The organism is Aeromonas sp. QDB62 (assembly GCF_027705695.1).
GTDB classification, from domain to species: Bacteria; Pseudomonadota; Gammaproteobacteria; order Enterobacterales; family Aeromonadaceae; genus Aeromonas; species Aeromonas allosaccharophila.
Genome location: NZ_JAPDCD010000003.1, coordinates 1 through 113,853, shown reverse-complemented (window position 1 = coordinate 113,853; position 113,853 = coordinate 1). Strand labels below are relative to the sequence as shown.

The window sequence follows — 113,853 nt, the reverse complement described above, 5'->3', positions numbered from 1 at the left end:
TCAACTTCCCGGTCGGCACTGCCGAAGAGACCATCGATGCGGTAGTCGATGCGATGATCGATGAGGTTGTTGAACCCCGTAAACTGGCTTTTGCCGGCTCCGGTCACCTGGCCTGGGAAGGGATGATCTGCACCCAGCAACTGGGCAAGTGTACCGAAGAAGACCGCGCTGCCGTCAAATCCTGGCTGGAAGGCAAGGGGATGGAAGCCGTGGTCGTTACCGAGCTGTTCGACCTCTGGTACGGTGAACCGGCCTGATACAAGGCTGCCGCATCTGGCGCCTTGTTGTGGGTAACTGAAAAATCCCGCCGCTGGCGGGATTTTTGTCAGTGGGGATGGGATCTCCACCGCTGTTTTAGTCATGGAATCGCTTATTGCTTATGGTGTTGTCATCCGAATTACTGGCCAGCATCCTTGAAGAGGTGCGCCCGTTGCTGGGACAAGGCAAGGTGGCCGACTACATTCCGGCACTGGCTCAGGTTCCGGCCGATCGGCTCGGTATCGCAGTCTGTACCGTCGAGGGGGAGCTGTTCACCGCCGGTGACGCTTTTGAACCCTTCTCCATCCAGAGTATCTCCAAGGCCCTGAGCCTGACCCTGGCACTCACTCTCTATCAGGAGGAGGAGATCTGGGCCCGGGTGGGTAAGGAGCCCTCCGGCCAGCCCTTCAACTCGCTGGTGCAGCTCGAGTTCGAGCAGGGGATCCCCCGCAACCCCTTTATCAATGCCGGGGCGCTGGTAGTGAGCGATCTGCTGGAGACCCGCCTCACTGCGCCCCGTCAGCGTACCCTCGAGCTGGTGCGCCGTCTTTCCGGCAATCCGGCCATCATGGCGGATCAGGTGGTCGCCCGCTCCGAATATCAGCACTCTGCCCGCAATGCCGCCATCGCCTATCTGATGAAGGCCTATGGCAACTTCGAAAACGAAGTGGACAAGGTGCTGCAAAGCTACTTCAATGCCTGTGCCATTCGCATGAGCTGCGTCGATCTGGCGCGGGCATTCATCTATCTGGCCAACCGTGGTGTGCCATTGGGCGAGAGCGTGCCGCTGCTGCCCGCCCGCACCACCAAGCAGGTCAACGCCCTGCTCGCCACCTGTGGCCTCTATGACGAGGCGGGCGATTTTGCCTATCGGGTCGGCATGCCGGGCAAATCGGGGGTCGGCGGCGGTATCATCGCCCTGATCCCGGGTGAGCTCTGCGTCTGTGTCTGGTCGCCCGAGCTCAACAAAGCCGGCAACTCGCTGGCGGGCACGGCGGCGCTGGAGCTGCTGGCCGAGCGGCTGGGTTGCTCCATTTTTTAACCTTGTTCACTATGAATCGAGAAATCACCATGAAACGACATCTTCGCTTCCTGCAGGCCGCGCTGGCGACCTTACTGCTCTGGTGTGCCCTGCCCGCCGTGGCAGGGGAGTTGCCACCGCTCTCGCTGGCCGATGCCAAGGCCAAACAGGCGGTCATTCTGGATACCCGCGCCAGCTACTTCTATCAGGGGTGGCCGATGGAAGGGGAGAAGCAGGGAGGTCATGTGGCGGGCGCCGAGAACCTCTCTGCCGAGTGGAAATACAGCGATGAAGAGTGGCCAAAGGCGCTCGAGATCAAGGGGCTGAAGGCCGATCGTCCGGTTGCCCTCTACGGTGCGTCCCGCGAAGTGGCCGAGGTGGCCCGTCTGCTGCGCAAGCAGGGGATCAAGCAGCTGTTCGAGCTGCAAGGGTGGCAAGCCGCACCGCGCGAGTCGCTGGCACGCTGGCAGCAGCTGGTCTATCCGCGCTGGTTGGCGGATCTGCAAGAGGGCAAGCCGGTTGCCGCGGCGCCCAAGGGTGACTGGAGGCTGTTTGAAGTGGATTGGGGTTCACCCAAGGCCTACCTCATCAGCCACATCCCGGGGGCCGGTTATATCGATACCAACAGCCTCGAAGAGGAGCCGCTGTGGAACAAGGTCTCTGACGAAGCGCTCAAGAAGCTGTTGCTGGACAACGGCATCCGTCACGACACCACCGTGATCCTTTACGGTCGCAACACCATGGCGGCTGCCCGTGCCGCGCACCTGATGATGTATGCGGGAGTGAAAGATGTACGCCTGCTGGACGGTGGTCTGGATGCCTGGTTTATCCAGCACCTGCGTACCGAAACCGGTCTGCCCAACAAATATGAGCCGGTGAAGGAGTTTGGCGTGGCCATTCCCGCTCACCCCGAGTACTACACCACGCTAAGTCAGGCGAAAGAGCTGCTCAAGCAGCCCGATAGCGCACTGATCAGCGTGCGTACCTGGGACGAGTTTGTCGGCAACACCTCAGGTTACAGCTACATCAAGCCGAAGGGCGATATCCCGGGGGCCAAGTGGGGTCACGGCGGGGTGGATGCCAACAGCATGAGCGATTTCCACAACCCGGACGGCACCATGAAGCCGGCCCGCGAGATCCTCGCCATGTGGGACCAGTGGAACATCGAGCCGACCCAGCAGGCTGCGTTCTATTGCGGTACCGGCTGGCGCGCCTCCGAGGCCTTCTTCTACGCCTGGCTGATGGACTGGAAACAGATCAGCGTCTACGACGGCGGCTGGTACGAGTGGAGCATGGATCCCAAGAACCCGACCGTGACCGGCGAGCGTCAGCCCGCCAAGTCATGATTGCGCTCTTGCGTTCTAGAGAAGAGGCCGGACAGATGTCCGGCCTTTTTCATTGCCCGCTCCACAAAGCCACTCGCTCTCCCAAGCCAGACAGCGATGTTAAGTTGCTGATTATTGACGGCGATCCCGCTTTGCTCATCCCGCCATCCCAAGGCGTGCGATTGAACTAGGCTTCAAGAAACATCCTCGTGGTGAGGGTGAAGTGAGAAGAGGCAGCAATGAAAAAACTGATGATGATCCTGGTGTGCGCCTTGGGGCTGGTGGCATGCAGTTCCCAATACATCATGAGCACCAAGGATGGCAAGATGATCACCACAGAGAGCAAGCCCAAGTTGGATGAGAGCACCGGCATGTACCGCTATTACGATCACGAAGGGCGCGAGGTGATGATCAAGAAAGATGACGTCACCCAAATCATGGAGCGTTGATCTTCTTTTGAGGCTTGGGGCTGCCAGTTGGCGGCCCTTTTTGTATTCAGGGGGATAGCGTTTACCGAGGTTGTGATCCTCCGATAAGGCAGGCACTGGCGCTATCCCGGACCGGATACAGCTCCTGTTATGGTTCGGTCCGTATCATAACGCTCCGTTTTTTATTGGAGGTGTTATGTCCCTGAACTCTATCTGGCGTAAAGCGTGTTCCGGTCGTGCTCTGTTTGGCGCTCTCTTGTTGGTGGCGGCGTCGGCTTGTCAGGCCGGTGATGATCAGTTCACCCTTGGCCGAACCATCTTGCTGGGAATTGGTGATCATGGCGCCACCATTCCGATGGTTGCCTGCCGTCAGACCAAATATATCAAGGTGAAGGCGGAGCGTGATTTGACGCTGGATCGGATCGTGGTGACATATGGCAGCAATCGTACCAAGACCATCAAATTTGATCGGGATATGCGCGCTGACAAAGAGACCGAATGGAAATCTCTCGGTTCCAGAGTCTGTGTAAAACGGCTGGAAGTGTACGGCAATTCGGAAGGCAGCAAAGCGGGCGTCAAAGTATTTGGTCGCAAATAAGCGAGCGCTGAAGCATTGTTATTAAAAATAATGGCGAGCCACGGCTCGCCATTATTTGTTATGGACGGGTCAGCTATTTTTTCGGTCGAAATGGCTTGATGACGGTCTCATCGCACTCGAGATAAGGCCCTTCCATCAAATCGATGCAGTAGGGGATGGCGGGGAAGACCGCATCCAGACACTCGCGGATCGACTTGGGCTTGCCCGGCAGATTGACGATCAGGGTATCGTCGCGCAGGCCGGCCGTCTGGCGCGACAGAATAGCGGTCGGCACAAACTTGAGGGATTCTGCCCGCATCAGCTCGCCAAAGCCCGGCATCATGCGATCACACACCGCCTCGGTCGCTTCCGGTGTCACATCCCGCTTGGCCGGGCCGGTGCCGCCTGTGGTGACGATGAGACAACACTGCTCTTCATCCGCCAGCCGGATCAGGGTCGCTTCAATCTGATCCTGCTCATCGGGGATCACCTGATAGACGGGTTCCCACGCCGAGGTCAGATAGGCGTTCAGGGTGTCGATGATGGCCTTGCCTGAGAGGTCTTCATAGATGCCCGCGCTGGCGCGATCGCTGACGGTGACGATACCGATTTTTGCCTTGCTCATGGTCTGCTCTTGAATGTCCGATAAAAGTGGCAATTAAAATAACATAATCAGTGAGATATGTTAAACCGACATAAGATGACGCGGACCGGTGGGGGATAATAAAGTGTCGAATGAAGCGAAATAACCTCTTTCTGAGTTTTATTTTCAATAAAAAACATAAAATAACCGCCTAAAATGTATAAGTGTTTTATCGCGCCTGAATTAAAAATAATCGCTTGTTTCCAAACACAATTAAAATAGAGAGACACCCTCGTTGTGATCATTGTCCGGTTCAGCCGCCAGCGGATGGATTGAACCCTTGTTGGCCGCATCGTATATACAGGTTTATATGGCTGGGGCGTGATGGTGTGGTACCGCAGTGGGTTGCCAGCAATAGTCGCCAAGGAGGGCATATGGAGTTGCCTGATTTTGACACCCTGAAAGAGTTGGCTGCGAGTGAGCCTTCCCGGCTGGATGCGATTCTTGAGCAGCAGATTGACCAGTTGATGGCCCGGGCGAGCCCCGATCAGCAGCGCCGTCTGCGCGGGTTGCAGTTCAAGATTGATGGTCAGCGCCGCCTGGCTAAAAACAATCTCGATAGCTGTATCCGGATTGCCAGCATGATGCGGGAATCCTTTTATTTGATGCGCAGCGAAATGATCCAGTTTCGGGAGGAGGGGGAGCTTCTGCCTGAAAACGATAGCGCTGGCAAAATAATTCGAATGGCTGACTATCAACGTCGTAAATAATCTGCAGCCAGCCCCTCTTCTGATATTTAATTCATGTATCAAGGGGCAGTAATAAGGCGAGGTAATGGCGGACAGATTGTTATGGTTTTTAATGTTAGTGGTAATGTATTTGTGATGTAACCTCTTTTTTCCTTCATGTAATAACTCATCGGCCAGGTTGTGATAGGGGTGGATGAATAACGGTAAAAGTTAGGCTAATATGGCCGAAATTTTTATTGCTACGACTCGAAGGGATTATGAGAAGTATCACACCAAGACGGGTGTTGTCGCGGGAGCAACAGACAGAGATCACCCGCATTATCGTCAAGGTGGGTCAAATGTTGGCCCAGTTTGGGGCGGAGAGCCGGATCATCGAGCAGACCACGGTGCGGCTGGGGATGGCGCTTGGGCTGGAGAGTGTCGAAATGGCCATCTCTTCCAGTGCCATCGTGCTCACCAGCCTCTATCAGGGGGGCTGTGTCACCACCACCCGGCGGGTGCGCGAGCATGGCATCAACATGCAGGTGGTGTGCGAGATCCAGCGGATCTGCATCATGGCGGAGAAAGAGCTGATCGGTGCCCGTGAAGTGCGCCAGCGGCTCGAAGCCATCGTCCCCTTCCACTATCACCCCTGGCTGGTGGTGCCCATGGTCGGGCTCTCCTGTGGCGCCTTCAGCCTGCTGTTTGGCGGTGACTGGCCCATCTTCCTGGTGACCTGTTGCTCCGCCGCCGTGGCGATGCGGGTGCGTCAGTTGATCGCCCGTCATCACCACAGCCCGCTCATCAATTTTGCCGTGACCGGTTTTATCGCCACCTTGCTGGCATCCAGCGCCACCTTCTTCAACTGGGGCGCCCAACCCTATCTCGCCATGGCGGCCAGCGTGCTGCTGCTGGTGCCTGGCTTCCCGCTGATCAATGCGGTCTCCGACATGGTGAAGGGCTACTTCAACATGGGGCTGGCCCGCTGGGGCTCCGCCACCTTGCTCACCATTAGCGCGGCCATCGGCATCATTCTCGCCATGTCGTTGACCGGGATCTGGGGGTGGAAAGTATGACGGATCTGCTCTGGTTACTGGCCAAGGATGCCTTCTGGTCCTCCATTCCGGCGGTGGGCTTTGCCATGCTGTTCAACGTGCCGCCACGAATGCTGAAATATTGCGCCATGGGCGGGGCGCTGGCTCACAGCCTGCGCACCCTGCTCATTCACTACGGCATGCCCATCGAGTGGGCGACGCTGGCGGCGGCGACCACGGTCGGTTTTGTCTGCGTCTACTGGTCTCGCCGTCTGCTGGCGCCGCGTCCGGTGTTCAGCGTTGCCTCCATCATCCCGATGATCCCGGGCAGCTATGCGTTCAAGACCATGATTGCGGTGGTGGAGCTCAACATCAACGGTGTGACCATGGATCTGCTGCAGAGCGCGGTGGAGAACGGCCTCAAGGCGCTGTTTATCGTCGGCGCCCTCAGTTTCGGTTTGGCGATCCCCTCTCTGGTCGTGTACCGTAACCGCCCCATAATCTGACAGACGGTGAGAGGCCCCATGAAGATTTCCATGATTGCCGCCATGGCCCACGACAGGGTGATCGGCAAGGACAACCAGATGCCCTGGCATCTGCCGGCCGATCTGGCTCACTTCAAACGGGTGACCCTTGGCAAACCGGTATTGATGGGGCGCAAGACCTTCGAATCCATCGGGCGGCCGCTGCCCGGACGGCGCAATCTGGTGATCAGCCGCAACCCCGGCTATCAGGCCGAGGGTATCGAGGTGGTGGGTTCTGTCGAGGCGGCGCGGGCCCTGTTGGCGAGCAGCGCGGTGGAGGAGCTGATGGTGATCGGTGGCGGTCATCTCTATGCCGAGATGTTGCCGAGCGCGGATCGTCTCTACCTGACGCAAATCGATCTGGCGGTGGAGGGGGATACCCGCTTCCCCGCGTTTGATGATGGCCAGTGGCAGCGCATCGATTGCGAGAGCCACCCTGCCGATGAGAAGAACCCGCACCCCTACCGCTTCGAGACCTGGCAACGCCGCTGAATCATGGCATGTAACCGATAGCCACTAAAAAGCCCCTTGTGTTGCACAAGGGGCTTTTTTCGCACGGGTGATTTGCCAGCAGCACCGTGCCAGCAGGCCGATAGTCCAGAGGTGGCCGCTGCGATCTCATCGCGGCGTGTGAACGCATCTTCAGCCTCTGCTTTGACCCTCCTCAGCCCCTTTTCTTGTCCCCCAATCTGTCCTCATTGCGACCAATAAATAGTTAGATGTGTAATTATTTGGTCGCTGTTGAGTATCTGGATGGCGAGCTATGCTTTTGCCGCCATTAATCTGCCTTGGTTTGCTCTTTTTTGATTGTTTTTGAATGATTTTTCCCAGTGCACCTTCGTTTGATATGGAAAGCATTATGGATAAAACCAGACTTTGTTCGGTTTTTATTGATAAAAATAGCTGTTTAAAATCAATGGCTTATTTTGTGGTTTGTTTTGTGGGACTCCATTGGTTCTTTTGTTTTGGTTGTTAATTGCTTAGTGTAAAAATCAATTGGTTCGCGTTCGGCAGGTTAATCACCAAGATGTCGACCATGAAAAAAGGACAGTATGACAGTCAAACTCGAAGTCAAATCACTCTATAAAATCTTCGGCGATCAGCCGGAAAAAGCATTCAAATTGCTGGCGAAAGGGCATGACCGTGCCAGCATCCTGCAACAGAGCGGACAGACCCTGGGTGTGCAGGGGGTCGATCTGGCCATTCACGAGGGAGAAATCTTCGTGGTGATGGGCTTGTCCGGCTCGGGAAAATCGACGCTGGTGCGGCTCTTCAACCGCCTTATCGAGCCGACCCGCGGCCAGGTGCTGATCGATGGCGAGGATATCGCCACCATCTCGGAGAGCGAGCTGCGTCAGGTGCGGCGCAAGAAGATCAGCATGGTGTTTCAATCCTTCGCCCTGATGCCGCACCTGAGCGTGCTGGAAAACACCGCCTTCGGGCTGGAGCTGGCCGGTGTGCCGCTGGCGGAGCGCCAGCAGAGTGCCCGTCAGGCGCTCCATCAGGTGGGATTGGGTCAGTGGATCGATGCCTTCCCCGATGCCCTCTCCGGCGGCATGAAACAGCGGGTCGGTCTGGCCCGGGCACTGGCCAACGATCCCGACATCCTGCTGATGGATGAGGCCTTCTCCGCGCTGGATCCGCTGATCCGCACCGAGATGCAGGACGAGCTGCTCAAGCTGCAGGCGAGCCAGCAGCGCACCATCGTCTTTATCTCCCACGATCTGGACGAGGCGATGCGTATCGGCGATCGCATCGCCATCATGCAGGATGGTCAGGTGGTGCAGGTCGGTACCCCCGACGAGATCCTGAGCCAGCCCGCCAACGACTATGTGCGTGCCTTCTTCCGCGGGGTGGATCTCGCCAATGTCTTCAGCGCCCGCGATATCGTCAGCCGCAAGCAGATGCCGCTTATCAAGAAACACACCACCGACGGGCCGGGCAACGCCCTGCGTCAGCTCAAGGAGCTGGAGCGGGAGTTTGGCTACGTGGTGGATCGCAGCCGCCGCTTCATCGGCGTTGTCTCGGTCGAGTCGCTCAGTGAGGCCGTGCGTGGCAAGGGGAGTCTGGAGCAGGCGTTGCTGGCGGATATCCAGCCTATTCTGGCCGACACCTCGCTCAATGAACTGATCAGCCAGGTGGCTGCCGCACCCTGTCAGGTGCCCGTGGTCGAGGAGGATGGCACCTATCTGGGGCTCATCTCCAAGGCCAATCTGCTCAACACCCTAGACAGGAGTACCCCGGTATGAAGCTGATTAATCCCCACTTTTTGCTGACTTGGCTGCTGGCACTCCTGCTGTTGGCGAGCCCCTCCCTTAGGGCTGATGAGGCGGATGCCGATCCTTGGGGCGCGGCGGTAACCACGACAGCCGTCGCCGATCCCTGGGGCAGTACTGCCACCGAAGCGGCCGACTGGCAAAACCAGATTGCTGCCGTGGATACCGAGGCAGCCGTCAACTGGCTGGATCCCTTCCAGCAGGCGCTGGTGCCGCTGGACAGCTGGGTCGAAGGGGGCATCGGCTGGTTGGTGGAGAACCTGCGCCCGGTGTTTCAGCTGATCCGCGCACCGGTGGAGGTGACTCTGAACGCCATGACCCATCTGCTGCAGACGGTGCCATCCACCCTGATGATCGGGCTGTTGACCCTGATTGCCTGGCAACTGGTCAACGGCCGGATGGCGGTTGGCACCCTCGCCGCATTGGTCGGGATCGGGCTGATCGGAGCCTGGTCCGATGCCATGGTGACCCTGTCGCTGGTGTTGACCTCGCTCTTCTTCTGCATCCTGATTGGCTTGCCGGTCGGCATTTTGCTGGCCCGTAGCGAGCGGTTGTCTACCTGGACTCGGCCGCTGCTGGATGCGATGCAGACCACCCCGGCGTTCGTCTACCTCATCCCCATCGTCATGTTGTTCGGTATCGGCAACGTGCCCGGTGTCGTGGTGACCGTGATCTTCGCCCTGCCGCCGATGATCCGCCTCACCATGCTGGGGATAAGACAGGTGCCTGCGGATCTGGTGGAAGCGGCCCATTCGTTTGGCGCCAGCCCCTCCCAGCTGCTGTTCAAGGTACAACTGCCACTCGCCATGCCCACCATCATGGCCGGGGTCAACCAGACTCTGATGCTGGCGCTCTCCATGGTGGTGATCGCCTCGATGATCGCGGTCGGCGGTTTGGGTCAGATGGTGCTGCGCGGCATCGGTCGGCTCGATATGGGGCTCGCCTCCATTGGCGGCCTCGGCATCGTGCTGCTGGCCATCGTGCTCGACCGTCTGACCCAGGCGATGGGCCAACCGGATCGCAACCGGGTTGGCCGCTGGTATCAGCGTGGCCCCGTCGCCTTGCTGCTGCGCCTCACTGGCCGCAGCAAATCCATCGATTACCAAGGAGTAAAGGCATGAGCCTCATTACCACAACGCACACCCGTCACGCCTTGCTGCTGAGCACTCTGTTGTTGAGCTCCTCGCTGCTGAGCCCGCTGGCCATGGCCAGTACCGAGTTGCCGGGGGAGGGGATCCGCGTTCAACCCTTGCAGAGCTCCCTGCCGGAAGAGGCGTTCCAGAGCCTGCTGGTCAGCAAGCTGATGGCGCGGCTTGGCTACTACGTCCAGCCTGCTCAGGAGGTGGATTACAACGTGGCTTATGCCTCGGTGGCACAGGGGGACGGCACCTTCCTCGCCTTTAACTGGATCCCGCTGCAGGACAACAAGTACGAACAGGCGGGGGGAGACAAGGTGTTCTTCCGTCAGGGCACCTATGTGGCCGGTGCGGCGCAGGGCTATCTCATCGACAAGCAGACCGCGACCCGATATGGCATCACCAATCTCGGGCAGCTCAAGGATCCCGCGCTGGCCGCGCTGTTTGACGGCGATGGAGATGGCAAGGCCGATCTGGTGGGCTGTAACCCTGGCTGGGGCTGTGAAGAGGCGATCAACCATCATCTGGACGAGTTCGGCCTGACCCCCACCGTCACCCACAAGCAGGGCAACTATGCGGCGCTGATCGCCGATACCCGTGCTCGCTTCCAGAGTGGCAAGCCGGTGCTCTATTACACCTGGACCCCCTACTGGCTCAGCAGCGAGCTGGTGCCGGGCAAGGATGTCGTGTGGCTGGAAGTACCCGCCGACGCCCCTGATGCGGCCAAGACCCGGTTGCCGAACGGCAAGAACTACGGCTTCCCGGTCAATACCATGCATATCGTGGCCAACAAGGCTTTCACCGATGCCAACCCGGCGGCGGCCAAGCTGTTTTCCATCGTCAAGCTGCCGCTCAATGACATCAACGTCCAGAACGGGTTGATGAACAGGGGGCAGAACAAACCGGCGGATATCGAGCGCCATGCCGATGCCTGGCTCAAGGGGCACGGGGCGCTGGTCAATGAGTGGCTGACTCAGGCGCAGGTTGCCGCCGAGCAGGCCAACGCGGCGGGTTAAGCCTCTTGGCCCATTTGTCATCTTGGAAGGGTTGCATATCAGCCCAAGCAAAACGCCCGGCAGTAGTTGTCGGGCGCTTTTTATGGTCAGAACCTTGAAGAGGGATCAGATACCCGAGCCGTCGTGCTCGCCGTTATCCTCGTGCAGGCCACACTCGCGCTTGAGGCCAAAGAAGCGGGTCTGCTCCTCGCTCATGCCCGGCTCCCATTTGGTGGTGGTGTGGACATCGCCCACCGACAGGTAACCCTGCTCCCACAGCGGGTGGTAGGGGAGGTCGAACTCCTTGAAGTAGTAGAATACGTCCTTGTTGCTCCAGTCGATCACCGGCAGGAACTTGAAGCGGCCGCGCTGGATGGCCAGCACCGGCAGCTTGCCACGGCTGCCCGCCTGCTCGCGGCGCAGACCGGAGAACCAGGTCTGGGCGCCGAGCTCGCGCAAGGCGCGGTCCATCGGCTCCACCTTGTTGAGCTGGTTGTAGCGGGTGATCCCCTCCACCCCCTGCTCCCACAAGAGGCCAAATCGGGCCTCCTGCCAGGCCGGACTGAGTTCGGCCCGATAGATCTTCAGGCTGAGCGCGAGGCGCTCGGTCAGCTCGTCGATAAAGCGGTAGGTCTCGAGAAAGAGATAACCGGTATCGGTCAGCACCACTGGCACATCGGCCCGCTCGCGGCTTACCAGATGGAGCATCAGCGCCGCCTGAATGCCGAAGCTCGAGGAGAGCACATGCTCCCCCGGCAGATTGGCCAGAGCCCAGCGCACCCGCTCGGGGGCGCTCATGGTATCCAGCTCCCGGTTGAGGGGCGCCAGCGCCTCGGCCTGCTCTTCACGGCCGAGGGTCAGCAGTGCCTGCAGGTCAAGGCGGCCATCTTCAGTGACATTAAGCGGCAGATTAAGCAGCATAGAAGTCCCTCGCGGAGTCGATAACGGGGGCAATCACCCCAACCCGGATCACGAAGTCGCCGAAGCACTCACCCTGATTGCGCTCGGTTGCCCAGCGGCCGATCAGCGCGTCGAGTTCGGCCAAAATCTGCGGCTCGGTGATGTTCTCCTGATAGAGGCGCGGAATGCGGGTGCCCTCCAGGTTGCCCCCCAAATGGAGGTTGTAGCGGCCGGGCGCCTTGCCCACCAGACCCACTTCCGCCAGCATGGCGCGGCCGCAGCCGTTGGGGCAGCCGGTGACCCGGAAGACGATGGCATCATTCGCCAGCTCATGTTTGGCCAGCAGCCCCTCGATGTCGGTGACAAAGGCGGGCAACATGCGCTCCGCCTCGGCCATCGCCAGCGGGCAGGTGGGCAGGGCCACGCAGGCCATGGACTGCTTGCGCTGCTCGCTCACGCCGTCATCCAGCAGGCCGTACTGGCGCGCGAGTGCTTCGATGCGGGCCTTCTCGCCAGCCGGGACGCCTGCGATGATCAGGTTCTGGTTGGCGGTCAGGCGAAAATCCCCCTGATGCACTTTGGCGATCTCCAGCATGCCGCTTTTGAGCGGCTTGCCCGGGAAGTCCAGCAGGCGGCCATTCTCGATAAACAGGGTGAGGTGGTGCTTGCCGTCGATCCCCTCGACCCAACCGAAGCGATCGCCACGGCTGGTGAACTCATAGGGGCGACTCTCGGCGAAGGGGATACCTGCGCGGTTTTCCACCTCGGCCTTGAACGCCTCGACGCCAACCCGTTCAAGGGTGTACTTGGTCTTGGCGTTCTTGCGGTTGACCCGGTTGCCCCAGTCGCGCTGGGTGCTGACCACGGCGGCCGCCACCTCCAGCACGTGGGAGAGCGGAATGAAGCCAAAGTCGCTCGCTTTGCGCGGGTAGGTGGTGGTGTCGCCGTGGGTCATGGCGAGACCGCCCCCCACCAGCACGTTGAAGCCCACCAGCTTGCCGTGATCGGCAATGGCCACGAAGTTGAGATCGTTGGCGTGGATGTCCACATCGTTGTGGGGCGGGATGACCACGGTTGTCTTGAATTTGCGCGGCAGGTAGTTGGAGCCCAGGATCGGCTCCTCGTCACCCCCCAGCTTCTCGCCATCCAGCCAGATCTCCACGTAGGCGCGGGTCTTGGGCAGCAGGTGCTCGGAAATCTTCTTGGCCCACTCGTAGGCCTCCTGGTGCAACTCGGACTCCACCGGGTTGCTGGTGCAGAGCACGTTGCGGTTCACGTCCCCCGCGGTGGCGATGGAGTCGATACCTGTGCTGTTGAGGGTCTGGTGCATCAGCTTGATGTCGCGCTTCAGCACCCCGTGGAACTGGAAGGTCTGGCGGGTGGTCAGGCGGATGCTGCCGTACATGCTGTGTTCTTCGGCGAACTTGTCGATCACCTGCCACTGGGCCGGGGTGATGATGCCGCCGGGCAGGCGGGCGCGCAGCATGACGTTGTGCAGGGGCTCCAGCTTCTGGGCGGCGCGCTCCGGGCGGATGTCGCGGTCATCCTGCTGATACATGCCGTGAAAGCGGATCAGCTGGAAATTGTCGCCGTTGAAGCCGCCGGTGAGCGGGTCCTGCAGATCTTCGGCGATGGTGCCGCGCAGGAAGTTGCTCTCGCGCTTGAGGCGTTCGTTGTCAGCCAGCGGCCCTTCGACCGGTCCCGGAATAAGTTGTTTGCTCATCAATAGACATCCCTTTGATAACGTTTGGCACGACGCAATTCGCTCAGATACTCTTCTGCTTCCTCACGGCTCTTGTGGCCGTGTTCCGCAATCACTTCCAGCAGGGCTTCCTGCACATCCTTCGCCATGTGGTTGGCGTCGCCACACACATAGAAGTGAGCGCCTGCTTCCAGCCACTGGTAGAGCTCAAGCCCTGCCTCGCGCAGACGGTCCTGTACATAAATCTTGTTGGCCTGATCCCGGCTGAAGGCCAGGGAGATCTTGGACAGCAGGCCCGATTTCACATAACGCTGCCACTCCACCTGATAGAGGAAGTCCTGGGTGAAGTGGGGGTTGCCGAAGAAGAGCCAGTTCTTGCCCTCTGCCCCCTGTGCTTCCCGCTCCTGCAGGAAGGCGCGGAACGGGGCAATGCCGGTACCCGGGCCCACCATGATGACGGGGGTGTCGGGATTGGCGGGCAGGCGGAAGTTGTCGTTGTGCTCCACGAACACCCGGACCTCGGCATCTTCCGGCAGACGGTCCGCCAGATAGGAGGAGGCGCCGCCGCTTCGCACTGTGCCATCTTCTTGCGGGTAGCGCACCACGCCGACGGTCAGGTGCACCTCTTCTTCCACCTCGCTCTGGGCGGAGGCGATGGAGTAGAGGCGGGGGGTGAGGGGGCGCAGCAGCCCGACCAGCTGCTCGGCGGTGAGGGCGGTCGGGAAGCGCTTCAGTACATCCACCACTTGGGCAGAGGCGACCAGTGCATTGACCTGGGCCTTGTCACCGGCCAGATCTTTCAGCGCCGCGTTGTCTGATATATCAGCGAGTCCTGTGATAAAGCCGCCGTGCAGCCGGGTCAGTTCGAAGTGACCGGTCAGGGCGGCGTGCAAGGTGCCGTGGGCTGTGGCTTCATCGCCAGAGAGGTTGGTCAGGGCCAGCACTTCGCCCACCAGAGCTGCGTCGTTGTCAAACCAGATCCCGAGGGCATCCCCCGGCTGATAGGCGAGTCCCGAGGACTCGAGGCTGATCTCGATATGGCGGATATCCTTGGTGGAATCCCGGCCGGTGATCTTCTGAGTGACAGACAGGCGGGCAGGGAAGGGGTTCTCCTTGCTGTACTGGCTGTGGCCAACCGCCTGCTGCACCGCGCTGGTCACGCTGCTGGCCGCACCGGTAGAGAGGGTCGCGGCAATGGCGTTGAGCGCCTGTTCGCCCCACGCCTTGGCTGCATCCTGATAATCCACATCGAGGCTGGCGAGCTCATAAATCCGCTCGCCTCCAGCGGTGGCGAGGAAGTTGTCAAAATCTTTGCCGGTCTGGCAGAAGAATTCATAGGAGCTGTCACCCAGCCCCAGCACCGCGAATTTGAGCCCGTCCAGCTTGCCGATCTTGCCTTTTTTAAGCTGCTCGAACAGATCGACGGCGCTCTCCGGCGGTTCACCCTCCCCGTAAGTGCTCACTACTACCAGCAGGTGGCTCTCTTTCTTGAGCTGCTTGGGTTTGTAGTCAGCCATCGACGCGAGGGTGACGGGCAGGCCACGGGCCTCGGCCTGCGCCTTGATGGCACTGGCGACACCTTTGGCGTTGCCGGTCTGGGAGCCGTAGAGAATGGTCAGGCTGCCACTGGGCGCAGCCACGGCGGCGCTGGCGACAACGCTCTGGTGACCGGTCTGGGAGAGGCCGTAGAGATATCCGCTCACCCAGGCCAGTTGCTGGGTATTGAGGGTCGAGAGTACCTGACTCAGCTGACGTTGCTGTTCGTCAGAGAGGGGGGAAAGGTTGAATGGGGAATCCTTCAATTGCATCACACGCGTCTTCCATGGTCTGATTTTTGGCCAGATTAAAGGGCGTGTTGGCTAACAACAAAGAATAAAAATATCTTCTTTATTCCATTATTGAATTTTGAAAGTGATTTTGCGGTAAAGGAGATAGAAAAACGCCCCGCAGTGGCAGGGCGTTTTTATTGGCGTATCACGCTCGGGAGTGCCCCAAGGGATGCCGCTGACTTCTGTGGGCCTTACTTCTGCGGACGCAGAGCCGGGAACAGAATGACGTCACGGATGGTGTGGCTGTTGGTGAACAGCATCACCAGACGGTCGATACCGATACCCTGACCGGCAGTCGGCGGCAGGCCGTGTTCCAGCGCGGTAACGAAGTCGGCGTCGTAGAACATGGCTTCGTCGTCGCCAGCTGCTTTCTGATCAACCTGATCCTGGAAGCGCTTGGCCTGGTCTTCTGCATCGTTCAGCTCGGAGAAGCCGTTGGCCAGCTCGCGGCCACCGATGAAGAATTCGAAGCGGTCAGTCACGTCCGGGTTCACGTCGTTGCGGCGAGCCAGCGGAGAAACGGCGGCCGGGTATTCGGTGATGAAGGTCGGTTGCAGCAGCATGTGCTCCACGGTCTCTTCGAAGATCGCGGTGATCACGTGGCCCAGCTCCCAGCCCTTCATCAGCTCGATGTGCAGACGCTTGGCAACGGCCTTGGCGCTCTCGAGGGTAGCCAGATCGTCCAGGGTCACATCCGGGTTGAACTTCAGGATGGACTCGACCATGGTGAGGCGCTGGAACGGCTGACCGAAATCGATGGTCAGGCCCTCTTCGCCCTCTTTGGCGTAACGGATCTTGGTGTCGCCCAGAATGTCCTGCGCCAGGGTGCGCAGCAGCTCTTCGGTCAGGTCCATCAGATCGATGTAGTCGGCATAGGCCATGTAGAACTCGATCATGGTGAACTCGGGGTTGTGACGCACCGAGATACCTTCGTTACGGAAGTTGCGGTTGATCTCGTAGACACGCTCGAAGCCACCGACCACCAGACGCTTCAGGTAGAGCTCCGGTGCGATACGCAGGTACATGTCGATGTCCAGCGCATTGTGGTGAGTGACGAACGGACGCGCGGAGGCACCACCCGGGATGACTTGCATCATCGGGGTTTCCACTTCCATGAAGCGCTTCTCGTTGAAGAACTTGCGGATACCGGCAACCACCTGGGTGCGGATCATGAAGGTCTTGCGGGACTCTTCGTTGGCGATCAGATCCAGGTAACGCTGGCGGCAGCGAGCTTCCTGATCGGTCAGGCCTTTGTGCTTCTCGGGCAGCGGACGCAGTGCCTTGGTCAGCAGGCGGATATCGGAAACGTGAACGGAGAGCTCACCGGTCTGGGTCTTGAACAGGGTACCTTCGACACCCACGATGTCGCCCAGATCCCACTTCTTGAACTGCTCGTTGTAGAAACCTTCCGGCAGGTCGTCACGGGTGACGTAGACCTGGATCTTGCCGGCCATGTCCTGCAGGGTGGCGAAAGAAGCCTTGCCCATGATCCGGCGGGTCATGATGCGACCGGCAATCTTCACCCGTTTACCCAGGCTCGTCAGCTCCTCGGCGCTCTTGTCGTCAAACTCTGCGTGCAGATCGCCAGAGAGGCTGTCGCGACGGAAGTCGTTCGGGAAAGGATTACCCTGGGCGCGCAGGGCGGCCAGCTTGGAACGACGCTCAGTCATCTCGTTGTTGAGTTCGAGTGAATGATCGACTTCCGGAGTGATGGTTTGTTCAGACATGGTGATTCCTGCTTGTTTACAGACCTGATTTCAGGCTGGCTTCGATAAACTTGTCCAAGTCACCGTCGAGCACCGATTGGGTATTACGGGTTTCGACGCCGGTGCGCAGATCCTTGATACGGGAGTCATCCAGCACATAGGAACGGATCTGGCTGCCCCAACCGATATCGGACTTGGTCTCTTCAAGGGCTTGTTTCTCAGCGTTCTGCTTATGAATTTCCAGCTCGTAGAGCTTGGCTTTCAGCTGCTTCATACACTGGTCTTTGTTTTTGTGCTGAGAACGGTCGTTCTGGCACTGTACCACGACACCGGTCGGTACGTGGGTAATACGCACCGCAGATTCGGTCCGGTTAACGTGCTGACCACCGGCACCGGAGGCGCGGTAAACGTCGATACGCAGATCCGCCGGGTTGATCTCGATGTCGATATCGTCGTCGATCTCGGGATAGACAAACACGGAGCAGAAGGAGGTGTGACGGCGGCCACCGGAATCGAACGGGGACTTGCGCACCAGACGGTGTACGCCGGTTTCGGTACGCAGCCAGCCGAATGCATATTCGCCGCTGAACTTGACGGTGGCAGACTTGATGCCAGCCACGTCGCCGTCGGAGCATTCAATCAGCTCTGGCTTGTAGCCGTGGGCATCGCCCCAGCGCAGGTACATGCGCAGTACCATGTTGGCCCAATCCTGCGCTTCGGTACCACCGGAGCCGGACTGGATATCGATATAGCAGTCGGAGCCGTCATGCTGACCGGAGAACATGCGGCGGAACTCGAGATCCACCAGCTTGGCTTCCAGCTGTTCGGATTCGGCAATGGCTTCGTTGAAGGTCTCTTCGTCTTCCCCTTCCACCGCCAGGCTCACCAGCATCTCGACGTCATCCACGCCCTGGGTCAGGGTGTCGATGGTGCCGACCACGTTTTCCAGCGTGACGCGCTCTTTGCCCAGCGCCTGTGCGCGCTCGGGTTCATTCCATACGTCCGGCTGTTCCAGCTCGGCGTTGACCTCTTCTAGACGCTCTTTCTTGGCGTCATAGTCAAAGGTACCCCCTAAGAAGCTCGGTCCGCTCAGACAGCTCCTTAAGTTTATTTAATACGGGATTAACTTCGAACATCGTGAAAACTCTCAGGGTCGATGTGACTTAAAAACGGGATATTCTAGCCAATTGTGGAAGGAATAAACAGGGTTGCCTTGGTTTGCGCACCCTATGTAGTCAATTTCTGGTGCACTTTTCCTCACCTCGGTAGAAAATATCGCCCGCAGACCCATTTTCAGGTTCAGTTTTGGCCGTTCCGGCCGCTAATGACTACGTAGTGTTGTGCACTGTTAGGGAAAAACCCGCTCCTCACCTCAATAAGAAGAACACATGATGAAAAACCTGTCACTCAAGCAGAAGATACTGTTGTCAGTGGTGATCGCCCTTTCGTTGGTGATTTCGTTGCTCTCCTGGCAGAGCTATAGCAGCCAGAAGAATCTGTTGCTGCAAGGCAGCCAGGAGCAGCTGCAGCGGCTGGGCACCCAGCAGGCTGCCAGCGTCAGTGACTGGCTCTCGGCCCGTCGCGACGTGATCCAGGCGCTCGGCAACAAGGCGAGCTCCGAACCTCTCAATGCCTTGCAACAGGCACAAGTCTCCGGCCGTTTCCAGCTCACCTATTTCGGTGAGAGCAGCGGCAAGATGCACGACTCCGATCCCTCCATCAACCGCGATGGCTACGACCCGCGCTCCCGTGGCTGGTATCAGGAGGCGATGAGCAAGGGTGGCCTGATTGTCACCAAACCCTATCTTGACGTGGCCTACAACATCATGGTGGTGACCCTGGCCCAGCCGGTTTCTGGCGGGGTGATCGGGGGTGACCTCTCCATCGCCTCGCTGGTGGAAGACGTGACCAAGATGCAGCTGCCTGCCGACGGTTTCGCCATCATGATGCACAAGGATGGCACCATCATCGCCTACAAGGATGCCGCCAAGGCGATGAAACCGGCCAGCGAGATCGACAATGATCTGACCAACGCGCTGATCGAGCAGAGCAAGTCGAGCAAGGAGCTGGTACCGGCTTATTTTGACAACGAAGGTCGCGACAAGCTGCTGTGGGCAGTCGATATCCCAGATACCGACTGGGAACTGGTGCTGGTGCTGGACAAGGCCGCTCTGGAAGCGCCGCTCTCCTCCCTGCTGATGACCCAGCTGGGCATGGCGCTGCTGGTGCTGGTGGGCAGTATCCTCGCCATCTCCTGGCTGGTCAGCATGCTGCTTGGCCCGCTCACCAAGGTATCCCAGGCATTGGCCCGCATTGCCGACGGTAACGGCGATCTGACCCAGCGCATCAAAATCGACGCCAACGACGAAGTGGGCCAACTGGCCAACAGCTTCAACCGTTTCGTCGGCAGTCAGCACCAGCTGATCGGCAATATCCGCAAGCTGGCCAACGAGCTGAACGCCGATGCCGAGCGCAGTCTGGTGACCAACCAGGCCGCGGTGGACGAGCTGCAGCGTCAGCAGCAGGAGGTGACCATGGTCGCCACGGCGGTCACCGAGATGGCGAGCGCCACCATGGAGATCGCCGGCAACGCCGAGAATACCGCCGCCGCTGCCCAGCAATCTGCCCAGAGCAGTGAGCAGGGCAAGATGCTGGTCAACAAGACTCGCCAGTCCATCAATGGTCTGGCCGAAGAGGTGGGGCAGGCGACCGAGGTGATCGGCGAGCTGAGCCGCCACGCGCAGGCCATCACCAGCATCCTCTCCACCATTCAGGGCATTGCCGAGCAGACCAACCTGCTGGCGCTGAACGCGGCCATCGAAGCGGCTCGCGCCGGTGAGCAGGGCCGAGGTTTTGCGGTGGTCGCTGACGAGGTGCGGGTGCTGTCGCGCCGTACCCAGGACTCCACCCAGCAGATCCAGTCCACCATCGAGACCCTGCAGCAGACCACCGCCCGAGCGGTGAGCCTGATGCAGACCAGTCAGGGTCTGGCGGACAACAGCGTGCAGGATGCGGATCAGGCCGTGCGCGCGCTGGAAGAGATCACCAGCGCCATCTCCCTCATCTCCGACATGGCGGGCCAGATCGCCACGGCAGCCGAGGAGCAGACCCAGGTGACCGGCGAGATCACCCAGAACACCACTGCCATCAAGGATGTGAGTGACGAGAGCACCGCCGCCGCCATGCGCGATCTGGATCAGGCCCAGAGCCTCAAAGGGCGTGCCACTGACCTGAACCAGCAGGTGTCGACCTTTATCCTGTAAGGCGCACGTTCCGACCTGTTCGGGCTGACATTAACAAGCCCCGCCCTCTTTCGAGTGCGGGGTTTTTTGTTGTTCGGGGGATGCGGGGCTTGGGGATTCCGGGTTGTCTGGGTTGCTCGCTGGTCACCTTGGTGCCGGATACGATCCCCGGCTCTGCCTGCGTCAGCTGGCGAGTAGAGAGTAAGCAAAGAGCCCACCGAAAGGTGGGCTCTGATCATATACGTCTGACGGAAAGGGAATTACAGGAACGGCATCGCCATAAACAGCTTGATCACCATGGCGTTGATGATGTCGATGAAGAAGGCGCCCACCATGGGCACTACCAGAAACGCCAGGTGGGAGGGGCCAAAGCGCTGGGTGATGGCCTGCATGTTGGCAATCGCCGTCGGGGTGGCCCCGAGGCCAAAGCCGCAGTGGCCTGCCGCCAGCACGGCCGCATCGTAATTGCTGCCCATCACCCGGAAGGTGACGAAGATGGCGTAGAGCGCCATCGCCACGGTCTGGGCGGCCAGCAGGATGAAGATGGGCAGGGCCAGACTGGCCAGATCCCACAATTTCAGGCTCATCAGCGCCATGGCGAGGAACAGCGACAGGCTGACGTTGCCGAGCAGGGAGACCTCGCGGTCGCTCACCTCATGCCAGTTCAGCAGGGTCAGGACGTTGCGCAGCAGCACGCCGACAAACAGCACGCAGACAAAGATCGGCAGCTCGAAGGCGCCCCCTTTGAGAGAGGCCGAGAGCAGCTCGCCACCCTTGAGGCTGATGGCGATCAGTGCCAGCGTCTCAATCAGGCTGAAGGTAGTGAGGGGGCGCTCCATATCGGGCATTTCGAAGCCCTTGGGGGCCTCATCCTGGTTGTGCTCTTCACCGGGCACCTGCACTTTCTTCACCAGATAGCGAGCGACCGGGCCGCCGATCAGACCGCCCAGTACCAGACCGAAGGTGGCACAGGCGATGGCGAGTTCGGCGGCGGATTGCACGCCGTACTTCTCGGAGAAGGTGGCACTCCAGGCCGCACCGGTGCCGTGGCCGCCGGAGAGGGTGATGGAGCCTGCCAGCAGCCCCATGTGGGGATCCAGACCGAGCAGGGTCGCCAGACCGACACCCAGACTGTTCTGCACCAGCAGCAGGCCGGTGACCACCATCAGGAAGGTAACCACCGCCTTGCCGCCGCGTTTCAGGCTGGCGAGATCGGCGGAGAGACCGATGGAGGCGAAGAAGGCCAGCATCAGCGGAGTTTGCAGGCTGGTATCAAATTGCAGCTCCATCTGCAGGGTGGAGCGCAGCAATAGCAGTACCAGCGCGACCACCAGGCCGCCGGCTACCGGTTTGGGGATGTTGAAGGTTCGCAGCAGCCCGACCCGGGTGACCAGCACCCGGCCAAGCAGCAATACCAGAGTGGCAGCGACCAACGTTGCGTAGGAATCAAGTTGTAACATTCAGTACTCCCATGTTGATTGGCTGTGTCTTTCATAGCAAAAGACTTACAGATTCAGCCGGGATGAAAACAGTGTGGCTCATGCGCCAACAAAGAAGGGGAAACATCTCCCCGCCCCAGGAAAGATGGGGCTTGTGCGGGCCTGAAATGCTCAGGCATCCAGATGAGATTTTAGTAAAATCCGGCGGATTGTAGCAAAAAGCATCGTTTAATTCCATCTTTGTCGTATTAATGCTCGTTTTAGTTGTTTATTGTGACATTTAACACTATGGGGGTAGTGGGCAAAAATGCCGAAAACAGTGCATGGAACGGCTGTCATTTGGGGCGCCAGTCTCTATAATTCGCCGGTTTCCGCTGCGCGCAGAGGAGCTGGCGGGCGTTGACATTGTGGTTCACCCCGACATGGCTCATGTTCCGGCGGTGTTCACTTCATCAAGAGGAGAGGGTGTGAAGAAGTCTATCTACATTGCCTACACAGGCGGCACCATTGGGATGCAGCGTTCCGATCACGGCTACGTGCCGATGGCGGGCTTTATGGAAGACTGTCTGGCGCGGATGCCCGAGTTCCACCGCCCCGAGATGCCGGATTACCATATCCACGAATATGCGCCCCTTATCGACTCCTCCGACATGACCCCGGCGGACTGGCAGCGCATCGCCGAGGACATTCGCGACAACTATGAAAAGTACGACGGCTTTGTGATCCTGCACGGCACCGATACCATGTCGTTCACCGCCTCGGCGCTCTCCTTCATGCTGGAAGATCTACACAAGCCGGTCATCATCACCGGCTCCCAGATCCCGCTGGCCGAGTTGCGCTCCGACGGTCAGCAGAACTTGCTCAACGCCCTCTATATTGCGGCCAACTACCCGATCCACGAGGTGACGCTGTTCTTCAACAACCAGCTCTATCGCGGCAACCGCAGCAAGAAGGTGCATGCCGACGGCTTCCACGCCTTCGACTCCCCCAACTATCCGCCGCTGCTCAACGCCGGGATCGCCATCTCGCTGGAAGCGGGTGAGCTGGGTGTGCCGTCCGAGCGGCCGCTGGTGCTGCACGACATCACCCCCCAGCCCATCGGCGTGGTGACCCTCTATCCGGGCATCTCCAGCGAGGTGATCGCCAACATCCTGCAACAGCCGGTGAAGGCGCTTATCCTGCTGTCGTTTGGGGTGGGCAATGCGCCGCAGAACCCGGCCATGCTGGCGCTGCTCTCCGAGGCATCTGCCCGCGGCGTTATCATCGTCAACCTGAGCCAGTGTCTGCACGGCAAGGTCAATATGGGGGGTTACGCCACTGGCAATGCCCTGTCGCGGGCCGGGGTGATCTCGGGCTTTGACATGACCGCCGAGGCGGCGCTCACCAAGCTGCACTTCCTGCTGAGCCAGGAGTTGCCCTCCCACCGCATTCGCGAGCTGATGCAGCAGTCGCTGCGCGGGGAGCTGACGCCCTGAGCATTGCGGCCCTCACCCTAACCCTCTCCCGGCGGGAGAGGGAATAGAGCGAGGTGCGGTTGGCCACGAGGCTTGCCATGAAGATCGCCTGCAGGTGGCCCGCTTACTGTCTGCAGGCTGCGAGCCTGCTCCCTTCTCCCCTGGCGGGAGAAGGACCGGGGATGAGGGGGATGAGTCACCCTGCAGAGAGAGGGAAAAAGAGGGGAGCCATCATGGCTCCCCTCTTTGCTATTTATCGCACTCTTTATCGAACTATGTATCGCTCTCTCGCTATTCGATTGGCCGCCGCGAGACGGGATGGCGAGCGGTCTCAGTGGTTGAGATTGACCCGCACTATCTCTTCCTCAATCGGCTGATTTTCATCACGAAACAGTCTCTTGAGCTCACTTTTGCTCTTCATCACGATCTCGCCATCGCGGCCGATGTTCATATGTTCGGGGTTGTCGAGATGCATCGCCTGCCACGCCATCACGGCTTGCAGCGACGTGGCTTTCTGCTCGTCGGTGAGGGGCTTGCCATCGGGCCACTTGCCCAGCTCGACTGCGGTCTTGAGCCGCTCGTACACCTCTTGTGGCATCTGCCTGATTGCTTGCAAAAACTCACCCTGTTGAAACGACATCCGGCCTCTCCTTGAACTATTGAGCCATAAACTGCGGGATCTGACGGGCAGATCCTGGCGGGCTATGCAGGTAGATCCTGGCGGACTACGCCAGCCATCTGCTCCATCACCCGCACGACCTGACAACTGTACCCGAACTCGTTGTCATACCATACGTAGAGCACGCAGTGATCCCCCTCGGCGATGGTCGCCAGGGAGTCGACGATGCCCGCATAACGGGAACCCACCATATCTGAGGAGACCAGCTCGGTGCTGGCGCTGAAGTCGATCTGGCGATGGAGCGCCGAGCTTAGCGCCATCTGTTGCAGATAGACGTTGAGGTTCTCCCGATCGGTGGCCTGCTCCAGTGACAGATTGATAATCGCCAGCGAGACATTGGGGGTCGGCACCCGGATGGCGTTGCCGGTCAGCTTGCCTTTTAGTTCGGGCAGCGCCTTGGCCACCGCCTTGGCGGCGCCGGTGCTGGTCATCACCATGTTGAGGGCGGCGCTGCGACCGCGGCGCTCGCCCTTGTGATAGTTGTCGATGAGGTTCTGATCGTTGGTGTAGGAGTGGACCGTCTCCACGTGGCCGTGGCGGATGCCGTAACGTTCCTGCATCACCTTGAGCACCGGGGTGATGGCGTTGGTGGTACAGGAGGCGGCGGAGATGATCTTGTCATCCGGGCCTATCACCTCGTGGTTGACCCCGAACACCACGTTCTTCATCTCCCCCTTGCCGGGGGCGGTCAGCAGCACCTTGCCGGCACCACGCGCTTTCAGGTGCTCGGAGAGACCCGCCTCATCGCGCCAGACGCCGGTGTTGTCGACGATCAGCGCATCGTGAATGCCGTAGGCGGTGTAGTCGATGTCGGCCGGACTATTGGCGTAGATCACCTGAATAAAGGTGCCGTTGGCGATGATGGCACTGCGATCACTATCCACTTCGATAGATCCGTTGAAGGGGCCGTGCACCGAGTCGCGGCGCAGCAGGCTGGCGCGTTTCTCCAGATCTCCGTCGCGGCCGCCACGCACCACGATGGCACGCAGGCGCAGCGGATTGGCGGCGCCGGTACGCTCGATGAGCAGGCGGGCCAGCAGGCGGCCGATACGGCCAAAACCGTAGAGCACCACGTCGGTGGCTTGCGGCATCTGGCTGCGGCCAAGGGCCGGCGCCAGTCTGGCTTGCAGATAGTCCTCGATCCCCGCCTCATCCTGATGATCCTGCCAGTAACACACCGCCAGTTTGCCCAGATCGATCTCGGCGGCGGTGGGTTTCAGGGCAACGATGGCCTGGAGCAGGGGGAAGCTTTGCTGGATGGGGAGGGGAGCGCCCTGGTGGCGGCGGACGACCCGGTGGGCCTTGAGGATATCGATGGTGGAGGCGTTTTGCAGCGGGCGGCCGTAGAGGGTGATCTCGACCCCTTGTTGTCGGTAGAGGCGACCAATCAAGGGCTGCATGGCTTCGGCGAGCTCCTGGCTCTCCTGCCACGCTTGCAAGTAGTGCTCGTGGGTCATTGACCAGATCCTTTATTTCACGTTGTTGGTGTAAATAGAAAATTCGTCGAATGCAGATCAGTGTAGGGGTGTATATTTCGTTATATTATTCTGCAATCGCGGCCTTATATGGCGCGCGCATTGTAATGGATATGTAACCGGTTTGCTAGCCGTAGGTGGCCGCTCGAGGCTCCCGTTGTTACCAACCTGCGTTATCAACAAGATGTGAGCCATGGCCAATTTCCCCCTGCGACAGACTTTCATCATGCTTTCCGTCGGCCTTGCCGTGGCGGGCTGCAATGACGACCGGATCCACAATATTTGCAGCAACCATCCCGAGCTCTGTCAGGATCTGGTGGACGATGGCTGGTGCCGCTACGAGCGTACCGACATCATTCGCAGCCGCTTCTATCTCAAGGAGGAGGGGACTGATCGGCGCAAGTACGAGCTGATGCGCAACCTTGAGCGCTATCTCAAGTGTGCCGAGCGCTCCACCAACATCGAGTACAAGAATGCCCGCGAGCAGAAGAGCCCGCGGGTGGAGGGGATGCTGGCGGCCGGGGATCAGCTGGCCCAGCTCGATGTGGCCACCCGCAACTCGCAAGATCCCTATCTGCTGCTCTGGCACTGGACCAACAACACTAACGAGCTGGCCCGCCAGCAGTTTATGGCGCTGGAAGGTTCCAAGGTGCTCGACGAGCCGGAGCTGCAACTGGCGCTCGGCGGTATCTACGCCAAGAGCGACCCCGAGAAGGCCATCGCCACCCTGCAGCGCGGCCTCTCCCTCTATCGGGAGGGAGAGCAGGTCAACAGTCGCATGCTCACCTCTCTCAGCACCCTCTACATGGGTCAGAAGCAGTACGGGCTGGCCTATTTGTGGGGCAAGGTGAGCGAGTCGTTTCAGGATGCGCCAGAGGTCTCTGCCAAGCGTTTTGGCATCTATCACTCCCTGAGCAAGACCGAGCAGGATGGCTACGATGTGCGGGCTGCCGAGATTGTCGAGCAGCTCAAGCATGGCAACTACCGGCCCTGATGCAGTGATGACGACGCTCTCCCCGGCCAGCTGCTGGCCCAATCCGTTCGATCTCTCTTTCGTTCATGGCGAGGTAATCACCGATGGCCGCACCCTGGAGCGGCTCACGGTGCGTGCCGTGGTGCCCCGTGGCGACGAGCTGCTGCTGGTTCACTCACGGGTTAACGGCGATCTGATGTTCCCCGGTGGTGGCGTTGAAGCGGGGGAAAACCACCATGTGGCGTTGGCCCGCGAGCTGCTGGAGGAGTGCGGTGCCGAGCTGATGGAAGTGGGGGCTCTGCTTGGCGAGACCCGTGAATATCGCGCCGCCCGCGAGCCCGGGTTTGATGCCTACTGCATCCGCTCGCTCTACTACTTGTGCCGGATTGGCGATCAGCTGGTGGCGCCGCAGCCGCAGCCCTACGAGATCCGCCTCGGCTTCGTGCCCGGCTGGTTTGCCCTCGACGAGGCGCTGCAGACCAACAAGACCCAGCTGGCGGGGCCCTGTCCCCAATGGACGGCGCGGGAGACCCGGGTGCTGGCCCAGCTGCAACGCTGGCATCAGCAGGGGATCTTCGACAACGGCAACTGAGTAGATCAAGCCGCAACGGTCAGGGATACCTACAAAAAGAGCGCCAATAGGCGCTCTTTTTAATTGAGATGGAGGCGGTTACTTGGCCGCTCTGTCGTGCGAGGTTATTTGACCTCTTCACCCTTGGCTTGCAGATCCGCGTGGTAGGAGGAGCGCACGAAGGGGCCGCAGGCGGCGTGGGTAAAGCCCAGCTCCATGGCGACATCTTTCAGCTCGTCAAACTCTGCAGGCGGCACGTAACGCTTCACCGGCAGGTGGTGGCGGCTCGGCTGCAGATACTGACCCAGGGTCAGCATATTGACGCCGTGGGCGCGCAGATCTTTCAGCACCTCGACGATCTCTTCGTTGGTTTCGCCAAGACCCATCATGACACCGGATTTGGTCGGTACATGGGGGTGCATCTCTTTGATGCGGCGCAGCAGCTCCAGCGACCACTTGTAGTCGGCACCCGGGCGGGCGACCCGATACATGCGCGGCGCAGTTTCCAGATTGTGGTTGAAGACATCCGGCGGGGTGTCGCGGAACACCTCCAGCGCCTGCTCCATCCGGCCACGGAAGTCCGGGGTCAGGATCTCGATGCGGGTCTGCGGGCTGTGCTCGCGGATCTGCTTGATGCAGTCGGCAAAGTGCTGGGCACCGCCGTCGCGCAGGTCATCGCGGTCCACCGAGGTGATCACCACGTATTTGAGCCCCATCTCCTTGATGGTGAGTGCCAGCTTTTTCGGCTCTTCCGGATCGAGTGCCAGCGGGCGGCCGTGGGCCACGTCGCAGAAGGGGCAGCGGCGGGTGCAGATGGCGCCCATGATCATGAAGGTGGCGGTGCCGTGGTTGAAGCACTCGGCCAGGTTGGGGCAGGAGGCCTCTTCACACACCGAGTGCAGCTTGTTCTTGCGCAAGGTGCTCTTGATGTGTTCGATCTTCTGGCTGGAGGGGGGCAGCTTGATCCGCATCCAGTCCGGCTTGCGAAGGAGTTCTTCGTTGGGATCCGGCATGAATTTCACCGGGATCAGGGCCATCTTGTCGCCATCGCGCAGCTTGACGCCCGGCTCCATACGAACGGGTTTGCTCATGATTCACTCTCGGTGTTTGTTATTGTCTGGTTGGTAGCCATCAGGGTCTGCTCGGAGCCCTCATGGTTGCACGGCATGGGGTTGCTCATGCTGCTTCTTCGGTATTGATGATTGTTTGATAGCCAATCAGGTTGGCCAGTTCGGCCACCAGAATGGATTGCGCCTCGGCCACGCTTTGCGGGCCGCCCTGGGCGCTGGTCTGGGTCATGGCCATGCCCGCATAGCCGCACGGATTGATGTGCAGGAAGGGGGTCATGTCCATGTTGATGTTGAGGGCCAGCCCGTGGAACGAGCACCCCTTGCGGATGCGCAGGCCGAGCGAGGCCAGTTTGGCCTCCATGCCAAGGTCATTTTTCACATAGACGCCGGGGGCATCGGCCTTGGCATAGGCCTGAATATCGCTCTTGGCGAGGGTATTGATGATGGCTGTCTCCAGCGCGGTCACCAGCTCGCGAACCGAGAATTTGCAGCGGCGGACATCCACTAGTACGTAGAGCACCAGCTGGCCCGGGCCGTGATAGGTCACCTGACCGCCGCGATCGCTCTGCACCACCGGGATATTGCCCGGATTGAGCAGGTGTTCGGCCTTGCCGGCCTGACCCTGGGTGTAGACGGGATCGTGCTCGACCACCCAGAACTCGTCCGGGGTGTCGGGGGTGCGGTTGTCGGTGAAGGCTTTCATGGCGTCCCATACCGGCTGGTAGGGGCGGCGACCCAGCTGCCTGACAATCAGGCTGGACTGGGCGGGGATCTGGGATGACATGGCGTCCTCGCGGCGTGCTGCGGCCAAAAACAGTCGCCCCGCAGAACGGGGCGAGAGAGAAATTACAGTACGTATTTCACCAGCTCGATCTTGCCAAGGGCGTGGTACATCGCTTCGATGTGCTCTTTGCTCTGGGCCGTCACGGTCACGCGGACCGAGTGGTAGTTGCCCTTGGAGCTGGGCTGGACTGTCGGGCTGTAGGTGCCGGGGGCGTGCTGCTGCAGCACTTCAACCACCCTTTCCGGCAGTGCCGGGTCGGCAACGCCGAGCACCTTGAACGGGAATTTGCAGGGAAACTCCAGCAGTTCATCAAACTTGGTATTCATTTACTCACCTTTTGCGTCATCAACGGGATGACTTCATCTTGGATGGCTAGTGGCCGATGGCCCGTGGAGGCCGCCATTTCAAGTCTATATGGGCACGGCTCATAACTATATGGGCGCTGCCCGGACCGGGATCAAGGCCAGGATCGGTCAGACAAGGATGGAAGTGCTGCTTTTTACCACAAATCAGGGTAAGGCGGAACCTGCAGTTTACAGGGTTATTCACTGCCTTTGCCGGTCACAGACAGCAGCGGCGCCTGTTGGCGCCGCTGTTTGGTGAGGATTGTGCGTCGGATTACTTGAACCAGCTGGTGACCAGCAGTACCAGGTAGTCCCACAGACGGCTCATCAAGCCACCTTCCTGCACCTCTTCCAGGGCGACCAGCGGCACCTGCTTGATCTCTTTGTCGCCCTGCTTCAGGAACACGGTACCGACGCGCTGACCCTTGGCCAGCGGCGCTTTCAGCTCGCTGTCGAGCTGGAAGTCAGCCTTCAGGTTGTTGCCCTGACCACGGGTGACCAGCACGGAGACATCTTTGTCGACGCCCAGTTTCACTTCAGACTTGTCGCCCATCCAGATCTTCTGGGTGACCAGCTCGGTGCCAGCCTTGTACGGGGTCAGACTCTGGAAGAAGCGGAAGCCGTAGGTGAGCAGTTTTTTGCTCTCGGCGGCGCGGGAACCTTCGCTGCTGGCGCCCAGTACCACGGCGATCAGGCGCATGCCTTCGTTATTGGTGGCAGAGGAGACCAGGTTATAGCCGACCTGGCTGACGTGGCCGGTCTTGATGCCATCCACTTGCAGGGATTGATCCCACAGCAGGCGGTTGCGGTTGTGCTGGGTGATGCCGTTGAACACGAAGGATTTCTGGGAGTAGATCTTGTACTCCTCCGGCAGGTCGCGGATCAGCGCCTGACCCAGACGGGCCATGTCGTGAGCGGTACTGTAGTGACCTTCCGCATCCAGACCGTGCGGGTTCATGAAGTGGCTGTCGTTCATGCCGAGCTTGGCGGCCCAGCTGTTCATCAGGCTGGCGAAGGAGTCGGTGCTGCCTGCCAGGAACTCGGCCATGGCGACGCAGGCGTCGTTGCCGGACTGGATGATGATGCCCTTGTTCAGGTCATCGACGGAGACCTGCTTGCCCACCTCGATAAACATCTTGGAGGAGTCGGAGTAGTTCTTGGACCAGGCGTTCTGGCTGATGGTCACCATGTCGGTGCGCTTGATGTTCCCCTTCAGCAGCTCCTGGCCGATGATGTAGGAGGTCATCATCTTGGTCAGACTGGCGGGCGGCAGACGCTCTTCGGCGTTCTGCTCGGCCAGCACCTGACCGGAGTAGTAGTCGATCAGAATATGAGCCTTGGCGGAGATCTCCGGCGCGGCGGGTACCACCATGGGCATGGCATTCGGGGTCGGTGTCGGCACCGGCGTATTGGCCTGGGCGGTTACGCTGATCAGTGAGGCCAGAAGAACTGAACGGGCAAATTTGGACATCTTGAAATTCCTGCGAGCCAGATGGGGATAAAATGCGGGCCTAACTATACCAGATGCGCCCGCAGGTTATAGCCCGACATGGCGATCAGAACTGGTTTTTTATCCATCACTCCCTGTCATCACGCCATAAAACGACGTGATGACAGTGAGTAAGCGGTTAGTCACATCCGCGGCAAAAGGGGGCGATCAGGGGACGATAAAGGCCTGTTCCAGCCCGCCCTGACGTACTTTTTCCAGCACACTTGCCTGCTGGTCGGCGGCGACCGGGCCAATCAGCACCCGGAAAATGGCGCCATGGGCATCGACCCGGTAGGGCACGCCGTAACGCTGGGTCATCACCTTGCCCATCGCCTCGGCCCGCTCCCGGGAGCCGCTGGCCAGCACCTGGATCATCTTGCCATCACCACTGCTGGCGGGCGCTGCGGCCTTGGCTGGCGCTGGTTTAACCGGCGCCGCTTGGGCGGGCTTGGCTGTTGGCTCCTTGACAGGATCGGGGTCGGCGGCGGGAGTGGCCATCGCCAGTGCGGTCGGTTCACCCAGGAAGCCATCTTGTGACATGGTGTTCGGCGCCGCAGCAGCCGGGGTGGTCGGGGTCATCTCGATGGGCTTCATCGGCTCCATGATCACCATCTGATCCGGGGTGTCGTTGATCAGCTCCAGCCTTACCCGCGCTTCACCGCTATCGACCATCTCCAGCTGCTTGGCGGCCGCGTAGGAGAGATCGATCAGGTTAGAGCTGTTGAACGGGCCGCGATCGTTGACCCGCACTATGGTCTCCAGCCCATTGTCCAGATTGGTGACCCGCACATAGCTCGGGATGGGCAGGTTGCGGTGGGCGGCGCTGAACAGCTTGCTGTCCAGTACATCGCCGTTGGCGGTCTTCTGGCCATCCAGATCCGGCGACAGCCAGCTGGCGGTGCCCTCTTCGCTGTAGTGCTTGATATCGCGCCACACCTCGTTTTTCTGCTTGCCGATCCAGTAGTCCCGGTTGCCGCTGGCACTCAGGGGCTCGGGGCGCGGAATGGCGCCGGTGGCTTGCGGGATCTCGATAACGGGTGGCTTGCTGACCGGTGCTTGTGGCTCGACGGGGGCGGACTGTTCCGGCTGGCTGCTACAGGCGGCCAGCAACAAGCTCAGGCTGAGCGGGAGGAGTTTGTGACGAAGATGCATACGCTTCCTGAATGGCTTGGCTAAGTTGATACACCGCCATCGCATAGAGTGGGCTGCGATTGTAGCGGGTGATCACATAAAAGTTATGCCGTGCGACCCAGTATTCCGGTCCATCGGCTTGGGCAAACGCCAGTAACTTGACCGGCGTCTGTGGGGCCAGCGGCGTGGCGAGCTCAATCCCTGCCGCCGCCAGTTCTGACCACTGTTGTGTAAGCTCGGGCTCAGATCTCAGCAAAGGTTCGACTGCCATCAGCCCGATCTGGGCCGGTTCCACCACGGATTCGCCCCTGCGCCACTGGTGGCTGGCAAAATAGTTGGCCACGCTGCCGATGGCATCGACCGGGTTGGCAAACAGATCCCGTTTGCCATCCCCGTCAAAATCGACGGCGTAGTGGCGGTAGCTGGAGGGCATGAACTGCCCCATCCCCATGGCCCCGGCATAGGAGCCCTTGAGGCGCTCCAGCGGCCAGCCCTCTTCCCTCGCCAACAACACCAGCTGGGCAAACTCCTTGGCAAAGAAGTCGCTGCGCTCCGGGTAGTGAAACCCCAGGGTGTAGAGGCTATCGAGCACCGGATGACGGCCCATCTGGCGACCATAGAAGGTCTCGACCCCGATGATGGCCACGATGAGCGAGGCGGGCACCCGATAGGTCTGCTCCGCGCGGGCCAGCGTCGCCGCATGCTGCTGCCAGAACAGCTGGCCGTCACGGATGCGATCCGGGGTGACAAACAGCGGCCGGTAGCGATGCCAGGGTTTGGCCTCCCACGGCTTGCTGATGGTGTCGAGCACCTCCTGGCGCAGTTGGGCGCGGGCGACCGCGGCCTGCAACTCCGCCAGCGGCACTTGCTGCTGTTCGGCGAGCAGGGCCAAGCGATCCGGCGCCACGGCAGCGGTTGCCATCGAGGCGGCGAGAGAGAGCAGCAATCCAACCCGTTTCATCAGGCGAGCAGTCTTCTATGAGTCTGAATGGACATCAGTATGCCAAAGCCGGCCATCAGGGTCACCATGGAGGTGCCGCCATAACTCACCAGCGGCAGGGGAACCCCTACAACTGGCAGGATACCGCTCACCATGCCCATGTTGACGAACACATAGACGAAGAAGGTGAGGGTGATGGCGCCGCCCAGCAGTCGCTCGAAGCTGTTCTGGGCCTGCATCGAGATAAACAGGCAGCGGCTGATGACGTAGAGGTAGAGCACCAGCAGCAGGGCAACCCCCACCAGCCCGAACTCCTCGCTAAATACCGCGAAGATGAAGTCGGTATGGCGCTCGGGCAAGAACTCCAGCTGGGACTGGGTCCCTTGCAGCCACCCCTTGCCAAAGACGCCGCCGGAGCCGATGGCAATCTTGGACTGGATGATGTGATAGCCGCGGCCGAGCGGGTCTTTCTCCGGGTCGAGCAGCATCAGCACCCGCTGGCGCTGGTAGTCGTGCATCAGGAAGAACCAGAGCACCGGCATAAAGGCGACCATCAACATGACCGCCAGCCCGATCAGCCACCAGCTGAGTCCCGCCAGGAAGATGACGAAGAAGCCGGAGGCGGCCACCAGAATGGAGGTGCCAAGGTCGGGCTGGGCGGCGATCAGCAGGGTGGGCAGCAGCACCATGATGAGGGCGATCACCACATGGCTGAACTTGGGGGGCAGCGAGTGGCGACTGAGCCAGGCGGCCACCATGATCGGCATGGAGAGCTTCATTACCTCGGAGGGCTGGAACTTCATAAAGCCCAGATCGAGCCAGCGCTGGGCCCCCTTGCCGATGTGGCCGAACACGTCCACCGCAATCAGCATCAGTACCACCACGGCGAACAGCGGCACCGACCAGCGGGCGTAGAGGGAGGGGGGCAGCTGGGCCATGCCGATCATCAGAGCAAAGGCGAGGCCGCCGCGCACCAGCTGGCGCACGATGGAGTCGATATCCTGACCGGAGGCGGAGTAGAGCACTACCATGGAGAGGGTCATCACGGCCAGCAGACCGAGCAGCAGGGGCAAGTCGATATGCAGCTTGTACCAGATACTCTGCTGGCGAGCTGAATTACTCATGGGGGGCGACCTCACTCGGTTGGGACGGCTTTTCCGGTGCCGGTGGCAGTTGCGGATCAGGGGGCAGCAGATAGGCATCCAGCATCTGGCGAGCAATGGGCGATGCAGCCCGGCCACCACCACCACCGATGGAGTTTTCCAGCACCAGTGCCACTACTGCTTTGGGCGCCTCAAAGGGGGCATAGGCAACGAACAGGGCGTTATCGCGATGCTCCGCCTTGACGGTCTTGATGTTGTACACCTGATTTTCCTTCAGACCGACCACCTGAGCGGTGCCCGATTTGCCACCCGAGGAGTAAGGGGCCTTGGCGAACGAGTGACGGCCACTGCCTTCACTGCCATGGTTGACGCGCCACATCCCCTCCTGCGCCACTTTCCAGAAACTGTCGTTCTTGAGCTTGAGGGCGATATTGGGGTTGATGGGGGCATCGACCACCCCCGCCTGTGAGGCGGTGCTCTTGAGCAGGTGCGGGGTCACGTCGTGGCCGTTCTGGGTCAGGATGCTGATCGCCTTGGCCAGCTGGAGCGGGGTGGCGCTCCAGTAGCCCTGACCGATACCGACCGAGATGGTGTCACCCTGATACCAGGGCTGGCGCCAGCGGGCCATCTTCCAGTTGCGAGACGGCATGACGCCCTTGGTCTCTTCATAGAGATCGACGCCGGTGTACTGACCGAAGCCGAACTTGGTCATGTAGCTGTGGATCTTGTCGATGCCGACCCGATAGGCGAGATCGTAGAAGTAGGTATCTGCCGAGACCTCGATGGCGCGATAGACATCGAGCCAGCCATGACCCCAGCGGCGCCAGTCGCGGAACTTCTTGGTGGTACCGGGAATGGAGAAGCTCGGGCCGCCGAAATAGCGGTAGCCCGGGGTGATGGCCCCCTCGTTGAGGCCCATGATGGACATCATGGGTTTGACGGTGGAGGCGGGGGCATAAATGCCCTGAGTGGTGCGGTTCACCAGCGGCCGCGCCGGATCGTTGAGCAGCGCCGAGTAGTTGGCGCTGGAGATACCGGTCACGAACAGGTTGGGGTCATAGCTCGGGCTCGACTCCAGGGCCAGGATGGCGCCGGTTCTCGGGTCCATCATCACGATGGCACCGCGCTGGCCAGCCAGCAGTTGCTGGGCCTTGAGCTGCATCCGGACGTCGATATTGAGGTAGATATCCTGGCCGGGAATGGGCGGCTGGAACTTGAGGGTGCGGACAATCCGGCCGCGGTTGTTCACCTCGACCTCCTGATAGCCCGCCACGCCGTGCAGCTGATCCTCGTAATACTTCTCCACCCCCTGCTTGCCGATATCCTTGGTGGCCGCGTAGTTGGCGAGTTTTTCTTCCTTGTCGAGGCGCTCCACGTCACGGGTGTTGATCTTGGCCACATAGCCCAGCGCATGGGTGAGGGTGTCACCAAACGGGTAGTAGCGCTTCAGGTAGGCCTCGATGCTGGCGCCCGGGTAGTTGTGCTGGTTGACCGAGAAGAGGGCCACCTGATACTCGGTCAGCTTCTCGTAGAGGGCGACCGGCTTGAAGCGGCGCTGGCGCTTCACTTCGGCGAGGAACTTCTCCTTGGTGCCTTCCGGCAGCCCCAGCAGGGTGATCAGCTGGTCGGCGGTTTTTTCGAGATCCGTGGTCTCTTCCGGCACGATTTCCAGACTGTAGACCGGGCGGTTTTCCGCCAGCAGCACGCCGTTGGCGTCATAGATCAGCCCCCGTGGCGGCGCCACCGGCACCACGCGGATACGGTTAGAGTTGGAGCGAGTCTGGTAGGTGTCGTAGGACTCGACCTGCAGATAATAGAGATTGCCCAGCAGCACCAGCATCAGCACGACGATACCGATGTAGGCTACCAGGGTGCGCCGGAAGAACAGATTGCCCTCGGCACTGTGATCGCGCATTTCGATGCGTTGTTTCAGCATGCCTTTACCTCAAGACCCTTGGGGGCAATAACAGCAGGAACTGCATTGTTCACTCTCTGTGATACGGGTGAATATGAGAGGTGAGACTCCAGAGACGCATGGCTCACTCTCTATGATACGGATGATTGGTGGTGATGCTCCAGGCCCGATAGAGGCTCTCGGCCACCAGTACCCGCACCAGCGGATGGGGCAGGGTGAGCGGTGACAGCGACCAGCTCTGTTCGGCGGCAGTCTTGCACTCGGGGGACAAGCCTTCCGGCCCGCCGACCAGCAGGGCGACATCGCGGCCATCAAGTTTCCACGCTTCCAGCTGGGTAGCCAGCTGCTCGGTGGTCCAGGGTTTGCCCGGAATATCGAGGGTGACGATACGCGAGCGGCCTGCGGCCGCCAGCATGGCTTCCCCTTCCTTCTGCAGGATGCGGGGAATGTCGGCATTTTTGCCCCGTTTGCCTGCGCCGATCTCGACGAGTTCAAACGGCATGTCTTTCGGGAAGCGGCGACGATACTCTTCGAAGCCATGCTCTACCCAGGCGGGCATCTTGGTGCCCACCGCAATCAACTGGATCTTCATGGTCGTTACACTTGTGCTCTTATTGCGCATTCACTTGAGCGGCACCGCTCCACAGCTTTTCCAGTTGGTAGAAGTCACGATGTTCATCCTGCATCACATGCACGATCACCGAGCCCATATCTACCAGTACCCATTCACCGCTCAACTGCCCTTCCACGCTCAGCAGATCGAGACCCGCGTGGCGGGCCTCGCCGGCCAGATGGTGGGCAATGGCGCTGACGTGACGACTGGAGTTGCCGGAACAGACGATCATGGTGTCAGTAATGCTGGATTTGCCGCGTACATCGAGGGTGATGATGTCGCGGCCTTTCATGTCATCGATCTTGTCGATGATAAAGGCATGCAGTTCTTGGCCTTGCAATGAGTCTCTCCTCTGTTCCGGCGCGCAGCGTTTGCGTCAGGGCGGCGGATTATATCATGGTCACTCCCGTTTCCCATCGGGCGGGGCGGGATTACGACAGGGGCTAGCGGCGATTGGCGCGGTAGAGCCCCTGTTGATCAATATAGTGCGCAACCGACTCGGGCAAGAGGTAGCGGGTGTCATGCCCCGCATCCAGCAGGGCCCGCAGCCGGGTGGCTGACAGTTCGATGGGCTGGTTGTCCGCCAGCCAGATATGGCCGGCCAGACGCTGGTGCAGCGCGCCGGCATCGCGGGTGTGATGGCGCGCCAGCAGTTGCGCTACTTCGGCCGGATAATCCGGTTGCCAGCCCGGCCGCACGCTCACCACCAGATGGGCATAGTCGAGCAGCTCCTGCCAGCGGTGCCAGCTTGGCAGGCTTAGCAGGGAATCCATCCCCATCAGAAAACAGAGCGGCGTATCGGGCAGTTCATGACGCAGCTCGATCAGGGTATCGATGGTGTAAGAGGGCTTGTCCCGTCTCAGCTCGCGCTCATCCACCACAAAGTAGCGGTTCTCCGCCGCCGCCAGTCTGACCATGGCGAGGCGCTGTTCGCTTGAGCAGAACGGATTGGCGCGGTGCGGCGGGATATGGTTCGGGATCAGCCGTATTTCGGCCAGCCCTAGGGCATCGCGCGCCTCGATGGCCGGGCGCAGATGGCCGATATGGATGGGGTCGAAGGTGCCGCCAAGCAAACCGACAGGCGCTTTCAGCACGGGCTACTCTCCATCACCAGCGGCAGCGGGGTGCCATCACGAAAGCCGAGGGCAATGGTCTGCAACATCAGCCAGGCCTGTTCGGTATCGAAGCGGCGCTGGGCATCGTCCAGCTGGGCCATCAGTTGCCACAGCTGCTGCAACTTGGCAAACGGCAGTCGGGTCAGCGCCTGCTGGATCAGCTGCTGGCGGCTCTGCCAGATGCGCAAGCGGCTGAAGTGCTCCCCCAGCGGCTGGCCGTTGCGCATCGCCAGCGACAGCTCGGTCAGCTGCTCCAGCTCGCGGCAGAGGGTCCAGGCCAGCATCCCCGGCTCGGTGCCTTCGGCCCGCAGGGCGGCCAGAATGCGCTGGGCCCGGTTCACCTTGCCCTCCAGCAGGGTATCGACCAGCTGGAACGGGGTGAAGTGGGCGTGGCGGATGATGGTCTCTTGCAGATAGGTGACGCTGATGGGCTGGGGCGGCGAGAGCAGGGTCAGCTTCTCGATCTCCTGACTGGCGGCCAGCAGGTTGCCCTCGTAGGAGTGGCACATGAAGTTGATGGCATCCGGCAGCGCCTTGAGGCCGAAACGCTGGAAACGGGCACTCATCCAGCGCGGGAAAAATTTGGGCTCCGGATGGTTGACCGGCACATAGGTACCAATCTGGTAGAGCTTGTCGAACCAGGCTGCTTTCATCTGGGTCTGGTTGAGACGACCGCCGCTCAGCACCAGCAGCAGGTCGGGATGGAGCTGCTTGCCGATTTCGCTGATGCGGGCAGCGAGATCCTTGTCCACCTTGGCGGGCAGCTCCAGCTCGATGATCTGACGGGCAGAGAAAAGGCTCATCGCCTGACAGGCATCGTAGACCTGATTCCAGTCCAGCCCCTGTTCCACCACGAAGGTGTGGCGTTCATCGAAACCCTGTTTGCGGGCGACCTGACGGATGGCATCGATCGCCTCTAGTCGCAACAGGGGCTCGTCGCCAAAAACGAGATAGCAGGGCCGAAGCCCTGCTTTGAGGTGGTCACCAAATTGTTCCGGATAAATTCGCATCAGAAGCTTGCCTGACTGAAATGAAGGCGCACAAGATTCGCGGCCTGCTTTGGCTGCTTGAACTGCGACTCGTCACCAAATTGTTCAGGATAAATCCGCATCAGAAGCTGACCTGACTCAACTGCCGGATCACCTGATTGGCCGCCTGCTCCTGCATCTCGCGGTTGAGCTGCTCCTGCTCACGGGAGGAGGCGAGCGCTGCATCCGGCTTGTTGAGGAAGCTGCGGTTGAAGTTGATGGGGAAGACCTGAGTCGGCTTGCCCGGCACCGAGATGGTGAATTGGGTACCAAAGCCCAACACATATTCGGTGTCCGTCCCCAGTGCGTTGACCGAGGCGACCTGACTGGTGCTGCCTACGCCGCCCAGAGTGAGCACCGGAATGCCCTCCTTGTCGGCCAGGGTCACGCCAGAGGCCTTCAGGCGGGTGGTAACCATCCGGTAGAAGTCGCTCTTGTTGTCGCCCACGACCTTCATGGTCATCAGCTCGCTCGGAATGCCGTTGCCGCGCATGTGAAAGCCGCAGCCTTGCAGCAGCAGACCAGCCAGCACGATGGCCATCCAGCGGGTGAAGATGGTGCCCATAGAAAATCCTCTTTGCATTAAGGGAAAGCGGCGGGCGCAAGGCCCGCCGTTATCATCCGTTTGCTGTCACAGATTGGCAATGATCAGTTGGTAGCCAATCAGTTAGCGACAATGTTGAGCAGCTTGCCAGGTACATAGATCACCTTGCGCACGGTCAGACCGTCGGTGAACTTCTGCACGGAGGCATCGGCCATCGCCAGCTTCTCGACATCAGCCTGGCTGATCTCGGCCGGTACGGTCAGCTTGCCGCGCATCTTGCCGTTGATCTGTACCACGACCAGCTTCTCGGTCTCGACCATGGCCGCTTCATCGGCCACCGGCCATGCAGCGTGATCCACGTCGTCACCCTTGCCCAGCATCTTCCACAGTTCGAAGCCGATGTGCGGGGTGATGGGGTAGAGCATGACCACGACAGCTTCCAGCGCTTCCTGCATCAGGGCGCGGTCCTGCTCGTCGCTGCCCAGCTTGGCCAGATTGTTCATCAGCTCCATGATGGCGGCGATGGCGGTGTTGAAGGTCTGACGGCGACCCACGTCATCGCTCACCTTGGCGATGGTTTTGTGCAGTTCACGGCGTACCGCTTTCTGCTCGTTGGTGAGCGCCGCCACATCCAGTGCGGCAACGGCGCCACCGGAGACGTGCTCGAAGGTGGTGCGCCACAGGCGGCGCAGGAAGCGCTGGGCACCCTCTACGCCGGAGTCGGACCACTCAAGAGTCATCTCGGCCGGGGAGGCGAACATCATGAACAGACGGACGGTATCGGCGCCGTAACGCTCGACCATCAGCTGCGGGTCGATGCCGTTGTTCTTGGACTTGGACATCTTGGTCATGCCGGAGTGCATTACCTCACGGCCTTCGTTGTCGGTGGCCTTGGTGATGCGACCCTTCTCGTCACGCTCCACCTTGACGTCGGTCGGGCTGACCCAGACGTTGCCGCCCTTCTCGTCTTTGTAGTAGAAGGCGTCGGCCAGCACCATGCCCTGGCAGAGCAGACGCTTGAAGGGCTCGTCGCTGTTGACCAGACCTGCGTCACGCAGCAGCTTGTGGAAGAAGCGGGCGTAGAGCAGGTGCATACAGGCGTGCTCGATACCGCCGATGTACTGATCCACCGGCAGCCAGTGGTTGGCAGCAGCCGGGTCCAGCATGCCCTTGTCGTAGTCCGGAGAGCAGTAGCGCGCGTAGTACCAGGAAGACTCCATAAAGGTGTCGAAGGTATCGGTCTCGCGGAACGCTTCCTGACCGTTGTAAGTGGTCTTGGCCCACTCGGCGTCGGCCTTGATCGGGCTCTGGATACCATCCATCACCACATCTTCCGGTAACAGTACCGGCAGTTGATCTTCCGGCGTCGGCACCACGGTGCCGTCAGCCAGGGTCAGCATCGGGATGGGGGCACCCCAGTAACGCTGACGGGAGACACCCCAGTCACGCAGACGGAAGTTGACGGTGCGCTTGCCGTGGCCTAGCGCTTCCAGCTTGTTGGCGATGGCGTCAAAAGCGCCCTGGAAGTCGAGACCGTCAAACTCGCCGGAGTTGAACAGTACGCCCTTCTCGGTATAAGCCGCTTCGCTCACATCGACGTCGCCATCAACCGGCTTGATCACCGCCTTGATGTCGAGGCCATATTTGGTGGCGAACTCGAAGTCACGCTGGTCGTGAGCCGGAACTGCCATCACGGCGCCGGTGCCGTAGTTCATCAGTACGAAGTTGGCGACCCAGACCGGTACCTTGCGGCCATCCAGCGGGTGAATGGCATAGAGGCCGGTGGCCATGCCTTTCTTCTCCATGGTGGCCAGTTCGGCTTCGGCTACCTTGGTGTTCTTGCACTCTTCGATAAAGGCGGCCAGTTCCGGGTTGCTGGCAGCAGCCTGCAGCGCCAGCGGGTGACCGGCGGCGATACCGACATAGGTGACGCCCATGAAGGTGTCCGGACGGGTGGTGTAGACCTCCAGCTGCTCAGCCTGACCCTCAATGGCGAAGCTGATGTTGACCCCTTCGGAGCGGCCAATCCAGTTGCGCTGCATGGTCTTGACCATCTCCGGCCAGCCTTCCAGATTGTCGATGTCGTTCAGCAGCTCTTCGGCGTAGTCGGTGATCTTGATGAACCACTGGGGGATCTCTTTCTGTTCCACCGGGGTGTCACAGCGCCAGCAGCAGTTGTCGACCACCTGCTCGTTGGCCAGCACTGTCATGTCGTTCGGGCACCAGTTGACGGAGGAGGTCTTCTTGTAGACCAGACCCTTCTCGTAGAGCTTGGTGAAGAACCACTGCTCCCAGCGGTAGTAATCCGGCTTGCAGGTGGCGACTTCACGATCCCAGTCATAACCCAGACCCAGCATCTTCAGCTGATTCTTCATGTATTCGATGTTTTCGTAGGTCCAGGGCGCCGGGGCAGTGTTGTTTTTGACTGCGGCGTTCTCCGCTGGCAGACCGAATGCATCCCAACCTATGGGTTGCAGCACGTTCTTGCCATTGAGCCGTTGATAACGGGAGATCACATCACCTATGGTGTAGTTACGAACGTGCCCCATGTGTAGTCGACCAGACGGATAGGGGAACATGGACAGGCAGTAGAACTTCTCCTTGTCTACTTTCTCCACGGCCTTGAAGGTTTTCTTGGCATCCCAGTGCTTTTGCACTGCTGGTTCGATTGATTGGGGAACGTATTGCTCTTGCATTGGTGACATCCGGATCTGTGAAATGAATAGATAAATCAGCTGGGAAATCGCAATAGAATACCCATATCCTGCGGCGGCAACAACCGCCAGCGTCCCTTGGGCCTTAAGCCGGGCCAGATCAGGGTTTAGTAGAGGAGTTAGAGCCATGGACAAACGTCAAAAAGGGTACGAAGCCTTCATTGCCGAGCTGCAAAAACAGTGGCAAGAGACTGAAGAGTTCCAGGGGGAGCGCCTCAACCGGATGATCGCCAAGGTGCAGGCCTATCTGGAGGCCGCCAGTGACCTGACCCAGGACGAGCTGGCGCTCATCGCCGAGTACGTGAAGCGGGATCTGGGCAACTATGACGAGGGGCGCCATGACGATAGTGCGCAGGTGGAAGAGTCTGCCTTTATGCTGGCCCTGAAAGACACCGCCTGGTCCTGGTTGGCGGATGTGACCGACCGCGCCCAGGTGGAGTGGCGGGAGCTGGCCGACGAGCTGGAGCACAAGGGGGTTTACGAAGCGGGTGACTGGGTAGGGCTCGGGGTCATGGTGTGCGACCAGTGCGGCTGGCGTCATACCGTGCTGCATCCCCAGCAGCTCGATACTTGCCCAGAATGCGGCTGCGCCGAGTATCACCGCGAGCCGCTCGCGCCCTGAACCATGCCATCAATGCGGATGAGATAACGAGACCTGTAGGGACGATTAGCGAAGCGTAATCGTCCATTTAGCCAGAGGTATCGACACCCTGCTTGCGAATTTGCTTGCCAATAAGAGAGAGGCGCCATCAGGCGCCTCTCTCTATGGATGGGCGGGATTACTTGCCCGCAACGGAGAGGCCGCCAAAACGGATCAGCGGGGCGTAGAAGCCCTTGCCATCGTTGTGATGCAGGGTGTCACCGACCGCTTCCAGCTCGCCGAGCAGGCGGTAGAAGTTGCCCGCCACCGTGATGCCGCGCACCGGCTGGAGTCGCACGCCATCGCGACAGAGGAACCCTGACGCACCAAAGGAGAAGTCGCCGCTCACCGCATCGGCACCGGAATGCAGGCCATCGAGCTTGACCAGTTCCAGATAGTCGCCGCTCTGCACTTCCGCTTCGCTATGGGGACCTGCGCCAAACACCAGATGGCGAGCGGTCACATCGAGGGCGCTGCGGGCACCGCGAGCGGCCGAGCCGTTGCTGGCGACGCCAAAGTGGCGGGCGGTGGCACTGTTATGGAGCAGGGTCTTCAGCTCCCCTTCGCCAATCAGCAGCAGATCCGAGCTGGCTGCCCCCTCGCCATCAAACGCCTTGATGTTCATGCCACCCGGCATATAGACCCGGCTCTCCAGAGTAAGCCAGCGTGACGCCACGCTCTGGCCGACCTTGCTGCGCCAGGGGTTGATCCCCTGCTGGGCCCATTTGCCCGATAGCACCCCCTGAAAGCAGCCAAACAGGCTGGCAAAGCAGTTGGTACTGAAGATGACGCTGTAGCGACCGCTCGGCACCGCTTCACCGGGCAGTAGTCCATCGGCGATGACGTAGATCTGCTCGATCAGGGCCTGGCTATCCAGCTCGTCGAAGCGACGGCCATACTGCCCCTGCGAGTGCATCGACTGGCGGCCATCCCGTTCCACCAGCGCCGAGGTGTAGCAGCCGACGCTGAACTCGCCGTGCTGGCAAAGGGTGCCCTGACTGTTGGCGAGCCAGAGCTGGCTCTCCCCTTCGAAGAAGCTGTTGTAGGGGGCGCCGCTCACATCGGGCATGGCAAGCATGTCTGATTCGAGGCGCAGGGCCAGAGCGATCTTCTCCTCAACCGGCGTGGTATCGGGCTGGTTGATCTCGGCGCAATCTGTGGTGATCCGGCTATTGGCCACCGAGATGCGCTGATCCGGATCCACCTTGGCAAAGCGGCTGGCATCGAGCGCATCCTGCAGCATGGCATCCAGCGCCAGCTCATCGAGAGATTCCGAGTAGGCGATGCCGACCCGGCCCTCTTTGATCAGGCGAATGCCGAGTTGCTGGCTGCTGGTGACCTTGTATTCACCCAGCTCGCCCTTGTCTGCCTTGAGGGAGAAGGCTTTCTCCTGGTTGGCGATGATGTCCGCTTCGGCGTTGAGATCGGCCACCTTGTCCAGCAGGCGGGTGAGCAGTTGGTTCATGTCGAGTTGGCTCATCAGGCGTTCCCTCCCACCAGAATGTTGTCCACTTTGAGAGCCGGCTGGCCCACCGAGGTGGGCACCGAGCCCGAGACCGAGCCGCACATACCGGCGGCCAGCGCCAGATTGCTGCCCACCATGGAGATCTCTTTCAGCACCTGCGGGCCGGTACCGATCAGGGTGGCTGACTTGAGCGGTTTGGTGATTTTGCCGTGCTCGATGAGGTAGGCCTCCTGCACGTTGAAGTTGAACTCGCCGGTACCGGGCTGTACCGAGCCGCCCCCCATCTTCTTGGCGTAGATGCCGTGCTCCACTGTGGCCAACATATCGTCGAGGCTGTGGCTGCCCGGTTCGATATAGGTGTTGCGCATGCGCGAGGTGGGGGCGTACTTGTAGGATTCGCGCCGACCCGAGCCGGTGCGGGCGTAACCCGTCTTGAGGGCGCCCATTCTGTCCACCAGAAAGCCGGTCAGCACGCCGTCCTTGATGAGCTGGGTGTGCTGGGTCGCCATCCCCTCGTCATCGACGTTGATGGAGCCCCAGACGTTGCTCTGCAGCCCTTCGTCCACCGCATTGACCACCGGATTGGCGATGAGCTGGCCCATCTTGTCGTGGAATACCGAGGCCTTCTTGGCTACCGAGGTGGTCTCCAGCAGGTGGCCGCACGCTTCGTGGAAGATGACGCCGCCAAAACCGTTCTCCATGATGACCGGCAGGGTGCCGCTCGGGCAGGGAGCCGCGCCCAGCTTCACCAGTGCCTGACGGGTTGCGGTGAGGGCCAGCTCGCGCGGATCGATGCGATCGGCATGCTCCCAGCCCATCAGGGCGCCGGGGGCCTCGTAACCGACGCTCTGCTCGCTCCCTTCCATGGCGATGGTCTGGGCCATGATGCGGTTGTAGTGGCGGCGATCGGCCACTTGCACTCCTTCGCTGTTGAAGATCTCCACCTCCTGCTCCCAGCCCAGCACGTTGCCGGAGAACTGGCTCACCTTGCCGCTCTCGGCGCGGGCTGCCGCATCCATGGCGTGCAGATAGGCAATTTTTTGCTCCAGCAGCTTGTCGGCCGAGAGCGGCAGCGCCACAGGGTTGCGATCGCTCAGGCGGGTGAAATCAAAGGCGGTGGCGGTCACCACGGGGTCGCGGCGGTCTTTGGCCGCCAGCAGGGTGACGATGCGCAGCAGCTCGTCGCGGCTGGCCAGATTGGTGTAGCCGTAGAGCACCTTGTGGCCGTAACAGAGGCGCACGCCGATGCCGAAATCGAGGCCGCCGCTGATGTTCTCTATCTGGCTGGAGAGCAGGCTGAGCTGGCTGCGGCGCTTGCGCTCGACAAACAGCTCGGCGAAATCGGCACCCAGCGCCAGCGCGTGATCGAGCACGTCACGGGCAATGGCGGGGGCCAACAGGGAGAATGGAGTCATAGAATATCCTTTTCTGGTCTGTCCGTTTGCTTCCGACATCCGGCTCTGATTGTTATGGGATGTCGAGTCCATTGTTGCAGACCAGCACAAAAAAGTCGCTATAGCGCCACGCGATGATACCGATTGAGAAAATCGGTGCGATAACTGCGCCCGGGCGGCCACATCAGCGGGTGAGTGGCCGCCTTGAGAGGAGGGGTAAGGATCAGAGCAGGGCGTGGATTTCGCTCAGGATCTGCTCGACCCACTGCTCGATGCGCGGATCGGTCTGGTCATATTGATTGGCATCGTCCAGCGCCAGCCCGACGAAGTGACGGCCATCGTCGATCAGTGCCTTGGAGGCATCGAATTCGTACCCTTCGTTGGGCCAGTAGCCCACCAGCTTGACCCCTTTTGGTACCAGCTGATCGTGCAGCATGCCGAGGGCATCCTGGAACCATTCGCCATAACCGAGCTGATCGCCGAGGCCAAACAGGGCCACGATGCGTCCCTCCAGATGGAGATCGCTGATATCTTCCCAGCGGGACTCCCAGTCCTCCTGCAGTTCGCCGAAATCCCAGGTGGAGATACCGAGGATCAGGATCTCGTAATCTTCCATCCGGCGCAGGGAGACATCCTTGATATTGTGAATATCCACCAGCTCGGGGCCGATGAGGGCGCGGATCTTCTCGGCAGCCATCTCGGTGTAACAGGTGGTGGAACCGTAAAACAGACCAATCTTCATCGCTCTTCTCTCTTTGGGCGCTTTCTCGCTTGCTCGTGTGGACGACGCCATGTGGGCAACACGATGGGTAACGTAAGGGGAGGGGGCCAGTCTAGCAGATTGCCATTCGACCTTCACCGCCCGGCAAGAGGCCTGGCAAACGTGCCTTATCTTTCCAATGAAAGTGCCTTGTCTTTCCAAGGAGTTGGCGCGTTACAATGGGCCATCGATCCCCTGATTGCAGCGCACCATGAGCAAGCCCGACCTCCATCCCCTGATTGAACCCTTCCTCGACGCCCTCTGGCTGGAGCGGGGATTGTCTGACAACACGGTCAGCTCCTATCGCAGCGATCTGGAGAAGTTCTCCCTCTGGCTCGACGAGCAGGGTAGCTCGCTGCTGCTGGCGGGGATGGACGAGATCCAGCACTACCTCGCCTGGCGGGTCGATCACCAGTTTGCGGCGAGCAGCACCGCCCGCTTCCTGTCGGCGCTGCGCCGTTTTTACCAGTATCTCAACCGCGAGAAGCTGCGCAGCGATGATCCGACCGTGCTGCTGGAGGGGCCCAAGCTGCCGAAAAAACTCCCCTCCGATTTAAGCGAAGCGGAAGTGGATGCCCTGCTGAGTGCGCCGCTGGTGGATGACCCGCTGGAGCTGCGGGACAAGGCGATGCTGGAGCTGCTCTACGCCACCGGGCTGCGGGTCTCCGAGCTGGTGGGGCTCACCGCCGAGCATGTCAGCCTGCGTCAGGGGCTGGTGCGGGTGGTAGGCAAGGGCAACAAGGAGCGGCTGGTGCCGATGGGCGAGGAGGCGATGCACTGGCTGGAGCGTTACTACCGGGAGGCCCGCACCCTGCTGCTGGGGGGCACCAGCTCGGATGTGGTGTTTCCCTCCAAGCAGGCCCGTATGATGACCCGCCAGACCTTCTGGCACCGCATCAAGCTTTACGCGCAGCGGGCCGGGATTAACGGCGAGCTATCCCCCCATACCTTGCGCCACGCCTTTGCCACCCATCTGCTCAACCACGGCGCAGACCTGCGGGTTGTGCAGATGCTGCTGGGTCACGCGGATCTTTCCACCACCCAGATCTACACCCATGTGGCCAACGAGCGACTCAAGGCGCTGCACGGGGAGCATCACCCCAGAGCCTGAGTGGCTGGCCTCCCAAAAACAAAAAACCGCCAGCAGGCGGTTTTTTTATCTCTACACGACAGGAGATGGCGCTTATTTCCCTTGCTGGGATTTCAGCAGATCACGGATCTCGGTCAGCAGCTCCTGATCCTTGGTCGGGCCTGCCGGGGCGGCGGCTTCCTCTTCCTGCTTTTTCTTCAGGGTGTTGATGGCCTTCAGTCCCATGAAGATGGCAAAAGAGATGATCAGAAAGTCGATGATGGTCTGGATGAACTTGCCATAGGCGATAACTACGGCGGGTGTTGCACCTTCTGCGGCCTTCAGGGTGACCGCCAGGTCGCTGAAGTCCACGCCGCCCAGGATCAGGCCGATGGGCGGCATGATCACGTCACCGACAAAAGAGGAAACAATTTTGCCGAAGGCGGCACCAATGATGATACCGACCGCCATGTCGATGACGTTGCCGCGGGCGGCAAAGGCTTTGAACTCTTGAATCAGACTCATTATTTCCTCCGAAATTAAACAAGATAGCGTGTTGATTACCCTTGCCAAAGGGCGAACTCTTGTCAGGAAAAACAGAGGCTAAGCCGCGTTGTTACTGTCGTCCTGACTAGCTTGCGGGCGTTATGAGTCCTTGGCAATCGGGGGGAGCCATTTTTTTGGTACAAAGTGATATTAATTTTTTGGTAAGTAGCTGGTTGAATGATGAGCTGTGCTGCTGTAGTTTGCTGGGTCGATTCATTCATACCACGTGAGTAAACAAGTGAAGTATTTACTACTGGGAATGATGCTTTTGTGCACATTTGCTGCCAGAGCGGGGATGGATACCCAAGCCTTGAAACAGACCATCACGGCCCGGCTGGGGGTCCCCGTCTATCTGGTTGAACCGACCCCAATCGCGGGGTTGTATATGCTGGGCACCTCGCAAGGGGTGCTCTACAGCGATGCCAAAGGGGACTATGTGGTGCAGGGAATCATGCTGGATATGACCCGTGACATGAAGAACCTGACCATCTCTGGCATGCGTGAGCAGCGCCGACTGGGCCTGGCTCAGGTGGCCCATACTCCCATCGTGCTCAAGGCTCGGGATGAGCGTCACCGGGTCGCGCTGTTTCTCGGCGAACAGGATGCGGCACGCCGTCAGCTCTCCGCCACACTGCAACAGTTGCAGGCCTCCGGCGTGAGCGTCGAGATCTATCCCGTCATTGACCATGCCGAACGGGCGGCAGACTGGTGCAGCGACCCCCTGCTGCAAAATGATCCGTTAAAAGCCTATTTGCCTCAAACGGCATGTAGTGAGACCCTTATCCAAAATATTGGCCTGAGCCAATGGTTGGGGGTCAAGGTACTGCCGGCCTGGGTCTCCTCTGACGGGGATCTGGTGCGCGGGTATCAGAGCCCCGAACAGCTGCTCAAGATACTGGATCATATTGATGTCCCTGCAAATCCGTCGTCGTCCGCGAGTTGATGATTCCCATCTGCCTGCCACCCTGCATCCCCTGCTTCGCCAAATCTTCGCCAGCCGTGGCGTAGATGATCCCGCCCTGCTGGAGCGCAGCGCCAGCCAGCTGTTGCCGCCCCAGCGCCTCTATGGCATGGAGCAGGCGGTGCCGCTGCTGGCGGATGCCCTGACTGCCCAGAAACGGATCCTCATCGTCGGTGACTTCGATTGCGACGGCGCCACCAGCTCGGCCCTGTGCGTGCTGGCGCTGCGCGCCATGGGCGGTCGCCACATCGATTTTCTGGTGCCCAACCGCTTCGAGTTCGGCTACGGCCTCACCCCCGAAATTGTCGAGCTGGCGGTGGCCCGTGGCGCCGAGTTCCTGATCACGGTGGATAACGGTATCTCCAGCATCGCCGGGGTGGCGGCGGCCAAGGCGGCGGGCATGCAGGTACTGGTTACCGATCACCATTTGCCGGGTCAGGAGCTGCCTGACGCCGATGCCATCGTCAACCCGAACCAGCATGGCTGCGATTTCCCCTCCAAGTCGCTGGCCGGGGTGGGGGTGGCCTTCTATCTGATGGCGGCTCTCAACACCCACCTGCGCCAGCTCGGTTGGTATGAGCGGCAAGGGCTGCGCGCCCCCAATGTGGCGGATTATCTCGATCTGGTGGCGCTTGGCACGGTGGCCGATGTGGTGGCGCTCGATGGCAACAACCGCATTCTGGTCCATCAGGGCTTGCAGCGGATCCGGGCCGGCCGCTGTCGCCCCGGTATCCAGGCGTTGGTGGATGTATCGGGCCGCGATGGTCGCCGCCTCACCGCCGCCGATCTCGGTTTTGCGCTGGGGCCGCGCCTCAACGCGGTGGGCCGCCTCGATGACATGTCGCTCGGGGTCGCCTGTTTGCTGAGCGATGATCTCAATCTGGCGCGCCAGCTCGCCTCCGAGATGGATAGCCTCAATCAGGAGCGCAAGGAGATTGAGCAGGGGATGCAGCAGGAGGCGCTTGCCACCCTGGAGCAGATCCGTTTTCGCGATGGCGAGGTGCCGTCGGGCATAGTGCTGCACCGCAACGAGTGGCATCAGGGGGTGGTGGGGCTGGTGGCCTCCAAGGTGAAGGAGAAGTACTACCGCCCGGTCATCGCCTTTGCCGAAAGCAGCGAGACCGAGCTCAAGGGCTCCGGCCGCTCTATCCCCGGGGTGCACCTGCGCGATGCGCTGGAACTGCTCGATACCCGCCACCCCGGCCTGATGGGCAAGTTTGGTGGCCACGCCATGGCAGCGGGGCTGACCCTGCCCAAGGCCAATATCGAGGCCTTCGGTCGGGCGTTTGAGGTGGTCATCAGCGAGCTGGTGACCCCCGAGCTGTTGACCGGGGTGCTGCTCACCGACGGCGAGCTGCTGCCGGACGAGCTAAACCTCGAGCTGGCGGAGCTTATTCGCGCCTCCGGCCCCTGGGGTCAGGCCTTCCCCGAGCCGCTGTTTGACGGCGAATTCGTGCTGGTGCAGCAGCGGCTGGTGGGAGAGAAGCACCTCAAGATGATGCTGACTACCGATTCCGGCTATGCGGTGGATGCCATCGCCTTCGGCGTCGATCTCAAGCGCTGGCCCGATGCCTCGGTCAAGCGGGTGCGGCTGGTCTACCGGCTCGATGTCAACGAGTGGCGCGGTAACCGCAGCGTGCAGCTGCTGGTGGAGCATCTGGAAGCGGCTGGTCTCTGAGCCGGTAGCATCGCTGATAGCGCTGACAACGGCCACCCTCGGGTGGCCGTTTTTGTTGGCGGATCTCTGGAAAAGGGCGTTGACCTGTCTATAGCTTCACAGTTTAAGCTCGTCTCTATCGGGTCACCTGAGGGCCCGCACCGTGAGTGATTGCCATGAAAATATCCGAACTGGCCCGCCGCTGCGGCCTCGCCCGCTCCACCCTGCTCTATTACGAGAAGCTGGGGGTGATTTCCGGTACCCGGGCCGCCAACGGCTATCGCCACTATGACGAGGGGGATCTGCAGCGACTGCAGATGGTGCAGGCCCTGCAGGCGGGTGGTCTCAGCCTCAAGCAGTGCCTCGCTTGTCTGGCTGGTGAGATAGATCAGGCGGCATTGCAGGCCCGGGTCAGGGAACTGGATGAGGAGCTGGAGAGGATGCGGCGCGCCCGGGATCTGCTTGCGGATCTGGCGGGGCTGAGCCTGCGCTCTGGTGAGGAATTCAAAGCCTGGCAGCTGCAACTGCAGCGCGAGGCACCGGAGGCCTACTTCGCGTGGGTGATGAAACAGGGTTTTAGCGAGAAAAATCGCTACCACTTGCAATGGTTGAGCAAAGACATGAATGAACATGAGCGTTACATCAAGGACTTTATCCAGCTGCTGGATGGCATGAGTTACTGGGGGCCGGGGGATCGAGCCTTCACTCAGCAGCAGTTTGCTGCTTTGCCCATCCGGCCGCGCCGGATCCTCGATATGGGCTGCGGGCGCGGGGCATCGACCATGGCGCTGGCTCAGGTGACCGATGCCGCCATTGTGGCCATCGATCTGGAAGAGGAGGCACTGGCCGCCGTGGCGCACTCCGCCCGTGCGGCGGGCTTTGAGCATGTATCCACCCTCTGCGCCAACATGGCGGCACTGCCGGACGATCTGGCTCCGGCTGACCTCATCTGGGCGGAGGGGAGCGCCTACGTGATGGGGGTTGCCAATGCGCTGAAGGCGTGGCGTCCGCTGCTCGCGAGCCCGCAGGCTTGCATCGTGCTGAGTGATGCGGTCTGGCTGACCGATAATCCGCCCGAGGAGGCATTGGCATTCTGGCAGCAGGATTATCCCGCCATGCAGACGCTGGCGGGCCTGCTTGAGACGGTACAAGCGGCAGGCTACCGCTGCCTGTCACACACCCCATTGCCGATGAGTGCCTGGAACAATTATCTGGACCCCATCGAGGTCAATCTGTTGCGCTATCGAGACGAGCTGGGGGAGAGTGCTGCCTGGCAGGACTTGAGCCGGGAAGTGGCCATCCACCGCCAATATCTGGGCAGTTACGGCTATGTGATCTGCTGCCTGCAAAAAGATGCGTGATAAGTTGTCGTAAAAAAAACGAGGCGCCTGCGGGCGCCTCGTTTTTTATCGCGGATTGCGGATTGGCGTTACAGCTCGCGGGCCCAGGGGTGGGCCTTGGGGCGCAGCGCCAGCGCTAGACCCAGCAGCAGCACGGTCAGACCGTAGAGGGGCCAGCTGCCAAAGCGCATATAGGGGGTCTCGCCGTGGGCGGGACGCACCTCGCTGCGCAGCACGCCCGCTTCAAACTGCGGGATCTGGCCGATGATGCTGCCGTCGATCTCGGTAACGATAGTGATACCGGTGTTGGTGTCCCGCAGCAGCGGGCGAGCCAGCTCCAGCGCGCGCATCCGGGCGATCTCCATATGCTGCCAGGGGCCAATGCTGGTGCCGAACCAGGCGTCGTTGGAGACGGTTAACAGGAAGTCGGTATCGGCATTGACGTTGCGGCGCACCTCTTCCGGGAAGATGATCTCGTAGCAGATGGCGGCGGCGAACTTGAGCCCCTTGGCGATCAGGTTGGGCTGAATGTCATCGCCCCGGCTGAAAGAGGACATCGGCAGGTTGAAGAAAGGGGCGATGGGGCGCAGCAGATCTTCAAACGGCACGAATTCGCCGATGGGCAGCAGGTGGTACTTGTTGTAGCGGTTGGAGTGGTTGTAGAAGTAGGACTCCTTGCCATCCGCATCCTGCACCCCCATGCCGAGCACGGTATTGTAGAAGCGCTGTTGCTGCTCGTCGTAGTGGATGATCCCCGCCAGCAGGCCGGTATCGTTCACCTTCATCGCCTTGTCCAGATTCTCCAGATAGGGGCCCATCGCCTTCTCGATGGCCGGGATCGCCGACTCCGGCCAGACGATGATGTCGGCATCCTGATTCTCGCGGCTCAAATCCTGATAGGTGCGCACCGTTGGGGCCAGCGCCTCCGGATCCCATTTGAGGGACTGGGCGATATTGCCCTGTACCAGCGCCACCTTGACCGGCTCACCACGGGTCACCCAGTTGAGCTGCATCAGACCGTGAGCACCTGCGACCAGCAGGGCGGGCACCGCCAGCCAGAGCGGGGAGCGGGATTTCCACACCAGCCAGATAGCGGAGGCAGACAGCAACAGGGCGAGGGTGATGCCCTGCACCCCGAGAATGGGGGCAAAGCCCTTGAGGGGGCCGTCGATCTGGCTGTAACCAAACCAGAGCCAGGGGAAGCCGGTCATCACCCAGCCGCGCAGCCAGTCAGCCACCAACCACAGGGCCGGGAAGGCGAGCAGCCAGCGGCTCCAGTGACGGCCGCCAAAGAAGCGGGCGAAGGCCCAGCAGGCGAGCGTCGGGTAGAGCGCCAGATAGGCGGAGAGCCCGGCCAGCAGCACGAAGGCGACCGGCAGCGGGATGCCGCCAAACTCGGTCATGCTGACGTGGATCCACCACAGCCCCGGCAAAAAGAGTCCCATGGCGTAGCCAAAACCGCGCCAGGCGGCCTGTTTCGGCGTGGCTTTGTCCAGCATGGCGTAGAGGCCGAGCAGGGAGGGGATCACCAGCGGCCAGTAGCCGAAGGGGGAGAAGGCCAACACGGCGATGGCACCGCAGGCCAGTGCGCTGAGGCTCAACAGGATTCTTGATGTAACGGGAGATGATTTCACGGGCGATTGTGCTCGTCTTGGTGTGCAACTGGGGTCGAATGGCCGCTATCTTAACCTGTAAGCGGGGCAACGGCGAGCCTCTATGCCGGTGGCAGAGAGCACAACGCCCCGAGGTCGGGGCGTTGTTTCACACATCGAGCGGATCTGCTTACTGCGGCTCGGATTGCGCCGCCGCGTGGTGCTCGGGGATCTTCACCTGCAGTTGCTGCAGACGGCGCCGGTCGGCATGCATCACCTTGAACAGGTAGCCGTCCAGCTCGATCTCCTCGCCCTTCTTGGGCAGGTGGCTGAAGGCGTGCATCACCAGACCGCCCACCGTATCCACCTCTTCATCGCTGAATTTGGTGCCGAAGAAGTCGTTGAAATCCTCGATCTCGGTCAGGGCGCTGATGGAGAAGACCCGCTTGCTGAGGCGGCGAATCTCGTCCGGCTCATCCTCGATGTCGTCAAACTCGTCGTCAATCTCGCCAACGATCAGTTCCAGTATGTCTTCGATGGTCACCAGACCGGAGACGCCACCAAATTCGTCGACCACGATGGCCATGTGGTAGCGCTCTTCACGGAACTCCTTGAGCAGACGGTCAACCCGTTTGCTTTCCGGCACGATCACCGTGGGGCGCAAGATTTTCTCGAGCTGCAGCGGCTCGCTGGCGTGATGGCCGCCAAACCCGAAGGGGAGCAGATCCTTGGCGAGCAGAATGCCCTCCACATGATCCTTGTCTTCGTTGATCACCGGGAAGCGGGAGTGACCGGACTCGATGATCACCGGCAGGATCTCGTCGATCGGCTGGGACTTCTCGATGGTCACCATCTGGGAGCGGGGGATCATGATATCGCGCACGCGAAGATCGGCGATCTCCAGCACCCCCTCGATCATGTCCTTGGTGTCCTGATCGATGAGGTCTCGCTCTTCGGCATCGGCTATCACGTCTACCAAATCATTGCGGTCTTTTGGCTCGCCCTGGAAGAGTTGGCTGAGTTTGTCGAGCCAGGTTTTCTTCGGCGAGCCGGTACTAGGGTGATCGTCGGTCATTTTTTCTCTTGGTTACTCGCTTCAACACACTTGAAATTGTTCGGGTTATATAAGGATGGCCATCTGCTGTTTCAAGTGGATGACCGTCCGGCGTTTTACTCTTCGTCGTTCAGATAAGGATCGGCAAAACCGAGCTCCTGCATGATGTCGCGCTCAAGCGCTTCCATCTCTTCGGCTTCCTCATCCTCGATATGGTCATAACCTAGCAGATGCAGACTGCCGTGCACAACCATGTGGGCCCAGTGGGCCATGAGGGGCTTGCCCTGCTCTTGTGCTTCGCGCTCCACCACCTGACGGCAGATCACCAGATCGCCGAGCAGCGGCAGCTCCAGACCGGGCGGCGCCTCGAACGGGAAGGAGAGCACGTTGGTGGGCTTGTCCTTGCCGCGATAGGTGAGGTTGAGCTCGTTGCTCTCCGCCTCGTCGACGATACGCACCGTCACTTCAGCCTCCTGCTGGAAGCCGAGAATGGTGCCATCGAGCCAGCCCTGCAGCTGGGCTTCGGTGGGCAGGCCGTCAGTGCTGGCGCTGGCCAGCTGCAGATCCAGGGTTACGCTCATTGCTCGCTCTCTTTGCTGGTGCTCTCTTTGCCGGTACTTTCCTTACCGGTATAAGGGGCTGCTTTTTCAGCCGCCTGTTTGGCATCGAATGCCTCGTAAGCCTGCACGATGCGGGCCACCACCGGATGGCGCACCACGTCTTTGGACTCGAAGAAGTTGAACGACAGACCATCGACCCCCTGCAGCACTTCCAGCGCGTGGCGCAGGCCGGATTTGGCGTTGCGCGGCAGGTCTACCTGGGTGATGTCACCGGTCACCACCGCCTTGGAGTTGAAGCCGATGCGGGTCAGGAACATCTTCATCTGTTCGGTGGTGGTGTTCTGGGCCTCATCGAGAATGATAAAGGCATCGTTCAAGGTGCGGCCGCGCATATAGGCGAGCGGCGCCACTTCGATGATGTTGCGCTCCATCAGCTTCTCCACCCGCTCAAAGCCCAGCATTTCGAACAGGGCGTCGTAGAGGGGGCGCAGGTAAGGGTCGACCTTTTGGGAGAGATCGCCGGGCAGGAAACCGAGCTTCTCACCCGCTTCCACCGCCGGACGGGTCAGCAGAATGCGGCGGATCTCCTGACGTTCCAGCGCATCCACCGCTGCTGCGACCGCCAGATAGGTTTTGCCGGTACCGGCCGGGCCTATGCCGAAGCAGATGTCGTGGCGCACGATATTGGCGATGTACTGGGCCTGATTGGGGCTGCGTGGCTTGATGAGGCCGCGCTTGGTCTTGACCGTCACCTCCTTGCCATAGGGGATGCTCGGCGCCGGTTCGTCATCCTGCTCCAGCACTCGCGACTCCGAAATGGCCAGATGCACCATATCGGGGGTGATGTCGGTCACCTTGCCACCCTTGAGCGGCTGGGTTTCCACATAGAGGTGCTTGAGGATGACAGCGGCGGCATCCAGCTGGGCCGGTTTGCCTACCAGCTGGAAGTGGCTGTCACGGTAGCTGATCTCGACGCCGAGGCGGCGCTCCAGCTGCTTGATGTTGTCATCGAAGGGGCCGCACAGGCTGGCAAGGCGCTGGTTGTCGGCGGGCTCCAGATGCAGATTCAGGGTCGAGATGTGTCGGCTCAAAATATCCTCGTCTCAAGGCGCTCCCCATCCGCCTGGCGAATGGGGAGGAGGGGATTAATAGGGTGTGAAGGCGGCCACGCCCAGCTCGTCCGGCACATTGTCGGGACGACGGGCCAGGATTTCGCTCGGGGCGGTGGCGATCCGCAGGTTCATCTCGCTCTCGCCGCGGATGAACTTGCCGCGCAGGGAGTTGGGACGTACCTCGGTGATCTCCACGTCGGCAAAGCCGCCGATCAGGGTGTGCTGGCCTTCGAAGTTGACCACCCGGTTGTTCTCGGTGCGGCCACACAGCTGCATCGGGTCGAGCTTGGAGGGCCCTTCCACCAGGATGCGCTGGGTGGTGCCCAGCATGGCGCGGCCAATCTGCATCGCCTGGTTGTTGATGACGTGCTGCAGGCGGGCCAGACGGGCTTTCTTCACTTCCATATCGACATCATCGGGCATGTCGGCGGCCGGGGTGCCCGGGCGCGGACTGAAGATGAAGCTGAAGCTCATGTCGAAACCCACATCCTCGATCAGCTTCATGGTCGCTTCAAAGTCTTCGTCCGTCTCGTTCGGGAAGCCAACGATGAAGTCGGAGCTGATGGTGATGTCGGGACGGGCGGCACGCAGGCGACGGATCTTGGATTTGTACTCCAGAATGGTGTGCGGGCGCTTCATCATGGTCAGGATGCGGTCCGAGCCGCTCTGCACCGGGAGGTGCAGGAAGCTAACCACTTCCGGGGTGTCTTTGTAGACTTCGATGATGTCGTCGGTGAACTCGATCGGGTGGCTGGTGGTGTAGCGAATGCGATCGATACCGTCGATGGCGGCCACCAGACGCAGCAGCTCGGCGAAGGTGCAGATGCCGTCATCAAAGGTCGGGCCGCGGTAAGCGTTGACGTTCTGACCGAGCAGGTTCACTTCGCGCACGCCCTGCTGGGCGAGCTGGGCGATTTCGTAGAGCACGTCGTCCAGCGGTCGGCTCACCTCTTCACCGCGGGTGTAGGGCACCACGCAGTAAGTACAGTATTTGGAGCAGCCTTCCATGATGGAGACGAACGCGGTGGCCCCTTCGGCGCGCGGTTCGGGCAGGCTGTCGAATTTTTCGATCTCGGGGAAGGCGATATCAACCTGGGCACCACGGCCCTCTTGCACTTCCTTGATCATGGCGGGCAGGCGATGCAGGGTCTGCGGGCCGAACACGATATCCACATAGGGAGCGCGCTGGCGAATCGCATCGCCCTCCTGAGAGGCAACGCAGCCACCCACGCCGATCACCAGACCGGGCTTTTTGGCCTTGAGCTTTTTCCAGCGTCCCAGCTGGTGGAACACCTTCTCCTGCGCTTTTTCGCGGATGGAGCAGGTATTGAGCAGCAAGACATCTGCCTCTTCGGGCTCTTCGGTAAGCGTGTAGCCATTGCTGGCATCCAACAGGTCGGCCATTTTGGACGAGTCATACTCGTTCATCTGGCAACCCCAGGTTTTAATGTGAAGTTTCTTGCTCATTGCTTCTCTTGACTTGTTTTGAAATCGGCATGGTCAAAGGACCGCGCATTTTACTCCGCAATCTGGATACTGCCTAGCTAATATCCAGCTGGCAATGGTGCTCACCCGATACCTGTTGCCAGCAAGCTCAATAAGCTTTCTCCTTGATTTGACGCAGCAATTCCCCATTTGCCTCACTGTTTATCAGGCGACCTTGCGCTATCATGCAGCCATCCGGTTCACGTCCGGGCGCTGTCGCCGGACGCACCCTTTCAGGAATACATGTATGGAACAGTGTGATATCGCCATCGTCGGCGCCGGCATGGTGGGCGCCGCCACCGCCTGCCTGTTGGCGGCTCAGGGCCTCTCGGTACGGGTCATCGAGACGCAACTGCCGGAGCATTACGCGCCGGAGCAGCCGCTGGATCTGCGGGTCTCCGCCATCAGTCAGGCCTCGGTGGCGCTGCTGGAGCAGGCCGGTGCCTGGCACCATCTGCAGCAGATGCGGCTGTGCCCCTACCGTCGGCTGGAAACCTGGGAGCTGGATGGCTTTGCTACCCGCTTCAACGCCGCCGATCTCGGCCTGCCCCAGCTCGGCTACATCATCGAGAACCGGCTGGTACAGCTCGCCCTGCTCAAGCGGATGGAGGATTTCCCCACCATCCAGACCCACACCCCGGCGGCGGTGACCAGCCTGCGCCAGGGCTCGGATGAAGCTGTGCTGACTCTGGATGACGGCAGCGAGCTGGCCGCCCGCTGGGTGCTGGCTTGCGACGGCGCCGAATCCCACACCCGCAAGTTGGCCGGTATTGGCGTATCGCGCTTCGAGTACCGCCAGCACTGCATGCTGATCAATATCGACACCGACTTTGCGCAGGAAGATATCACCTGGCAGCAGTTCACCCCGAGCGGCCCGCGCGCCTTCCTGCCGCTGCCTGGCCAGCACGGCTCCCTGGTGTGGTATGACAGCCCGGCCCGGATCCGGGCGCTGGCAGCCATGAGCAACGAAGGGCTTGCCGCCGAGGTGCGCCGCCACTTCCCAAGCCGGCTCGGCGGGTTCACCGTCACCGGCAAGGGGAGTTTCCCGCTGGTGCGCCGCCACGCCAACGACTATCACGCCGGTCGGGTGGTGCTGCTTGGCGATGCTGCCCACACCATCAACCCGCTGGCGGGGCAGGGGGTCAACCTTGGCTTCAAGGATGTGGCCTGCTGGACCGATCTGCTGCAAGGAGCTGGCGCCGACTGGCATCAACTGGCGTTGGCCGACCGTTACGAGCGGCACCGTCGTCCCGACAACCTGCTGATGCAGTCGGGGATGGATCTCTTCTATGGGGTGTTCAGCAACGAGATTGGCCCCCTTAAGCTGGCCCGCAATCTGGCTCTCAATCTGGCGGATAAAGCTGGCCCCTTAAAGGAGATGGCACTGCGCTATGCACTGGGGCTGGTTTGACAGGTAGAAACCAGATAGCACGGGCTGAATGCGCGAAGGAGCAAAGGTGATGAACAAGGCACTGCTGGTGATCGATTTTATCAACGATATTGCCCATCCCGACGGGCGCATTGCCGCCTCTGCAGCCCATGTGCTGGAGCAGGATACTGTTGCGCATGCCAATCAGGCGCTGGCCCATGCCCGCGCCAACGGCTGGCTGGTCGTGCTGATCAAGGTGGGCTTTGACGGCGGCTATCTGCTGCAACCCAAGGGGTCTCCCATGTTTGGTCGCGCTCACCAGTTGGGGGCGCTCTCTTTGGCTGACAGCGGCACCGACTTTCATCCGGATCTGGATGTGCAACCCGGTGATCTGGTGCTGGCCAAGCCCAGGGTCAGCCCCTTCTATGGCACGGCGCTGGAGCCTGCTCTGCGGGCCAATCACATCGACCACCTCTATTTGTGCGGGGTGAGCACCAGCTGGGCCATTCAGGCTGCGACGCGGGATGGCCACGATCGCGACTACGCCATCACCATTCTGGAGGATGCTTGCGCCGCCGCAGATGCCATCGAGCATCACACCTCGCTGCGGATGCTGGGTCGCATCGCCGAGATCATCAAGGTGTCCCAGCTGGCTTGATCCTTAACGCAGGCTGCGCTCGATCACCGTTTTGAGATTGACCCTGCGGCCCCCTGTCGGGCCGCAGCGCTTTTGGGCAACATGATTGTCAGGCAAGATAGTGCTCACATGGATAGCAACAAGGATGGACAGATGCGTTATCAGGGACGGATCGCGAGCTGGAACGAGGCGCGCGGCTTTGGATTTATCACTCCGGAGCAAGAGGGCACCGAGCAGACAACCAATGGATCACGCAGTGCAGGGCTGTTTGTGCATGTCACGGCGCTGCAATCAGATGGCCGCGTGCCCGAGCCGGGGGAGCGCGTCACCTATCTGATCGGCAGTGGTCAGGATGGCAAGCCGAGGGCGCTACAGGTGTTTTTCCCCGAGCGGCCGCTCACGTTGGCGGATGCAGGGCCATCGGCCGCGTCATTTTCTGCATCATCATCAGCAGCAAGATCAGCAACACCATCAGCAACACCATCGGCAACTCCATCATGGCGGGCGGCAAGTCAGCCGCCACGATCCACCGCGACCAGAGAGCGAAGTAACCCCTATCGGCGCCGCAAGAGCAGCTGGCGCGGCAAACTGATCCCCCTGCTGGTGCTCGCCGGTCTCTTTTCCATCTATTCCCGCTTCTCGGCCGAGTCGATGGCGCCCTTGCCGACCCCCTCTGTTAGCAGCGGTGGCAGCAGTTTCAGTGAAGTCTCATCGCAACCGGCTCAACGCTACCAGTGTGATGGCCGGCAGCATTGTTCCCAGATGACCTCCTGCGAGGAGGCAACCTGGTTTTTGCAAAACTGCCCGAATACCAAAATGGACGGAGAGGGAGATGGCATCCCCTGTGAAAATCAGTGGTGTGGGCATTAAATGTTACTTATCAGTCAAATACATTCATAACCTGTTCTTGTTATCCGGTGCGGGGGCGCTGGCCTGAAACCTTGCCGGATGGGGCCTATCGATGAATGGTCTCAGTTGGCCAAGTGGTTATTGGGTGCTTTACTCTAACTGCTGATGCAACTGTTAATAGATGGCGATGCGCCACGTTTGCCACAGGATGGCCACTATGGTGGATGAAAGAGAGAAGCCTCGGAGCCAGTTTGCCGAGCGATCCCATTATCTGGCCGCGCTGCTGGATTCGCTGGAGGATCAGATCTCGGTGATCGATCGGGATGGGGTGATCCATTACACCAATCTCGCCTGGGATCTGTTTGCCGAGCAAAACGGCATGCCCAAAGGGTATGACTGGATCGGGGTCAACTATACGGAGGTCTGTGACCGCACCGATGAGCCGTTAGCCCAGAGTGCCGTGGAGGGGATCCGCCGGGTGTTGCGCCGTATTCAGGAGAAGTTCTGTCTGGAGTACCCCTGCCACAGCCCGGATACCCAGCGCTGGTTTATGATGCGGGTGGCCCCTGTGGTCGGCATTGACACCGAGTTTTATGCCATCGCTCATACCAATATCACCGAGCGCAAGCTGCTGGAGCTGGAGGTGGCCAGCCTCTCCCAACATGATCCCCTGACCGGACTGGCCAATCGGCGGCTGTTCAACAGTTTTCTGCATAACGAGTGGCGCCGCAGCATGCGTGAACATACCCCGCTCTCCCTCATCATGCTGGATCTCGATAACTTCAAGGCGTGCAACGATCACTTCGGCCATCAGGTTGGAGATGATCTCTTGCGGCAGGTGGGTCACCTGCTCAACGCCTTTTGCCAGCGGCCTGCGGATCTGCCAAGCCGGTTCGGGGGCGATGAATTTGCGGTGGTCCTCGGCAATACCGGCAAGGAGGCAGCCTTGAGGATGGGGGAGGCGATTCGCCTCGGGATCAAGGAGTTGAGTATGAATGAGCTGGGCGATGCCCGGCTCAGCGCCAGTATCGGCATTGCTACCCAGCTCCCGGAGCGGGTGCTGATCTCGGAAGATGAGCTGCTGGCCGCAGCCGACATGGCTCTCTACACGGCTAAGAAGGAGGGGAAGAACCGTTGCCACAGCGTGGCTTGTCCCTCATTACCCAACCCTTGAGTGAAGGCCACATTCGATAATGGGACCGTGGCGAGGCTTTATCCCTTCTGACTCAGCCTGCTGAGGTGCGGGATGTGCCGCCATGACCAGCTGCAGGAATCGATCGCGAATGGGATCGGCAAACTCGGAATTCCAGACCAGACTGATTTCCCACTCTGACTTTGGCCCGGACAAGGGGTAGAGGGTGACGCCCTGGCCCGCGATAAAGCTGACGCTGCGTGGCAGTATGGCGTTGCCGATCCCGGCGGCCACCAACGCGACCAGTGTCTGTATATCCTCTGCTTCCTGGACTATGGCGGTCAGCCGGTTGGCGCCAAGGAAGCTGGCGATCTGCTGGCTCAGCCCAGGACAACGATGGCCGACCATTTGCAGCAGGGGCTGGTTGGCGAGGGCCCACTCAACGTCGAAGGTGGCCGGATCCGGCCCCGTCATCTGGCTGGGAACGGCCAGCACCAGCCGGTCGGTCAGCAATCTGTACTCTTGCAATTGAGGGGCCTGTGGTCTGCGCATGAAGCCCAGTTGCAACTGACCCGACAGTAGACGCTCATGCTGGGTGGCTGAGGTCATGTCCTGCATGTGTACCATCACATCGGGTACCTGCTGCTTGAAGCGGGCGACCAGCGAAGGAGCCAGCGCAAAGCTGGACAGCCCGAAGCCGATCTTGAGCCGACCGGCCACGCCGCTCGCCACCGCCAGTGCGTGACGTTCAAATTCCCTGCCGTGTTTGACCAGTGCGCTTGCCTGGGTGAGCAGCTGGGCGCCGAGCGCCGTCAGCTCGGCACCGTGGCGGCCCCGCTTGAACAGGGTGCAGCCCAGCGTCTGCTCCAGTCCCTGGATCTGCTTGGTGAGGGCCGGTTGGGTGATAAAGAGGCGGCTGGCCGCTTCCCGGTAGTTGGCGGTGTCGGCCAGCGTCACAAACGCCTGCAGTTGCCTCAAGTCGAATTTCATTCCAATTGGTTATCCAAAGTGGCGATTTATTGATTATAAATTATCTAATCGCCTTGTTCTAATGGCTTGGCAAGGGGGGCGCCTCCCTCCTCAGAACCGGAACAAGGAGCCATATCATGTCTACCCAACGCTATCTCTTTTTGATCAAGGGCACGCTGGTGCTGGCCCAGCCATTGGCGGCCCCGGAGACGGGGGAGCTGCTCGCCAGCCTGTTGCAACAGGGGTTTGTGGTCGGCCCCATGCAAGTGTGGGCTGGCAGTGCCGAGCAGGCGCTGTCCTGTTATGAGCGTGCCGCCCAGCAGCAGGCCTTTGCCGATGCGCTCTCTGGTGCTGCGCCCGAGCTGACGGGAGTATCGGCATGATTACCGGCATGAGTAGCAAACCGAGCGTTTGTATGAGCGGCACAAAAACCGTGGTGGTCGCCGCCCTGCTGCTCGATATGGACGGTACCCTGGTCTGCTCGACCGGTGATGTGGAGAAGGTGTGGCGGCTCTGGTGCCAGCATCATCAGCTGGCCCCCGAGCCGGTGCTGGCGATGTGCCACGGCATGCGCTCGCGGGAGGTGATCCGTGCGCTGGCCCCGCAACTGGATGTGGAGCGGGAGGCGGTGCGCCTTGACGAGCTGGAGATGGAACATACCGGCGGCGATGCCATCGCCGGAGCTGGCGAGTTGTTGCGCCGCTTGCCGCCCCAGAGCTGGGCCATCGTGACCTCCGCCAGTGAGCGGGTTGCTTGCCATCGCCTGAATTGTGCCGGTTTGCCGCTGCCCAACCTGCTGGTGGGGGCCGAAGCCGTGATCAATGGCAAACCCGATCCCGAACCCTATCTGCTGGGGGCCGAGCGGCTGGGCGTACCGCCCGCTCGCTGTCTGGTGTTCGAGGATGCACCGGCTGGTATCGAGAGCGCCCTGCGTGCAGGTTGCACCGTGGTGCAGGTAGGGGGCGATGCGCCGCTCAATCCGGCGGTGGTGGCGGTGATCCGCGACTGGCGCGAGGTGAAGGTGGAACTTGGAGAGACGTCCTTGCTGGTGACGTTGCCCGCCTGAGCGCCTAAGAGAATGAGCCGCGGCCACATATTGCGGCATGAGCCATCAGCGCTGCCTGCCGTAATAAAAACGCCCCCAAACTGCGGGGGTGTTTTGCTATCTCAACGGTTATTTGAAGACGCGAAAACGGGTTGCGTCGTCGATAAAGGTTTTCTCTCCGGCCGCTTGTTTGATGCTGCCAAAGGGCATCTGGGCGCGCAGCAGCCAGCTGGCGGGCAGGTTCCACTCCTTGCGTACCGCCTCGTCGATGAGTGGGTTGTAGTGCTGCAGGGATGCGCCGATCTTCTCCTGAGCCAGCGTCGTCCAGACCGCAAACTGGGCGATGCCGGTGGCATGTTCTGACCAGACGGGGAAGTTGTCGGCATACAGCGCGAATTTTTGCTGCAGATCCTTGATGACGTCGGTGTCCTCGAAGAACAGCACTGTGCCAAAGCCTGCGCGGAAGCTGCCATCCACCTTGGCCTCACTCTGGGCATAGGCTTCCGGCGGCACGATCTTTTTCAGCTCGGCTTTGACCATATCCCACAGCTTGTGGTGTTGGGCGCCAAACAGAATGACGGCGCGGGAGCTCTGGGAGTTGAAGGAGGAGGGGCTGTGCCTGATGGCATCCTGGATCAGGGCCGTCAGCTGCTCCGGCGTATGGGACACCTGGTCACCCAGGGCATAGATGGTACGACGTGCTTTGATCTGCTCGATAAACGGACTGCTCATAACATCTCCTTTGTTTGCCTGATAGTCATCTTCGGCGCTGGCAGCAAGGCCATCCGGCTCCAATCGCTCAAGTTATAGACTATACCACCCGATTATCTTCCGGTCGTTTACATGCAGTGGGTTCACTTTCAACCGAGGGTAAAAAACCGTCTGCAGGCGACCTGATTGATCGCCAGCAGACGGAGCTAGTTTAGCTGAACAGCAGGTAGGAGAGGGTCATGCAGCAGATGATGCCCGAGATGATGGGCACCGAGGTGCGCTTGATGATCTCGATAGGGTTGCTACCGGTGATCGAGGCGATGACGATGATCACGGCGGCGACCGGCGACATGGAGCGGATCAGGTTGGCAGTGAGCTGCATCGGCAGGGCCACCGCGACGCTGTTGACCCCTACCTTCTCGGTGATCTCGGGAATGATATTGATAAAGGAGTAGAAGACCGCCAGCCCGCTGCCGCTGATAAAGCCGATCAGCGCCGCCGTGCCGGAGAAGAAGAACATCAGGATGGAGCCGACTCCGTCGATGTGCTTCACGCTGTCCACCAGGGTATCGATGATGCCGATGGCTTTGAGCCCCTCCACCAGCATGCTGGCTGCCACGATGAGCGAGACCACCTGAGCCAGACCTGTGCCCATGCCGGTAAAGAAGATGGCGAACTCTTTGCTGGTCTCCTTGAGATTGCCTTTGCGCAGCAGCTCCACACCTATGGTGAGCAGCAGGCAGACGAAGGTGATCTCCACCAGCCCGAGCGAGATATGGGTAAAGCAGATGCCGAACAGCAGTACCAGCACCAGTGGCAGCACCGGAAAGAGGCCGTAGTAGGCGGGTGGCAGCCCGGTCGGCACGGCGAGCGATTCTTCTTTTTCTTCCAGTCCGCCGCGCGCCTGCTGTCGCTTGTCCATCGCCTTCTGCCAGAAGTAGTGCACCACCGCCATCAACGCCAGCGTCGGCAGCGAGATGGGGGCGTGGTAGGAGACGATGTACTCCACCAGCGGGATGCCCAGCTTCTGGGCGGCCAGCACGTTATCGGCCCCGAGCGGGCTGGGCATGATGGTGGCAGTGGTGGCGATGACGGCCCCGGCGGTGAGGGAGGACATGTTCGACGCCTTGAGCACCGGATAGAGGGTCGCCATCAGCAGCACCGCCAGACTGGCAGCGCTCGGCACTACCAAGGAGAGCAGGTTGCCCAAGAGGAAAATCACCGGTACCAGCAGGTAGGGGGAGCGGATGCGGCTCAAGGGGCGGGTGAGCAGCATGACGGTGACGTCGTTGGCACCGATGTGGCTCATGTAGCTGGAGAAGCCGAACAGCACCATGATGGTGAGGCCGACATTGCCCATCTGGCTGATGAAGATCTTCTTGATCTGGACAAAGGGGTCAAGCCAGCTGAGGCCACTGCTCTCGGCTGCAGGCAACAGCGGGTGGCCCAGTCCGACGGCGGCGAACATCAACAGCAGGCCTGCCGCGAACAGCACTATCTTGGCATCGTAGTTTTTGGCGATGAGATAGCCGCAGATGACCAGGATCAGGGTGCTGACAATTATTTCCAGCATGTTTCCAACACTCTCTTCTTGATGTGAATGGGCCAGCGAGCTGGCGGTTCGGGATCAGATGGCGCGGGCAAGGGTCTCCATGCACCAGGCTCTGAATCCGGGCACGTCGATATCGAGGCACACCTCGGCGTTGGGCACTCGCTTGAGCCGGTTGTTGATATCCACCGAGGTGGTGCCCAGGGTGTGTTCACCCCGTGTCTCGATGGCCACATGGCAGGCCCGGGTGATAAAGAGGTCGGGGCGCACCAGATAGGCAATGGCGCAGAGATCGTGCATCTTGAGCCCGGTCTGCATGCTGCCACCACGATAGTGGCCGAACAGGGCGTGGAGCATGGCGCCGGTGCGGTTGAGGGCGGGCAGCGCTGCAATCATCTCGCCGGTCAGGGTGGCTCGGCTGGTGACATCCAGCCCGCACATCACGATGGGCAGGCCGCTGCTGAAGACGATGTGGGCCGCTTCCGGATCCACGTAGATATTGAACTCGGCATTGGGGGTGTGGTTGCCCCGACCGGCCGAGCCGCCCATCAGCACGATCCGCGCGATCTTCTCCCGACACTCGGGGTGCAGGGTGAGCAGCAGGGCGATATTGGTCAGCGGCCCGATGGGCACCAGCGTCATGGGCTGTTTGCTGGCGAGCAGGGTGGCCTTCATGGCTTCGACGGCATGCTCCGGCAGCGGCTGTTGCCCTGGCTCGGCAAACTCGTAACCATCGAGGCCGGAGTGGCCGTGGATGTGGCTGGCATTGTCGAGGGGGCGCACCAGAGGCTGGCTGGCCCCCTGCGCCACTGGCACCTCTTTGTCGAAAAAGTGCAGCAGGCGCAGGGTGTTGCGGGTGGTCTTGCTGACATCGACATTGCCGGCGACCGTGGTGATGAGCGCCAGCTCGATCCCGGGATGAAACAGGGCGGCGGCGATGGCAACGGCATCATCGATGCCGGGGTCGGTATCCAGAATAATGGCGACAGGGTTCACGCTGTTCTCCTCGGTGTTAATCGGCTTGGCGGGCATCGGCGTGGGGCCAGCAGCAGATGAAAGGGTCGACAATCTCGCGGGTCAGGCCGTCGGTGAGGCCGAGATCGGTCAGATGGGGCCCCGCATTGCAGGCAAGGCAGGTTCCCTCAATGGCCTTGAAGACCCGGTAGGGGGGCTCCCACTCCACCACCTTGCCGCTCACTTCTCGCAGGGCGTGGAAGCTGGCGGCCAGCTCGCTGGCTGGCAGGTCGGAGAGCATACCCGCGATGGGCATGGCGACGTGGGCCAGTACCTTACCCTGCTGGACGACCGCCATGCCGCCTCCGCTGGCGATCAGGGTGTTGGCGGCCAGCATCATCTCTTGCGGGGCGCGCCCCAGCACCACCAGATTGTGGGAGTCGTGGGAGTAGCTGGTGGCGATGGCCCCTTGCAGCTCGCCCCACCCCTCCAGCAGCGCCAGCCGGGTGCCCGCCTGATGGCGGCCATGGCGGTGTTGCACCGAGATGAGGCTAAATCCCGCAGGCACAATCACCTGGCCATCCCGAACCTCAACCTCGGTTTCACTCCACTGGGTGAAGCGAGCCCCCTTGATGGTCTTGAAGCGGGCACGACCCGCAGCCAGCCCGGGCACCCGGATGACGAAGTCCTCCTGCGTGCGCAGGGGGATCTGCATGGTATCGCGCGGTGCCTGACAACCAGCGACAGGCTCGGAGGGTTTGAGAATGGCGCCATGGCGGGCGACCCGCTGGCCGCCGCTGTAGACGCAGAGCGGGTTAAGATCGGTGAGGTTGTCGAACACCACCAGGTCGGCGTTGCGGCCAGCGGCAATTAGCCCCAGATTGTTGCGCTGCAGGCGGATAGCGGCATTGAGGGTGGCCATCCGCAGCACGTCGGGCACCGCCAGCCCAAGCTCTGCCAGCAGTTTGACCAGCGCAATCATGCCCCCCTTCTCCAGTAGCATGTCGGGCGGCACATCGTCGGTACAGAGGGTGATTTGGGAGGAGAGGTGGGGCAGCTGTTTCAGCGCCGCGACGATCTCCGGCAGCAGATAGGGGTGGGAGCCGCGCAGCTGCAGGGTGAGGCCAGCCCGCAGCTTCTCCAGCGCATCGGCAGCCGAGGTGAGTTCGTGATCCGAGCTGACTCCGGCGGCCAGATAGGCCTGCAGCCGGTGACCACACAAGCCCCGGGCATGTCCCTCAATCAGGGCATTGCGCTGCAAACCGGCGTGCAGAATGCCGGTCATCCGCTCGCTGCCGTCCAGCACCCCCTGCATGTCCATCACCTCGGCGATCCCCGCCACCTCCGGCCACTCCAGCATGGTGGCCATCTCGGGACCGTGGAAGTCGGCGCCCGACATCTCGAGACCCGGCGTCGAGGGAACGCTGGAGGGGGCGGCGCAGATGACCCGCAGCGGCAGATTGCGGCTGGCGTCGATGGCATAGCGCACCCCCGCAAGCCCGAGCACATTGGCCAGCTCGTGGGGATCCCAAAAGATGGTGGTGGTGCCCTGCGCGACCACCACATCGGCGTAGCGCTCCGGCGTCAGGTGGGAGCTCTCCACATGGACATGGCTGTCGATAAGACCGGGCGAGAGATAGGCGCCAGCCAGATCGTGGGTCTCGCTTGCCTGCTGGAAGGTACCGATCGGATGGACGCTGGCGATCAGCGGGCCGACCAGCCCAACGTCGACGGGGCGGATCTCACCGGTCACCATGTCGATCAGGTTGGCGTTGGTCAGCTGCAGATCGAAGGGGGCTTCGCCGAGGGCCGCCTGCACGGCGCGGCGGCGCAAGTTGAGGGATGCATCTTGTTCACACATGAAGGAGATGGCCTGACAAGGGGAATAATGGGCCCACTTTAGGGAGGGGATTGGCTCGTGCATAGCGCAAAGAATTTATAACTGGATAAGAAAGGGTTATGCTGCTGCAAACGTTTTTCTCCGGTTGTCTCCTCCATGTCTGAACCCTGGCGCCGTCTGCCTGCGCTCTCTCTCAAGCAGATCCAGTATTTTGTCACTCTGGCCCAGCTGCGCCACTTTACCGAAACGGCCAATCAGATGGCCATCAGCCAGCCCGCCCTGAGCAGTGCCCTGCGCCAGATTGAATCTGTGCTTGGCGGCAAACTGTTTCACCGCACCGCGCAGGCGGTCACCCTGACCGAACAGGGGGAGGCGATCCTGCCTCACGCCAAGGGGCTGCTCAATGTGGCTCACGCCGCTTTTGCTGACATGCGGCAGGTGATGGCCGAAGGGGGCGATGGCTCCCTGCGCATTGGTCTGATACCGTCGGCCTGTGCCCTGATGTTTCCTCTGGCGGCCGCCCGTCTGCAGCAGCAGTTCCCGGGATTGCGGGTCGAGTTTCAGGATCACACCAACGATGGTCTGTTGCAGGCGCTGGCCGAGGGGGCGCTGGATGCGGGGATTGGCGTGCTGGATGGCGAGTTACCTGATTCGCTGGAGGTTACGCCGCTGCTGGACGATGCGCTGGTGGCGGTGGTCAACCGGCAAGATCAGCTGGCAACGGAGGCGGTGCTCTGCTGGCAGCAGCTGGCTCACCGCGATATCGCCCTGTTTGCCAGAGGTAACGTCAGCCGACAGGTCAACGGGCTGGCCCAGAGCCAGTTGCCGGGACTCAAGCCCAGATACACCACCGACTATGTCGAGACCCTGCACGGTTTGGTGCGTTCGGGGTTAGCCATCGCCATCCTGCCCAGACTCTATACTGCCCATCTCTGTGATCCCCAGCTCAAGGTCGTGGCGCTGCATGAACCGGTGCTGAGCCGCACCCTGGCTCTGATGTGGGCTAAGGGACTCTCCCGGTCGACCCGCATCGACGAGGGGCGCGCCCTGCTGCGCAGCACCATCATCGAGCAGCTGAACAGCCAGCCCAGCTGAGATTGCGCTCGCAAGCCCCGTGCAGGTGACAGGAGCTGTCCGAACGCCAGCAGTCTGGGTGGGGCTGCGACAGTCTCCTGGCCCTGCCGAGGGACGCGCCATTGCTGTGAAATGGAAATTTTCTTGTGGTTATTCAATCGATTGAATTCGAGCTTGCCAGTCACGCTCATTGCCGGGCTTCAACTGATTGTCTACTTGCCGCCAGCCCCCCACTGGTTTGCTGCCTGCCGGTTTGTATAGTGCAGAGGAAATTAATCAGGTTTGACAGGAGTACCCATGGAGATGAATACGCGTGGCATCGGCGCTCTGGCTCTGCTGGGGGCGTTATTGCTGGGCAGCACGGCAGCCCACGGTTCGGAAACCCTCAACACCATTCTCGGTGGCGGGGCGGGCGGGGTGGCGGGCACCATGATCGGCAAGGAGCTGGGGGGTGATACCGGCGCGTTGGTGGGGGCTGCGTTGGGCGGCGCTGCTGGTGGCGCGGCGACGGCCAATAAGGGTAACAAGAATGAAGCGGCCCTTGGCGGCGCGGTGGGGGCGCTGGGCGGTGCCGCTATCGGCAAGAGTGTCGGCGGTGATACCGGTCAACTGATCGGCGCCGGGGTCGGCGGGGCGGGTGGTTCGGCCATCGGCGCCAAAACCGGCGATGGTCACAAGAGTCAGGATCGCTATTACGATGACGACGATGATCATCACCATCACAAACACCACAAGAAGCACAAAAAGCATAAGAAGCACAGATGGCACGACGACGATTGATGCGTGCGCAGTGAATGCGGAAGATGCAAAACGGGGTCTGTTGGCCCCGTTTTGCATGGTCTGGTCACCTGACTTTGCGGTTACCAGCGCGCGCGGTCACACCAGCCGGTGCTGGCGGCGACCGGCGGCAAAGGCGTTGATGTTGTCGATCAGCTGATCGGCGAGACGTTGCATCGACTCCTCACTGGCCCACGCCACATGAGGGGTCAGAATGAAGTGCGGGTATTGCAGCGCCTTCATCAAGGGATGGTCGGGGGGCGGCGGCTCGACGCTCGCCACATCGAAACCGGCGCCGCCGAGCCGACCGTTGGCCAGCGCTTGCAGCAGCGCCTCTTCATCCACCAGACCACCCCGGCCGACGTTGATCAGCAAAGCGCCCGGTTTCATCAGATCCAGCTCCCGCTCGCCAATCAGGTTGCGGGTGTAGGGGGTGAGCGGGCAGTGCAGGCTGATGACGTCTGAACTTTGCAGCAACTCGTCGAGTGGCAGACGATCCTCGTCGTGGCTGGCGCCGACCTGACTCTGGGCGTAGCGCACCGTCATCCCCATCCCTTTGGCCCGCTCGCCGAGCGCCTGACCGAGCGTCCCCTTGCCGATGATGCCGAGCTGCTTGCCATGCAGATCCATGATGTTGTGGTCGAAGAAGCAGAACTGGCCGCTCTGTTGCCAGCGCCCCTCCAACAGCGACTGGCGCCAGCAGAAGAGGTTGCGCGACAGGGCCAGCATCAGTGCCATGGCGTGCTCCGGTACCGAGGGGCCCGAGTAGTTGCGGATGTTGCATACCCCGACGTTGGCGGCGCGGCACGCTTCCAGATCCACGTTGTCGCTGCCGGTGGCGGCCAGCGCGATGAGTTTCAGCTCCGGCAGTTGGGCCAGCTCGGCGGCGCCGATCCGCACCTTGTTGATGATGGCGATGCGGGCATCTTTGAGCCGCCCTACCACCTGTTCCGGGGCGGTACGCGGATAGCTCTGCCAGTGATGGGGGAAGTCGGGGTGATGCAGGGTGATGCCCGCATCCAGGGTATCGCTGTCGAGAAATACGATTTGCTGCATGGACCTTCCTGCCATTGTTCAGGTTCGAGGAGCCATGATGCCAAAGAGGATGCAGTCAGGGCCAGCCTGTCGCTGTGCCAGGGTGGCGCTTTATCCGGCAGATGTGAGCTGGCGCGCGCTTTGTTGCGCCACGGTGGCGGCCGGTTTAGAGCCAGCCCAGATGGTTGAGCCAACCCTGGATGCGGGAGGGGGTCTCCTCCAGTTCCATCAGGGCGTAGGGGCGATAGTTGAGCTTGTGGCTGCGGCGGCTTTCGCTTTTGCGGGCCTCGGCGGCCAGCAGGGGCCAGCGGCCGCCATCCTCCTGATAGAGATCGAGGGTGGGGATGGCCGCCTGAGCCACCTGTTTGGCCAGGGTCTGGTTGCTCTGCTGGTTGGGGAAGAAGCCGTCGAGCAGCACCAGCGCATCGGGGGCGGGCAACTGTTCGCTGGCGATGAGGTTGGCAGTCCAGGCGGCGCCGGTACCTTGCGCCAGGATCAGCTTGAAGCCCCCCTCCTGCAGCTTGGCATCGGCCAGCTTGCTGATCCGCTCGGCAAACTGCTTGCGAAATTCATCGCTGTTTTTCGCTTTTTTCTCGGCGGCGGGGTCCAATTCTGTCTGCTGGGGGGAGGGGAGCAGCAGCAGGGTATCAAAGCCCAGCTGGCCGAGGGCGCGGGTCAGTTGCCACAGTTGGCCGCTGCGCTGCCAGTCGGGCAGTAAAATGGCCAGTCCCAGATAGTTTTCACTGTCGTGTTTGGCGAACAATACCGTCTGCTTGTCGATCCGGGTGGCATCGGGCAGCCCTTTCCAGTCGCTGGCTTGCCAGTAGTCGAGGGGCAGTGGTTCGGCAACGGGGGGCGCGACCTCGCTCGCCTCTGCCCCATGGCCAGCCAGCAAGGTCAATAACAGCAGTGATAAGGATAATCTGGCCATAGTATGCTCCCCCGGTTATCTGGGTTAGCGGCGGCAGCGGGATTTTCTTGAGAGGAGGCTCCCCCGCTGGGGGAGTCTCGTGCCGTTCGGGAGAGGTTGCGTGCTCCCCTATCGGTGGCGGTGTGAAGAGAGACCGTTCAGCTGCCTGTCGTGCAGGCGCGAGAGCAACAACTGGGCGGCTACGGCACCGATCAGGGCGAAGAACATATCGGATTGGGTATCCCAGGGGTCTCCCTGGGTGCCGAGAAACTCGTCGGCTCCCTGACCCAGCGCCAGTGCCGCTCCCCACTCGATAAATTCATAGGTGGCGCTGATGGCGAGCACCACGCAGACCACCAGAAACGCCAGCATGCGGCCTCCTTGTACATATCCGCCGCGCAGCAGGATCTCCCGACAGGCCAGGGCGGGCACAAACCCCTGAAAGAAGTGACCAATCTTGTCATAAGGGTTGCGGCCAAGTTCCAACCACTGTTGCAGTTCGAAACCGAGCGGCACGCGGGCGTAGGTATAGGCGCCTCCCAGCATCAAGACCATGGCATGGAGGAAGATGCAGAGATAGAGCAGGCTGGTGAGGGGAAACGTGCGATGGGTCAGCAGCAGCAATGGGATGGTGATGATCACCGGCGCGACCTCCATCAGCCAGGTTGCCCTGTCATAAGGCTGCCAGCCCGAGAGCGCCAGCAGGAGCAAGGTGGCCAGCAGCAAGAGGATTTTGGTGGTCAATGTCATATGGGGTATCACTCGGGCAAGAGTTGGCATGCATGGCACCATTTAGCCATGTTGGTGTACAGAATACAGCCGCCGGGAGAGCCCACAATAAAAAAAGCGAGCCGGTGGCTCGCTTTCTTCATTCAACGCATTGCGGTCAATTAGTTGACGCGACGCTTGAATTCGCCGGTGCGGCTGTCGATTTCGATCTTGTCACCGATCTCTACGAAGGCGGCAACAGCCAGCTCGTAGGTGGTGCCTTTCAGACGGGCAGGCTTGGTCACTTTACCGGAGGTGTCGCCACGGGCAGCCGGCTCGGTGTACTCAACTTCGCGTACGATGGTGGTCGGCAGTTCTACGGAGATGGCTTTCTCGTTGTAGAAAGTCACTTCGCAGATGTCTTCCATGCCGTCTACCAGGTAGTTCAGCACGTCACCCAGGTTATCTTTCTCTACGTCGTACTGGTTGTACTCGGTGTCCATAAAGACATACAGGGGATCGGAGAAGTAGGAGTAGGTGCACTCTTTACGTTCCAACTGAACTACGTCCAGCTTGTCGTCGGCCTTGAAGACGGTCTCGGTCGCGCTGCCGTTCAGCAGGCCCTTCAGCTTCATTTTGACCACGGCGGAGTTACGGCCGGATTTGTTGAATTCAGCCTTCTGAACCACCATCGGCTCGGTGCCGATCATGACTACGTTACCAGCGCGGATTTCCTGTGCGGTTTTCATGTAAAAAATTCCTGTTCGTGAAACGGACGGATAAAAACTGCCAGATTATATACGGCTTTCTAAAAATTTCACCAACCGAGTGACGAGATCCCCGTCCCGTAGCAACTTCTGTGACCAGCTTCGCCCATGTTGCTGCCAAATGGCGCTATATCGGGACCATTGGGCCCAAAGTTCGCTGCACTCTTCCCCACGATTGAGGGCCAGATTGAACCGGCGCAGCCATTGAGCACATTCGGCGGGCAGATCAGCGAGATAGTGGTCGAGGAACTGCTCCAGCTTGACCAGATGAGCCTCATCCTCCTGCTGGTAGATGTGCCAGAGGAAAGGACGGGCTGCCCACTGGGCCCGCACGAAGGAGTCCTCCCCGCGCACCAGATTGAGATCGCAGCTCCACAGCAGCCGATCGTAACCGGCCTGATCGGTCATCGGCAGCAGCTTGATGGTGAGGTTGCCCGAGTGAAGCAGATCCCCCGCCTTGGCGGTGGTGATGGCGCCTTCAAGGCCTGCGCCGCGCAGCACATCCTGCAGCGAGCGCCCCAGCGGCAGCAGCAGGGTGACGGGCGTGGCGCTCTGGCACCAGCTCTCGACCAGAGTTACCAGCGCATCGCTCTCGTAGGTAAAGAGGCTGACCCGCAGCTCGTTATCTTGTTGTTCTGGCAATCCAAGGCTGGCCCAGTAGGCGGCAAGGCCAGCCTTATCCTGTTGCCACTGTTCCCGCTCGGCGATGAGCCCCTGCTCGCACAAAAGGCCACCGGTTTTAGCCGTAAAGCCCGGGAAGAAGAAATATTTGTTGAGGCTCTGGTTGCCCACTCGCTGGGGCGAGGCGAGGGCGTGGCAATCCTCGACCCAGCTCTCTGCCGAGAGGTACTCCAGATTGATCCAGCAGGGGGGCTTGGGTTGGCTCGCCATCCCTTCGATAAAGGGGGCGGGCAGCTCGCAGGCAAAGGCCTCGATCACCACGGTGGCCGGTGTGGCATCGGCGGGCAGGGTTTCATGCCAGTGCTGGATATAGATGCCCTCGACCCACTGGCCATCTTGCGCCGGATCCAGTCCCGGACAGATGCGGGCAAAACTGGCCAGATCGTCCACCCAGAGCCGCACCTGGATATCATTGCCGTGGGTGGGGAGCTTTCCCTCCCGCTTTAGCTGACGGGCGAGTCGCCAGGTGACGCCGATGTCACCGAAGTTGTCGACGACACAACAGAAGATATCCCAGTCAAACGGGGGCAGAGGAGTGGTCATGGCTCGGGATCCCAGATGCAAAAAAACCGGTGCGCAGGGTAGCACACCGGTTGGCTGGCTTCTAACCGTCAGCGCGTGACGGCGGTCTGTGGCAGGTTACTCCTTGCCGTAGACGTTGTTTTCTTGCTCACGTACCCGGATAAAGGTGGTGTGTGCTTTGTTGATCTCTTTAAGCTGGCGGTAAAGCAGATAAACCAGGTTTACTCCTTGCCGTAGACGTTGTTCTCTTGCTCGCGTACCCGGATAAAGGTGGTGCGCTTGGTGAGTTCCTTGAGTTGGCTGGCGCCGACGTAGGTGCAGGTGGAGCGCACGCCGCCCAGAATGTCGCGCACCGCATTTTCGACCGGGCCGCGATAGGGCAGCAGCACCATCTTGCCTTCTGAGGCACGATACTCGGCAACGCCACCTGCGTGCTTGTCCATGGCGCTGGAGGAGCTCATGCCGTAGAACTTCATGAAGGGCTCGCCGTTCACATCGACGATCTCGCCACCGCACTCTTCGTGGGCTGCCAGCATGCCGCCCAGCATCACGAAGTCGGCGCCGCCGCCGAACGCTTTGGCGACGTCGCCCGGGCAGGTGCAGCCGCCGTCACCGACGATCTGGCCGCCGAGGCCGTGGGCCGCATCGGCACACTCGATGATGGCAGAGAGCTGCGGATAGCCGACGCCGGTTTTGACGCGAGTGGTGCAGACAGAGCCCGGGCCGATGCCGACCTTGACGATGTCGGCGCCGGAGAGGATCAGCTCTTCCACCATCTCGCCGGTCACCACGTTGCCCGCCAGAATGACGTGGTTGGGGCAGGCGTCACGGATTTTGCGCACAAACTCGACGAAGTGCTCGGAGTAGCCGTTGGCCACGTCAACGCAGATGAAGCGCAGTGCTTCGGACATGGCGAGGATCTGGCGGGTCTTGGTGAAGTCATCGGGCGAGGTGCCGGTCGATACCATCACATGGCCCAGCAGCGCCGGATCGGTTTCGTTGACGAAGGTTTGCCACTGCTCAAGGCTGTAGTGTTTGTGGACTGCGGTCATCATCTCGAAGCCAGCCAGGGTTCTGGCCATGGCGAAGCTGCCGACGGTATCCATGTTGGCGGCGATAACGGGAACGCCTTGCCATTGAGTCTGGGTGTGCTTGAAGGTGAACTGACGGGTCAGGCTGACTTGGGAACGGCTCTTGAGAGTAGAGCGCTTGGGGCGGAACAGGACATCCTTGAAACCGAGCTTCAAGTCTTCTTCGATACGCATTACAAATTCCTTATTGAGCCTTGTTGAAAGTCACTTTTGCAGTGGCAAATTTTCGGCAGGCGCAAAAAAACCGGTGGTTTTCAGGCCCTCCGGTTTACAACAGTGTAGGCAAAAATCCCGTCAGAACAAGACTGATAATTCACTCACTGTTGTGGTAGCCTTTGGCGTCACAACCTGAGGTTAACCACCAGTTTCATCCAGCACCGCCCGGTGCCTTGCTCCCCATCGATATTCCCGTCCGCTTGGGCCGCCGTTTGGCCACTCCTTGTCGCCTCTCTTCTGATCCGCCCGGCATTATCCAACTCACTGAAATAAATCGGATTGACCCCCGAGGCGACTGTGGTAGATCTGGGCGCAGGATTGACAAGGCAGGACCGTAAAATGGGCAAGATGATGGTGGGAATGACCCTGATGCTGGCACTGTGTGGCAGTGCGCTGGCAGAGACCCCGACCAGCTATGGCTGGATTGAGAAGGGACTTATTTTGCCTACCGGCGTGGCGGTGAAGATGAAACTCGACACCGGTGCGCTCACCTCTTCCCTCGATGCTCGCTCCATCACCAGATTCAAACGGGATGGCAAGTCCTGGGTGCGCTTCATGCTGGTGGTGACCGATGCCGACAGCGGCAAACTGGTCAAACAGCAGTTCGAGCGGCGGGTCGAGCGCAGCGTGACGGTGCGCGGGGCAGGCGGCATGGAGCAGCGGCCAACGGTGACCATGTCCATCTGTCTGGGGGACAAGGTGTATGAGGAGTGGTTCACCCTGCGGGATCGCAGCAAGATGATCTATCCGGTGCTGCTGGGCCGCCGCCTGCTGGCGGAGCTGGGCCCGGTGGATTCCAGTCGAACCTTTACCGTGCAGCCCGCCTGCCGCCAAGAGTGAGCCGCCCCCATGGTGGGCGAACTCGCCTTGGCATCTATTTTTCTGGTGGCAGCGGTAGCCAGACGCTGACCTCCAGCCCCCCTTGTGGACGGTTGTGGACATCGAGATCGGCGCCGTGCAGCTGGGCGATGCGTGAGACAATGGCCATGCCGAGACCGACGCCATCCCCCTGCTGGGGATTGACCCGAAAGAAGCGTTCACACAGCCGGGGCAAGGCGCTGGCGGGAATGCCGGGGCCATTGTCGCTCACATCCACCCTCACCCGGTTGCCCTCCCGCTGTACCCGTACCTTGATCTCGCCCTCCGGCTGGGTGTAGCGCAGCGCATTGTCGATCAGGTTGCTGAACAGCAGGTCGAGCAGGGTGGCCTGCCCCATCACCAGCAGCGGCAATTCACACTCCAGCGACAGCTGCTGATCCTTCTTGAGGGCAATGGGAGCCAGGGTCGCGAGGGTGCCTTGCAGCAGGTGACCCACCTCCAGTTCGGTCAATACTAGCCCCTGCTGGTTGTCGATACGGGCCTGGGTCAGCAGTTGGCGGATCAGCCGATCGCTGCGATCGAGGGCCTGCAGCATCTTGTGCAGGGACTGTTGGCGGCTCACTTCATCTTCGGCAGCTAGGGCATTTTCACTGTGGATGCGCAGCACCGCCAGCGGGGTACGCAGCTCGTGGGCCGCCTCGTTGGTGAACTGTTTCTCCCGCTCTATGGTCTCCGCCAGCGCCAGCATCAACCGGTTGATCTCGTTGGTGAGCGGGGTCAGCTCCTGAGCGCTTACCTTGAGGCTGAGCGGGCTCAGGTTGGCGGGGTGACGTTCGCTGATGGCTTGGGCCAGCTGGCGCAGGGGGGCCAGCCCGCGGGTGATGAGCCACCAGAGCAGGGCCAGCAGGAAGGGCAGGGTGATCAGCAGCGGCAGCATGGTGAGGGTGGCCATCTTGCTGGCCAGTTCGCTGCGCTCGTCATCCCGCTCCGCCACCACCAGCCAGGTCTGCTCCTGCTGGTTGTAGAGGGTGAAGGTGCGCCACTGGTGACGATCTTTTTCGACCGTGTCGAAGCCGATGGCCAGGGTGACCAGTGGCTGCTCCGGGGCGCTGGGGGCGCGCAGCAGCAGGCCGCCCTTTTCATCGAGCAGCTGGAAGTAGAGATTGCGTTCGAACTCGTGGCCGTAAGGGGTGATCTCCCGATCCTCGCCGGTCAGGTTGAGGCCGGGATCTTTTTGCCACTCATCGGGATTTTGCGCCTCCCACTCCTGATAGACGGTGCCGTTGGCGGGCAGTTTCCCCTGCTGGGCCATGTAGCGGGCCAGCAGCTGGTTGGTGATGCGGGCCGACTGGGCGAGGCGGGCATCAAACAGCTCCTCCATCTCGTGACTCGCCTCCATGTAGCCAATAAAGGCGCTGATGGTGAGACTCAGGCTCACCAGCGTCAGGATACCGGTGAGCAGAAAGCGGCGAATGGAGCGGGGACGTTTCATCGTGCGGGTGTCCGGCTTGGCTGTTCGAGCTGGGGAATGATGTAGCCGACCCCGCGAATATTGCGGATGAGGTCGCTGTAGAACTTCTTGCGCAGATGGTGGATATGCACCTCTACCGCGTTGCTCTCGGCTCCTTCGTCCCAGCCGTAGAGGCTCTGTTGCAGCTGATCCTTGCTCAGCACCCGGCCGCTCTGGCTGATCAGCTCCTGCAGCAGCTTGTATTCATGGGGGGTGAGTTTGACCGCCTCCCCCTGATAGGTGACCTGCTGGGATTCGGGATAGATGAGGATATCGCCATACTCCAGCACCGCTTGGGCCTGCCCCTTGCTGCGGCGAACCAGGGCGCGCAGGCGGGCGTTGAGTTCCTGCAGGGCGAAGGGCTTGACCATGTAGTCGTCAGAACCGGCATCGAGGCCGATCACCCGATCGTCCAGCGCATCGCGGGCGGTGAGGATCAGCACCGGCAGCTGGTGGCCCTCCCGGCGCAGCTTGCGCAGCAGGCTGAGGCCATCGATGTCGGGCAGGTTGAGATCGAGGATCAGGGCGGCGAACTCGTCGCTCTTGAGGGCCGTCAGGGCGGGCAATCCCTGTTGCAGCCAGTCCACCGTGTAGCCGCTATGGCGCAGTGCATCCTGCATACCATCCCCCAGCATCACATCATCTTCTACCAGCAGGATCCGCATTCTTTTCTCCCTGTTTGTTGGGTGTCGCGATGTGGCTCAGCGCCAGGGCTTGCCGTGGCATAAACAACGCTGCCCACCAGTATGCAAGCTGGTGGGCAGAGTTTAAATAGATCTTTGATCCATCAGGGATTTATAGCTTGGCCAGTTTTTCGCGGATCTCCATTCTGCGCCCTTCATCGGCCACTTCGCGGCCCGGGCGGGCCGGGGCGGTCAGCGCCTTGTCGAGGTAGGTTTTGGCCTCTGCCTTGCGACCCTGATCCAGCAGGAAATCGCCATAGAAGAAGTTGGGGTCGATGCCATCCGGATTGATGGCCAGCGCCTGCTTGAGCAGTTGCTCCGCCTTCTCGTCATCGCCAAAGCCGACCGGCCAGCCGGGCACCTGATAGTAGAGCGAGCCCAGACTGGTGTAGGCAGAGCCATCCAGCGCCTTGGGATCCTGCTTGAGCGCCAGCTCCAGCTTGGCCTTGGCCTCTTTCACCAGACCCAGTGCCCCCAGCCCCCCTTTGGCCCCCGCCCAGGTGCTCTTGACGATGGCAGACCAGATCAGCAGATCGGCGCGAAAAGGCTCCTTGGCGCTGGCCGCTTCGGCCTGGGTGCTCAGGGTCTCGAGGCAGCTCTCTTTCGCCTTGCCGGTCTGTTGATACTGGCAGACGGCCCACTGCTGCTGGATGGGCGCGAGGGCATCATCCGCGGCCATGACCGAGGAGGAACCCAGCAGGATGGCGATGGCACAAGAGGTCACGGATTGACGGACAAAATTCATATTAATGCTCCTTCTTGGTCGGGATCGGGCGGGACAAGTCTGGTTGTGGCGCACTGTTGGCGCTGGTATCAGTCGTCCTTGGCTGAAGATGACGGGCATAACGTTTGATAATTGACAGCTGTCTGGCCAGCGCCTTGTCGACAATGCCCGGCAGCAGGGCATTGAGCCGCACGAACAGTTTTTCCGGCCAACCGAGCCAGCTGCGGCGGGTTTCGTTGCACAGGGCGATGACGGCCTCTTCGGCCACCTCTTGCGGGCTGTCGGTCTGGGTGCCGAGCGCCGCATTCATCTCGTAGGCGGCTTCGGAGTTGAGCTTGGTGCGGGTGGCGCGCGGGGCGAAGTGCAGCACCTTGATGCCGCTGCCCTCGAGCTCCCGTCCCAGCGCCTCGCTAAAGCCGCGCATGGCAAATTTGCTGGCGCAGTAGACGCTGTAACCGGGGTAGCCGATGCTGCCCAGGCTCGACCCCATGTTCATGATGATCCCCGGCTTGCGCAATCTGGGCAGCAGTACCCGGGTGAGCTGGATCGGTGCCTCGATATTGAGCAGCAGCTGGCGCTCCACCTGTTCGAAGCTCTGATCTTCCAACCAGGCAAACTGGTTGCAGCCGGCGTTATTGATCAGGATGTCGAGCCCGTTCTCCAGCGCCGGGTGTTGCAACAGCTTGGCCCGCTCCTGCGCAGAGCCGAGGTCGGCGAGCACCACCTGATGGCGCTCGGGATGCGGCAGTGACTTGCACAGCCGATCCAGCGCCGGACCGCGGCGACCGTGCAGCAGCAGGTGGGCCCCCTGGGCCGCCAGCTCCTGCGCCAGCTCTTCACCTATGCCACCGCTGGCGCCGGTGAGCAGCACGAGTTTCCCTTCAAGGTTCATGGTGTGGGTTCCCTTTTTGCTGTCTGCTGATCCGCTGCCGACTTACGGTGTGGCGGTGAGGTTGTAGAGCATCTCGCCATAGAGGCGGTAGACCACCTTGGTCGAGTGAATGATGGCGGCTTGATCCGCCGGACTTTCGACCCGATCCATCAGGGATTCAAAGAACTTGAGGTGCTCCTGATCCAGGGTGCCGTGGGAGCTCAGGTAGCTCATCGCTTGCGGTGGCAGGCCGAGACCCTTTTTCAGCTGGTCGGCGACGGTCAGCGCGATGGCCACGCTGGTGCCTTCCAGTACCTGCACCATGCCGAAGAAGCCCATGGGGTTGCCGCGCTGGATCTGGTCGTAGAGGAAGGCCACCATCAGCTCGATGGGCAGCCCGGGCTGGCCGTGGCGCACCGCCTCGGCATCGCCGCCACAGGCGCGGATGTCGTTGAGGATCCACTCCTGATGGCCATACTCCTCGTCGATGTACTCGGCAAGGGCGCCACGCACCCACTCGTACTCCTGACCCAGCTTGCCGCCGGTTGCCATCAAGAGCGGAACTGTGTGGCGCACGTGGTAGTAAGCCTGTGCCAGAAAGGCGAGATAGGTGTCACGGCTGATGTCGCCACGGCGGCAGGCTTCGATGATGGGGGCGTTGAACAGATGCTCACGCTCACTGGCAGTGGCTTGTTGCAGAGTCTGATAGAAGCTCATGACGATTCTCCGGTAAGGCATTGGCTAATTTGTTGGGAAAAGTGTTGGTAAATCTCGTTGCGACGGGGACGCCCGTTGGCGGTCAGCAGCCCGGGATGTTGATCCAGTGCCACCGGCAACCAGTGGTGCAGCCGGGCATAATCGGGCAGCCGCTGGTTCAGACCGGCGATCTGGCGTGGCAGATCCGCCTCTTTCCCCAGCAGGGGCTGGATCAGCGCCACGTTGGCGGGTTGACCATCGCCAAAGACCACGATGCGGGCGATGGCGGGGCAGAGCTGAGCCTCGGCTTCCACCCACTCTGGCGAGAAGTTGCGGCCAAAGGCGGTGATCTGGACATTCTTCTTGCGCCCGGTGATATGGAGGTAGCCCTCATCATCCAGATGACCCAGATCGCCAGTGGCGATCTGTATGGCAGAAGGTTCGCCAGCGGCAATCTGTTCGGGAGCCGGTTCGCTGCTGCCGAGATAACCCAGCATGGCGCTGCCGCTCACCATAATTTCGCCATCGCTGGCGATGGTGACCTGACAGTGGGGCAGGGGGCGGCCCACGCTGCCGGGCTTGTCAGCATCCGGACTGTTGAGCGCCACCACGGAGCCACACTCCGAGAGGCCATACCCCTCATAGACCGGCAGGCCGAGCTGGCGGGCATGTTTGATCAGGTCGGGGGCCACCTTGCCGCCACCGACGGCAATAAAGCGCAGGCTCTTGAGCTGCTGGGTCAGCGCCGGTGTGTTGGTGCAGAGTGCCAGCAGCAAACGCAGCAGTTCGGGCACCAGCACCAGACTGTGGGTCGGCCAGCGCAGCAGCGCCTCCCCCAGCATGGCCCCATTGAGCGAGCTGGAGCCGGTGAAGCCGAGCTCCCCGAGGGACGGAATGCGGCTGCAGGCTCCGGTCAGCAGCGGCACATAGAGGCCGGTGATGTTCTCAAGCAGGGTCGCCAGCGGCAGCAGGGTCAGGTGTTTTTCCACCTTGGCTGGCGTGACCCGCTCGGCCAGCGCATGGCTCACCGCCATCATCTGGCTCAGTGACAGGCAGACGCCCTTGGGCTGGCCCGTAGTGCCGGAGGTGTAGGTGATCTTGGCGGTGCCCTTGGGCAGCGCCGGTCGATTGGTCGGGGTATGGCGCCACAGCGGCACTGTTTGTTCAACATGAGGACCGGTGATCAGAGTCAGTGGCTCGGCGGCATGCCACCCCTGATGATATGGGCCGACCAGCGCATCGGCGCCGCTGCTCTCCAGCAACCACTCTTGCTGCTCAAGGCTGAAGAAGTGGGGCACCGGGATGACTACGATCCCTGCTTTGGTACAGGCCAGATCCAGCAGCGCCCAGGGCAGGCCGTTATCGAGTTGCAGGGCCAGACGGCTGATGTCGAGCTGTTGCAACTGGTTGGCCAGACGCTGGATCTGTTGCCACAGAGCTTGATAATCGAGGCGCTGCTGGCTGCTCAGCAGCGCAGGGGATTGCGGATCCTCGTGGGCATGTTTGGCGATGGCGTCGAACAGGCTCATTGGGCGCACCTTTTCTCACTGGTCAGGGTTGCATCGGTAAAAAGCACTGGCATGGGGGCCAGCAGATTGAGCAGCAGGCTGCTCTGGGCCAGCACCTCGCGCCCCTGATTGATGTCACCCACCATCACCTTGGGTTGGCAACGGTAGTACTCACCCCAGGCATCGGCGTCGGCACCCACCTGATGGGCCTGTGCGGGGGCCAGCTCCACCGGATTGAGTTGCAGACGGGCAAAGCTGTTGCGCAGCTTGGCGGTGCCGGTAAAGACCACGTAGTCGAGGGCGTTTTCACACAGCATGCGGCAGAGGGCGGCAAACATCAGGCGGGCATTGCCCGGTTCGCTGCAGGCCAGATTGCCCACTTCGATAATGCGGTTGCGTGCCGGATAGACCCCGAGGCGGGTGTTGATGGCGGCCTCGATGGGTTGCTCCAGATACTGTTCCAGATAGAGAGGCCCCTCACTGGCATGATTGAGACCACAGGCACCGACCAGCGTCCCGTCCGCCCGATAGAGCCCCAGCAGGCAGGGGAGAAAATGGGGGATGCGGGCGTTGAACTCGAGGGTGTAGGCTGCCTGGATATAGGTTTGCAGCGCCATGACCTGCTGCGGGGACTTAGCTAGCAGCAATCGGTAGGGTGCCTGGATCTCGATGGTCATGGGTGACTCCTTCTCTTGCGATGGTTTGAGAGTAAAAGCCCAAACTTAAGAAACCCTTAAGCAGCAAAAAAAGTTGTCAGCGACGCGACGGGCAGGCAATCTGCGCCGCTGTTATCCAACAGGAAGCACCCAAGAGGAACCGCCATGTCATCCAGTGTCTGCTGCCCCCTGTGCGCCAGCCATCGCAGTTATCCCCTGCCGGTGGCAGGCAAGCGCTATCATCGTTGCCTCGCGTGCGAGCTGGTCTGGCTGGATGAGGCGGATCATCTGGATGAGGCGGCGGAGAAGGCGGTCTATGACGGTCACGACAACCGGGTGGATGATCCCCGTTATCGCACTTTTCTGATGCGGGCATTTGGCGAGGTGTTGAGTCGGGTGCCAACGCCTGCCAGTGGTCTCGATTTTGGCTGTGGCCCGGGCCCTGCGCTGGTGGCGATGGGGCGCGAGGCGGGTTACCAGATGGCGGGGTATGACAAGTTCTACGCCGATTTTCCCGAGTTGCTGACGCGCCAGTACGATTTCATCACCAGTACCGAGGTGATCGAGCATATCGCCGAGCCGCGTGCCGTGCTGGAGCAGTTGTGGGGCTGCCTCAAACCCGGTGGTGTGCTGGTGTTGCAGACCCAGCGGGTGCTCAGTGACGAGCGGTTCAAAAACTGGCGCTATCGCCACGACCCGACCCACATCGTCTTCTTTGCCGAGGCATCGTTTCGGGTGCTGGCCGCCAGCTGGCAGGCCGAGCTCAGCTTCCCCCACGCCGATGTAGCGGTATTGCAAAAAGGCACGCCCTGAGGCGTGCCTGCTGATGGATGGTTTTAGGAAGTAGTTAAATGCCCTGAATTTAACGTTATCAGTTATTTATCCAGCATGATGCTCAACAATTTGTCATCTTGCTTGTTGTAGAGCTTGGAGACCAGCTCGCCAAACAAGAAGGCAACGTTAACGCCCTGTCCGCCGTTATATCCAAGGGCATAATAAATATTCTGATTCGTACCGGTGACGCCGATCATTTCATTCTTGGTTGTGGTTTCTGAAATTATCCCGTCCCAGGTTTTTTCAATTTTTATCCCTTTTATTGATGGATAGAGCTCACCAATACGCTTGGAGATTTGAGCTTCAATCTTTTTCAAATCACCGGGGTACTGCAGGTCATCCCCCTCATTGTATTCGACGCTACCACCACCAATAACAATGCGATGGTCAGCGGTCATGACCATGTGGTAGGTGGCATCACTGTCCGTTCCGGCATATTGGTCGTCATACCATGAGATGTTGTTTTTCCAGCCAATGCTGTTGTATTGCGCATCCGTCAGTGGGGCCGTGACTGCCACTTGAGTGTGAGAGGGTTCAATATCATCAGGCTTGAAGCCAAGCGTCTTCCCGGCATAGGCATTGGCTGCCACGACAATATTTTTTGCGGTAACTTCATAGCGTTGGTCATTGACCTTGACTGGCAATGAAATCAGCTTGCCGTCTTCTTCATATTCCAGCACCGGGCTATTTTCATAGATGACGACCCCGGCATCTTCCGCCAGTTTCTTGAGCGCGGCGACCAGCTTGCCCGGGTTGACCATGCCGCCATTGGGATCATATACCGCACCGATCAGCGCTGGTGAGCCGAGCATATTTACGGCTTTCTCTTTGCTCCACAATTCAATCGGCATGCCCAGTTTTTTGGCCTGAGCCACATACTCTTTGGCATCATCCAGATTTTCAGGGTTAAAAATCCCCAAGGATTGGCCATTGAGTACGTACCCCGGGTCAATGCCGGTCGATTCGGCCAACCGCTTAATCCGGTGCATGCTATTGACGGTGATGTCATAAATTTCTTTATGATTCGCTTTGTGATCACCCATCACAAAGCCGCCTTCGCTATAGGTTTGCGCCAACACCAGAGCGCCATTACGGCCAGATGCGCCATTGCCGACCCGCTTTGCTTCCAAAATAACCACAGTGCTGGCCGGATTGGACTTCTTGATATGGTATGCGGCAGATAATCCCGTATATCCACCGCCGATGACGGCGACATCCACATCAATATCTTTATTGAGGCTGGCGTTTACGTTGGGCAAGAACTGAGCCCAGTAACTCTGATTGTCATCGTAAAACCGGGCGATATTTTCATCGTTGGCGAAGGCGTTGGTAGCGAGTGTGCCACTCAACGCGATCAGCGAAAAAATAGTGCCTTTTAGTACCGGAAATGCACGCATGTTGACTCTCCATTGATAGTAAAAAAATTCGCGCGAGATTTAGCTAATTCACTGTCAGCCAGCAATGCTGGCGTCTCTTGTCAAACGTCGGTTGCTGTTGCCAACCCATGCTGCCCGCTCTATCACCCCGCAGTGTGTCGGGCAGCCATGGAAAATGGATGTCAGTGCTACGGGCCAAACCGCAGGCTGGCAGATACATAGCGCGTTATGGCTCCAGATAGCCGCGATCCTGCCAGTGATAGAACATCAGGGTGGACTTGACGCCGATTGACTTGAATGGCTCCGGCGGCAGCCACATCGGCAGGGTCTGCTCGGCGTGGTTGAACCAGGGGTGATCCTTGCCTTGATAGAGACTGGCCACGATGTCGCCAAACAGGAAGGAGAGGTTGATGCCGTGGCCGTTGTAGCCGAGGGCGTAGTAGATGTTTTTGTGATCCCCCATCACGCCCACCGCTTCGGTACTGTCGCCGGTCATGCCGAGTACCCCGTCCCACACCTGCTCAAATTTGATCCCCTTGAGGGCCGGATAGAGTGTCACCAGCTCGGTCATCATCATCTCGCTGACCCGGTTGAGGTCTCCCTTGTAGTTGAGGCCGTCGTTGAAGACGTACTCGGCATTGCCGCCGCCGATGACGATGCGGTTATCCGGGGTCAATACCAGATGAAACAGGATGTTGCGGGTGTCATAGAAGGGCATCCGGCTCTGCCACTGGATGGCGTTGAGCTGATCCCGGGTAAGCGGCTCGGTCACGGCGCTTTGGGCGTGCACCGGAAATACCCGCCCGCTGAAGTAGCCAAGCTTGGAGGTATAGCCGTTGGTCGCCAGTACTATGCTGTCGGCGGTTACTTTGTATTTGTCGGCCACATTGAGCTCGATCTGCTTGCCCTCCTTGATCCCCAGCACCGGGCTCTGCTCATAAATGGTGACGCCCGCCTGCTCCACCGCCTTGCGCAGGGCGTTGACCAGCTTCATGGCGTGAACCTGACCGCCATTGGGGTCGTAGACCGCCCCCACGTAGCGATCGGTGCCGAGTTTTGCCTCTGTGGTATCGGCGTTCCAGTACTGGAGCGGGATGCCGAGACGATTGGCGGTTTTCACATAGTCGCGGTATTCGGGGATATCCTCTTCATCGAGGATCGCCTCCACATAGCCATCAAGCTTGAGGTCGGCCTCCACGCCGGTTGAGGCGACCAGCGCCTGCAGCTTGTGCATGCAGGCGACGGTGAGATCGTAGTGGCGCTTGCTCGCTTCCCCCTCTTCATAGAGGTCCATCACCTCGGAGCCCGGCAACACCATGCCGCCGTTGCGGCCCGAGGCGCCGCTGCCCACCTGCTTGGCTTCGAAGATGGCGATCTTGAGCGACGGGTTGGCCTTGGCCAGATGCCAGGCGCTGGAGAGGCCGCTGTAGCCGCCGCCGACGATGGCTATATCCACCTTCATGTCTTGCGCCAGCGGGGCACTCTCCTCTGCCGGTTTCTCCTTGAACCAGTAGCTGGTGTTGGGCTCAAAGTCGCTCATCTTGGGGCCGCAGGCGGCGAGAAAAAAACAGCTGATGCACATGGTTAACGCTCGTTGGCAAAGGGTGGTCGGATTCATCTTCTACTCCGGTTACAGATACAAAATGTCAAATCATTCAATCGGGTTGGGCGGTATTGACCCGGCGACCGATGTCTCGCAGCCGGGCCAGCTGATCGGCCAGACCGGGCCCTTCATCCAGGCTGGTGACGAAGTTCCACAGGTAGGTCATCACAGCATAGACATGGCCTGCCGAGACCTGGGGCTGGGCCATCAGCATGGTGATGGCGAGCAGGAACAGCAGGGAGGCGCTGATACCGACCGCCAGAAAAGCGAGCGCCTCCCGATCCGAAATCCGGATGCGCAGCCAGGCCAGCGCGCGGTAGTGGCGGGAGAGGCTGGCTGACTGGGCATGGGTGACCAGCTTGACCTCGTGTTCCAGCCGATCGTTGAGCCGCTCGTGCAGCAGCTGGTTTTTGCGCGAAAAGCCGGGCAGCAGCAGGCCGAACAGAAGTAATACCCCCATGCAGGCGATGCCGACCCAGAACTCGATCACCATCAGCATCACGGCCGCACCGACGATGGAGATCAGGCTGGTGGCCAGGATCGGGATATGTTTCTCGAAGAAGTCGACAAACTCCCGCGCCAGAGTGACCCGCGCCACTATGGTGGATTGCCCCTCCTGCTGCTGGCGCTGGGTCAGGATCACCGGCACCGCCAGTGCCGCATAGATATGGGTAAAGGTGCGGGTGTCGACCGCCCGGCGCAGGGCACCGATGAGCCAGAACAGCAGCACGATCAGGGCGTAGCTTGAAGCCTGCCACCACTGGCCCTTGACGATGGCGTCGATGGCAAAACCGGCGAACAGGGGATAGACCACCAGCAGGATGTTTTCGAGGGCCACCAGCGAGAAGGTGCCCGCCAGCTTGAGGGGATTGGCCCGTGCAATTGCCCCCAGCGAACGACCGGCCGAGTGTGGCAACGGCATGGCCTGCTCGTCGCAACTGGCTGCCGAAGTGGTTGGTGTTGTCATGGGTTATCTCCTAAGATGTCGGAAACGCTAAGTTTGAGCGAGTGCTCAAATTTTGTTTGAGCGACTGCTCAAAGTCAAGCAGATCGATTGATATCGCAGGAGGTCAGATGGCACGCCCATCAGCAGAACAGCGTAAAGAGATGATCATCGGGGCCGTACTGGCCCTGTTTCGAGAGAAGGGGATGGCGGCATCGTCAACCCGTGATATTGCCGAACGTACCGGTCTGGCGCGCAGCCACGTCTACCACTACTTCAAGGATTGGAAAGAGCTCTGCCTCTGCGCTGTGGAGCGTTTCACCTATCAGGAGATAGCCGAGCAGCGGGAGTGGTTGCTGCCGCTACCCGCCCGCGAAGCGTTGCCGCTGTTTGTGCGGGACAACCTGCCGACCAGTCAGGATGCCTCCTGGGCCATCTACCTGGATGCCTGGAACGAGTCACTGCGCGACCCTGTGTTTGCCGAGAGCTACCGCAAAATCATTCTGGCGTGGCGCGAGGTGTTGGAGCAGATCCTGCAAAAGGGGATCGACAGCGGCGAGTTTGTAGCGGGCGATGCCCGGCGACTGGCGCGCCAGATCACCTCGCTTATCAACGGCTATGCCGATGACCTTATTCTGGAGCCGACCCCCGAGACGGTAGAGGCCACTTATCAAGAGATCATGCTGGTGGTCAATCAGCTGGTCTTGCCCCCGGCCCACTCATAGCGGCGCAGGCACACAAGGAGGGGAGGCGTGCCAGCGTGGGGCCTCCCCCAGTTTTGTTGGCCATCCGCCGGGCGCGCGATGGCCAGATACCAGGGAGCGGTTGTTGATGTCGATTACCCATTTGTCACTGCAAGATGCCCGTCATCTGCAACTGGCGGCGCAGGGGCTGCTCGCCCCCCGTCGCAGCAAGGCGACCCCGGCCGATCTGCTGGCCACCATTCGCCGCATGGCGTTGCTGCAGATCGATACCATCTCGGTGGTGGCGCGCAGCCCCTATCTGGTGCTCTTTAGCCGGCTTGGACAGTACGAACCGCGTTGGCTGGAGCAGTTGCTGGCCGACGGCGAGATCTTCGAATACTGGGCTCATGAGGCCTGCTTTGTGCCCCGCGAGGATTATCGGCTGCTGCGCCACCGGATGCTCGATCCCGCTGGCATGGGCTGGAAGTTTTCGGCCAACTGGCTCGCTACCCATCAGCAGGAGATTGGCCAGCTGATCGAGCGCATTCGCCAGCATGGCCCGGTGCGGGCGGCCGATTTTGAACGCACAACCGGCAAGGGGAACGGCTGGTGGGACTGGAAGCCGGAGAAACGTCATCTGGAGGTGTTGTTTACTACCGGCCAGCTGATGGTGCGGGAGCGGCGCAACTTTCAACGGGTCTATGATCTCGCCGAGCGGGTCATCTCCGAGTGGAGCGACCAGCGGGATCTGCCGAGCGTCGAGCAGGCGCAGCGGGATATGGTGCGCGCCAGTTGCCGGGCGCTGGGGCTGGTCAAAACCGGCTGGGTGGCGGACTACTACCGGCTGCGGCGCGGCAAATACGATGCCTTGCTCCATCAGCTGGCGGACGAGGGTGAACTGCTGCCGGTGCGGGTGGAGGGGTGGCAGCACGGCGCTTTTGTGCACTCTTCGCTGGCTGATGAGCTGGTGCAGGCAGAGGAAGGCCGTCTCAAGGCAACCCATACCACCGCCTTGTCGCCATTCGACCCGCTGGTGTGGGATCGCAAACGGGCCAGTGAACTGTTCAACTTCGACTATCGCATCGAGTGCTATACCCCGGCCCCCAAGCGCCAGTACGGCTACTTCGTGTTGCCCTTGCTCCATCGCGGCAAGCTGGTGGGCAGAATGGATGCCAAGGCCCATCGCCAGCAGGGGATCTTCGAGATCAAGAGCCTCTATCTGGAAGCCGGGGTGAGAGTGACCCGCACCCTTGCACAGGATCTGGCGAAAGCCCTGCAAAAGCTGGCTGACTGGCACCAGACGCCGCAGCTTCGTTATGGTGCCATTCCGGCCAATTTGCTGGCGTTGTGGCATGAAAGCGCCCCTGCAAAGTGAGCGCTATCCCTTCTGGGCTAAGCTGCAAGAGGGATAAACAGTTCGGGAGCGGGAGATGAAACGAGCGGAAACATGGTGGGCGGGATTGGCGATGGCCATCTTGTCCCCCGCGCTATGGGGGCAAGAGCCGCCAGTGAAGATCTGTCTGGGGGAGGGCAACGAGTGGGCCCCCTTTACCTATTGGGAGCGCAAGGACGGTGTGCCCGATACCAGCCGCCTGACCGGCTCAGCCACTACGCTGGTGCTTGATGCGCTGCAACAGAGCGGGCTATCGCACCAGATCCGCTATCTGCCCTGGGCGCGGGTCCAGCAGGAGTTGGCGGATTATCGCCAGAACGGTCTGTGCGAGCTCACCTGGGATGCCAGTTACAAGCCGGAGCGGGCCGAGTTTGCCTTCTACAGCGTGCCGCTCTATTACACCCACCTCGGTTTCTTCTATCTCAAGCGCCGCTTTCCCGAGACGCCGGACTTGCAGACGGTCAACCGCTCCCGGGTGTGCGGGGTGATTGGCTACAACTACACCCCCTATGGGCTGGCGCAAGAGCCACGCCGGGTCAAGCAGTTGCAGCAGGCTTTGGACATGATGGGGCGGGATCGCTGCGACTTTTTACCGAGTGAAATCGAACCGCTGGTGAGTGGTCTCAGCCTTGGCATCTACCGCAGCGAGAGCGGGTTGCTCAACCTCGCCCTGCCCAGCCGCAAGGGATTCTATCTGCTGGTGAGTAAGGGCTCCCCCCGCGCCCATGAGCTGGTGAATACCCTCAATCAGGCGCTGGTGGCGTTTCAGGAAGGAGGGCATGGGGATGAGGTGATGCGCCGTTTCTTGCCACCGATGGAGTAATGGCGAAGAGCTGGCACCACTCAGGGGGAGCAGATGAACAAAGGGCCAGCCGGTGCAAACCGGCTGGCCCTCTTGGTTAATCAGGGACAATAAAAAACCGGGCTCGAGGCCCGGTTTGGTCAATCAGTCAGATGTGATTACTGGAGTACCAGCACCATCAGCAGGCCGACGGTAATGGCAGATACCAGGAAGGCAAAGCCATAAAATACATAGTGGTGCAGCTTGGTGGTGTGGATCCCCAGATCGTGCAGACCGTGGTAGATACGGTGCATGCCGTGCCAGATTGGCAGGGCGATGATCACCAGCAGGATGCAGGCCCCCCACCAGGAGCTGGCGAACGCGTGCACGCGGTCATAGCTCATGGCTTCCACGTCCATGATACCCATGGGTACCAGCAGACCGGTGATGAGGACAATGACCGGCAGCAGCATGGCAACGACCATGCCACCCGCACCAAACAGACCCCAGTAAATTGGTTCGTCAGAACGTCTCATTGATTTCTCCTCAGGCCACGATGATCAGGACAAGCAGGGACACCACCGCCAGCGCCACATACTGGGCGAGAACGATCGGCTTCTCCGGTACCAGGTCTTCACCACGGAAGATACGCATGGCTTTCGGCGCCAGGGCGAACCAGGTTTTGGCATGGAACAGGCACGCCGCCAGTGCGATGACATGGAACAGGATGGCGATCGGGCTTTGCAGGGATTCCAGCCAGCCGTTGAACGCTTCCTGACCCTGAACCAGACGCATCAGACCCCACATCAGCACAACGGCGTAGATGGAGACGAAGATACTGGTGCCTTCACGGATCATGTAACCGGTGTAGAAGGCATTCTTCAGCCACCAGTCTTTCTTCATTTCGCGGACGTAAGGCTTACGTTTGCTATTGGTGTTGTTCATGGTCTCATTCCTGATCTCAATCTGGCTTGAACATGGCGATCATGTAGTCCTTGGCGCTCTCGACCTTGCCAAGCTGGATGGCTGCGGCCGGATCCACGCCTTTCGGGCACACTTCGGAGCAATAGCCCACGAAGGTACAACCCCAGACACCTTCGTCCTGGCTGATGATCTTCATCCGCTCTTTGGACGCGCTGTCGCGGTTGTCGGCGTTGTAGCGATAGGCCAGAGCCAGTGCCGCCGGACCGGTGAACTTCTTGTTGATGCCATACTGTGGGCAGGCTGCGTAGCACAGACCACAGTTGATGCACATGGAGAACTGGTGATACTTCGCCATGTCAGCCGGAGTCTGGGTGTACTCGCCATCGCACAGGCTGCGCGGTTCGTTCGGGATGATGTAGGGCTTGATGCTCTCCAGCTTCTCGATGAAATCGGACATGTCGACGACCAGGTCACGCTCAATCGGGAAGTTGTTGAGCGGTTCAATGGTCATCTTGCCTGGCAGATAGTCACGCAGGAAGGTTTTGCAACCCAGCTTGGGTACGCCATTGACCATCATGCCGCAGGAGCCGCAGATCGCCATCCGGCAGGACCAGCGGAAGCTCAGGGTAGAGTCCAGGTGATCCTTGATGTACTGCAGCGCATCCAGCAGGGACATCTCTTTGAGGTAAGGCACCTGGAAGGTTTGCATCCAGGGCTCGTTATCCTGCTCCGGACGGTAGCGCAGGATTTCAATTTCGATCATCTCAGCCATTCTTCTTAGCCTCGTCTTGTTTCTCACCCTCGGAACCGTACACACGTTTTGCCGGTTGGGATTTAGTGATCTTCACATCGGAGTAATCGATGGTCGGGGCCCCTTCCGGTGCATAGAAGGAGAGAGTGTGCTTGAGGAAGTTCACGTCATCACGCTCCTCATAACCGTCCAGACGCTGGTGGGAACCACGAGACTCTTTACGGTTGATGGCGGAGTGAGCCATGGCTTCGGCCACGTCCAGCATGTAGCCGAGTTCGATGGCGTACAGCAGATCGGTGTTGAAGACAGAGGACTTGTCGTTGATCTTGATCTTCTTGTAACGGGCTTTGAGCTCGTTGATCTTGTCGATGGTGCCCTGCATCAGCTCTTCGGTACGGTAGATACCAACGCCAGCTTCCATGGACATGCCCAGTTCGTTGCGGATGTCGGCCGGGTTTTCGGTCCCGTCGATATCCATCAGCGAGAGGTGCTGCTTGATCAACTGCTCGGCCTTGGCGACCAGCGCTTCGGTGTTGCCGTGCTGCTGGGTTGCCGCGAATTCGGCTGCCTGTTCACCAGCCACCTTGCCGAATACCACGATCTCGGACAGGGAGTTGGAACCCAGACGGTTGGCACCGTGCAGGCCGACGGAGGCACACTCGCCAGCGGCGTAGAGGCCTGGCATGCGGGTTGCGCACTTGCCGTCAGTTTCGATACCACCCATGGTGTAGTGGGCAGTCGGACGTACCGGGATCGGCTCCTTGACCGGATCCACACCCACGTAGGCCTTGGCCAGTTCGCAGATGAAAGGCAGACGCTCTTTCAGGTACTTCTCGCCGAGGTGGCGCAGGTCGAGGTGAACCACGTCGCCCATCGGGCCCTGGATCACGCGGCCTTTCTGCTGTTCTTGCCAGAATGCCTGGGAGAGACGGTCACGGGGACCCAGCTCCATGTGTTTGTTCTTCGGCTGGCCAACCGGGGTTTCCGGGCCCAAGCCGTAGTCTTGCAGGTAGCGGTAGCCATCCTTGTTCAGCAGGATGCCACCCTCACCACGACAACCTTCGGTCATCAGGATGCCGGTGCCCGGCAGACCGGTCGGGTGATACTGGACGAACTCCATATCACGCAGCGGTACGCCGTGACGGTAGGCCAGCGCCATGCCGTCACCGGTGACGATGCCACCGTTGGTGTTGTAGCGGTAAACGCGACCGGCACCGCCAGTCGCCAGCACCACGGATTTGGCCTGGATAAAGCGGGTGATACCGTTCTGGATATCGAAGGTCAGGACGCCCTGGACGCGACCATCTTCCACGATCAGATCCAGACAGAAGTGCTCATCGTAGCGCTTGATGGTCGGATACTTGATGGAGGTCTGGAACAGGGTGTGCAGAATGTGGAAACCGGATTTATCTGCGGCGAACCAGGTGCGCGGGATCTTCATCCCGCCGAAACGGCGGACGTTGGCCTTGCCATCCGGCTTGCGGCTCCAGGGGCAACCCCAGTGCTCCAGCTGGATCATTTCGTTGGTGGCGTTGTTGACGAAGTATTCGACTACGTCCTGCTCACACAACCAGTCACCACCGGAGACGGTGTCATTGAAGTGGTTTTCGAGGGAGTCGTCATCACGCACGACGCCTGCGGCGCCACCTTCGGCGGCCACGGTATGGCTGCGCATCGGATAGACCTTGGAAATCAGGGCGATTTCCAGCTCCGGGTGGGCTTCTGCAATGGCGATTGCGGCACGCAGGCCACCACCACCGGCACCGATGATGGCAACATCGGTCTTGATAATATCCACATCTGCCTCCTTAGGGATAGATTTGCTGGGCACGATTTTGCTCTATGAAAAAAATTCAGGCTTGATGCAAGTCAAACTGCTAGGTTTTATTCCATTTTTATTGGTTATTTTTCTATAAAACACCCAAATCCCTGGATGAAAATGTCGTTATTATCGCCATTTTTTGGTGTTACTGAGCAGTTGAACACCTTGCTACGCGTACTTTAACTTCTGGATTGTACGTAGTTTTCTTTCAATAAAATGCGAATCACCTCTCTTTTTAGGTACTCACGAAAAAAATTTTAAGTTTTTTATTGTAATTTTTTAATGAGAATTATTGGCATTTATTAATTTGGATAAAAATAAATAATCCGAATTGTGGCGACCGCTACGGAGGGGATTGGATAAATCCAGATGAATCACAAGGATTTCAGGGCCGGGGATTTGGCGGGTATTATGAGATTAATCACTGAAAATTAAGCGCTATTTAGAAAAATAAAAGGGGCCTGTGCGGCCCCTTTTACTCATGCTCAAATGCGGAACATGCCGACCTGATTGCTCAGTTCACCCGAAATATTTTTAAGTTGTTCAGAGAGATGGCGCGAACTGTCTGCATCCACTGCCAGTTCGTCCGACACATCTTTGACCGCCTGAATGTTGCGGCTTACCTCGTCGGTGACGGCCCGCTGCTCTTCGGCTGCGCTGGAGATCTGGGTCGCCATGTCGGAGATCTGGTTGATCGAGGTGGTGATCTGTTCCAGCGCATGGGTGGCGTTGTTGGCGTCATCCACGCTGTTCTGGGCCAACTGCTGGCCTTCGTGCATGGTGCTGACCGCACCCTGGGTATTGCGCTGCAGGGTTTCGATCATGCTGCGGATCTCGACAGTCGAGCTGTGGGTGCGCTGTGACAAGACGCGCACTTCATCGGCCACCACCGCGAAACCACGGCCCTGTTCACCGGCACGCGCCGCTTCGATGGCGGCGTTGAGCGCCAGCAGGTTGGTCTGCTCGGCGATGCCCTGAATGGTGGAGAGGATGGTGTTGATCTCCTGGGCGTTCTTCTCCAGTTCCTGAATGATGTTGGAGGCTTGCTCCACCTGGGTGGCCAGATCGGTGATGGAGCGCTGGTTGCGGGCGATCACCTGTTTGCCATGCTCGCAACTGCTGGAAGAGCTGCGGGCTGCTTCGGCGGTCTGCTCGGCGTTGCTGGCCACCTCGATCGCGGTGGCGGACATCTCGTGCACCGCAGTGGCGATCTGGGAGATCTCGTTTTGCTGGCGTGCCAGCCCCTGATTGGCCTTCTCCGCCATGCTGTGGGAGGACTTGGCCTGCTGGTTGAGTTGGCCGGAGGAGTTGGAAATATCCTGCACCATCACATGGATGCGGTCGATGAAGGTGTTGACGTGCTTGGCAACCGCGCCCACCTCATCTTCACGCTCGATCTTGATGCGGCGGGTCAAATCGCCGTTGCCACGGGAGAGATCGGCAATCGCCTCGCCCAGGGTTTTCAGGGGGGCCAGCGAGCCGTTGATGGCAACATAGGAGAAGCCAGCCACGATCAGTATGGTGATGAGCCCCTGAATGAGGGAGGAGGTGACCATGCTGCGTACCGACTGGTAGGCGGTTTCGTCATCCACCATCATGCCGTAATACCAGTTGGTATTAGGGATCGCGTTGAAGTCAAAGACCTCTTTCTTGCCGCTGATCATTAGCTCATTGATCATGCCGTCATGGGCGATCTGGTTGATGTAGGATGCGGTCAACTCAGGGGCCAGCGCGGTGGCGGGTTTCAGGCTCATGGAGGCATCGGGGTGCGCGATGATGGTGCCGTTGCTGTCGACCAGCATGGCGTAAGTGCCCTCGGTGGTAACCGCCAGAATGTCCGAGATAAGGGCGCTGATAGAGACGTCTCCGGCGATGACCCCCTGGGTGTTGCCACGCTGGAACGGCTCGGCGATGGTGACGATCAGTTGGCCGGTGGAGATATCGGCATAGGGCGCGGTGATGACCAGCTTGCCTGCTGCCATCGCATCCTTGTACCAGGGACGTTGACGGGGATCATAACCGGCAGGCAGGTTGGTGGGTTTACTCTGGATCATCTTGCCGTCTGCGGTGCCGGCATAGACCAAGTCGAAGCCACCGGCATTCATGGACTAGGCCAGATGACTAATGGGCTCATCTTCTTTGGTGAATGCTTCCTTGGTGGTGCTGACCATGCTGATGCGGGAGTCGACCCAGCGGGAGATCCCCTTGACGTTGGCCATCGAGCTTTCGTCGATGATATTCCAGACCAGTCGTTGGGTTTCACTGCGCAGTTGTGAGGTGTTGTACCAGACCTGCAGGCCGGTGATCACCAGAATGATGATACCTATAGCCAGGACCAGCTTGTTTTTAATGGATAAGTTCATAATTACATCCTTGTGAGCGTCAGTCTGAGTGTTGGAAACTAGTTATTGTTATGAGCCTGTTCTTATCGGCTGAAGTTGAACTCTTTGTATCCCGGTCAGCTATTTAAAGTTAGTGCTTAAATCAGTGGTTATCCATACGCGTATCGCCCACTCACTGCGTCAGAAAGCGATCCGGTCGATTGGTAAAGATTCCATCGACCCCCATGCTGGCGAGCATTTCATAATCTTCAAGATAATCAACGGTATAAACCAGTACCTTGAGCCCGCGGCGATGGGCATCTGCAACCAGCGATTGATCCACAAAATCCACGTCGCAGTTGAGTGACCAGGCTCCCAGCTCGTCGGCAAACTGCGCCAGTTTGAGCGGCAGGTTGGCGGTCAGGGCGCCGAGCCGGATATCGGGCCGCAAGGCGGCAAAGCGGGCCAGCTCCGGGTGATGGAAGGAAGAAACCACCCATTGGCTGGGGGTAAAACCAAGCTCGGCTTCTGCCCGTCGGGTCAGGGTTGCCACCGCGTCGGCGGTATGGGCGCCCTTGAGCTCGATATGCAGCTCGCAGCGTCCGGCGATGATCTCCATCACCTGCCACAGGGTCGGGATCACCTCTCCCTCACCGGCATCGAGCTGCTCCAGATAGGAACGCGATTGCTCGGTTAATACTCCCTTACCGTTGGTGCAGCGCTCCAGCCGCCGGTCGTGAAAGACCCACAACTCGCCATCGGCCGCCTGTACGTCGATCTCGATGGCTGGTGCTCCCAGCTCCAGCGCTTTGGCCATCGCCTTGAGGGTGTTCTCCGGTGCCAGACCGCTGGCGCCACGGTGGGCAATAATCTGCATGTTCTGCTCCTTCTACCTCGCGGGTCAGCCGCGGCTCAGGTGAATGTCGATCTGTTGATGGGGCAGGGTAAGCCCCTGTTGCTGCATATTCTCCAGCACCAGCGAGTGAACCTCGTGGGTGATGGGCATCCGGTGATCCATGTTGTTGACGTAGAGGCGGATCTCGTAGATCAGCGCAGAGTCGGTAAATTCGATCAGGAACACCTCGGGCGTCGGCGTCTCCAGCACCAGGGTCGATGCCTGGATGGACTCTTCCAGAATGCGCTGTACCAGTTTCGGATCCCGGGTCAGGCCGATACGGATCCGCAGTTTGACCCGGGTGATGGCATCGGAGAGCGACCAGTTGATGAACTGCTCGGTGATGAAGGCCTTGTTGGGCACGATGATCTCCTTGCGATCCCAATCCACTATGGTGGTCGCCCGGGTTTTGATCTTGGTGACGGTGCCGGTGAGATCGCGGATGGTGACAGTGTCACCGAGCCGGATCGGCTTTTCAAACAGGATGATGAGGCCGGAGACAAAGTTGGCGAAGATCTCCTGCAGGCCGAAACCCAGCCCCACCGAGAGGGCGGCGACCAGCCACTGGGTCTTCGACCAGTCGATGCCAAGCATGGAGAAGCCGGTGAGGGCGCCGATCAGGATCACCAGATACTTGCTGGTGGTGGTAAGGGCAAAGCCGGTTCCCGGGGAGAGGCTCAGATGTTGCAGCAGGGTCAGCTCCATCAGCCCCGGCAGGTTGCGGGCTGTCACCACGGTCAGGATAAAGACGAAGGCGGTCAGCATCAGATCCTGCAAGGTGATGGCCGAGAGCTGCTCGATGCCGCCAATCTTGCTGCTCACCTGCCACACCTCGATATTGCTGAGGAAGCTGAACGCTGAGTTGAGATCAGACCATTGCACCACCACCAGCATGGTGAAGCCCAGCATCAGCAGGGCACGTACCAGTCCCAGCGACTGGGCGCTGATGGTATCGAGATCCAGCTCGGTCTCTTCCACCACATCGGGGATCTCCGAACTCAGCTCCTCCTGATTGTCGTCACGACCACGCTGGGCCAGGATTTCGGCCCGTTTGCTCTTGGCTCGCTCGAAGGCGAGACGGCGGCGCTGGATCAGCATCCAGCGTCTGGCCAGATAGTAAACCAGCAGGCAACCCAGCCCCATCAGCAGGCTCAGCTCCAGCTGGCGCAGCAGGATGCGCGAGGTGTAGAAGTAGCCAAACAGGGCTCCGATCACCGCCAGCAGTGGCGCCAGCATCAGGCTGTTCCAGATGAAGTGGTGCAGCAGGTGGGGCTTGGTCATGTCGCTCTGGCCCCAGGTGAGCGGCAGCCGCTCCCGGTTGAGGCGGGCGAAGAAGAGCAACAACCAGAGTGCGCCGATCATGAAGGCCATCCGGCCGAGGGAGTCGTAAAAGGCGTGCTCCTGATAGCTGTTCGCCATCCCTTGTACGAAGAAGCTCGGGATCAGCACCAGCAGCAGGGTGCGGAACTGGTTCCAAACCTGCTGCACCCGCTCTTTTGGCCAGCGGAAGTGGTGGATCAGGATCCCTTTTTCCAGGGTCAGATGGCGGGCCATCACCAGCGCCAGCAACAGAAACCAGATCTCGCCAAGGCCACGCGCCACCGCCACCGCAAACGGATATTGCCAGGCCCCTTCGAGCAGGCCGCGCACCATCAGCACCATGGCGGGCAAGGGGAGCGAGGCGAGCAGGGAGCGCAGCAGCAAGCGGCTGGTGAGGCTGAAGTACCAGTCCCAGCGACTGGGCGCTGATGGTATCGAGATCCAGCTCGGTCTCTTCCACCACATCGGGGATCTCCGAACTCAGCTCCTCCTGATTGTCGTCACGACCACGCTGGGCCAGGATTTCGGCCCGTTTGCTCTTGGCTCGCTCGAAGGCGAGACGGCGGCGCTGGATCAGCATCCAGCGTCTGGCCAGATAGTAAACCAGCAGGCAACCCAGCCCCATCAGCAGGCTCAGCTCCAGCTGGCGCAGCAGGATGCGCGAGGTGTAGAAGTAGCCAAACAGGGCTCCGATCACCGCCAGCAGTGGCGCCAGCATCAGGCTGTTCCAGATGAAGTGGTGCAGCAGGTGGGGCTTGGTCATGTCGCTCTGGCCCCAGGTGAGCGGCAGCCGCTCCCGGTTGAGGCGGGCGAAGAAGAGCAACAACCAGAGTGCGCCGATCATGAAGGCCATCCGGCCGAGGGAGTCGTAAAAGGCGTGCTCCTGATAGCTGTTCGCCATCCCTTGTACGAAGAAGCTCGGGATCAGCACCAGCAGCAGGGTGCGGAACTGGTTCCAAACCTGCTGCACCCGCTCTTTTGGCCAGCGGAAGTGGTGGATCAGGATCCCTTTTTCCAGGGTCAGATGGCGGGCCATCACCAGCGCCAGCAACAGAAACCAGATCTCGCCAAGGCCACGCGCCACCGCCACCGCAAACGGATATTGCCAGGCCCCTTCGAGCAGGCCGCGCACCATCAGCACCATGGCGGGCAAGGGGAGCGAGGCGAGCAGGGAGCGCAGCAGCAAGCGGCTGGTGAGGCTGAATTTGTCCTGGGTCACCTTGCCGATCCGCGGCGCAATATGGTCGCAATACTGGTTCAGATGACGGGCCAGTTTGAACCAGCTCCAGGCCAGCACCAGCAGACCAATGCCAGCCAGAGTGAGGCTCAGCGGGTTGTTCTCAGCGATGGCATAGGGCAGTTGCAGCCAGTTGTCCGGGTTGAAGGCCAGCGTCAGCGCAGCAGGAATACCGAGCATCACCTGTGGGGTAAAGGGGCGCACATCCGGCATCCAGAACAGGTGGCTGGCACTGATCTCGCGGATCTCGTCGATCTTGCTGTTCTGGCGGCTGTAGAGCAGCTTGAGCCGGGTCTGCTCCTGGATCAGAGTGTCAGAGGCGTCGTTGAGCCGGGTCAGCAGCTGGCGACGGGCCTTGAGCAGGTTGTCGAGCACCGACAATTGCGGACGATCCAGCGTCACCTCCTCTTCGGCCAGCAGCTTGTCGCGCAACTGGCGAGTATCCTTGAGGCCATCCTGCTCGCTCTCGTACTGGTACTTGGCCATGCGGGCGTTGACGATGGCGGACTCCAGCTTGTCGAGGGGGAACAGGGGGGGCAGATCGGAGAGTTTGCTGCGCAGGTTCTCGCCGTAGGCGTTGCTGATCTGCAGCCACTCCAGCTGTTCGCGCACCGAGTTGACCAGCTCATTCAGTTCAAACAGATTCTTGTCGACGCTGCGCTGCTCGTCCTGCACCCGCTCAATCTGATCCTCCAGCGTGCCGAGCTGGATCGAGAGCGCCTGATTCTGTTGTTGCTGTTCCAGCAGCAGCGGCATGTCGGTGGTGAGCTGTTTGCGCAGCCGCTCGCTCTCCTCCAGTGCCTGCTCGGTCTTCTCCCGCCGCAGCTGGTTCTGCTGGGTCAGCAGGCTGGCTTGCCACTCATCCTCATCGGCGATGGCCAGATTGAGCTCCTGCAGTTTCAGTTTGCCGAGATCGTTGCGCTGCTGGGCCGAGAGCTGCTCCAGCTCCAGCATCTGGATCCGGTCGGAGAGACTCTGCTCCTTCATTCTGGTCAGCAGCAGTTGGGCCTCCTGCTGGCGATCCGATTCGCTGCTGAAGCTCAGCCGCTCCAGCTGGCTGCGGGTCAGTTGCAGCTGTTTGCGCAGATCATCCACTCGCAGGTGGTACTCCTGCCCGGTGCTTTCCAGCTGGTTGAGGCTGTCCATCACCCCCTGCCGCTCCTTGCGCAGGTTGAGCTGGCGGTTGCTGCTCAGGCCAATGGCCTGACGCAGCGCCTCCTCCTTGAGGCTCGTCAGCGGCGGGCGATCGGCGGGCTGATAGTTGTGCAGGCTCTCCTTGAGGCGCGCCGACTCCTTGGGGTAATCGATGAGGATCTGCTGATAGGCCTTGCTCTGCTCCCGGTAGCGCTCGGCCTCTCTGGCAAATTGCAGCGCTTGCTGGTAACTCTCCCGCAGTTTCTGGTTTTCCGGGGTGTCGCTCTTGGGCACGCTCTGTAGCAACGCTTCGATTTGGTCAATGGCATCGTCGGCGCGTACGGCTGGCGGCAACAAGATAAGGGAGAGCAGCAAGAGGGTGAGCAGGCGTTGCAACATGAGGCTCGTTTCCGTTCAGAAGAGGTGGCCCTAGCCTAAAACAGGGCAGGGAGGCGGGTAAAGAAGTCTATATTAATGATTCATAACACAAATAGCAGGAAGTCGGGCTGCCGTTTCGTTATGATCCCGGCCGCACTCTCTCCACCGAGTCGAATATGTCAGCTGTTGATCTGGGCACAGCCCCACTATCTCGCCTTTTCTGGCGTTACGTAACCCCGACCGTGGCGGCCATGCTGATCACCGGCATCTATGTCACCATCGATGGCATCTTCGTTGGCCATGTACTGGGTCAGGATGGCATGGCCGGTCTGATGCTGGCTTACCCCATCTGCGCCGTGCTCTATGCGGTGGGGGCCCTCATCGGCATGGGGGCCTCGTCGCTGGTCTCCTTCTATCTGGGGCAAGGCAATCCGGCCAGAGCCCGCCATATCGTCGGCAATGCGCTGGTGATGGTGTTGCTGACATCGCTGCTGCTCAGTTTTATCGGGATCCGCTATGGCGAGCCGATGCTGGCCTGGATGGGGGCTGAAGGGGAGATCTTCACCGCCGGTCTCTCCTATCTGCAGGCTTACGCCTGGCTTGGCTTCTTTTCGGTGCTGTCGATGGCGTTCAGCTCGCTGCTGCGCAACGATGGTCGCCCCGGGTTTGTCACCATCATCATGGTGGTCGGGGGGCTGCTCAACGTGCTGCTCGACTATCTGCTGATGGTGGTGTTCCCGTTCGGGCTTGCCGGGGTGGCGACGGCCACCATGATCTCCCAGGCGGTGACGGGCCTCGCCTGTCTGTGGCACTTCTTCACGCCGCGCAGCCAGTTGCGGATCGGCTGGGACACCCTGCGCCCCGATCTGCGGCTGATGGGCGAGACGGTGCGACTCGGGATCTCCAGTTTTCTGATGTACCTCTATCTGTCGGTAGTGCTGGCGCTGCACAACAAGGCACTGCTGGCGGTAGGCACTTCGCTGCATGTGGCCGCCTACGGGGTGATCAGCTACACCGAGGCCTTCTTCTATCTGGTGTTCGAGGGGATCGCCATGGGTATCCAGCCCATCGCCAGCTTCAACGCGGGGGCCGGTCACTGGCGGCGGGTGTTGCGGATCCGCAATCTGGCGCTCGGGGTAACGTTGGGGATTGCTCTGTGCGGCATGATCCCGCTCTATTTGTGGCCGGAGGCGGCGGTCTATCTGTTTGCCGGTGACAATGCCACCCTGCTGCCGGTGGCGAGCCTCGGGATCTGGCTCTACTTCTGGGGGCTGCCGATGGAAGGCCTGCTGCTGGTGGGGGCCACCTATTTTCAGGCCATCAATCGGGCCCGCATCGCTTCCCTGCTCACCGGCGGCAAGCTGGTGCTGATCGGTGGCTTCTTGTGGGGATTCTCGACCTTGTGGGGTGTGCCCGGGGTCTGGCTGGCATTGCCAACGTGCAGCTCGTTGCTGGTGCTGGTGATGTGGCGGGCGATGCGTCGGGAGTCCGGTGCCCACGCGTTGGCCGGATAGACAATCAGGTACGACGTGCAGATAGCAGACAGGCAGCCATGGGCTGCCTGTTTTGTTAGCGGACTTTTTGTTAGAGGATTTTTTGTTAACGGACTCTGCCGATTCAGGGCTTGAAGGCGCCGATAAAGATGGCGGGATCGACCCGGGTGTCGTTGAGGCTGACGTTCCAGTGCATATGGGGGCCGGTGGCGCGACCGGTCGAACCGACTCGCCCGACGATGCCGCCGCGCGGCAGGCTTTGACCCAGCTTCACATCGATCTTCGACATGTGGCAGAACATGCTGATGAGTCCCTGACCGTGGTCGACAAAGACGGTGTTACCGTTGAAGAAGTAGTCGCCGATCAGGATCACCTTGCCGGCGGCGGGGGATTTGATCGGGGTGCCGGCGCCCACGGCGAAGTCGAGGCCGGAGTGGGGGTTGCGCTCCTCGCCATTGAAGAAGCGACGCAGGCCAAACGGACTGGAGAGGGGGCCGTTGACCGGCTTGTCGAACATCAGGTTGCTCGGCTGGTTGGGGCTGAAGGTCTGGTAGGCGCGGGTCTGCTCCGCCAGCTCGCGGTTGATGCGGGTCATATCCTCGGCGAGCGGGTTTACCTGACGGCTGTTCTTGAGCTTGATGTGTTGCTCGCGGTAGTGCTTGGGGGTGACGGTAAAGCCGAGCGTGCGGCCATCACCAGTGGTCAGTTGTTGGGCCCCAAGCGGGTTTTTGAGAGAGATGCCGACGATAGCTATCCACTGATTGTCTTCACGCACCACCAGCACAGGCTTGTCGTGATAGCGGGCCGTGGGTGCAGTGACAGACGCGCCAAGAGGGATCACCGCAACGCCACCCGGCACCGGATGGTTGAGCAGGCGACTGATAAAACCTTCGGCCAGGGCCGACTGGCTGGCCAGTAACAACAACAGACAACAAACAACTCTCATGACGATACCACGCGATGTTAAAACGCCCGGGATGGCGGGATGACACTCCATTACCCGGCACTGTGACGCTCGGGGGAGGGGGCAGATTGTGCCTCGTTATGGTCGGGGCAGCCAGAGGTGGGACGTGGCTGACGCCCCTTTTGTGCATCGCTGCGTCAGGTTTTATGTCGTGATGGGGCCGCATCGCCATTGAGTCGCCCCCGCCCTGGCTCTAGAATCGGCTTCCGGCACTGATGCCACCGACACTCCGAGGAGACGATATGAACGGATTACCCCCTTTGCGCACCACACCTGCCCGGCACACGACAGGTCGTGGCTGGGTCTGGGTTCGCAGCGGGTTCGATATCTTCAACAAGGGGATGGGGATCAGCGTGGCCATGGTGCTGGTCTGGTTTATGGTGGGCATGCTGCTGGAGCAACTGCCGGCGGGTGGCCTCATCTCCCAGTTGCTTTACATGGTGTGGGGCGCGGGTTGGGTGGCGGTCGCCGCTCGGGGTTATCGGGGTGAGCCGCTGCAGTTCACCGATCTCTTCGCCGGTTTTCGCCACAAGTTGACCCCGCTGATGCTCGGCGGTCTGCTGGTGTTGCTGCTGTTCAGTCTGGTGGGCCTCGTCTGTCTCGGTCTGCTCTCCATGTGGGGGCTGCTTCCGCTGCTGACTCAGGATCCCGAGAGCATGGTGGTCTCTGCGAGCCAGTTGCAGCAACTGCTGCTGGTGTTGCTGGTGGGGATGCTGCTCATTGTTCCCGTGCTGATGGGGGTCACCTTTGCTCCTGCGCTGATCTACTACCACGATATCGGCATCATCCAGGCGGTACGGCTGAGCTTCGCTGGCTGCTGGCGCAATATGTGGCCCTTCTTCTGGTGGGGGCTGCTCTCAGCCATTTTGCTGCTGTTTGGCGCGGCGCTGCTGCTGCTGGGTCTGCTGGTGGTGATCCCGGCGCTCAACTACTCCATCTATGTGGCTTATCGGGATATTTTCCTCGACGAGAGTGCGCAGCAGGAAGCGCCGCACTCAGAACCATTCGGATTTGAAGCCTGATCAACTGATGAAGATGAAGAAGGGGCCCGCAGCGGCCCCTTCTTCATTTTCGGCTGTGAGGAGGACTCACCTCCTGCCAGACGGGATCGGCCGCCATGCGGGCCAGCAGAAAGTCGAGGAAGCTGCGCAGCAGCGGTGACATCTGTTTGCGGGTGGCATAGACCCCGTAGATCCCGAGTCGCTTCGGTTGCCAGTCGGTCAGCAGGGGCACCAGCTCTCCCCGCTCCAGATAGGGCTGGGCGGAGTAAAGCGGCTGCAGGCTGATCCCGGCGCCGCCCAGCGTCGCCTCCAGCAGCAGGTTGGAGATGTTGGCGCTCAGGTTGCCGCTGACCGGCACCGACTCGGGGCCATCCGGACCATTGAACTCCCACAGGCTTTTGCCGAAGTAGGTGTAGGTGAGGCAGTTGTGCAGCGCCAAATCCTGCACCTTGTGCGGCATCGGATGACGGGCCAGATAGGTCGGGCTGGCACAGACCACCGAGTGGCAGGTGCCAAGACGGCGCGCCACCAGATTGGGGTCGAGGTCGTTGGTGATGCGCACCGCCAGATCGATCCGCTCCTCCACCAGATTGACGGTTCTGTCGAGCAGCAGGATGTCGATGGCCGTTCCCGGGTATTGCGCCAGATAGTCGTTGGCTGCCCCGACCAGCAAGGCTTCTGACAGGGAGTAGCTGCTGGTGATGCGCAGTTGCCCCTTGGGGGCGTCATCGCTCTTCACTGCGATCTGCTCCATCTCCTCGCCGAGCGCCAGCATGGCGCGGGCCCGGTTCAGTGCCTCTTCTCCCGGCCCGGTCAGGCTCAGACGGCGGGTGGTGCGGTGCAGCAGGCGGGCGCCCATCCAGCTCTCCAGTTCGGCCAGATAGCGCGACACCATGGCGCGCGACATATCCAGTTTCTCCCCGGCGCCGCTCAGACTCCCCTGCTCGACAACGCTGACGAAGACCCGCAATGCGGTCAGTCGATCCATCTATGGCTCTCTATATGTTCGATATATGCAACAGTGATGCGCTTTTTACGCTGTATTTGCAACTTAGTCGATCCAATACACTCTGTCCATCAAATGAACCCCCGAATACTTAATGAGGAATAGATGATGAACAACACCCTGATCCGCAACCTGACTCTGGCTACCACCCTGCTGAGTGGCGCTGCCCTAGCCGCCCCCCTGAGCGTGACCGTCTACAACCCTGGCGAGAAGGCGATCTTCCCGGTCTCCTCCTCACTGGTGACCGGTGACAAGGAGGCCATCCTGATCGATGCCCAGTTCGACGTGCAAAATGGTCAGGCGCTGGTGGACATGATCAAGAAGAGCGGCAAGAAGCTGACCACTGTGTATATCAGTGCCGGTGACCCCGACTTCTACTTCGGTCTGGAGCCGGTCATGGCCGCGTTCCCGGATGTCAAAGTGCTGGCTGACCAGCATGTGGTTGACCATATCAACCAGACCAAGGATGCCAAGCTGAGCTACTGGAGTCCGATCCTGGGCAAGGGCGCACCGAAGAGCCTGACCGTGCCGCAAGTGATGACTGCCAGCCACCTGACGCTGGATGGCGAGAAGATCGAGATCAAAGAGATGAACACCCCGAATGCCTACCTCTGGGCCCCTTCCATCAAGACAGCTTTTGGTGGTGTGCCGGTCTACCACGGGGTGCATGTCTGGATGGCGGACAGCCAGACCAAAGCGGCCCGCAGCAACTGGGTCAAGGCGCTGGATAACCTGCTGGCACTGAAACCCGAGCGCGTTGTGCCGGGTCACTTCCTAGGGACTGTTCCCAAAGGCACTGCCGCAGTGACCTTTACCCGTGACTATGTACAGCGTTTCGAGCAGGCGCTGGCTAAGGCGAAAAACTCTGGCGAGCTGATCGAGGCTCTGAAGAAAGCCTATCCGGCACTGCCGGTTGACGATGGTCTGGCCATCGGCGCCAAGGTCAATACCGGCGAGATGAAGTGGTAAGCCACTGAGCCTGCTCTCCCTGTGTTTTTTACCGGGCCCCAGGGCCCGGTTTTTTATCCAAGATTGAAGCGAGAATGACGATGAGCGAACAACAAACCACCCTCCATTATGTCTATGACCCGCTCTGTGGCTGGTGCTACGGTGCCGCCCCCCTGTTGCAGGTGGCAGCCACCCTTGCCGGACTCAAGATCGAGCTGCATGCGGGCGGCCTCTGGCTGGGCAGCCGCCGTCAGCCGATGGGCGAGGCATTGCGTGATTATGTGCGTCCCCATGATCAGCGGATCGAAGCGCTGACCGGCCAGCATTTTGGCGAGCGTTACTTCAATGAACTGTTGCTACGGGAAGGGAGCCTACTGGACTCCGAGCAGCCGATCCGAGCGGTCTTGGCCGTCACGGCTCTGGGGGGCGATGGGCTGGCCATGTTGCACCGGATCCAGCAGTCCCACTATCAGGACGGGCTTTGGATTGGTGAACCGGCGTTTCTCGCCACGCTGGCGGCAGAGCAGGGGATTGCTGCCGAGGCATTTCAGCAAGCCTATCTGCAGGCCCCTTTGCTGCCACATCTGGCAGCCAGCCAAGGCTGGATGCAGCGGCTCGGCGGTCAGGGCTATCCAACCCTCGGGTTGATGCACAACGGTCGGGTCACGGCTATTCGCGTGGCCGATTTTCTGGGTGATCCGGACGGTCTGCGCGCGCATCTGTTGACTCTGCTGGATAACGCGGGTTGATTCATTTGGAGAAGCTTCAGGAAGCGAGTCTGGCGCCGATAGCCTGACCATCAGGGGAACGGTATGAAATCCTTCCGTTTTCCGGGTGCAGGCTATGCTCTATATGACCATTCCCGGGGGATTTGCGGGAGTGCAGACTCATTTCAAGGAAGCCCTCATATGTTCAAAAACATGTCTATCGGCCAGAAACTGAGCGCCGGATTTGCCATTCTGGCGCTGTTGGTGTTGGGGCTGGCCTGGTTCTCCAGTAGCCAGCTGGCAAAGCTCTATGGTGATACCGAAACCATTACCGGCAATATGCTGCCCTCTACTCGTCTGGCGAGTCAGATGCATGTCGCCATTCTGGATGCGCGCCGTTCAGAGCTGGCTCAGGTGATCGGGGGGCTGAACAAGGATATGCAGGAGGTCAGCGACCGCACCGCGACCTTTAACAAGGCTAAACAGGAGTTCGAGCAGGCCGCTCAGAAATATGGGACTTTGCCATTCAGTACGGCCGAAGAGAAGCAGGTCTATGAACAGACGATCGCAGCAGGTGCCAAGTATTTTTCGGTGCATGAACAACTGATGAGCGCCTTCGCGGCTGGCGATTTGGAACGGGTCAGAAGTTTGCGCAAGAACGAAACCCGCGCCGCGTTGGAAGAGGTGGGGGCCAAGTCTTATCGCTTGCGAGAGATCAATAACGAAATTGCCGATGTCATGGTGAAAGATATTGCTGCTATGTACAGCAGCGCCAGAACCATGAGTATCATCGTCAGTCTGGTGACGCTGGGCTTTGTGGTGGTGATCGCCTGGCTGTTGACCGGCCAGATCCGCAACCCGGTGCTGGCGTTGCTGGAACAGACTCGCCGGGTCTCATCCGGTGATCTCACCTCCCGCATCGATATGCAGCAGTTCAATAACGATGAGCTGGGGACCCTCGCCAAAGGGTTTGGCGAGATGCAGACCAATCTGCGCACCTTGGTGAGCGAAGTCTCGGGCTCTGTGGTGCAATTGAGTTCTGCTACTGAAGAGATGAGCTCGGTGGCACGCCAGTCAGCCACCAATATGAGTGCCCAGCAACATGAGCTGAACCAGTTGGCGACGGCGATGAACGAGATGCAGGCCACGGTTCAGGAGGTCTCTCGCAATACCAGTGATGCCGCCAGTGCCGCCACTTCGGCCAGCGAAACGGCAGAGTTTGGTGCCAAGACGGTGAATGACTCCATTCAGCGGATTGAACGGGTTGCCGGTGCCATCGAGAGCACCGCCGCAGTGATCCGCCAGCTGGGTGATGACAGCCGCAATATCGGCATGGTACTGGAGGTGATCCGCGGCATTGCCGAGCAGACCAACCTGCTGGCGCTCAACGCCGCCATCGAAGCGGCTCGTGCCGGTGAGCAGGGACGGGGTTTTGCGGTGGTGGCCGATGAGGTGCGTACGCTGGCCAAGCGCACTCAGGACTCCACCTCCCAGATCAACACCATCATTGCCGAGTTGCAGCAGCGTGCCGAGCAGGCGAGCAGTACCATGCAACAGAGCCAGGAGCTGATGAACACCACGGTTGCTACCGCACGGGAAGCTGGCGAGTCCATCTCCCAGATCAGTAGCTCGGTCAGCAGTATCTCCCACATGAACATCCAGATTGCGACGGCCACCGAAGAGCAGGGGGCGGTGAGCGAGGAGCTCAACCGCAACGTGGTCAATATCAGCCATGCTTCCGAAGAGGTGGCCGCCGGTGCCACCCAGATGGCTCAGGCGTGCAACGAGCTGAACCATCTGGCTACCCAGCTGCAGGATATGGTGCGCCGTTTCAGGGTGTAATCCCTCGGCGAGTCAAACAGCCCGATTACCGCAAGGTGATCGGGCTTTTCTGTTTTGGAGCGGTAGCCAGAGAGGTTCACCGCGAGCGGATGACTTGTCCAGCCGGACGATATTGTGCATGCTGATGGCCCATTTTCCAGGCAGGACTCTTGCTGTATGAATCTTCGCGATCTCGAATATCTGGTGGCGCTGGATGAGGAAAAACATTTTCGCAAAGCCGCTGAACGCTGCTTTGTCAGTCAACCCACCCTGAGTGGTCAGCTGCGCAAGCTGGAGGATGAACTCGGGGTTATTCTGATCGAACGCACCTCGCGCAAGGTGCTGTTTACCCCTGCTGGCGATGCCATGGCCCATCAGGCGCGTCGGGTGCTCAAGGAGGTCCGCGAGCTCAAGAGCATCGGTCAGCACTTCTCCGAGCCGATGTCCGGAGAAATCCATATCGGTTTTATTCCGACCGTGGGCCCCTATCTGTTGCCCCGTATTATCCAGACCCTGCGTGAGCGTTTTCCCCAGCTGGAGTTCTACCTCTACGAGGAGCAGACCCAAAGCCTGCTCAAGCGGCTGGAAGAGGGGGAGCTGGATTGCGTCATTCTGGCCGAGATGCCGGGGATGGAGGGATTTGGCTCAATCCAGCTCTACCACGAGCCGATGTGGCTGGCGGTGCCTTGCCATCATCCCGAAGCCCAGGCCAGGCAGGTGCCGCTTGGCAATCTCAAGGGCAAGAAGTTGCTGATGTTGGCCGATGGCCACTGCTTGCGGGATCAGGCGATGGGGTTCTGTTTTGCCGGCGGTATCGGTGAAGATCAGCGGTTCAAGGGCACCAGTCTGGAGACCCTGCGTAACATGGTAGCCGCCGGTAGCGGCATGACGCTGGTGCCAAAGCTGGCCGTACCTGCCGATCATGATGAGGGTGGGGTCAGCTATCGGCCAGTGGTCGATCCTGTGCCGGGACGCACCATCTCGCTGCTCTATCGCCACTACTCGGTGCGTCGCCCTTGCTTCAACGAGCTGGCCTCCTCGATAGCCACGCTGATGACCAAGCAGTTGGCCCAATAAAAAAACCGGCAGCCCTGGCTGCCGGTTTTGCTTCTGCCACGCGAGCGGCTTAGAAGATATCGTCGGTAGAGACAGGCCCTTCCACTGCGGGGTTGTCACCGCCGTAGACCTGATTGCCATCCGAGCTCGGTGCTGCGTAGCGGGTCGGCTCGGTACCTTCCTTGAAGTATTCGTCGGTGCCGCCACCGGTCGCCAGCAGACCGGTTTCGCTGTCAATCTTCACCGTCATGATCCCTTCGGGAACCGGCATCTTGTTCTCGGGCAGTTTTTTCAGGGCGACTTTCATAAAGTCGATCCAGATAGGCTGCGCGGCACCACCGCCAAACTCGGCACGGCCAAGGCCACGCTGATGGTTGTCAAAACCGATCCAGGAGGTGGCGACGATATCCGGGGTGTAGCCGGAGAACCAGGCATCCCGCGATTCGTTGGTGGTACCGGTTTTACCGGAGATGTCGTGACGTTTCAGGTCACGTGCTGCACGCCAGCCAGTACCGCGCCAGCCGTTGCCACCCCAGATTGCGGTGCTCAGGGTGTCGGTGATCAGGAACGCGCTCTGGGCACTGATGGTATGCGGGGCTATGGTCGGCGCGAGAGGGGTCTGCGTGCCATCTTGCGCTGATCCATCAACAGTTGGCTCCGGCAGTGTGCTCTGCTCGGGCGCGGCCGGCTGTTCGCAGCTGGTGCAAGCGATGGCAGGATTGGCCTGATAGAGTGTGGTCTCCAGGCTGTCGGTCACTTTGTCGATGAAGTAAGGGGTCACCAGGAAGCCGCCGTTGGCCAGTACCGAATAACCACGCACCACCTCGAGGGGGGTGAATTCGGCAGCACCGAGCGCCAGCGACTCATGGGGAGAGATAAAGTCGCGCGGGAAGCCAAAGCGGGTCAGACCGTCGATATAGGTATCCAGACCGATAGCGCGCATCAGTCGAACCGACATCACGTTTTTGGACTTGGCCAGACCCAGACGCAGCGGGGTGGGGCCATCATAGACTGCCGGGGAGTTCTTGGGCTGCCACATGGGTCCTTTTGACGGATCCCACTGGTTGATCGGTGCATCGTTGATGAGCGATGCCAGGGTATAGCCATGCTCCAGCGCGGTGGCATAGAGGAAAGGCTTGATGTTGGAACCGATCTGGCGACGCGCCTGATCGACCCGGTTGAATTTGGAGAGTTCGAAGCTGAAACCGCCGACCAGCGCTTCCAGCGCGCCATTTTTCGGGTTCATGGCAACCAGCGCAGCGTTCACATCCGGGATCTGGGCCAGCAGCAGCTCTTCACCCTCTTCCCGCACCCAGATCTGGGCACCGACTTTCAGCACATCACGCGCCGATTTCGGGGCGTAGCTCTGACGGTCGTCGGTAATAAATGAGCGAGCCCATTTGATACCGTTCCAGCCCAGCTCCGCTTCCTTGCCATTTTTCAGCACCAGCGTTGCGCTGCGGTCACCGAGCTTGGTCACGACCGCCGCCATCAGTGGATCATAAGTGGGCTGTTTGCCAAGGTGAGCGACGATCTGTTCGTAATCCCAGCTGGTTTCACCCGCTTTCCACAACTGCGCCGTCGGGCCGCGATAGCCGTGGCGCATGTCATAGGCAAAGACGCCATCCAGCAGCGCCTGTCTGGCCGCCCGCTGACGTTCGGCAGAGACGGTGGTGTAGACATGCAGGCCCATGGTGTAGGCATCTTCACCAAACTGCTCGACCATCTTCTGGCGCACCATTTCACCCAGATAGGGGGCGTGCAGGGTCACTTCGGCGCCGTGGTAACGGGCCTTGATCGGCATCCTGGAGGCTTCGTCAAACTGGGCCTGGGTGATCTTGCCGGTTTCCAGCATCCGGCCTAGCACGACGTTGCGGCGCGCAAAGGCACGCTCGGGGGAGCGGATGGGGTTAAGCATGGAGGGCGCTTTCGGCAGACCGGCAATGATGGCGATCTCGTCCAGTCCCAGATCCTTGACCTCTTTACCAAAGTAAACCTGCGCCGCAGCACCGACCCCGAAGGAGCGATAACCGAGGGGGATCTTGTTGAGGTACAGTTCGAGGATCTCGTCTTTTGAGAGATTCTGCTCGATCCGCCAGGCCAGGAAGACCTCCTTGACCTTGCGGATGATGGTCTTCTCATTGCTCAGGAAGAAGTTACGGGCAACCTGCTGGGTGATGGTACTGGCCCCCTGACGGGCATGGCCGGAGACAGCCCACACCGATGCGGCGCGAATGATACCAATCGGGTCAATGCCCGGGTGCTCATAGAAACGGGCATCTTCGGTCGCCAGCACGGCATCGATCATGGGTTGCGGAATTTCGTCCAGACGCAACGGAATGCGACGAATTTCGCCATATTGGGCGATCAATTCCCCATCCCGGCTGTAAACCCGCATCGGGGTTGCCAGCTTGACGTCACGCAATGCGGTGACATCGGGCAGTTGGGGTTTGATATAGAAGTAGATACCGATGAGGCTGGCAACACCCAGCACAGCACCCAGCATCATGACAATAAACAGGCGAACGAGCCATTTCAGCATGGAAGAACTACCAATCGTCTTAAAATTAGCCAACGGGCGCAGAGTATAGCCCTTTTGCCATCGGGAATTCGAGGTTTTCCTGTGGCGAGCCACCTGCCTCAAAAGGATGCGAGAGGTTAGCACTACGGGGAGCAATAACCAAGGAGGGTCACTTGTCATGAAGAAAGCGAGATGGGTCACTTTTCGGTATAAACTTTACCTGATTACCCATGATTAGCAGTCAGTTACCACGAACTATACTGATCTTACGTACAGTTATCGAGGTGCGAGATCATGGCCAAAAGCAAAATCCAATTCCAGAAAGGCTACAGCCTGTTTGAGTTTCTCAAGGACTATG

The 113,853-nt window shown here is 60.3% G+C and carries 101 protein-coding genes and 3 pseudogenes (1 of these 104 only partly in view); 40 read left to right on the top strand and 64 right to left on the bottom strand.

All coding sequences use genetic code 11. The annotated features are described in order from the left end of the window. The 5 genes from OKC27_RS02585 to OKC27_RS02565 all read left to right on the top strand — a co-directional run. On the top strand, positions 1-257 hold the 3' portion of the coding sequence (locus OKC27_RS02585; protein ID WP_005348158.1) for a YggL family protein. 76 nt of this gene lie to the left of the window's left edge; 257 of the gene's 333 nt are visible here — the last part of the coding sequence; its start codon lies off the left edge, out of view; its stop codon occupies positions 255-257. A gap of 122 nt (positions 258-379) precedes the next feature. Next, positions 380-1,300, top strand: a complete 921-nt coding sequence (glsB, locus tag OKC27_RS02580; protein WP_182938100.1) for a glutaminase B — start codon at positions 380-382, stop codon at positions 1,298-1,300. 29 nt (positions 1,301-1,329) lie between these two features. Continuing rightward, positions 1,330-2,625, top strand: coding sequence for a sulfurtransferase (locus OKC27_RS02575; protein ID WP_182938099.1), 1,296 nt, complete (start codon positions 1,330-1,332; stop codon positions 2,623-2,625). A gap of 218 nt (positions 2,626-2,843) precedes the next feature. After that, positions 2,844-3,053, top strand: a complete 210-nt coding sequence (locus OKC27_RS02570) for a YgdI/YgdR family lipoprotein (protein ID WP_005335219.1) — start codon at positions 2,844-2,846, stop codon at positions 3,051-3,053. A gap of 175 nt (positions 3,054-3,228) precedes the next feature. Continuing rightward, positions 3,229-3,630, top strand: coding sequence for a DUF2541 family protein (locus OKC27_RS02565; protein ID WP_042012781.1), 402 nt, complete (start codon positions 3,229-3,231; stop codon positions 3,628-3,630). 73 nt (positions 3,631-3,703) lie between these two features. On the opposite strand, the gene mog is transcribed toward OKC27_RS02565, so the two are convergent. Continuing rightward, the gene (gene mog, locus OKC27_RS02560; protein WP_042658402.1) at positions 3,704-4,234 is read right to left on the bottom strand and encodes a molybdopterin adenylyltransferase; all 531 of its coding nucleotides are present in this window, start codon (positions 4,232-4,234) and stop codon (positions 3,704-3,706) included. Between the two features lie 392 nt (positions 4,235-4,626). Here mog and OKC27_RS02555 point away from each other — a divergent pair, with 392 nt between their 5' ends. The 7 genes from OKC27_RS02555 (at position 4,627) to proX (ending at position 10,906) form a co-directional block, all read left to right on the top strand. Further along, positions 4,627-4,962 carry a DUF3135 domain-containing protein gene (locus OKC27_RS02555; RefSeq protein ID WP_182938098.1) on the top strand — a complete coding sequence of 112 codons (336 nt, stop codon included), beginning with the start codon at positions 4,627-4,629 and terminating at the stop codon, positions 4,960-4,962. A gap of 236 nt (positions 4,963-5,198) precedes the next feature. Further along, positions 5,199-5,996: a threonine/serine exporter family protein gene (locus OKC27_RS02550; RefSeq protein WP_042022773.1), complete on the top strand. Its 798-nt coding sequence runs from the start codon at positions 5,199-5,201 to the stop codon at positions 5,994-5,996. Continuing rightward, on the top strand, positions 5,993-6,460 hold the full coding sequence (locus OKC27_RS02545) for a threonine/serine exporter family protein (RefSeq protein WP_042060992.1): 468 nt from the start codon (positions 5,993-5,995) through the stop codon (positions 6,458-6,460). Before OKC27_RS02550 ends, OKC27_RS02545 begins: the two co-directional genes overlap by 4 nt. An 18-nt stretch (positions 6,461-6,478) precedes the next feature. Further along, positions 6,479-6,970, top strand: coding sequence for a type 3 dihydrofolate reductase (gene folA, locus OKC27_RS02540; RefSeq protein WP_182938097.1), 492 nt, complete (start codon positions 6,479-6,481; stop codon positions 6,968-6,970). Between the two features lie 560 nt (positions 6,971-7,530). Beyond that, the gene (gene proV / locus OKC27_RS02535) at positions 7,531-8,727 is read left to right on the top strand and encodes a glycine betaine/L-proline ABC transporter ATP-binding protein ProV (RefSeq protein ID WP_042658405.1); all 1,197 of its coding nucleotides are present in this window, start codon (positions 7,531-7,533) and stop codon (positions 8,725-8,727) included. After that, positions 8,724-9,875 (top strand): glycine betaine/L-proline ABC transporter permease ProW, encoded by a 1,152-nt coding sequence (gene proW, locus OKC27_RS02530; RefSeq protein WP_182938096.1) that lies wholly within the window; start codon positions 8,724-8,726, stop codon positions 9,873-9,875. The genes proV and proW overlap by 4 nt, the downstream gene beginning before the upstream one ends. After that, on the top strand, positions 9,872-10,906 hold the full coding sequence (gene proX, locus OKC27_RS02525; protein ID WP_270805916.1) for a glycine betaine/L-proline ABC transporter substrate-binding protein ProX: 1,035 nt from the start codon (positions 9,872-9,874) through the stop codon (positions 10,904-10,906). Before proW ends, proX begins: the two co-directional genes overlap by 4 nt. A gap of 105 nt (positions 10,907-11,011) precedes the next feature. Here the strand turns inward: proX and OKC27_RS02520 are convergent, their stop codons facing one another. The 5 genes from OKC27_RS02520 to prfB form a co-directional block, all read right to left on the bottom strand. Then, on the bottom strand, positions 11,012-11,806 hold the full coding sequence (locus tag OKC27_RS02520; protein WP_270805915.1) for a phosphoadenylyl-sulfate reductase: 795 nt from the start codon (positions 11,804-11,806) through the stop codon (positions 11,012-11,014). Further along, positions 11,796-13,508 (bottom strand): assimilatory sulfite reductase (NADPH) hemoprotein subunit, encoded by a 1,713-nt coding sequence (gene cysI, locus OKC27_RS02515; protein WP_182938093.1) that lies wholly within the window; start codon positions 13,506-13,508, stop codon positions 11,796-11,798. The genes OKC27_RS02520 and cysI overlap by 11 nt, the downstream gene beginning before the upstream one ends. After that, positions 13,508-15,295 (bottom strand): assimilatory sulfite reductase (NADPH) flavoprotein subunit, encoded by a 1,788-nt coding sequence (locus OKC27_RS02510; protein ID WP_182938092.1) that lies wholly within the window; start codon positions 15,293-15,295, stop codon positions 13,508-13,510. The genes cysI and OKC27_RS02510 overlap by 1 nt, the downstream gene beginning before the upstream one ends. Before the next feature lie 212 nt (positions 15,296-15,507). Further along, positions 15,508-17,043 (bottom strand): lysine--tRNA ligase, encoded by a 1,536-nt coding sequence (lysS, locus tag OKC27_RS02505; RefSeq protein WP_042061015.1) that lies wholly within the window; start codon positions 17,041-17,043, stop codon positions 15,508-15,510. Between the two features lie 16 nt (positions 17,044-17,059). After that, positions 17,060-18,158, bottom strand: a protein-coding gene (prfB, locus tag OKC27_RS02500) for a peptide chain release factor 2 (protein ID WP_270805914.1) whose coding sequence is annotated in 2 segments (ribosomal slippage) — positions 17,060-18,082 and positions 18,084-18,158 — 1,098 coding nt in all. Because the reading frame shifts where the segments join, the coding sequence is not laid out codon by codon here. Positions 18,159-18,413: 255 nt separating this feature from the next. On the opposite strand from prfB, the gene OKC27_RS02495 reads away from it, so the two are divergent. Then, positions 18,414-20,285 (top strand): methyl-accepting chemotaxis protein, encoded by a 1,872-nt coding sequence (locus OKC27_RS02495; RefSeq protein ID WP_182939783.1) that lies wholly within the window; start codon positions 18,414-18,416, stop codon positions 20,283-20,285. Between the two features lie 239 nt (positions 20,286-20,524). On the opposite strand, the gene gltS is transcribed toward OKC27_RS02495, so the two are convergent. Beyond that, on the bottom strand, positions 20,525-21,724 hold the full coding sequence (gltS, locus tag OKC27_RS02490) for a sodium/glutamate symporter (RefSeq protein WP_042061020.1): 1,200 nt from the start codon (positions 21,722-21,724) through the stop codon (positions 20,525-20,527). Between the two features lie 446 nt (positions 21,725-22,170). On the opposite strand from gltS, the gene ansA reads away from it, so the two are divergent. Next, positions 22,171-23,178 carry an asparaginase gene (gene ansA / locus OKC27_RS02485; protein ID WP_182938091.1) on the top strand — a complete coding sequence of 336 codons (1,008 nt, stop codon included), beginning with the start codon at positions 22,171-22,173 and terminating at the stop codon, positions 23,176-23,178. A gap of 310 nt (positions 23,179-23,488) precedes the next feature. On the opposite strand, the gene OKC27_RS02480 is transcribed toward ansA, so the two are convergent. Further along, positions 23,489-23,797 carry a YeaC family protein gene (locus OKC27_RS02480; RefSeq protein ID WP_182938090.1) on the bottom strand — a complete coding sequence of 103 codons (309 nt, stop codon included), beginning with the start codon at positions 23,795-23,797 and terminating at the stop codon, positions 23,489-23,491. A gap of 62 nt (positions 23,798-23,859) precedes the next feature. Further along, a complete protein-coding gene (locus OKC27_RS02475; RefSeq protein ID WP_182938089.1) occupies positions 23,860-25,293 on the bottom strand; it encodes a glyceraldehyde-3-phosphate dehydrogenase in 1,434 nt (477 codons plus the stop codon). A gap of 211 nt (positions 25,294-25,504) precedes the next feature. Here OKC27_RS02475 and OKC27_RS02470 point away from each other — a divergent pair, with 211 nt between their 5' ends. Beyond that, entirely contained in the window at positions 25,505-26,305 is an 801-nt protein-coding gene (locus OKC27_RS02470; protein ID WP_058052715.1) for a DUF2989 domain-containing protein, read from the top strand. A 7-nt stretch (positions 26,306-26,312) separates the two neighbouring features. Next, positions 26,313-26,876 (top strand): NUDIX domain-containing protein, encoded by a 564-nt coding sequence (locus OKC27_RS02465; RefSeq protein ID WP_182939782.1) that lies wholly within the window; start codon positions 26,313-26,315, stop codon positions 26,874-26,876. Between the two features lie 104 nt (positions 26,877-26,980). Here OKC27_RS02465 and lipA read toward each other — a convergent pair whose 3' ends face one another. From lipA to leuS, 14 genes are all read right to left on the bottom strand, one after another. Beyond that, positions 26,981-27,946, bottom strand: a complete 966-nt coding sequence (gene lipA / locus OKC27_RS02460; RefSeq protein WP_111805253.1) for a lipoyl synthase — start codon at positions 27,944-27,946, stop codon at positions 26,981-26,983. An 85-nt stretch (positions 27,947-28,031) separates the two neighbouring features. Further along, on the bottom strand, positions 28,032-28,709 hold the full coding sequence (gene lipB / locus OKC27_RS02455; protein ID WP_182938088.1) for a lipoyl(octanoyl) transferase LipB: 678 nt from the start codon (positions 28,707-28,709) through the stop codon (positions 28,032-28,034). A gap of 62 nt (positions 28,710-28,771) precedes the next feature. Then, entirely contained in the window at positions 28,772-29,035 is a 264-nt protein-coding gene (gene ybeD / locus OKC27_RS02450) for a DUF493 family protein YbeD (protein WP_042061038.1), read from the bottom strand. Positions 29,036-29,327: 292 nt separating this feature from the next. Next, complete coding sequence (locus OKC27_RS02445) at positions 29,328-30,524, bottom strand: D-alanyl-D-alanine carboxypeptidase family protein (RefSeq protein ID WP_042061040.1); 1,197 nt, start codon at positions 30,522-30,524, stop codon at positions 29,328-29,330. A 186-nt stretch (positions 30,525-30,710) separates the two neighbouring features. Continuing rightward, complete coding sequence (locus tag OKC27_RS02440; protein ID WP_182938087.1) at positions 30,711-31,694, bottom strand: septal ring lytic transglycosylase RlpA family protein; 984 nt, start codon at positions 31,692-31,694, stop codon at positions 30,711-30,713. Then, complete coding sequence (mltB, locus tag OKC27_RS02435; RefSeq protein WP_182938086.1) at positions 31,636-32,634, bottom strand: lytic murein transglycosylase B; 999 nt, start codon at positions 32,632-32,634, stop codon at positions 31,636-31,638. The genes OKC27_RS02440 and mltB overlap by 59 nt, the downstream gene beginning before the upstream one ends. After that, on the bottom strand, positions 32,634-33,737 hold the full coding sequence (rodA, locus tag OKC27_RS02430; RefSeq protein ID WP_042061047.1) for a rod shape-determining protein RodA: 1,104 nt from the start codon (positions 33,735-33,737) through the stop codon (positions 32,634-32,636). The genes mltB and rodA overlap by 1 nt, the downstream gene beginning before the upstream one ends. After that, positions 33,730-35,652: a penicillin-binding protein 2 gene (gene mrdA / locus OKC27_RS02425; RefSeq protein ID WP_182938085.1), complete on the bottom strand. Its 1,923-nt coding sequence runs from the start codon at positions 35,650-35,652 to the stop codon at positions 33,730-33,732. Before mrdA ends, rodA begins: the two co-directional genes overlap by 8 nt. A gap of 103 nt (positions 35,653-35,755) precedes the next feature. Further along, complete coding sequence (gene rlmH / locus OKC27_RS02420) at positions 35,756-36,223, bottom strand: 23S rRNA (pseudouridine(1915)-N(3))-methyltransferase RlmH (RefSeq protein WP_075113486.1); 468 nt, start codon at positions 36,221-36,223, stop codon at positions 35,756-35,758. 19 nt (positions 36,224-36,242) lie between these two features. Beyond that, complete coding sequence (gene rsfS, locus OKC27_RS02415) at positions 36,243-36,584, bottom strand: ribosome silencing factor (RefSeq protein ID WP_182938084.1); 342 nt, start codon at positions 36,582-36,584, stop codon at positions 36,243-36,245. A gap of 103 nt (positions 36,585-36,687) precedes the next feature. Continuing rightward, positions 36,688-37,338 (bottom strand): nicotinate-nucleotide adenylyltransferase, encoded by a 651-nt coding sequence (nadD, locus tag OKC27_RS02410; RefSeq protein WP_182938083.1) that lies wholly within the window; start codon positions 37,336-37,338, stop codon positions 36,688-36,690. Beyond that, entirely contained in the window at positions 37,332-38,369 is a 1,038-nt protein-coding gene (gene holA, locus OKC27_RS02405) for a DNA polymerase III subunit delta (protein WP_033135360.1), read from the bottom strand. The genes nadD and holA overlap by 7 nt, the downstream gene beginning before the upstream one ends. A 100-nt stretch (positions 38,370-38,469) precedes the next feature. Continuing rightward, positions 38,470-38,952: an LPS-assembly lipoprotein LptE gene (locus OKC27_RS02400; protein WP_005335160.1), complete on the bottom strand. Its 483-nt coding sequence runs from the start codon at positions 38,950-38,952 to the stop codon at positions 38,470-38,472. Between the two features lie 98 nt (positions 38,953-39,050). Then, positions 39,051-41,627 carry a leucine--tRNA ligase gene (leuS, locus tag OKC27_RS02395; protein WP_182938082.1) on the bottom strand — a complete coding sequence of 859 codons (2,577 nt, stop codon included), beginning with the start codon at positions 41,625-41,627 and terminating at the stop codon, positions 39,051-39,053. A 145-nt stretch (positions 41,628-41,772) separates the two neighbouring features. Between leuS and OKC27_RS02390 the strand changes: the two genes are divergently transcribed. Continuing rightward, positions 41,773-42,267 (top strand): zinc ribbon-containing protein, encoded by a 495-nt coding sequence (locus tag OKC27_RS02390; RefSeq protein ID WP_058052707.1) that lies wholly within the window; start codon positions 41,773-41,775, stop codon positions 42,265-42,267. A 157-nt stretch (positions 42,268-42,424) separates the two neighbouring features. On the opposite strand, the gene OKC27_RS02385 is transcribed toward OKC27_RS02390, so the two are convergent. From OKC27_RS02385 to fldB, 3 genes are all read right to left on the bottom strand, one after another. Continuing rightward, positions 42,425-43,765 (bottom strand): TldD/PmbA family protein, encoded by a 1,341-nt coding sequence (locus OKC27_RS02385; protein WP_182938081.1) that lies wholly within the window; start codon positions 43,763-43,765, stop codon positions 42,425-42,427. Then, a complete protein-coding gene (locus OKC27_RS02380) occupies positions 43,765-45,165 on the bottom strand; it encodes a TldD/PmbA family protein (RefSeq protein ID WP_182938080.1) in 1,401 nt (466 codons plus the stop codon). Before OKC27_RS02380 ends, OKC27_RS02385 begins: the two co-directional genes overlap by 1 nt. Before the next feature lie 202 nt (positions 45,166-45,367). Further along, positions 45,368-45,886: a flavodoxin FldB gene (fldB, locus tag OKC27_RS02375; protein WP_139710032.1), complete on the bottom strand. Its 519-nt coding sequence runs from the start codon at positions 45,884-45,886 to the stop codon at positions 45,368-45,370. A gap of 229 nt (positions 45,887-46,115) precedes the next feature. Between fldB and xerD the strand changes: the two genes are divergently transcribed. After that, entirely contained in the window at positions 46,116-47,015 is a 900-nt protein-coding gene (gene xerD, locus OKC27_RS02370) for a site-specific tyrosine recombinase XerD (protein ID WP_108542164.1), read from the top strand. 72 nt (positions 47,016-47,087) lie between these two features. Here xerD and mscL read toward each other — a convergent pair whose 3' ends face one another. After that, positions 47,088-47,498, bottom strand: a complete 411-nt coding sequence (mscL, locus tag OKC27_RS02365) for a large-conductance mechanosensitive channel protein MscL (protein ID WP_047438040.1) — start codon at positions 47,496-47,498, stop codon at positions 47,088-47,090. A 316-nt stretch (positions 47,499-47,814) separates the two neighbouring features. On the opposite strand from mscL, the gene OKC27_RS02360 reads away from it, so the two are divergent. From OKC27_RS02360 to OKC27_RS02350, 3 genes are all read left to right on the top strand, one after another. Next, a complete protein-coding gene (locus OKC27_RS02360) occupies positions 47,815-48,462 on the top strand; it encodes a disulfide isomerase DsbC N-terminal domain-containing protein (RefSeq protein WP_042658574.1) in 648 nt (215 codons plus the stop codon). Continuing rightward, a complete protein-coding gene (recJ, locus tag OKC27_RS02355; protein ID WP_182938079.1) occupies positions 48,428-50,158 on the top strand; it encodes a single-stranded-DNA-specific exonuclease RecJ in 1,731 nt (576 codons plus the stop codon). Before OKC27_RS02360 ends, recJ begins: the two co-directional genes overlap by 35 nt. A gap of 155 nt (positions 50,159-50,313) precedes the next feature. Continuing rightward, the gene (locus OKC27_RS02350; protein WP_182938078.1) at positions 50,314-51,498 is read left to right on the top strand and encodes a MerR family transcriptional regulator; all 1,185 of its coding nucleotides are present in this window, start codon (positions 50,314-50,316) and stop codon (positions 51,496-51,498) included. 68 nt (positions 51,499-51,566) lie between these two features. Here the strand turns inward: OKC27_RS02350 and lnt are convergent, their stop codons facing one another. From lnt to miaB, 5 genes are all read right to left on the bottom strand, one after another. Beyond that, positions 51,567-53,111 carry an apolipoprotein N-acyltransferase gene (gene lnt / locus OKC27_RS02345; RefSeq protein WP_182938077.1) on the bottom strand — a complete coding sequence of 515 codons (1,545 nt, stop codon included), beginning with the start codon at positions 53,109-53,111 and terminating at the stop codon, positions 51,567-51,569. Positions 53,112-53,259: 148 nt separating this feature from the next. Further along, positions 53,260-54,144 (bottom strand): CNNM family magnesium/cobalt transport protein CorC, encoded by an 885-nt coding sequence (gene corC, locus OKC27_RS02340; RefSeq protein ID WP_042061076.1) that lies wholly within the window; start codon positions 54,142-54,144, stop codon positions 53,260-53,262. Positions 54,145-54,239: 95 nt separating this feature from the next. After that, the gene (ybeY, locus tag OKC27_RS02335; RefSeq protein ID WP_069554113.1) at positions 54,240-54,704 is read right to left on the bottom strand and encodes an rRNA maturation RNase YbeY; all 465 of its coding nucleotides are present in this window, start codon (positions 54,702-54,704) and stop codon (positions 54,240-54,242) included. Next, positions 54,701-55,774, bottom strand: a complete 1,074-nt coding sequence (locus OKC27_RS02330; RefSeq protein WP_042061078.1) for a PhoH family protein — start codon at positions 55,772-55,774, stop codon at positions 54,701-54,703. The genes ybeY and OKC27_RS02330 overlap by 4 nt, the downstream gene beginning before the upstream one ends. Before the next feature lie 54 nt (positions 55,775-55,828). After that, complete coding sequence (gene miaB / locus OKC27_RS02325) at positions 55,829-57,262, bottom strand: tRNA (N6-isopentenyl adenosine(37)-C2)-methylthiotransferase MiaB (RefSeq protein WP_182938075.1); 1,434 nt, start codon at positions 57,260-57,262, stop codon at positions 55,829-55,831. 265 nt (positions 57,263-57,527) lie between these two features. Between miaB and OKC27_RS02320 the strand changes: the two genes are divergently transcribed. The 4 genes from OKC27_RS02320 (at position 57,528) to OKC27_RS02305 (ending at position 61,309) form a co-directional block, all read left to right on the top strand. Further along, positions 57,528-58,691, top strand: a complete 1,164-nt coding sequence (locus OKC27_RS02320) for an FAD-dependent oxidoreductase (protein ID WP_182938074.1) — start codon at positions 57,528-57,530, stop codon at positions 58,689-58,691. Positions 58,692-58,740: 49 nt separating this feature from the next. Then, positions 58,741-59,307: a cysteine hydrolase family protein gene (locus OKC27_RS02315; protein ID WP_182938073.1), complete on the top strand. Its 567-nt coding sequence runs from the start codon at positions 58,741-58,743 to the stop codon at positions 59,305-59,307. A gap of 132 nt (positions 59,308-59,439) precedes the next feature. Next, positions 59,440-60,156, top strand: a complete 717-nt coding sequence (locus tag OKC27_RS02310; RefSeq protein ID WP_182939781.1) for an excalibur calcium-binding domain-containing protein — start codon at positions 59,440-59,442, stop codon at positions 60,154-60,156. A 196-nt stretch (positions 60,157-60,352) separates the two neighbouring features. Continuing rightward, positions 60,353-61,309 carry a sensor domain-containing diguanylate cyclase gene (locus OKC27_RS02305; protein WP_182938072.1) on the top strand — a complete coding sequence of 319 codons (957 nt, stop codon included), beginning with the start codon at positions 60,353-60,355 and terminating at the stop codon, positions 61,307-61,309. Here OKC27_RS02305 and OKC27_RS02300 read toward each other — a convergent pair. Continuing rightward, positions 61,295-62,257, bottom strand: a complete 963-nt coding sequence (locus tag OKC27_RS02300; protein ID WP_182938071.1) for a LysR family transcriptional regulator — start codon at positions 62,255-62,257, stop codon at positions 61,295-61,297. The genes OKC27_RS02305 and OKC27_RS02300 overlap by 15 nt on opposite strands. 116 nt (positions 62,258-62,373) lie before the next feature. Between OKC27_RS02300 and OKC27_RS02295 the strand changes: the two genes are divergently transcribed. Together OKC27_RS02295 and OKC27_RS02290 are read left to right on the top strand one after the other, a co-directional pair. Next, complete coding sequence (locus OKC27_RS02295) at positions 62,374-62,619, top strand: hypothetical protein (protein ID WP_182938070.1); 246 nt, start codon at positions 62,374-62,376, stop codon at positions 62,617-62,619. Positions 62,620-62,651: 32 nt separating this feature from the next. Beyond that, positions 62,652-63,302 (top strand): HAD-IA family hydrolase, encoded by a 651-nt coding sequence (locus tag OKC27_RS02290; RefSeq protein ID WP_182938069.1) that lies wholly within the window; start codon positions 62,652-62,654, stop codon positions 63,300-63,302. Positions 63,303-63,410: 108 nt separating this feature from the next. Here OKC27_RS02290 and OKC27_RS02285 read toward each other — a convergent pair whose 3' ends face one another. From OKC27_RS02285 to OKC27_RS02270, 4 genes are all read right to left on the bottom strand, one after another. Next, entirely contained in the window at positions 63,411-64,013 is a 603-nt protein-coding gene (locus OKC27_RS02285) for a nitroreductase family protein (RefSeq protein ID WP_182938068.1), read from the bottom strand. A gap of 190 nt (positions 64,014-64,203) precedes the next feature. Then, on the bottom strand, positions 64,204-65,565 hold the full coding sequence (gene dcuC, locus OKC27_RS02280; protein ID WP_182938067.1) for a C4-dicarboxylate transporter DcuC: 1,362 nt from the start codon (positions 65,563-65,565) through the stop codon (positions 64,204-64,206). A 54-nt stretch (positions 65,566-65,619) separates the two neighbouring features. After that, the gene (rihC, locus tag OKC27_RS02275) at positions 65,620-66,537 is read right to left on the bottom strand and encodes a ribonucleoside hydrolase RihC (protein WP_234605598.1); all 918 of its coding nucleotides are present in this window, start codon (positions 66,535-66,537) and stop codon (positions 65,620-65,622) included. Between the two features lie 16 nt (positions 66,538-66,553). After that, positions 66,554-68,356: an adenine deaminase gene (locus OKC27_RS02270; RefSeq protein WP_182938065.1), complete on the bottom strand. Its 1,803-nt coding sequence runs from the start codon at positions 68,354-68,356 to the stop codon at positions 66,554-66,556. 135 nt (positions 68,357-68,491) lie between these two features. Here OKC27_RS02270 and OKC27_RS02265 point away from each other — a divergent pair, with 135 nt between their 5' ends. After that, a complete protein-coding gene (locus tag OKC27_RS02265) occupies positions 68,492-69,430 on the top strand; it encodes a LysR family transcriptional regulator (RefSeq protein WP_111805300.1) in 939 nt (312 codons plus the stop codon). A gap of 276 nt (positions 69,431-69,706) precedes the next feature. Then, positions 69,707-70,189, top strand: coding sequence for a YMGG-like glycine zipper-containing protein (locus tag OKC27_RS02260; RefSeq protein WP_075112260.1), 483 nt, complete (start codon positions 69,707-69,709; stop codon positions 70,187-70,189). A 96-nt stretch (positions 70,190-70,285) separates the two neighbouring features. Here the strand turns inward: OKC27_RS02260 and OKC27_RS02255 are convergent, their stop codons facing one another. The 6 genes from OKC27_RS02255 to OKC27_RS02230 all read right to left on the bottom strand — a co-directional run bounded on the left by OKC27_RS02255 (position 70,286) and on the right by OKC27_RS02230 (position 76,074). Next, positions 70,286-71,242, bottom strand: coding sequence for a D-2-hydroxyacid dehydrogenase (locus OKC27_RS02255; protein ID WP_182938064.1), 957 nt, complete (start codon positions 71,240-71,242; stop codon positions 70,286-70,288). A 145-nt stretch (positions 71,243-71,387) separates the two neighbouring features. Continuing rightward, positions 71,388-72,152, bottom strand: a complete 765-nt coding sequence (locus OKC27_RS02250) for a DUF3530 family protein (protein WP_182938063.1) — start codon at positions 72,150-72,152, stop codon at positions 71,388-71,390. A gap of 108 nt (positions 72,153-72,260) precedes the next feature. Beyond that, a complete protein-coding gene (locus tag OKC27_RS02245; protein WP_234601393.1) occupies positions 72,261-72,881 on the bottom strand; it encodes a DUF2238 domain-containing protein in 621 nt (206 codons plus the stop codon). Between the two features lie 140 nt (positions 72,882-73,021). After that, positions 73,022-73,588 carry an elongation factor P gene (gene efp, locus OKC27_RS02240; protein WP_033137526.1) on the bottom strand — a complete coding sequence of 189 codons (567 nt, stop codon included), beginning with the start codon at positions 73,586-73,588 and terminating at the stop codon, positions 73,022-73,024. 45 nt (positions 73,589-73,633) lie between these two features. Then, entirely contained in the window at positions 73,634-74,830 is a 1,197-nt protein-coding gene (gene earP / locus OKC27_RS02235; RefSeq protein ID WP_139710006.1) for an elongation factor P maturation arginine rhamnosyltransferase EarP, read from the bottom strand. Between the two features lie 200 nt (positions 74,831-75,030). Further along, positions 75,031-76,074, bottom strand: a complete 1,044-nt coding sequence (locus tag OKC27_RS02230) for a GMP reductase (RefSeq protein WP_042658591.1) — start codon at positions 76,072-76,074, stop codon at positions 75,031-75,033. 381 nt (positions 76,075-76,455) lie between these two features. Between OKC27_RS02230 and rloA3 the strand changes: the two genes are divergently transcribed. Continuing rightward, entirely contained in the window at positions 76,456-76,956 is a 501-nt protein-coding gene (gene rloA3, locus OKC27_RS02225; protein ID WP_182938049.1) for a retropepsin-like aspartic peptidase RloA3, read from the top strand. Positions 76,957-76,990: 34 nt separating this feature from the next. Here rloA3 and OKC27_RS02220 read toward each other — a convergent pair whose 3' ends face one another. From OKC27_RS02220 to OKC27_RS02190, 7 genes are all read right to left on the bottom strand, one after another. Then, positions 76,991-78,427, bottom strand: coding sequence for an ATP-binding protein (locus OKC27_RS02220; protein WP_182938048.1), 1,437 nt, complete (start codon positions 78,425-78,427; stop codon positions 76,991-76,993). Beyond that, on the bottom strand, positions 78,424-79,110 hold the full coding sequence (locus tag OKC27_RS02215; protein WP_058053600.1) for a response regulator: 687 nt from the start codon (positions 79,108-79,110) through the stop codon (positions 78,424-78,426). The genes OKC27_RS02220 and OKC27_RS02215 overlap by 4 nt, the downstream gene beginning before the upstream one ends. A gap of 130 nt (positions 79,111-79,240) precedes the next feature. Then, positions 79,241-79,873 (bottom strand): tetratricopeptide repeat protein, encoded by a 633-nt coding sequence (locus OKC27_RS02210; RefSeq protein ID WP_182938047.1) that lies wholly within the window; start codon positions 79,871-79,873, stop codon positions 79,241-79,243. A gap of 1 nt (position 79,874) precedes the next feature. After that, complete coding sequence (locus tag OKC27_RS02205) at positions 79,875-80,744, bottom strand: SDR family oxidoreductase (RefSeq protein ID WP_182938046.1); 870 nt, start codon at positions 80,742-80,744, stop codon at positions 79,875-79,877. 42 nt (positions 80,745-80,786) lie between these two features. Continuing rightward, on the bottom strand, positions 80,787-81,440 hold the full coding sequence (locus tag OKC27_RS02200) for a TenA family transcriptional regulator (protein WP_139409896.1): 654 nt from the start codon (positions 81,438-81,440) through the stop codon (positions 80,787-80,789). Next, positions 81,437-82,948 carry an AMP-dependent synthetase/ligase gene (locus OKC27_RS02195; protein WP_182938045.1) on the bottom strand — a complete coding sequence of 504 codons (1,512 nt, stop codon included), beginning with the start codon at positions 82,946-82,948 and terminating at the stop codon, positions 81,437-81,439. Before OKC27_RS02195 ends, OKC27_RS02200 begins: the two co-directional genes overlap by 4 nt. After that, positions 82,945-83,604, bottom strand: a complete 660-nt coding sequence (locus OKC27_RS02190) for a thermostable hemolysin (protein WP_182938044.1) — start codon at positions 83,602-83,604, stop codon at positions 82,945-82,947. The genes OKC27_RS02195 and OKC27_RS02190 overlap by 4 nt, the downstream gene beginning before the upstream one ends. 144 nt (positions 83,605-83,748) lie before the next feature. On the opposite strand from OKC27_RS02190, the gene OKC27_RS02185 reads away from it, so the two are divergent. After that, positions 83,749-84,396, top strand: a complete 648-nt coding sequence (locus OKC27_RS02185) for a class I SAM-dependent methyltransferase (protein WP_182938043.1) — start codon at positions 83,749-83,751, stop codon at positions 84,394-84,396. 62 nt (positions 84,397-84,458) lie between these two features. Here the strand turns inward: OKC27_RS02185 and OKC27_RS02180 are convergent, their stop codons facing one another. From OKC27_RS02180 to OKC27_RS02170, 3 genes are all read right to left on the bottom strand, one after another. Then, positions 84,459-85,814 carry an NAD(P)/FAD-dependent oxidoreductase gene (locus OKC27_RS02180; protein WP_270794449.1) on the bottom strand — a complete coding sequence of 452 codons (1,356 nt, stop codon included), beginning with the start codon at positions 85,812-85,814 and terminating at the stop codon, positions 84,459-84,461. A 205-nt stretch (positions 85,815-86,019) separates the two neighbouring features. Next, positions 86,020-87,411 (bottom strand): NAD(P)/FAD-dependent oxidoreductase, encoded by a 1,392-nt coding sequence (locus OKC27_RS02175; protein ID WP_234603830.1) that lies wholly within the window; start codon positions 87,409-87,411, stop codon positions 86,020-86,022. Positions 87,412-87,448: 37 nt separating this feature from the next. Next, positions 87,449-88,363 (bottom strand): ABC transporter six-transmembrane domain-containing protein, encoded by a 915-nt coding sequence (locus OKC27_RS02170; RefSeq protein ID WP_270794451.1) that lies wholly within the window; start codon positions 88,361-88,363, stop codon positions 87,449-87,451. Positions 88,364-88,470: 107 nt separating this feature from the next. Between OKC27_RS02170 and OKC27_RS02165 the strand changes: the two genes are divergently transcribed. From OKC27_RS02165 to OKC27_RS02155, 3 genes are all read left to right on the top strand, one after another. Beyond that, positions 88,471-89,064, top strand: coding sequence for a TetR/AcrR family transcriptional regulator (locus OKC27_RS02165; RefSeq protein WP_234603834.1), 594 nt, complete (start codon positions 88,471-88,473; stop codon positions 89,062-89,064). A 106-nt stretch (positions 89,065-89,170) separates the two neighbouring features. Next, on the top strand, positions 89,171-90,397 hold the full coding sequence (locus OKC27_RS02160; protein WP_270794453.1) for a winged helix-turn-helix domain-containing protein: 1,227 nt from the start codon (positions 89,171-89,173) through the stop codon (positions 90,395-90,397). 91 nt (positions 90,398-90,488) lie between these two features. Beyond that, the gene (locus OKC27_RS02155; protein ID WP_111805336.1) at positions 90,489-91,238 is read left to right on the top strand and encodes a substrate-binding periplasmic protein; all 750 of its coding nucleotides are present in this window, start codon (positions 90,489-90,491) and stop codon (positions 91,236-91,238) included. Between the two features lie 137 nt (positions 91,239-91,375). Here the strand turns inward: OKC27_RS02155 and frdD are convergent, their stop codons facing one another. From frdD to OKC27_RS02115, 8 genes and pseudogenes are all read right to left on the bottom strand, one after another. Then, on the bottom strand, positions 91,376-91,732 hold the full coding sequence (gene frdD, locus OKC27_RS02150; RefSeq protein WP_042063914.1) for a fumarate reductase subunit FrdD: 357 nt from the start codon (positions 91,730-91,732) through the stop codon (positions 91,376-91,378). Between the two features lie 10 nt (positions 91,733-91,742). Beyond that, a complete protein-coding gene (locus tag OKC27_RS02145; RefSeq protein WP_042063913.1) occupies positions 91,743-92,141 on the bottom strand; it encodes a fumarate reductase in 399 nt (132 codons plus the stop codon). A 16-nt stretch (positions 92,142-92,157) separates the two neighbouring features. Beyond that, positions 92,158-92,892: a succinate dehydrogenase/fumarate reductase iron-sulfur subunit gene (locus OKC27_RS02140; RefSeq protein ID WP_270794454.1), complete on the bottom strand. Its 735-nt coding sequence runs from the start codon at positions 92,890-92,892 to the stop codon at positions 92,158-92,160. Then, a complete protein-coding gene (gene frdA / locus OKC27_RS02135) occupies positions 92,885-94,669 on the bottom strand; it encodes a fumarate reductase (quinol) flavoprotein subunit (protein WP_042063911.1) in 1,785 nt (594 codons plus the stop codon). The genes OKC27_RS02140 and frdA overlap by 8 nt, the downstream gene beginning before the upstream one ends. 509 nt (positions 94,670-95,178) lie before the next feature. After that, positions 95,179-97,056, bottom strand: a pseudogene (locus OKC27_RS02130) (methyl-accepting chemotaxis protein). 151 nt (positions 97,057-97,207) lie between these two features. Then, the gene (locus OKC27_RS02125) at positions 97,208-97,891 is read right to left on the bottom strand and encodes a glycerophosphodiester phosphodiesterase (RefSeq protein WP_234604709.1); all 684 of its coding nucleotides are present in this window, start codon (positions 97,889-97,891) and stop codon (positions 97,208-97,210) included. A 24-nt stretch (positions 97,892-97,915) separates the two neighbouring features. After that, positions 97,916-99,631, bottom strand: a pseudogene (locus OKC27_RS02120) (mechanosensitive ion channel domain-containing protein); the annotation flags it as partial. A 1-nt stretch (position 99,632) separates the two neighbouring features. After that, positions 99,633-101,999: pseudogene (locus OKC27_RS02115) on the bottom strand (miniconductance mechanosensitive channel MscM); the annotation flags it as partial. Between the two features lie 155 nt (positions 102,000-102,154). Here OKC27_RS02115 and OKC27_RS02110 point away from each other — a divergent pair. After that, positions 102,155-103,492, top strand: coding sequence for an MATE family efflux transporter (locus OKC27_RS02110; protein WP_270805912.1), 1,338 nt, complete (start codon positions 102,155-102,157; stop codon positions 103,490-103,492). A 103-nt stretch (positions 103,493-103,595) separates the two neighbouring features. Here the strand turns inward: OKC27_RS02110 and OKC27_RS02105 are convergent, their stop codons facing one another. Further along, on the bottom strand, positions 103,596-104,417 hold the full coding sequence (locus OKC27_RS02105; RefSeq protein WP_182938037.1) for a peptidoglycan DD-metalloendopeptidase family protein: 822 nt from the start codon (positions 104,415-104,417) through the stop codon (positions 103,596-103,598). Between the two features lie 260 nt (positions 104,418-104,677). On the opposite strand from OKC27_RS02105, the gene OKC27_RS02100 reads away from it, so the two are divergent. Next, positions 104,678-105,457: a BPSS1780 family membrane protein gene (locus OKC27_RS02100; protein WP_270805911.1), complete on the top strand. Its 780-nt coding sequence runs from the start codon at positions 104,678-104,680 to the stop codon at positions 105,455-105,457. Positions 105,458-105,500: 43 nt separating this feature from the next. Here the strand turns inward: OKC27_RS02100 and OKC27_RS02095 are convergent, their stop codons facing one another. Next, positions 105,501-106,424: a LysR family transcriptional regulator gene (locus OKC27_RS02095; RefSeq protein WP_270805910.1), complete on the bottom strand. Its 924-nt coding sequence runs from the start codon at positions 106,422-106,424 to the stop codon at positions 105,501-105,503. A gap of 126 nt (positions 106,425-106,550) precedes the next feature. On the opposite strand from OKC27_RS02095, the gene OKC27_RS02090 reads away from it, so the two are divergent. From OKC27_RS02090 to oxyR, 4 genes are all read left to right on the top strand, one after another. Further along, positions 106,551-107,411: a Vmh family MBL fold metallo-hydrolase gene (locus tag OKC27_RS02090; RefSeq protein WP_270805919.1), complete on the top strand. Its 861-nt coding sequence runs from the start codon at positions 106,551-106,553 to the stop codon at positions 107,409-107,411. Positions 107,412-107,485: 74 nt separating this feature from the next. After that, positions 107,486-108,139 carry a DsbA family protein gene (locus tag OKC27_RS02085; protein ID WP_270805909.1) on the top strand — a complete coding sequence of 218 codons (654 nt, stop codon included), beginning with the start codon at positions 107,486-107,488 and terminating at the stop codon, positions 108,137-108,139. A gap of 159 nt (positions 108,140-108,298) precedes the next feature. Beyond that, a complete protein-coding gene (locus OKC27_RS02080) occupies positions 108,299-109,939 on the top strand; it encodes a methyl-accepting chemotaxis protein (protein ID WP_270805908.1) in 1,641 nt (546 codons plus the stop codon). Between the two features lie 156 nt (positions 109,940-110,095). After that, positions 110,096-110,995: a DNA-binding transcriptional regulator OxyR gene (gene oxyR, locus OKC27_RS02075; RefSeq protein WP_182932784.1), complete on the top strand. Its 900-nt coding sequence runs from the start codon at positions 110,096-110,098 to the stop codon at positions 110,993-110,995. Positions 110,996-111,044: 49 nt separating this feature from the next. On the opposite strand, the gene OKC27_RS02070 is transcribed toward oxyR, so the two are convergent. Then, complete coding sequence (locus OKC27_RS02070) at positions 111,045-113,516, bottom strand: penicillin-binding protein 1A (RefSeq protein WP_234604715.1); 2,472 nt, start codon at positions 113,514-113,516, stop codon at positions 111,045-111,047. Positions 113,517-113,853 lie beyond the last annotated feature (337 nt).

Coding starts and splice junctions, on each gene's coding strand:
- glsB (WP_182938100.1), top strand. CDS start 380: ATGGTGTTGTCATCCGAATTACTGGCCAGCATCCTTGAAGAGGTGCGC.
- OKC27_RS02575 (WP_182938099.1), top strand. CDS start 1,330: ATGAAACGACATCTTCGCTTCCTGCAGGCCGCGCTGGCGACCTTACTG.
- OKC27_RS02570 (WP_005335219.1), top strand. CDS start 2,844: ATGAAAAAACTGATGATGATCCTGGTGTGCGCCTTGGGGCTGGTGGCA.
- OKC27_RS02565 (WP_042012781.1), top strand. CDS start 3,229: ATGTCCCTGAACTCTATCTGGCGTAAAGCGTGTTCCGGTCGTGCTCTG.
- mog (WP_042658402.1), bottom strand. CDS start 4,234: ATGAGCAAGGCAAAAATCGGTATCGTCACCGTCAGCGATCGCGCCAGC.
- OKC27_RS02555 (WP_182938098.1), top strand. CDS start 4,627: ATGGAGTTGCCTGATTTTGACACCCTGAAAGAGTTGGCTGCGAGTGAG.
- OKC27_RS02550 (WP_042022773.1), top strand. CDS start 5,199: ATGAGAAGTATCACACCAAGACGGGTGTTGTCGCGGGAGCAACAGACA.
- OKC27_RS02545 (WP_042060992.1), top strand. CDS start 5,993: ATGACGGATCTGCTCTGGTTACTGGCCAAGGATGCCTTCTGGTCCTCC.
- folA (WP_182938097.1), top strand. CDS start 6,479: ATGAAGATTTCCATGATTGCCGCCATGGCCCACGACAGGGTGATCGGC.
- proV (WP_042658405.1), top strand. CDS start 7,531: ATGACAGTCAAACTCGAAGTCAAATCACTCTATAAAATCTTCGGCGAT.
- proW (WP_182938096.1), top strand. CDS start 8,724: ATGAAGCTGATTAATCCCCACTTTTTGCTGACTTGGCTGCTGGCACTC.
- proX (WP_270805916.1), top strand. CDS start 9,872: ATGAGCCTCATTACCACAACGCACACCCGTCACGCCTTGCTGCTGAGC.
- OKC27_RS02520 (WP_270805915.1), bottom strand. CDS start 11,806: ATGCTGCTTAATCTGCCGCTTAATGTCACTGAAGATGGCCGCCTTGAC.
- cysI (WP_182938093.1), bottom strand. CDS start 13,508: ATGAGCAAACAACTTATTCCGGGACCGGTCGAAGGGCCGCTGGCTGAC.
- OKC27_RS02510 (WP_182938092.1), bottom strand. CDS start 15,295: ATGCAATTGAAGGATTCCCCATTCAACCTTTCCCCCCTCTCTGACGAA.
- lysS (WP_042061015.1), bottom strand. CDS start 17,043: ATGTCTGAACAAACCATCACTCCGGAAGTCGATCATTCACTCGAACTC.
- OKC27_RS02495 (WP_182939783.1), top strand. CDS start 18,414: ATGAAAAACCTGTCACTCAAGCAGAAGATACTGTTGTCAGTGGTGATC.
- gltS (WP_042061020.1), bottom strand. CDS start 21,724: ATGTTACAACTTGATTCCTACGCAACGTTGGTCGCTGCCACTCTGGTA.
- OKC27_RS02480 (WP_182938090.1), bottom strand. CDS start 23,797: ATGTCGTTTCAACAGGGTGAGTTTTTGCAAGCAATCAGGCAGATGCCA.
- OKC27_RS02475 (WP_182938089.1), bottom strand. CDS start 25,293: ATGACCCACGAGCACTACTTGCAAGCGTGGCAGGAGAGCCAGGAGCTC.
- OKC27_RS02470 (WP_058052715.1), top strand. CDS start 25,505: ATGGCCAATTTCCCCCTGCGACAGACTTTCATCATGCTTTCCGTCGGC.
- OKC27_RS02465 (WP_182939782.1), top strand. CDS start 26,313: ATGACGACGCTCTCCCCGGCCAGCTGCTGGCCCAATCCGTTCGATCTC.
- lipA (WP_111805253.1), bottom strand. CDS start 27,946: ATGAGCAAACCCGTTCGTATGGAGCCGGGCGTCAAGCTGCGCGATGGC.
- lipB (WP_182938088.1), bottom strand. CDS start 28,709: ATGTCATCCCAGATCCCCGCCCAGTCCAGCCTGATTGTCAGGCAGCTG.
- ybeD (WP_042061038.1), bottom strand. CDS start 29,035: ATGAATACCAAGTTTGATGAACTGCTGGAGTTTCCCTGCAAATTCCCG.
- OKC27_RS02445 (WP_042061040.1), bottom strand. CDS start 30,524: ATGTCCAAATTTGCCCGTTCAGTTCTTCTGGCCTCACTGATCAGCGTA.
- OKC27_RS02440 (WP_182938087.1), bottom strand. CDS start 31,694: ATGCATCTTCGTCACAAACTCCTCCCGCTCAGCCTGAGCTTGTTGCTG.
- mltB (WP_182938086.1), bottom strand. CDS start 32,634: ATGAAACGGGTTGGATTGCTGCTCTCTCTCGCCGCCTCGATGGCAACC.
- rodA (WP_042061047.1), bottom strand. CDS start 33,737: ATGAGTAATTCAGCTCGCCAGCAGAGTATCTGGTACAAGCTGCATATC.
- mrdA (WP_182938085.1), bottom strand. CDS start 35,652: ATGCTGAAACAACGCATCGAAATGCGCGATCACAGTGCCGAGGGCAAT.
- rlmH (WP_075113486.1), bottom strand. CDS start 36,223: ATGAAGATCCAGTTGATTGCGGTGGGCACCAAGATGCCCGCCTGGGTA.
- holA (WP_033135360.1), bottom strand. CDS start 38,369: ATGCGAATTTATCCGGAACAATTTGGTGACCACCTCAAAGCAGGGCTT.
- OKC27_RS02400 (WP_005335160.1), bottom strand. CDS start 38,952: ATGGGCACCATCTTCACCCGCTGGATGGCCATCGTGCTGGCTGGTCTG.
- leuS (WP_182938082.1), bottom strand. CDS start 41,627: ATGCAAGAGCAATACGTTCCCCAATCAATCGAACCAGCAGTGCAAAAG.
- OKC27_RS02390 (WP_058052707.1), top strand. CDS start 41,773: ATGGACAAACGTCAAAAAGGGTACGAAGCCTTCATTGCCGAGCTGCAA.
- OKC27_RS02385 (WP_182938081.1), bottom strand. CDS start 43,765: ATGAGCCAACTCGACATGAACCAACTGCTCACCCGCCTGCTGGACAAG.
- OKC27_RS02380 (WP_182938080.1), bottom strand. CDS start 45,165: ATGACTCCATTCTCCCTGTTGGCCCCCGCCATTGCCCGTGACGTGCTC.
- fldB (WP_139710032.1), bottom strand. CDS start 45,886: ATGAAGATTGGTCTGTTTTACGGTTCCACCACCTGTTACACCGAGATG.
- xerD (WP_108542164.1), top strand. CDS start 46,116: ATGAGCAAGCCCGACCTCCATCCCCTGATTGAACCCTTCCTCGACGCC.
- mscL (WP_047438040.1), bottom strand. CDS start 47,498: ATGAGTCTGATTCAAGAGTTCAAAGCCTTTGCCGCCCGCGGCAACGTC.
- OKC27_RS02360 (WP_042658574.1), top strand. CDS start 47,815: ATGGATACCCAAGCCTTGAAACAGACCATCACGGCCCGGCTGGGGGTC.
- recJ (WP_182938079.1), top strand. CDS start 48,428: ATGTCCCTGCAAATCCGTCGTCGTCCGCGAGTTGATGATTCCCATCTG.
- OKC27_RS02350 (WP_182938078.1), top strand. CDS start 50,314: ATGAAAATATCCGAACTGGCCCGCCGCTGCGGCCTCGCCCGCTCCACC.
- corC (WP_042061076.1), bottom strand. CDS start 54,144: ATGACCGACGATCACCCTAGTACCGGCTCGCCGAAGAAAACCTGGCTC.
- ybeY (WP_069554113.1), bottom strand. CDS start 54,704: ATGAGCGTAACCCTGGATCTGCAGCTGGCCAGCGCCAGCACTGACGGC.
- miaB (WP_182938075.1), bottom strand. CDS start 57,262: ATGAGCAAGAAACTTCACATTAAAACCTGGGGTTGCCAGATGAACGAG.
- OKC27_RS02320 (WP_182938074.1), top strand. CDS start 57,528: ATGGAACAGTGTGATATCGCCATCGTCGGCGCCGGCATGGTGGGCGCC.
- OKC27_RS02315 (WP_182938073.1), top strand. CDS start 58,741: ATGAACAAGGCACTGCTGGTGATCGATTTTATCAACGATATTGCCCAT.
- OKC27_RS02310 (WP_182939781.1), top strand. CDS start 59,440: ATGCGTTATCAGGGACGGATCGCGAGCTGGAACGAGGCGCGCGGCTTT.
- OKC27_RS02305 (WP_182938072.1), top strand. CDS start 60,353: ATGGTGGATGAAAGAGAGAAGCCTCGGAGCCAGTTTGCCGAGCGATCC.
- OKC27_RS02300 (WP_182938071.1), bottom strand. CDS start 62,257: ATGAAATTCGACTTGAGGCAACTGCAGGCGTTTGTGACGCTGGCCGAC.
- OKC27_RS02295 (WP_182938070.1), top strand. CDS start 62,374: ATGTCTACCCAACGCTATCTCTTTTTGATCAAGGGCACGCTGGTGCTG.
- OKC27_RS02290 (WP_182938069.1), top strand. CDS start 62,652: ATGAGCGGCACAAAAACCGTGGTGGTCGCCGCCCTGCTGCTCGATATG.
- OKC27_RS02285 (WP_182938068.1), bottom strand. CDS start 64,013: ATGAGCAGTCCGTTTATCGAGCAGATCAAAGCACGTCGTACCATCTAT.
- dcuC (WP_182938067.1), bottom strand. CDS start 65,565: ATGCTGGAAATAATTGTCAGCACCCTGATCCTGGTCATCTGCGGCTAT.
- OKC27_RS02270 (WP_182938065.1), bottom strand. CDS start 68,356: ATGTGTGAACAAGATGCATCCCTCAACTTGCGCCGCCGCGCCGTGCAG.
- OKC27_RS02265 (WP_111805300.1), top strand. CDS start 68,492: ATGTCTGAACCCTGGCGCCGTCTGCCTGCGCTCTCTCTCAAGCAGATC.
- OKC27_RS02260 (WP_075112260.1), top strand. CDS start 69,707: ATGGAGATGAATACGCGTGGCATCGGCGCTCTGGCTCTGCTGGGGGCG.
- OKC27_RS02255 (WP_182938064.1), bottom strand. CDS start 71,242: ATGCAGCAAATCGTATTTCTCGACAGCGATACCCTGGATGCGGGCATC.
- OKC27_RS02250 (WP_182938063.1), bottom strand. CDS start 72,152: ATGGCCAGATTATCCTTATCACTGCTGTTATTGACCTTGCTGGCTGGC.
- OKC27_RS02245 (WP_234601393.1), bottom strand. CDS start 72,881: ATGACATTGACCACCAAAATCCTCTTGCTGCTGGCCACCTTGCTCCTG.
- efp (WP_033137526.1), bottom strand. CDS start 73,588: ATGAAAACCGCACAGGAAATCCGCGCTGGTAACGTAGTCATGATCGGC.
- earP (WP_139710006.1), bottom strand. CDS start 74,830: ATGACCACTCCTCTGCCCCCGTTTGACTGGGATATCTTCTGTTGTGTC.
- OKC27_RS02230 (WP_042658591.1), bottom strand. CDS start 76,074: ATGCGTATCGAAGAAGACTTGAAGCTCGGTTTCAAGGATGTCCTGTTC.
- rloA3 (WP_182938049.1), top strand. CDS start 76,456: ATGGGCAAGATGATGGTGGGAATGACCCTGATGCTGGCACTGTGTGGC.
- OKC27_RS02220 (WP_182938048.1), bottom strand. CDS start 78,427: ATGAAACGTCCCCGCTCCATTCGCCGCTTTCTGCTCACCGGTATCCTG.
- OKC27_RS02215 (WP_058053600.1), bottom strand. CDS start 79,110: ATGCGGATCCTGCTGGTAGAAGATGATGTGATGCTGGGGGATGGTATG.
- OKC27_RS02210 (WP_182938047.1), bottom strand. CDS start 79,873: ATGAATTTTGTCCGTCAATCCGTGACCTCTTGTGCCATCGCCATCCTG.
- OKC27_RS02205 (WP_182938046.1), bottom strand. CDS start 80,744: ATGAACCTTGAAGGGAAACTCGTGCTGCTCACCGGCGCCAGCGGTGGC.
- OKC27_RS02200 (WP_139409896.1), bottom strand. CDS start 81,440: ATGAGCTTCTATCAGACTCTGCAACAAGCCACTGCCAGTGAGCGTGAG.
- OKC27_RS02195 (WP_182938045.1), bottom strand. CDS start 82,948: ATGAGCCTGTTCGACGCCATCGCCAAACATGCCCACGAGGATCCGCAA.
- OKC27_RS02190 (WP_182938044.1), bottom strand. CDS start 83,604: ATGACCATCGAGATCCAGGCACCCTACCGATTGCTGCTAGCTAAGTCC.
- OKC27_RS02185 (WP_182938043.1), top strand. CDS start 83,749: ATGTCATCCAGTGTCTGCTGCCCCCTGTGCGCCAGCCATCGCAGTTAT.
- OKC27_RS02180 (WP_270794449.1), bottom strand. CDS start 85,814: ATGCGTGCATTTCCGGTACTAAAAGGCACTATTTTTTCGCTGATCGCG.
- OKC27_RS02175 (WP_234603830.1), bottom strand. CDS start 87,411: ATGAATCCGACCACCCTTTGCCAACGAGCGTTAACCATGTGCATCAGC.
- OKC27_RS02170 (WP_270794451.1), bottom strand. CDS start 88,363: ATGACAACACCAACCACTTCGGCAGCCAGTTGCGACGAGCAGGCCATG.
- OKC27_RS02165 (WP_234603834.1), top strand. CDS start 88,471: ATGGCACGCCCATCAGCAGAACAGCGTAAAGAGATGATCATCGGGGCC.
- OKC27_RS02160 (WP_270794453.1), top strand. CDS start 89,171: ATGTCGATTACCCATTTGTCACTGCAAGATGCCCGTCATCTGCAACTG.
- OKC27_RS02155 (WP_111805336.1), top strand. CDS start 90,489: ATGGCCATCTTGTCCCCCGCGCTATGGGGGCAAGAGCCGCCAGTGAAG.
- frdD (WP_042063914.1), bottom strand. CDS start 91,732: ATGAGACGTTCTGACGAACCAATTTACTGGGGTCTGTTTGGTGCGGGT.
- OKC27_RS02145 (WP_042063913.1), bottom strand. CDS start 92,141: ATGAACAACACCAATAGCAAACGTAAGCCTTACGTCCGCGAAATGAAG.
- OKC27_RS02140 (WP_270794454.1), bottom strand. CDS start 92,892: ATGGCTGAGATGATCGAAATTGAAATCCTGCGCTACCGTCCGGAGCAG.
- OKC27_RS02125 (WP_234604709.1), bottom strand. CDS start 97,891: ATGCAGATTATTGCCCACCGTGGCGCCAGCGGTCTGGCACCGGAGAAC.
- OKC27_RS02110 (WP_270805912.1), top strand. CDS start 102,155: ATGTCAGCTGTTGATCTGGGCACAGCCCCACTATCTCGCCTTTTCTGG.
- OKC27_RS02105 (WP_182938037.1), bottom strand. CDS start 104,417: ATGAGAGTTGTTTGTTGTCTGTTGTTGTTACTGGCCAGCCAGTCGGCC.
- OKC27_RS02100 (WP_270805911.1), top strand. CDS start 104,678: ATGAACGGATTACCCCCTTTGCGCACCACACCTGCCCGGCACACGACA.
- OKC27_RS02095 (WP_270805910.1), bottom strand. CDS start 106,424: ATGGATCGACTGACCGCATTGCGGGTCTTCGTCAGCGTTGTCGAGCAG.
- OKC27_RS02090 (WP_270805919.1), top strand. CDS start 106,551: ATGAACAACACCCTGATCCGCAACCTGACTCTGGCTACCACCCTGCTG.
- OKC27_RS02085 (WP_270805909.1), top strand. CDS start 107,486: ATGACGATGAGCGAACAACAAACCACCCTCCATTATGTCTATGACCCG.
- OKC27_RS02080 (WP_270805908.1), top strand. CDS start 108,299: ATGTTCAAAAACATGTCTATCGGCCAGAAACTGAGCGCCGGATTTGCC.
- oxyR (WP_182932784.1), top strand. CDS start 110,096: ATGAATCTTCGCGATCTCGAATATCTGGTGGCGCTGGATGAGGAAAAA.
- OKC27_RS02070 (WP_234604715.1), bottom strand. CDS start 113,516: ATGCTGAAATGGCTCGTTCGCCTGTTTATTGTCATGATGCTGGGTGCT.